Origin of the sequence: uncultured Roseovarius sp., assembly GCF_947259555.1 — a bacterium.
GTDB lineage: Bacteria > Pseudomonadota > Alphaproteobacteria > Rhodobacterales > Rhodobacteraceae > Roseovarius.
Window position 1 is genome coordinate 1 of sequence record NZ_CAMYMD010000104.1, and the last position, 102,131, is coordinate 102,131.

General features: G+C 61.9%; 99 protein-coding genes, 1 tRNA gene and 2 pseudogenes. 67 read left to right on the top strand and 35 right to left on the bottom strand.

Annotation, left to right across the window (positions count from 1 at the left end):
- Nucleotides 1-146 (top strand): annotated as a pseudogene (locus Q0X85_RS17545) (bifunctional methylenetetrahydrofolate dehydrogenase/methenyltetrahydrofolate cyclohydrolase); the annotation flags it as partial.
- 5 nt (nucleotides 147-151) lie between these two features.
- On the opposite strand, the gene Q0X85_RS17550 reads toward Q0X85_RS17545, so the two are convergent.
- Nucleotides 152-874, bottom strand: coding sequence for a VWA domain-containing protein (locus Q0X85_RS17550; protein WP_297774169.1), 723 nt, complete (start codon nucleotides 872-874; stop codon nucleotides 152-154).
- A 105-nt stretch (nucleotides 875-979) separates the two neighbouring features.
- On the opposite strand from Q0X85_RS17550, the gene Q0X85_RS17555 reads away from it, so the two are divergent.
- From Q0X85_RS17555 to Q0X85_RS17620, 14 genes are all read left to right on the top strand, one after another.
- On the top strand, nucleotides 980-1,366 hold the full coding sequence (locus Q0X85_RS17555) for a DsbA family protein (RefSeq protein ID WP_297774171.1): 387 nt from the start codon (nucleotides 980-982) through the stop codon (nucleotides 1,364-1,366).
- 148 nt (nucleotides 1,367-1,514) lie between these two features.
- Nucleotides 1,515-1,988 (top strand): 50S ribosomal protein L15, encoded by a 474-nt coding sequence (rplO, locus tag Q0X85_RS17560; protein WP_297774172.1) that lies wholly within the window; start codon nucleotides 1,515-1,517, stop codon nucleotides 1,986-1,988.
- Nucleotides 1,989-2,100: 112 nt separating this feature from the next.
- The gene (gene secY / locus Q0X85_RS17565; RefSeq protein WP_297774174.1) at nucleotides 2,101-3,465 is read left to right on the top strand and encodes a preprotein translocase subunit SecY; all 1,365 of its coding nucleotides are present in this window, start codon (nucleotides 2,101-2,103) and stop codon (nucleotides 3,463-3,465) included.
- Nucleotides 3,462-4,106, top strand: coding sequence for an adenylate kinase (locus tag Q0X85_RS17570; RefSeq protein ID WP_297774175.1), 645 nt, complete (start codon nucleotides 3,462-3,464; stop codon nucleotides 4,104-4,106). Before secY ends, Q0X85_RS17570 begins: the two co-directional genes overlap by 4 nt.
- A 196-nt stretch (nucleotides 4,107-4,302) precedes the next feature.
- Nucleotides 4,303-4,671, top strand: a complete 369-nt coding sequence (gene rpsM, locus Q0X85_RS17575; protein WP_297774176.1) for a 30S ribosomal protein S13 — start codon at nucleotides 4,303-4,305, stop codon at nucleotides 4,669-4,671.
- A 15-nt stretch (nucleotides 4,672-4,686) separates the two neighbouring features.
- On the top strand, nucleotides 4,687-5,076 hold the full coding sequence (rpsK, locus tag Q0X85_RS17580; protein ID WP_297774178.1) for a 30S ribosomal protein S11: 390 nt from the start codon (nucleotides 4,687-4,689) through the stop codon (nucleotides 5,074-5,076).
- Nucleotides 5,077-5,190: 114 nt separating this feature from the next.
- The gene (locus Q0X85_RS17585; protein WP_297774180.1) at nucleotides 5,191-6,207 is read left to right on the top strand and encodes a DNA-directed RNA polymerase subunit alpha; all 1,017 of its coding nucleotides are present in this window, start codon (nucleotides 5,191-5,193) and stop codon (nucleotides 6,205-6,207) included.
- Nucleotides 6,208-6,353: 146 nt separating this feature from the next.
- Nucleotides 6,354-6,773, top strand: a complete 420-nt coding sequence (gene rplQ / locus Q0X85_RS17590) for a 50S ribosomal protein L17 (protein ID WP_297774181.1) — start codon at nucleotides 6,354-6,356, stop codon at nucleotides 6,771-6,773.
- 164 nt (nucleotides 6,774-6,937) lie between these two features.
- Nucleotides 6,938-8,314, top strand: a complete 1,377-nt coding sequence (locus Q0X85_RS17595) for a trypsin-like peptidase domain-containing protein (protein WP_297774183.1) — start codon at nucleotides 6,938-6,940, stop codon at nucleotides 8,312-8,314.
- Nucleotides 8,311-9,621 (top strand): replication-associated recombination protein A, encoded by a 1,311-nt coding sequence (locus Q0X85_RS17600; RefSeq protein ID WP_297774184.1) that lies wholly within the window; start codon nucleotides 8,311-8,313, stop codon nucleotides 9,619-9,621. Before Q0X85_RS17595 ends, Q0X85_RS17600 begins: the two co-directional genes overlap by 4 nt.
- 213 nt (nucleotides 9,622-9,834) lie before the next feature.
- A complete protein-coding gene (locus Q0X85_RS17605; protein WP_297774186.1) occupies nucleotides 9,835-11,445 on the top strand; it encodes an ABC transporter substrate-binding protein in 1,611 nt (536 codons plus the stop codon).
- A gap of 198 nt (nucleotides 11,446-11,643) precedes the next feature.
- Nucleotides 11,644-12,600: an ABC transporter permease gene (locus Q0X85_RS17610; RefSeq protein WP_297774188.1), complete on the top strand. Its 957-nt coding sequence runs from the start codon at nucleotides 11,644-11,646 to the stop codon at nucleotides 12,598-12,600.
- Nucleotides 12,601-12,612: 12 nt separating this feature from the next.
- Nucleotides 12,613-13,851: an ABC transporter permease gene (locus tag Q0X85_RS17615; RefSeq protein WP_297774190.1), complete on the top strand. Its 1,239-nt coding sequence runs from the start codon at nucleotides 12,613-12,615 to the stop codon at nucleotides 13,849-13,851.
- Between the two features lie 5 nt (nucleotides 13,852-13,856).
- Nucleotides 13,857-15,551, top strand: coding sequence for an ABC transporter ATP-binding protein (locus Q0X85_RS17620; RefSeq protein ID WP_297774192.1), 1,695 nt, complete (start codon nucleotides 13,857-13,859; stop codon nucleotides 15,549-15,551).
- A gap of 534 nt (nucleotides 15,552-16,085) precedes the next feature.
- Here the strand turns inward: Q0X85_RS17620 and carB are convergent.
- Together carB and Q0X85_RS17630 are read right to left on the bottom strand one after the other, a co-directional pair.
- Nucleotides 16,086-19,397: a carbamoyl-phosphate synthase large subunit gene (gene carB / locus Q0X85_RS17625; RefSeq protein WP_297774194.1), complete on the bottom strand. Its 3,312-nt coding sequence runs from the start codon at nucleotides 19,395-19,397 to the stop codon at nucleotides 16,086-16,088.
- A 109-nt stretch (nucleotides 19,398-19,506) separates the two neighbouring features.
- Nucleotides 19,507-20,031: a hypothetical protein gene (locus Q0X85_RS17630; protein WP_297774196.1), complete on the bottom strand. Its 525-nt coding sequence runs from the start codon at nucleotides 20,029-20,031 to the stop codon at nucleotides 19,507-19,509.
- Nucleotides 20,032-20,189: 158 nt separating this feature from the next.
- Here Q0X85_RS17630 and Q0X85_RS17635 point away from each other — a divergent pair, with 158 nt between their 5' ends.
- Nucleotides 20,190-21,314: an aminodeoxychorismate synthase component I gene (locus tag Q0X85_RS17635; RefSeq protein WP_297774197.1), complete on the top strand. Its 1,125-nt coding sequence runs from the start codon at nucleotides 20,190-20,192 to the stop codon at nucleotides 21,312-21,314.
- A gap of 6 nt (nucleotides 21,315-21,320) precedes the next feature.
- Here the strand turns inward: Q0X85_RS17635 and Q0X85_RS17640 are convergent, their stop codons facing one another.
- Nucleotides 21,321-22,553: a cyclopropane-fatty-acyl-phospholipid synthase family protein gene (locus tag Q0X85_RS17640; RefSeq protein ID WP_297774199.1), complete on the bottom strand. Its 1,233-nt coding sequence runs from the start codon at nucleotides 22,551-22,553 to the stop codon at nucleotides 21,321-21,323.
- A 237-nt stretch (nucleotides 22,554-22,790) separates the two neighbouring features.
- On the opposite strand from Q0X85_RS17640, the gene aspS reads away from it, so the two are divergent.
- The gene (gene aspS, locus Q0X85_RS17645; RefSeq protein WP_297774201.1) at nucleotides 22,791-24,566 is read left to right on the top strand and encodes an aspartate--tRNA ligase; all 1,776 of its coding nucleotides are present in this window, start codon (nucleotides 22,791-22,793) and stop codon (nucleotides 24,564-24,566) included.
- 8 nt (nucleotides 24,567-24,574) lie between these two features.
- Nucleotides 24,575-25,297, top strand: a complete 723-nt coding sequence (locus Q0X85_RS17650; protein WP_297774202.1) for a GNAT family protein — start codon at nucleotides 24,575-24,577, stop codon at nucleotides 25,295-25,297.
- A 322-nt stretch (nucleotides 25,298-25,619) separates the two neighbouring features.
- Here Q0X85_RS17650 and Q0X85_RS17655 read toward each other — a convergent pair whose 3' ends face one another.
- Nucleotides 25,620-26,321 (bottom strand): response regulator, encoded by a 702-nt coding sequence (locus Q0X85_RS17655; protein WP_297774204.1) that lies wholly within the window; start codon nucleotides 26,319-26,321, stop codon nucleotides 25,620-25,622.
- Between the two features lie 147 nt (nucleotides 26,322-26,468).
- Here Q0X85_RS17655 and mce point away from each other — a divergent pair, with 147 nt between their 5' ends.
- Both mce and Q0X85_RS17665 read left to right on the top strand, forming a co-directional pair.
- On the top strand, nucleotides 26,469-26,873 hold the full coding sequence (gene mce, locus Q0X85_RS17660; RefSeq protein WP_297774206.1) for a methylmalonyl-CoA epimerase: 405 nt from the start codon (nucleotides 26,469-26,471) through the stop codon (nucleotides 26,871-26,873).
- Complete coding sequence (locus Q0X85_RS17665; protein WP_297774208.1) at nucleotides 26,873-27,157, top strand: DUF1467 family protein; 285 nt, start codon at nucleotides 26,873-26,875, stop codon at nucleotides 27,155-27,157. Before mce ends, Q0X85_RS17665 begins: the two co-directional genes overlap by 1 nt.
- On the opposite strand, the gene Q0X85_RS17670 is transcribed toward Q0X85_RS17665, so the two are convergent.
- Together Q0X85_RS17670 and Q0X85_RS17675 are read right to left on the bottom strand one after the other, a co-directional pair.
- Nucleotides 27,123-27,830 carry an EI24 domain-containing protein gene (locus Q0X85_RS17670; protein WP_297774210.1) on the bottom strand — a complete coding sequence of 236 codons (708 nt, stop codon included), beginning with the start codon at nucleotides 27,828-27,830 and terminating at the stop codon, nucleotides 27,123-27,125. The two genes, Q0X85_RS17665 and Q0X85_RS17670, sit on opposite strands and share 35 nt — an antisense overlap.
- Complete coding sequence (locus Q0X85_RS17675; protein ID WP_297774211.1) at nucleotides 27,827-28,405, bottom strand: nitroreductase family protein; 579 nt, start codon at nucleotides 28,403-28,405, stop codon at nucleotides 27,827-27,829. The genes Q0X85_RS17670 and Q0X85_RS17675 overlap by 4 nt, the downstream gene beginning before the upstream one ends.
- A 114-nt stretch (nucleotides 28,406-28,519) precedes the next feature.
- On the opposite strand from Q0X85_RS17675, the gene Q0X85_RS17680 reads away from it, so the two are divergent.
- Complete coding sequence (locus Q0X85_RS17680) at nucleotides 28,520-28,774, top strand: DUF167 domain-containing protein (RefSeq protein WP_297774212.1); 255 nt, start codon at nucleotides 28,520-28,522, stop codon at nucleotides 28,772-28,774.
- On the opposite strand, the gene Q0X85_RS17685 is transcribed toward Q0X85_RS17680, so the two are convergent.
- On the bottom strand, nucleotides 28,762-29,568 hold the full coding sequence (locus Q0X85_RS17685; protein ID WP_297774214.1) for a DeoR/GlpR family DNA-binding transcription regulator: 807 nt from the start codon (nucleotides 29,566-29,568) through the stop codon (nucleotides 28,762-28,764). The genes Q0X85_RS17680 and Q0X85_RS17685 overlap by 13 nt on opposite strands.
- 290 nt (nucleotides 29,569-29,858) lie before the next feature.
- On the opposite strand from Q0X85_RS17685, the gene glpD reads away from it, so the two are divergent.
- The 11 genes from glpD (at nucleotide 29,859) to Q0X85_RS17740 (ending at nucleotide 41,349) form a co-directional block, all read left to right on the top strand.
- Nucleotides 29,859-31,466 (top strand): glycerol-3-phosphate dehydrogenase, encoded by a 1,608-nt coding sequence (glpD, locus tag Q0X85_RS17690; RefSeq protein ID WP_297774215.1) that lies wholly within the window; start codon nucleotides 29,859-29,861, stop codon nucleotides 31,464-31,466.
- A gap of 16 nt (nucleotides 31,467-31,482) precedes the next feature.
- Complete coding sequence (locus Q0X85_RS17695) at nucleotides 31,483-32,568, top strand: ABC transporter ATP-binding protein (protein ID WP_297774217.1); 1,086 nt, start codon at nucleotides 31,483-31,485, stop codon at nucleotides 32,566-32,568.
- A gap of 10 nt (nucleotides 32,569-32,578) precedes the next feature.
- Nucleotides 32,579-33,673 (top strand): ABC transporter ATP-binding protein, encoded by a 1,095-nt coding sequence (locus tag Q0X85_RS17700; protein WP_297774219.1) that lies wholly within the window; start codon nucleotides 32,579-32,581, stop codon nucleotides 33,671-33,673.
- Nucleotides 33,670-33,795: a hypothetical protein gene (locus Q0X85_RS17705; RefSeq protein ID WP_297774220.1), complete on the top strand. Its 126-nt coding sequence runs from the start codon at nucleotides 33,670-33,672 to the stop codon at nucleotides 33,793-33,795. Before Q0X85_RS17700 ends, Q0X85_RS17705 begins: the two co-directional genes overlap by 4 nt.
- The gene (locus tag Q0X85_RS17710) at nucleotides 33,795-34,670 is read left to right on the top strand and encodes a sugar ABC transporter permease (RefSeq protein WP_297774222.1); all 876 of its coding nucleotides are present in this window, start codon (nucleotides 33,795-33,797) and stop codon (nucleotides 34,668-34,670) included. Before Q0X85_RS17705 ends, Q0X85_RS17710 begins: the two co-directional genes overlap by 1 nt.
- A gap of 112 nt (nucleotides 34,671-34,782) precedes the next feature.
- A complete protein-coding gene (locus Q0X85_RS17715) occupies nucleotides 34,783-35,613 on the top strand; it encodes a carbohydrate ABC transporter permease (RefSeq protein WP_297774223.1) in 831 nt (276 codons plus the stop codon).
- A 165-nt stretch (nucleotides 35,614-35,778) separates the two neighbouring features.
- Nucleotides 35,779-36,075 (top strand): GIY-YIG nuclease family protein, encoded by a 297-nt coding sequence (locus Q0X85_RS17720; protein WP_297774224.1) that lies wholly within the window; start codon nucleotides 35,779-35,781, stop codon nucleotides 36,073-36,075.
- A gap of 163 nt (nucleotides 36,076-36,238) precedes the next feature.
- Nucleotides 36,239-36,511 carry a DUF2160 domain-containing protein gene (locus Q0X85_RS17725; RefSeq protein WP_297774226.1) on the top strand — a complete coding sequence of 91 codons (273 nt, stop codon included), beginning with the start codon at nucleotides 36,239-36,241 and terminating at the stop codon, nucleotides 36,509-36,511.
- A gap of 44 nt (nucleotides 36,512-36,555) precedes the next feature.
- Nucleotides 36,556-38,274, top strand: coding sequence for an ABC transporter substrate-binding protein (locus Q0X85_RS17730; protein WP_297774228.1), 1,719 nt, complete (start codon nucleotides 36,556-36,558; stop codon nucleotides 38,272-38,274).
- Nucleotides 38,275-38,488: 214 nt separating this feature from the next.
- On the top strand, nucleotides 38,489-39,976 hold the full coding sequence (gene glpK, locus Q0X85_RS17735) for a glycerol kinase GlpK (protein WP_297774229.1): 1,488 nt from the start codon (nucleotides 38,489-38,491) through the stop codon (nucleotides 39,974-39,976).
- Nucleotides 39,977-40,116: 140 nt separating this feature from the next.
- A complete protein-coding gene (locus Q0X85_RS17740) occupies nucleotides 40,117-41,349 on the top strand; it encodes a glycosyltransferase (RefSeq protein ID WP_297774231.1) in 1,233 nt (410 codons plus the stop codon).
- Nucleotides 41,350-41,391: 42 nt separating this feature from the next.
- Here the strand turns inward: Q0X85_RS17740 and Q0X85_RS17745 are convergent, their stop codons facing one another.
- On the bottom strand, nucleotides 41,392-42,438 hold the full coding sequence (locus tag Q0X85_RS17745; RefSeq protein ID WP_297774232.1) for a DMT family transporter: 1,047 nt from the start codon (nucleotides 42,436-42,438) through the stop codon (nucleotides 41,392-41,394).
- Nucleotides 42,439-42,694: 256 nt separating this feature from the next.
- On the opposite strand from Q0X85_RS17745, the gene Q0X85_RS17750 reads away from it, so the two are divergent.
- The 7 genes from Q0X85_RS17750 (at nucleotide 42,695) to Q0X85_RS17780 (ending at nucleotide 52,460) form a co-directional block, all read left to right on the top strand.
- Nucleotides 42,695-43,588, top strand: coding sequence for a hypothetical protein (locus Q0X85_RS17750; RefSeq protein WP_297774234.1), 894 nt, complete (start codon nucleotides 42,695-42,697; stop codon nucleotides 43,586-43,588).
- A gap of 151 nt (nucleotides 43,589-43,739) precedes the next feature.
- Nucleotides 43,740-44,546 (top strand): type II secretion system protein N, encoded by an 807-nt coding sequence (locus tag Q0X85_RS17755; protein ID WP_297774235.1) that lies wholly within the window; start codon nucleotides 43,740-43,742, stop codon nucleotides 44,544-44,546.
- 550 nt (nucleotides 44,547-45,096) lie between these two features.
- Nucleotides 45,097-46,986, top strand: a complete 1,890-nt coding sequence (locus Q0X85_RS17760) for a multicopper oxidase domain-containing protein (protein WP_297774237.1) — start codon at nucleotides 45,097-45,099, stop codon at nucleotides 46,984-46,986.
- A gap of 45 nt (nucleotides 46,987-47,031) precedes the next feature.
- The gene (locus tag Q0X85_RS17765; RefSeq protein ID WP_297774238.1) at nucleotides 47,032-47,820 is read left to right on the top strand and encodes an SCO family protein; all 789 of its coding nucleotides are present in this window, start codon (nucleotides 47,032-47,034) and stop codon (nucleotides 47,818-47,820) included.
- A gap of 51 nt (nucleotides 47,821-47,871) precedes the next feature.
- Entirely contained in the window at nucleotides 47,872-49,794 is a 1,923-nt protein-coding gene (locus Q0X85_RS17770) for a hypothetical protein (RefSeq protein WP_297774240.1), read from the top strand.
- Between the two features lie 87 nt (nucleotides 49,795-49,881).
- Nucleotides 49,882-50,772, top strand: a complete 891-nt coding sequence (locus tag Q0X85_RS17775; protein ID WP_297774241.1) for an SCO family protein — start codon at nucleotides 49,882-49,884, stop codon at nucleotides 50,770-50,772.
- Nucleotides 50,772-52,460, top strand: coding sequence for a hypothetical protein (locus Q0X85_RS17780; RefSeq protein WP_297774242.1), 1,689 nt, complete (start codon nucleotides 50,772-50,774; stop codon nucleotides 52,458-52,460). The genes Q0X85_RS17775 and Q0X85_RS17780 overlap by 1 nt, the downstream gene beginning before the upstream one ends.
- Nucleotides 52,461-52,535: 75 nt before the next feature.
- On the opposite strand, the gene Q0X85_RS17785 is transcribed toward Q0X85_RS17780, so the two are convergent.
- Nucleotides 52,536-53,288 carry an A24 family peptidase gene (locus Q0X85_RS17785; protein ID WP_297774243.1) on the bottom strand — a complete coding sequence of 251 codons (753 nt, stop codon included), beginning with the start codon at nucleotides 53,286-53,288 and terminating at the stop codon, nucleotides 52,536-52,538.
- Between the two features lie 127 nt (nucleotides 53,289-53,415).
- Between Q0X85_RS17785 and gspG the strand changes: the two genes are divergently transcribed.
- The 8 genes from gspG to Q0X85_RS17825 are packed head-to-tail and all read left to right on the top strand — an operon-like array spanning nucleotide 53,416 to nucleotide 58,733.
- Nucleotides 53,416-53,871, top strand: a complete 456-nt coding sequence (gene gspG / locus Q0X85_RS17790; protein ID WP_297774245.1) for a type II secretion system major pseudopilin GspG — start codon at nucleotides 53,416-53,418, stop codon at nucleotides 53,869-53,871.
- Nucleotides 53,859-54,347 (top strand): GspH/FimT family pseudopilin, encoded by a 489-nt coding sequence (locus Q0X85_RS17795; protein ID WP_297774246.1) that lies wholly within the window; start codon nucleotides 53,859-53,861, stop codon nucleotides 54,345-54,347. The genes gspG and Q0X85_RS17795 overlap by 13 nt, the downstream gene beginning before the upstream one ends.
- Nucleotides 54,344-54,718 (top strand): type II secretion system protein, encoded by a 375-nt coding sequence (locus Q0X85_RS17800; protein ID WP_297774248.1) that lies wholly within the window; start codon nucleotides 54,344-54,346, stop codon nucleotides 54,716-54,718. Before Q0X85_RS17795 ends, Q0X85_RS17800 begins: the two co-directional genes overlap by 4 nt.
- Entirely contained in the window at nucleotides 54,715-55,335 is a 621-nt protein-coding gene (locus Q0X85_RS17805; protein WP_297774250.1) for a type II secretion system protein GspJ, read from the top strand. Before Q0X85_RS17800 ends, Q0X85_RS17805 begins: the two co-directional genes overlap by 4 nt.
- Nucleotides 55,332-56,255, top strand: coding sequence for a type II secretion system minor pseudopilin GspK (gene gspK / locus Q0X85_RS17810; protein WP_297774252.1), 924 nt, complete (start codon nucleotides 55,332-55,334; stop codon nucleotides 56,253-56,255). Before Q0X85_RS17805 ends, gspK begins: the two co-directional genes overlap by 4 nt.
- Nucleotides 56,252-57,454 (top strand): type II secretion system protein GspL, encoded by a 1,203-nt coding sequence (gspL, locus tag Q0X85_RS17815; protein ID WP_297774253.1) that lies wholly within the window; start codon nucleotides 56,252-56,254, stop codon nucleotides 57,452-57,454. The genes gspK and gspL overlap by 4 nt, the downstream gene beginning before the upstream one ends.
- Nucleotides 57,451-57,966 (top strand): type II secretion system protein GspM, encoded by a 516-nt coding sequence (gspM, locus tag Q0X85_RS17820; protein ID WP_297774255.1) that lies wholly within the window; start codon nucleotides 57,451-57,453, stop codon nucleotides 57,964-57,966. The genes gspL and gspM overlap by 4 nt, the downstream gene beginning before the upstream one ends.
- On the top strand, nucleotides 57,963-58,733 hold the full coding sequence (locus Q0X85_RS17825) for a hypothetical protein (protein ID WP_297774256.1): 771 nt from the start codon (nucleotides 57,963-57,965) through the stop codon (nucleotides 58,731-58,733). Before gspM ends, Q0X85_RS17825 begins: the two co-directional genes overlap by 4 nt.
- Before the next feature lie 19 nt (nucleotides 58,734-58,752).
- Here Q0X85_RS17825 and Q0X85_RS17830 read toward each other — a convergent pair whose 3' ends face one another.
- A complete protein-coding gene (locus tag Q0X85_RS17830; protein WP_297774257.1) occupies nucleotides 58,753-59,229 on the bottom strand; it encodes a hypothetical protein in 477 nt (158 codons plus the stop codon).
- A gap of 297 nt (nucleotides 59,230-59,526) precedes the next feature.
- Between Q0X85_RS17830 and gspD the strand changes: the two genes are divergently transcribed.
- Genes gspD through Q0X85_RS17845 form a run of 3 tightly spaced genes read left to right on the top strand, consistent with a single transcriptional unit; the run spans nucleotide 59,527 to nucleotide 64,133 of the window.
- Nucleotides 59,527-61,470 (top strand): type II secretion system secretin GspD, encoded by a 1,944-nt coding sequence (gene gspD, locus Q0X85_RS17835; protein WP_297774259.1) that lies wholly within the window; start codon nucleotides 59,527-59,529, stop codon nucleotides 61,468-61,470.
- A 3-nt stretch (nucleotides 61,471-61,473) separates the two neighbouring features.
- Nucleotides 61,474-62,925 carry a GspE/PulE family protein gene (locus Q0X85_RS17840; RefSeq protein WP_297774261.1) on the top strand — a complete coding sequence of 484 codons (1,452 nt, stop codon included), beginning with the start codon at nucleotides 61,474-61,476 and terminating at the stop codon, nucleotides 62,923-62,925.
- Nucleotides 62,922-64,133 carry a type II secretion system F family protein gene (locus Q0X85_RS17845; protein WP_297774264.1) on the top strand — a complete coding sequence of 404 codons (1,212 nt, stop codon included), beginning with the start codon at nucleotides 62,922-62,924 and terminating at the stop codon, nucleotides 64,131-64,133. Before Q0X85_RS17840 ends, Q0X85_RS17845 begins: the two co-directional genes overlap by 4 nt.
- 108 nt (nucleotides 64,134-64,241) lie before the next feature.
- Here Q0X85_RS17845 and Q0X85_RS17850 read toward each other — a convergent pair whose 3' ends face one another.
- The 4 genes from Q0X85_RS17850 to Q0X85_RS17865 form a co-directional block, all read right to left on the bottom strand.
- Nucleotides 64,242-65,582 (bottom strand): pyruvate dehydrogenase complex dihydrolipoamide acetyltransferase, encoded by a 1,341-nt coding sequence (locus Q0X85_RS17850; RefSeq protein ID WP_297774266.1) that lies wholly within the window; start codon nucleotides 65,580-65,582, stop codon nucleotides 64,242-64,244.
- A 13-nt stretch (nucleotides 65,583-65,595) separates the two neighbouring features.
- Nucleotides 65,596-66,978: a pyruvate dehydrogenase complex E1 component subunit beta gene (locus Q0X85_RS17855; RefSeq protein ID WP_297774268.1), complete on the bottom strand. Its 1,383-nt coding sequence runs from the start codon at nucleotides 66,976-66,978 to the stop codon at nucleotides 65,596-65,598.
- Nucleotides 66,979-66,993: 15 nt separating this feature from the next.
- Entirely contained in the window at nucleotides 66,994-68,004 is a 1,011-nt protein-coding gene (gene pdhA, locus Q0X85_RS17860) for a pyruvate dehydrogenase (acetyl-transferring) E1 component subunit alpha (RefSeq protein ID WP_297774270.1), read from the bottom strand.
- Nucleotides 68,005-68,201: 197 nt separating this feature from the next.
- Nucleotides 68,202-68,498, bottom strand: coding sequence for a septum formation initiator family protein (locus Q0X85_RS17865; RefSeq protein ID WP_297774271.1), 297 nt, complete (start codon nucleotides 68,496-68,498; stop codon nucleotides 68,202-68,204).
- A 129-nt stretch (nucleotides 68,499-68,627) separates the two neighbouring features.
- On the opposite strand from Q0X85_RS17865, the gene Q0X85_RS17870 reads away from it, so the two are divergent.
- Both Q0X85_RS17870 and Q0X85_RS17875 read left to right on the top strand, forming a co-directional pair.
- Nucleotides 68,628-70,256 carry an acyl-CoA dehydrogenase family protein gene (locus Q0X85_RS17870; protein ID WP_297774273.1) on the top strand — a complete coding sequence of 543 codons (1,629 nt, stop codon included), beginning with the start codon at nucleotides 68,628-68,630 and terminating at the stop codon, nucleotides 70,254-70,256.
- A 115-nt stretch (nucleotides 70,257-70,371) separates the two neighbouring features.
- Complete coding sequence (locus tag Q0X85_RS17875) at nucleotides 70,372-70,809, top strand: hypothetical protein (RefSeq protein WP_297774274.1); 438 nt, start codon at nucleotides 70,372-70,374, stop codon at nucleotides 70,807-70,809.
- A 126-nt stretch (nucleotides 70,810-70,935) separates the two neighbouring features.
- Here the strand turns inward: Q0X85_RS17875 and Q0X85_RS17880 are convergent, their stop codons facing one another.
- Both Q0X85_RS17880 and Q0X85_RS17885 read right to left on the bottom strand, forming a co-directional pair.
- The gene (locus Q0X85_RS17880; protein WP_297774275.1) at nucleotides 70,936-71,850 is read right to left on the bottom strand and encodes a fatty acid desaturase; all 915 of its coding nucleotides are present in this window, start codon (nucleotides 71,848-71,850) and stop codon (nucleotides 70,936-70,938) included.
- Complete coding sequence (locus Q0X85_RS17885; protein ID WP_297774277.1) at nucleotides 71,843-72,049, bottom strand: DUF2061 domain-containing protein; 207 nt, start codon at nucleotides 72,047-72,049, stop codon at nucleotides 71,843-71,845. Before Q0X85_RS17885 ends, Q0X85_RS17880 begins: the two co-directional genes overlap by 8 nt.
- Nucleotides 72,050-72,158: 109 nt before the next feature.
- Here Q0X85_RS17885 and Q0X85_RS17890 point away from each other — a divergent pair, with 109 nt between their 5' ends.
- Complete coding sequence (locus Q0X85_RS17890; protein WP_297774278.1) at nucleotides 72,159-73,022, top strand: helix-turn-helix transcriptional regulator; 864 nt, start codon at nucleotides 72,159-72,161, stop codon at nucleotides 73,020-73,022.
- 56 nt (nucleotides 73,023-73,078) lie between these two features.
- Here the strand turns inward: Q0X85_RS17890 and Q0X85_RS17895 are convergent, their stop codons facing one another.
- The 7 genes from Q0X85_RS17895 to lptF all read right to left on the bottom strand — a co-directional run bounded on the left by Q0X85_RS17895 (nucleotide 73,079) and on the right by lptF (nucleotide 81,672).
- The gene (locus Q0X85_RS17895; protein WP_297774279.1) at nucleotides 73,079-74,122 is read right to left on the bottom strand and encodes an aldo/keto reductase; all 1,044 of its coding nucleotides are present in this window, start codon (nucleotides 74,120-74,122) and stop codon (nucleotides 73,079-73,081) included.
- A gap of 70 nt (nucleotides 74,123-74,192) precedes the next feature.
- The gene (rsmA, locus tag Q0X85_RS17900) at nucleotides 74,193-75,053 is read right to left on the bottom strand and encodes a 16S rRNA (adenine(1518)-N(6)/adenine(1519)-N(6))-dimethyltransferase RsmA (RefSeq protein WP_297774280.1); all 861 of its coding nucleotides are present in this window, start codon (nucleotides 75,051-75,053) and stop codon (nucleotides 74,193-74,195) included.
- Entirely contained in the window at nucleotides 75,050-76,021 is a 972-nt protein-coding gene (gene pdxA / locus Q0X85_RS17905; RefSeq protein WP_297774282.1) for a 4-hydroxythreonine-4-phosphate dehydrogenase PdxA, read from the bottom strand. The genes rsmA and pdxA overlap by 4 nt, the downstream gene beginning before the upstream one ends.
- Nucleotides 76,018-77,262, bottom strand: coding sequence for a peptidylprolyl isomerase (locus tag Q0X85_RS17910; RefSeq protein ID WP_297774283.1), 1,245 nt, complete (start codon nucleotides 77,260-77,262; stop codon nucleotides 76,018-76,020). The genes pdxA and Q0X85_RS17910 overlap by 4 nt, the downstream gene beginning before the upstream one ends.
- Before the next feature lie 5 nt (nucleotides 77,263-77,267).
- Nucleotides 77,268-79,439, bottom strand: a complete 2,172-nt coding sequence (gene lptD / locus Q0X85_RS17915; protein WP_297774285.1) for an LPS assembly protein LptD — start codon at nucleotides 79,437-79,439, stop codon at nucleotides 77,268-77,270.
- The gene (lptG, locus tag Q0X85_RS17920) at nucleotides 79,436-80,527 is read right to left on the bottom strand and encodes an LPS export ABC transporter permease LptG (protein ID WP_297774288.1); all 1,092 of its coding nucleotides are present in this window, start codon (nucleotides 80,525-80,527) and stop codon (nucleotides 79,436-79,438) included. The genes lptD and lptG overlap by 4 nt, the downstream gene beginning before the upstream one ends.
- Nucleotides 80,524-81,672: an LPS export ABC transporter permease LptF gene (lptF, locus tag Q0X85_RS17925; protein ID WP_297774291.1), complete on the bottom strand. Its 1,149-nt coding sequence runs from the start codon at nucleotides 81,670-81,672 to the stop codon at nucleotides 80,524-80,526. The genes lptG and lptF overlap by 4 nt, the downstream gene beginning before the upstream one ends.
- A gap of 127 nt (nucleotides 81,673-81,799) precedes the next feature.
- Here lptF and Q0X85_RS17930 point away from each other — a divergent pair, with 127 nt between their 5' ends.
- Together Q0X85_RS17930 and Q0X85_RS17935 are read left to right on the top strand one after the other, a co-directional pair.
- Nucleotides 81,800-83,272 (top strand): leucyl aminopeptidase, encoded by a 1,473-nt coding sequence (locus tag Q0X85_RS17930; protein ID WP_297774293.1) that lies wholly within the window; start codon nucleotides 81,800-81,802, stop codon nucleotides 83,270-83,272.
- Nucleotides 83,272-83,730 (top strand): DNA polymerase III subunit chi, encoded by a 459-nt coding sequence (locus Q0X85_RS17935; RefSeq protein ID WP_297774295.1) that lies wholly within the window; start codon nucleotides 83,272-83,274, stop codon nucleotides 83,728-83,730. Before Q0X85_RS17930 ends, Q0X85_RS17935 begins: the two co-directional genes overlap by 1 nt.
- A gap of 76 nt (nucleotides 83,731-83,806) precedes the next feature.
- Here the strand turns inward: Q0X85_RS17935 and Q0X85_RS17940 are convergent, their stop codons facing one another.
- Nucleotides 83,807-84,778: an NAD(P)H-binding protein gene (locus tag Q0X85_RS17940; protein WP_297774298.1), complete on the bottom strand. Its 972-nt coding sequence runs from the start codon at nucleotides 84,776-84,778 to the stop codon at nucleotides 83,807-83,809.
- Nucleotides 84,771-85,109: a TraR/DksA C4-type zinc finger protein gene (locus Q0X85_RS17945; protein ID WP_297774302.1), complete on the bottom strand. Its 339-nt coding sequence runs from the start codon at nucleotides 85,107-85,109 to the stop codon at nucleotides 84,771-84,773. The genes Q0X85_RS17940 and Q0X85_RS17945 overlap by 8 nt, the downstream gene beginning before the upstream one ends.
- A gap of 83 nt (nucleotides 85,110-85,192) precedes the next feature.
- Between Q0X85_RS17945 and cysE the strand changes: the two genes are divergently transcribed.
- Nucleotides 85,193-86,023, top strand: a complete 831-nt coding sequence (cysE, locus tag Q0X85_RS17950) for a serine O-acetyltransferase (protein WP_297774305.1) — start codon at nucleotides 85,193-85,195, stop codon at nucleotides 86,021-86,023.
- Between the two features lie 45 nt (nucleotides 86,024-86,068).
- On the opposite strand, the gene Q0X85_RS17955 is transcribed toward cysE, so the two are convergent.
- Together Q0X85_RS17955 and Q0X85_RS17960 are read right to left on the bottom strand one after the other, a co-directional pair.
- Nucleotides 86,069-87,031, bottom strand: a complete 963-nt coding sequence (locus Q0X85_RS17955; protein ID WP_297774307.1) for an acetyl-CoA carboxylase carboxyltransferase subunit alpha — start codon at nucleotides 87,029-87,031, stop codon at nucleotides 86,069-86,071.
- 112 nt (nucleotides 87,032-87,143) lie between these two features.
- Nucleotides 87,144-87,743, bottom strand: coding sequence for a LysE family translocator (locus Q0X85_RS17960; protein ID WP_297774309.1), 600 nt, complete (start codon nucleotides 87,741-87,743; stop codon nucleotides 87,144-87,146).
- 81 nt (nucleotides 87,744-87,824) lie between these two features.
- Between Q0X85_RS17960 and Q0X85_RS17965 the strand changes: the two genes are divergently transcribed.
- Nucleotides 87,825-88,268: an Lrp/AsnC family transcriptional regulator gene (locus Q0X85_RS17965; RefSeq protein WP_297774311.1), complete on the top strand. Its 444-nt coding sequence runs from the start codon at nucleotides 87,825-87,827 to the stop codon at nucleotides 88,266-88,268.
- A gap of 60 nt (nucleotides 88,269-88,328) precedes the next feature.
- Here the strand turns inward: Q0X85_RS17965 and Q0X85_RS17970 are convergent, their stop codons facing one another.
- The 4 genes from Q0X85_RS17970 to Q0X85_RS17985 form a co-directional block, all read right to left on the bottom strand.
- Nucleotides 88,329-88,973: a LysM domain-containing protein gene (locus Q0X85_RS17970; RefSeq protein WP_297774312.1), complete on the bottom strand. Its 645-nt coding sequence runs from the start codon at nucleotides 88,971-88,973 to the stop codon at nucleotides 88,329-88,331.
- 343 nt (nucleotides 88,974-89,316) lie between these two features.
- Entirely contained in the window at nucleotides 89,317-90,591 is a 1,275-nt protein-coding gene (locus Q0X85_RS17975; RefSeq protein WP_297774314.1) for a folylpolyglutamate synthase/dihydrofolate synthase family protein, read from the bottom strand.
- On the bottom strand, nucleotides 90,588-91,541 hold the full coding sequence (gene accD / locus Q0X85_RS17980) for an acetyl-CoA carboxylase, carboxyltransferase subunit beta (RefSeq protein WP_297774315.1): 954 nt from the start codon (nucleotides 91,539-91,541) through the stop codon (nucleotides 90,588-90,590). The genes Q0X85_RS17975 and accD overlap by 4 nt, the downstream gene beginning before the upstream one ends.
- Nucleotides 91,542-91,604: 63 nt before the next feature.
- The gene (locus tag Q0X85_RS17985; protein WP_297774317.1) at nucleotides 91,605-92,492 is read right to left on the bottom strand and encodes a CPBP family intramembrane glutamic endopeptidase; all 888 of its coding nucleotides are present in this window, start codon (nucleotides 92,490-92,492) and stop codon (nucleotides 91,605-91,607) included.
- Nucleotides 92,493-92,591: 99 nt separating this feature from the next.
- Between Q0X85_RS17985 and ilvD the strand changes: the two genes are divergently transcribed.
- From ilvD to Q0X85_RS18005, 4 genes are all read left to right on the top strand, one after another.
- Nucleotides 92,592-94,349 carry a dihydroxy-acid dehydratase gene (gene ilvD, locus Q0X85_RS17990; RefSeq protein ID WP_297774318.1) on the top strand — a complete coding sequence of 586 codons (1,758 nt, stop codon included), beginning with the start codon at nucleotides 92,592-92,594 and terminating at the stop codon, nucleotides 94,347-94,349.
- A 76-nt stretch (nucleotides 94,350-94,425) separates the two neighbouring features.
- Nucleotides 94,426-95,007 (top strand): hypothetical protein, encoded by a 582-nt coding sequence (locus Q0X85_RS17995; protein WP_297774320.1) that lies wholly within the window; start codon nucleotides 94,426-94,428, stop codon nucleotides 95,005-95,007.
- Between the two features lie 72 nt (nucleotides 95,008-95,079).
- A complete protein-coding gene (locus tag Q0X85_RS18000; protein WP_297774321.1) occupies nucleotides 95,080-95,838 on the top strand; it encodes a DUF6478 family protein in 759 nt (252 codons plus the stop codon).
- Between the two features lie 13 nt (nucleotides 95,839-95,851).
- Complete coding sequence (locus tag Q0X85_RS18005; protein WP_297774323.1) at nucleotides 95,852-96,229, top strand: hypothetical protein; 378 nt, start codon at nucleotides 95,852-95,854, stop codon at nucleotides 96,227-96,229.
- Nucleotides 96,230-96,231: 2 nt separating this feature from the next.
- Here the strand turns inward: Q0X85_RS18005 and Q0X85_RS18010 are convergent, their stop codons facing one another.
- Nucleotides 96,232-97,629 (bottom strand): helix-turn-helix transcriptional regulator, encoded by a 1,398-nt coding sequence (locus Q0X85_RS18010; RefSeq protein ID WP_297774325.1) that lies wholly within the window; start codon nucleotides 97,627-97,629, stop codon nucleotides 96,232-96,234.
- 133 nt (nucleotides 97,630-97,762) lie between these two features.
- On the opposite strand from Q0X85_RS18010, the gene Q0X85_RS18015 reads away from it, so the two are divergent.
- From Q0X85_RS18015 to Q0X85_RS18040, 6 genes are all read left to right on the top strand, one after another.
- Nucleotides 97,763-98,647 carry a carbon-nitrogen hydrolase family protein gene (locus Q0X85_RS18015; RefSeq protein WP_297774326.1) on the top strand — a complete coding sequence of 295 codons (885 nt, stop codon included), beginning with the start codon at nucleotides 97,763-97,765 and terminating at the stop codon, nucleotides 98,645-98,647.
- 83 nt (nucleotides 98,648-98,730) lie between these two features.
- Nucleotides 98,731-98,949, top strand: a complete 219-nt coding sequence (gene infA, locus Q0X85_RS18020; protein WP_005978431.1) for a translation initiation factor IF-1 — start codon at nucleotides 98,731-98,733, stop codon at nucleotides 98,947-98,949.
- 14 nt (nucleotides 98,950-98,963) lie between these two features.
- Nucleotides 98,964-99,542, top strand: coding sequence for a nucleoside triphosphate pyrophosphatase (locus tag Q0X85_RS18025; RefSeq protein ID WP_297774328.1), 579 nt, complete (start codon nucleotides 98,964-98,966; stop codon nucleotides 99,540-99,542).
- On the top strand, nucleotides 99,539-100,567 hold the full coding sequence (locus Q0X85_RS18030) for a ribonuclease E/G (RefSeq protein ID WP_297774330.1): 1,029 nt from the start codon (nucleotides 99,539-99,541) through the stop codon (nucleotides 100,565-100,567). Before Q0X85_RS18025 ends, Q0X85_RS18030 begins: the two co-directional genes overlap by 4 nt.
- Nucleotides 100,564-100,746 carry a DNA gyrase inhibitor YacG gene (gene yacG, locus Q0X85_RS18035; RefSeq protein ID WP_297774332.1) on the top strand — a complete coding sequence of 61 codons (183 nt, stop codon included), beginning with the start codon at nucleotides 100,564-100,566 and terminating at the stop codon, nucleotides 100,744-100,746. The genes Q0X85_RS18030 and yacG overlap by 4 nt, the downstream gene beginning before the upstream one ends.
- A 78-nt stretch (nucleotides 100,747-100,824) precedes the next feature.
- Nucleotides 100,825-100,899 (top strand) — tRNA-Phe (locus Q0X85_RS18040).
- Nucleotides 100,900-101,103: 204 nt separating this feature from the next.
- Here the strand turns inward: Q0X85_RS18040 and Q0X85_RS18045 are convergent.
- Nucleotides 101,104-101,496 carry a 3'-5' exonuclease gene (locus Q0X85_RS18045; RefSeq protein WP_297774333.1) on the bottom strand — a complete coding sequence of 131 codons (393 nt, stop codon included), beginning with the start codon at nucleotides 101,494-101,496 and terminating at the stop codon, nucleotides 101,104-101,106.
- 72 nt (nucleotides 101,497-101,568) lie between these two features.
- Nucleotides 101,569-101,715: pseudogene (locus Q0X85_RS18050) on the bottom strand (IS256 family transposase); the annotation flags it as partial.
- Nucleotides 101,716-102,131: the final 416 nt, after the last annotated feature.

Sequence of the window (102,131 nt, forward strand, 5' to 3'; positions counted from 1 at the left end):
ATGCCTCCGCCGCCGCAGTCGCCGGCGCCATCACCCCGGTGCCCGGCGGCGTCGGCCCGATGACCATCGCCTGCCTGCTCGCCAACACCCTCACCGCCTGCTGCCGCGCCGCAGGCCTGCCTGAACCAAAAGACCTGACCGCGTGACGTGATCAGCCCCGCCCGCGTGGCGGGGCTCGCCAATCCTGCCAGCCGATCAACGGGCAGCCCAAGGTTTCGCGCAGGGCGGCAGCTAGTTCCCCTACGGTTTCAGTCGTCACGAACAGACCGCCAGTTGCGTCCGCGAGGCATTTTGCGACGGTCTGTCCGTCATACTCTCCGGCCTCGGGGCTGTTCCACGAAAATGGATCATGCACGATGCGGAAGCCGATAACATGAACCGTGAGATCACGCGCGTCTTGTGCCAAGGCGGCGCTGAGGGCACAGGGCGTGCCGCCGCAGGTCTCATTGCCATCCGTGACCAGTACGACGATGCCGGGCCGTGCGCGGTAATCGAGCGCCCTTGCGGCCGCCGCCACCGAGGACGCAAGGGGTGTCAGCCCGCCGGGATCGAGCCTCTCGATTCCGGCCACCAGCGCCGCAGCTGCGTTGGCCATGGGGGAAAACCGCAAGCTGATGCCCGAGCATGGATGATCGCCCCCCGGCCCGTAGGTAAGCAGGCCAACGCGGCGATAGGGCGCGATCTCGGGCACGGCGCGGCGAAGCGCCTCGCGGGCCTCGGCTATGCGCGTCGGGGCGGTCGGATCATAGCCCAACTCGCCCATCGAGGCTGAACCGTCAAAGACCAGCATCGCATCTGTGGCGCAGCCCGGTCCAGCCTGAGGCGCCGGAGCGGGCAGGAGGGCGACGGCAAGGCCAAGGGCGAGGGTGCGCATGTGCGGTCTCCGGACAAGTATAGGTCAGAGTAACGTGTCTGAATCGCGAGTCCAGTCACGGGGTTTTGATGGCCTCGCAGACGCAAACATTTTAGGCTAAGCCTGATGACGTGCATCGACTATATTTACTCTGCCCATTCTGCCCATTCTGCCTTTGCCTGGCTCGGCTCTGCCCGCCTGTCCGAGATCTGCGCCCGCCACGGCGCGCATTGGCGCGACGATGCCGATATCGCCGATCCCGCCGCGCTGGCACCGTTGATCGCGGGCTGCGACCTCGACCCCGAGGCGACTCCGACCGCAGCCCTCTCGGACGAGTTACAGGCCATCCACCGCGCCAACACGGCGGAGGCCGTGGCCCGACACGTCTTCGGCTCACCGACCTATATCGTCGGTGGCGATCCGGTCTACGGGCAGGACCGGCTCGATCTGGTGGAGCGCGCGCTGACCCGGCACTTCGTCGCCTCGACATGGCGCAACCCGCAGGTTGGCTGACAGGCGGGCTGGCAACTCGGCCCTTGATCCCGGGGCGACCCGGGTCTATACGCCCCCGGTGGCCTGCGGGCCCGACTCAACCTTTCACGCAAGCCGCGTTCGGCCGCTCCCGTCGCTGGGGGCCGCATCCGGCAAGGAGATAGCGACAATGAAACTGCACGAACTTCATGATAATGACGGCGCGACCAAGCGCAAGAAACGCATCGGCCGTGGCCCGGGGTCCGGTATGGGCAAGACCGGTGGCCGTGGTATCAAGGGCCAGAAATCCCGCTCGGGTGTGGCCATCAAGGGCTACGAGGGCGGCCAGATGCCGCTCTATCAGCGTCTGCCCAAGCGCGGCTTCAACAAGCCGAACCGCAAATCCTTTGCTGTGGTGAACCTTGGCCTGATCCAGAAATTCATCGAAGCTGGCAAGATCGACGGGTCTGCCCAGATCACCGAGGATGTGCTCGTGGCGTCCGGCCTCGTGCGGCGCAAGCTCGACGGTGTGCGCGTTCTGGCCAAGGGCGATGTGACCGCGAAACTCGACATCGCGGTGACCGGCGCCTCCAAGTCGGCCATCGACGCGGTTGAGAAAGCCGGGGGCAAGCTTTCGGTCACAACAGCGCAGGCCGCTGAATAAGAGGTTGTGAGCGGGCCTGCGCCCGCTTACATAGTCCTCACGTTTTCCTTTTGACGCCGCCTGAGCTGGAAAACAGCCCTAGGCGGCGTTGTCACATGAAAGAGACCCGCGAATGGTATCTGCAGCAGAGCAAATGGCGGCCAACACAAGCTGGTCCGCGCTTGGCAAGGCCACCGAGTTGCGCAAACGCATCCTGTTCACGCTCGGCCTCCTGATCGTCTACCGTTTGGGCACGTTCATTCCGGTGCCAGGTATCGATGGTGTGGCGCTGCGCGAATTCATGGATGGTGCGCAGGCCTCGATCGGCGGCATGCTCAGCATGTTTACCGGCGGCGCGCTCGGGCGGATGGGCATCTTTGCCCTCGGCATCATGCCCTATATCTCGGCCTCGATCATCGTGCAGCTTCTGACCGCGATGGTGCCGCAGCTCGAACAGCTCAAGAAAGAGGGCGAGCAGGGGCGCAAGAAAATCAACCAGTATACGCGCTACGGCACGGTGGGCCTTGCAACGCTACAGTCCTACGGGCTCGCGGTATCTCTGCAATCCGGCGAGATGGTCACCAATCCGGGCCTATTCTTCATCGCGAGCTGCATGATCACGCTTGTCGGCGGTACCATGTTCCTGATGTGGCTGGGCGAGCAGATCACCGCGCGCGGCGTGGGCAATGGCATCTCGCTCATCATCTTTGTGGGCATCATCGCCGAAGTGCCCGCGGCCTTGGCGCAATTCTTTGCCTCCGGTCGCTCGGGGGCGATCAGCCCGGCGGTGATTGTTGGGGTGATGGTCATGGTGGTCGCCGTGATCGCATTTGTCGTGTTCATGGAGCGCAGTCTGCGCAAGATCCACATTCAATATCCCCGTCGTCAGGTCGGGATGAAGGTCTATGATGGCGGCTCGTCGCACCTGCCCGTCAAGGTCAACCCGGCCGGCGTGATCCCTGCGATCTTTGCGTCGTCCCTGTTGCTTCTGCCCGCGACAATCAGCACGTTTTCGGGCAATCAGACCAGCCCGGTGATGTCGACGGTGATGGCCTATTTTGGCCCCGGTCAGCCGCTCTACCTGCTGTTCTTCACGGCGATGATCGTGTTCTTCGCCTACTTTTACACCTTCAACGTGGCGTTCAAGACGGACGATGTGGCCGACAACCTCAAGAACCAGAACGGGTTTGTTCCCGGGATCCGGCCGGGCAAGCGGACTGCGGAGTATCTCGACTACGTGGTCAACCGCGTTCTTGTGCTCGGGTCCGGCTATCTCGCTGCGGTCTGCCTTCTGCCCGAGGTTCTGCGTAGCCAGTTTGCGATTCCCTTTTACTTTGGTGGCACGTCGGTGCTGATCGTCGTCTCAGTGACGATGGATACGATCCAACAGGTGCAGTCACATCTTCTGGCGCATCAATACGAGGGGCTGATCGAAAAATCGCAGCTCAGCGGTAAAGGCAAGAAACGTGCGCGCAGAAAGGGAGGAACTCGCCGATGAACATCATTCTTTTGGGGCCGCCGGGGGCGGGCAAGGGCACACAGGCGCATCACCTAGTCGCGCGCCGTGACATGATCCAGCTCTCCACCGGCGACATGCTCCGTGAGGCCAAGGACAGCGGCTCGGATATGGGGCGTATCGTGGCAGACGTAATGGCGCGCGGCGATCTGGTGACTGATGATATCGTGATCGGGCTTATTCGTGAGAAGCTGCAGGGCGACAAAAAGGGTGGTTTCATCTTTGATGGCTTTCCTCGCACACTGGCACAAGCCGACGCCCTCTCCGATCTTTTGCAAGAGCAGGGTGAGACACTCGATGCCGTGATCGAATTGCGGGTTGATGATGAGGCGCTGGTGCAGCGCATCACTGCACGCTCGACCTGCGGAGGCTGCGGCGAGGTCTACAATGACATCACCAAGCCCTGGCCCGAGGATGGCAAATGCGCCAATTGCGGGTCTTCGGATATCAAGCGCCGCGCTGATGACAACGAGGACAGCCTGCGTAACCGGCTCATGGAATACTACAAGAAAACATCACCGCTCTTGGGCTACTATTACGCCAAGGGACGGCTCGCCTCGGTCGATGGTCTGGGCGAAATCGACGCGGTTCAGGCGGCGATTGGAGAGGCGCTCGACAAATAGAGCGACGGGGCTTGACGGCCCCGAAAAATCCCCATAACCAGCCCTATCTCGACCGAGAGAATGATTCTCTCCGGGTCGCCCCCGGAGGTGGATAAACAACCCGAATTCAGCTGCGGCCCGGAGCGAAAACGCCTCGGGCTTACGTTGTGAAAAAAGGTTCTGGGATCACGGAACCGCAACGAAAAGGAACTGCACTTTGGCACGTATCGCCGGCGTCAATATCCCCACAAGCAAACGGGTGCCCATCGCACTCACCTACATCACCGGAATCGGTCAATCTTCGGCCAAGGCCATTTGCGAGGCCGTCAACATCGACGTGTTCCGCCGCGTCAACGAGCTGTCTGACGCCGAGGCCCTCGCGCTCCGCGAGTACATCGACGCGAACTACACCGTCGAGGGCGACCTGCGCCGCGAGACCCAGATGAACGTCAAGCGCCTGATGGATCTCGGCTGCTACCGCGGTCTGCGTCACCGCCGCAACCTTCCGGTGCGCGGTCAGCGGACCCATACCAATGCCCGCACCCGCAAGGGCCCGGCAAAAGCCATTGCCGGCAAGAAGAAATAAGGGAGGGCATTCGATATGGCACGCGATACTCGTCGCACGAAAAAGAAGGTCTCCAAGAACATCGCCACCGGCGTTGCTCATGTGAATTCTTCGTTCAACAACACCAAGATCCTGATCTCCGACGTGCAGGGCAACGCGATTGCGTGGTCCTCTGCCGGTACCATGGGCTTCAAGGGGTCGCGCAAATCGACACCCTATGCCGCTCAGATGGCCGCAGAAGACGCGGGCAAGAAGGCACAGGAACATGGCATGCGCTCGCTCGAAGTGGAAGTGCAGGGGCCCGGCTCGGGCCGTGAATCTGCGCTGCGCGCTCTGGCCGCCGTTGGCTTCAACATCACGTCGATCCGTGACGTGACGCCGATCGCACATAATGGCTGCCGCCCGCCGAAGCGTCGCCGGGTCTGATCCGACATTCATCAAAGCGGGGCCGTGCGGACGTGCGGCCCCCCTTTCGTCATTTTACATCCTCGGGCGTTCTGGACCTTTGGACATGAGGACAGAACAGGAATGGAGGGACGCATGATCCACAAGAATTGGGCTGAACTGATCAAGCCGACACAGCTTGACGTCAAACCGGGCAATGACCCGCTGCGTCAGGCGGTTCTGGTCGCAGAGCCGCTGGAGCGCGGCTTTGGTCTGACACTCGGCAACGCACTGCGCCGCGTACTTCTGTCCTCGCTGCAAGGCGCGGCCATCACCGCCGTGCAGATCGACAACGTGCTGCACGAGTTTTCGTCCGTCGCCGGCGTGCGCGAAGACGTGACAGATATGGTTCTCAACCTCAAGGGTGTCGCGATCCGCATGGAGGTCGAAGGACCCAAGCGTCTCTCGGTAAATGCCAAGGGGCCGGGCGTGGTCACGGCTGGTGACATTTCGGACAGCGCGGGCATCGAGATCCTCAACAAGGATCATGTGATCTGCCACCTTGATGAAGGCGCCGATCTGTTCATGGAACTGACCGTTAATACTGGCAAGGGCTACGTCGCTGCCGACAAGAACAAGCCCGAGGATGCGCCGATCGGTCTCATTCCGATTGATGCGATCTATTCGCCGATCTCGAAAGTCAGCTACGATGTGCAGCCGACGCGCGAAGGTCAGGTGCTGGACTATGACAAACTGACCATGAAAATCGAAACCGACGGGTCGATCACGCCTGATGACGCGGTGGCCTATGCGGCGCGCATCCTGCAGGACCAGCTGTCGATCTTCGTCAACTTCGACGAGCCCGAGTCGGCCAGCCGTCAGGACGACGACGACGGTCTCGAATTCAACCCGCTCCTGCTCAAGAAAGTGGACGAGTTGGAATTGTCGGTGCGTTCCGCCAACTGCCTCAAGAACGACAACATCGTCTATATCGGCGATCTGATCCAGAAGACCGAGGCCGAGATGCTGCGCACGCCGAACTTTGGCCGCAAGTCGCTCAACGAGATCAAAGAGGTTCTGTCGGGCATGGGCCTGCACCTTGGCATGGATGTCGAGGACTGGCCGCCCGACAATATCGAGGATCTCGCCAAGAAGTTCGAGGACGCCTTTTGAGATAAGGAAACGGAAACTTGAAAAGTTTCCGTTCCGATTTCTTTCAAAGAAATCGGTTTCCCGCCACCCGGGCAATCCCGCCCCAAGGAGAGCGGCTGACACGCATCAGACCGCCAGACAAAGCAAAACCGCTTAGGAGATAGAAAATGCGTCACGCCAGAGGATATCGCCGCCTGAACCGTACCCACGAGCACCGCAAGGCGCTGTGGGCGAACATGGCCGGCTCGCTCATCGAACATGAGCAGATCAAGACCACCCTGCCCAAGGCCAAGGAACTGCGCCGGATCATCGAAAAGATGGTCACGCTCGGCAAGCGCGGCGATCTGCACGCCCGCCGTCAGGCCGCAGCCCAGCTCAAGCAGGACATCCATGTTGCCAAGCTGTTTGAGGTGATCGGGCCCCGCTACAAGGACCGTCAGGGCGGCTATGTCCGCGTGCTCAAGGCCGGGTTCCGCTATGGTGACATGGCGCCGATGGCGATCATCGAATTCGTCGACCGTGATGTCGACGCCAAGGGCGCCGCAGACCGCGCCCGCGTCGCCGCCGAAGAGGCCGCAGAAGAATAAGCCACGCCAATTATCGGCCCGGCCTTGACCCCCGCCCTCACCGGCGGGGGTTTTGCGTTTGTGGGATTTGGGTATTTGGTCCAGGAAGAAACGCAGCGGGCTTGCATTGCAGTGCCGCGCCGCGCATATCTCGGGCGATCCGCCGACACGTAAGGAGGCCGCTCTTGATCCGCATCCTGTCGCTCATATTGATCCTGTTCGCCGCGCCGCTTGCCGCCGAGATGCGCGTGCCGATGTCACAGGCCGAGATCCAGACCGGGTTTGTGCCGGTGGTGCGGCAGGCCGCGCCCGCCGTCGTCAACATCTACGCCAGCCGTATCGTCGAGGGCCGCCGCAGTCCGTTCCGGGGGGATCCGTTCTTCGAGCGGTTCTTCAACGATTTCGGCGCATCGCGGCCGCGCGTGCAGAACTCGCTCGGCTCGGGCGTGGTGCTGGGGGCGGATGGCATCGTGGTGTCGAACTACCACGTGGTCGGTGAGGCGACGGATATCCGCGTGGTCTTGAACGACGGGCGCGAATATGCGGCTCGCGTGCTGCTGGGCGATGAAGAGGCAGATCTTGCGGTGTTGCAGGTCGAGGAGGCCCCGGACCTGCCCGCCCTGCGCCTTCGCGACAGCGACAGCGTGCAGGTCGGCGAACTGGTGCTGGCCATCGGCAACCCGTTCGGCGTGGGCCAGACCGTCAGCAGTGGCATCGTGTCGGGGCTGGCGCGGTCGGGCACCGCATCGGGCAATGCGCGCGGCTATTTCATTCAGACCGACGCGCCGATCAACCCGGGCAACTCGGGCGGTGCGCTGGTCGATGTGAACGGCGATCTGATCGGGATCAACACGGCGATCCTGTCACGCTCGGGGGGCTCGAACGGGATCGGCTTTGCCATTCCGTCGGCCTTGGTCGCGCAGTTCGTCGAGCAGGCGCGCGCCGGGCAGGACCAGTTCGTCCGGCCCTGGGCCGGGCTGGGCGGGCAGCCGGTGACGCCCGACATGGCCGAGGGTCTGGGCCTTGCGCGGCCCGAGGGGGTCGTGATCTCGCAGGTGCACCCCGCCAGCAGTTTTGACACTGCGGTCGAGCCGGGCGATGTGGTCACGGCGGTCGATGGGCAGCCGGTGAACAGCCCTGCCGAGATGGTGTTTCGCATGTCGCTGGCGGGGATCGGCGCGCGCGCGCGCATCACCCGGCTGCGTGACGGAGAGGCGGCAGAGGTCGATGTGCCGATGATCGCCGCCCCCGAGGTCCCGCCACGGGACCGGTTGGAAACGGGCCGACGTGCCGCCCTGCCGGAGATGATACTCTCGACCATCAACCCGGCGGTGATCGACGCGTATGGCCTGCCGCTGATGGCCGAGGGGGTGATCGTCGAAGACCCGGGCCCGTATGGCGCACGGGCCGGGCTCCGCCCCGGTGACATCCTGCGCGAGATCAATGGCACCGCCGTCACCGACAGCGCCACGGCGGCACAGTCGCTGGAGCGCGCCACACGTACGCTGAGCATTGAAGTGAAGCGCAATGGGCGGCACATGGCGCTGCGGCTGCGGCTGTGAGCGATCTGTTCGATACCGGCGACACGCCTGCGCCCTCGACTGCACCGCGCCCGCTGGCGGACCGCTTGCGGCCCCGCGCCCTGTCCGAGGTGATCGGACAGGATCAGGTGCTGGGCCCTGACGCACCGCTTGGCGTGATGCTGACCTCGGGCAGCCTGACCTCGTTGATTTTCTGGGGGCCGCCCGGCGTGGGCAAGACCACGATTGCGCGGCTGCTGGCGGATGAGACCGACCTGCATTTCGTGCAGATCAGCGCGATCTTCACCGGCGTGCCGGAGTTGCGCAAGGTCTTCGAGGAGGCCAAGCACCGGCGCGCGAACGGGCAGGGCACGCTGCTCTTCGTCGATGAGATCCACCGGTTCAACAAGGCGCAGCAGGACGGCTTCCTGCCGCATATGGAGGATGGCACGATCCTTCTGGTCGGGGCCACGACCGAAAACCCGTCGTTTGAGTTGAACGCGGCGCTGCTCAGCCGGTCGCAGGTGCTGGTGCTGACGCGGCTCGATCTGGCGGATCTCGAACGCCTGGCGCAGCGGGCCGAGAAGGATCTGGGCCGTGCCCTGCCGCTCGATGGTCCGGCGCGCGAGAGCCTGCTGGAAATGGCCGATGGCGACGGCCGCGCGCTGCTCAATCTGATCGAGCAGGTGGCGGCGTGGACCACCGATGACAAGCTGGGCCGCGACGCGCTTTCCGCGCGGCTGATGAAGCGGGCGGCGAAATACGACAAGTCGGGCGATGAGCATTACAACCTCATCTCGGCGCTGCACAAATCGGTACGCGGGTCCGACCCCGACGCAGCGCTCTACTGGCTGGCGCGGATGCTGGAGGGCGGCGAGGACCCGCGTTACCTGGCGCGCCGCATCACCCGGATGGCGGTGGAGGATATCGGCCTCGCCGACCCGCAGGCACAAACGGTCTGCCTGCATGCCTGGGAGCTCTATGAGCGTCTGGGCAGCCCCGAGGGCGAGTTGGCGCTGGCGCAGGCGGTGACATATCTGGCGCTCGCGCCGAAATCGAACGCGGGCTATGCCGCCTACAAGGCCGCCATGCGCGAGGCCAAGAAGACCGGCAGCGAGCCGCCGCCCAAGCATATCCTGAACGCGCCGACCAAGCTCATGCGCGACGAGGGGTATGGCGCGGGCTATGCCTATGACCATGATGCAGAGGATGGCTTTTCGGGGCAGAATTACTTTCCCGAGACGATGAAACGCCCGGTTCTCTACCAGCCCGTGGAGCGCGGATTCGAGCGCGACCTCAAAAAACGACTTGAGTATTTCGCGCGGCTTCGAGCCCGGCGTGGGGGCTGATGCCTGACATAAGCCGAAAAAGGCTCAGGATTTCTGACCTTTAAATCTTTCCGCTTTTGCGCATTAGAGTCTGGAAACACGGGGGATTTCGTGTTTTGTTTCCAACATGTCGTATTTGAGCATCCTGACTTCAAGTCCACGAAGGAAGCTTTGGAGTAAGCCCGGTAACAGGGCCGCTTCAGTGACAGATCAACCAAAAAACAGGGAAGTCTTATGAAAAAGAAAAATGATCAGGTCCTATTGGACAGGCTGGCGAATGCTGCACGAACGGGCGATATTTCGCGCCGTTCTTTCATGCATTTCGCGGCCGCCGCCGGTCTGACCGCGACGGGTGCGACCGGCCTTTGGACCAAATCCGCTGCCGCTCAGCCGAGCCGCGGCGGTACGTTCCGTTGGGGCGTGCATGACGGCAATACCTCTGACACGCATGATCCCGGCACCTACGTGACGCGGCAGATGATCTTTCTCGCCCACACGCACCGCAGCTATCTGACGCTGATCGAGCCTGACAACTCGCTCGGGCCGGATCTGGCGGCGAGCTGGGAGGCCACACCCGACGCGAAGTCGTGGACGTTTGAGCTCAACCCCAACGCCTCGTTCCACAGCGGCAAGCCGGTCACGGCTCAGGATGTCATCGACAGCCTCAACCACCATCGCGGTGACGAGTCCACCTCGGCGGCCAAGGCGTTGCTGACCGATGTGACGGACATCACAGCGGATGGCGATCATACGGTGACAATCGCGCTGTCGCGCGGCAATGCCGATCTGCCTTGGCTGATGACGGATTATCACTTTGCGATCTGCCCCTCCAATGGGGATGGCACGATTGACTGGAAATCCGGCGACGGCTCAGGTCCTTACAAGATCGACACCGGCGACTTCGGTATTCAGTGGTCGCTGACCCGACATGACGGCTGGCATGGCGAAGGGGCCTATTTCGACAAGGTCGACATGCTGGTGCTCAACGATCCGAACGCGCGGCAAACGGCGCTCGTGACGGGCGACGTGGACTGTGTGTCGCTCATCGAGCTCAAGACGCTGGCCCTTTTGGAGCGGAACCCGAACATCTCGGTCGACAACATCCCCTCGGGTGGTGCGATCACGATGCCAATGCATTGCGATACGGCCCCCTATGACGATGTGAATGTTCGCAACGCGCTGAAACTGGCGATGAACCGCGATGAGATCATCGAGAAAATCGCCTTTGGCGCGGCAACCAAGGGCAACGATTTTCACCTGTCGCCGGTGCAGCCGTACTGGCCCGAAGATATCCCGCAGCGTGAATACGACCCGGATGAGGCGAAATCGCTGCTCAAGAAGGCCGGGCACGAGGGCCTTACGGTCAACCTGTCTGTGGCGGACAGCGTCTATGCCGGCGCCGTTGACATGTGCGTGCTTTATGCCGAACAGGCCAAGGCTGCGGGCATCAACATCAACGTCGTGCGCGAGCCGAATGATGGTTACTATTCCGATGTCTGGCTGAAAAAGCCGTTTTCGGCGGTGTCCTGGGGTGCGCGTCCGACGCCGGACGTGATGTTCACTCTGGCCTACAAGGACGACGCGGCCTGGAATGAGAGCCGTTGGCAGAACGAGCGGTTCAACGAATTGCTGCTGCAGGCCAAATCGGAACTCGATCAGGATCTGCGCGCTGAAATGTATCGCGAGATGTGCTTGTTGATGCGCAATGACGGCGGTACTTTGATTCCGTTCTTCAACAACTGGGTCTATGCCCGGGGTAAAGGCGTGGAACGCGCGGATGAGGTGGCGGCGAGCTGGGGCTGTGATGGCGCCCGCGCCGCGAGCCGCTGGTGGTTCTCGGCGTAAACGAACAAATTGGCCCGGCATCAGATATGATGCCGGGCTTTTCGTCGCCGAGGCCGGGATCGCCGGTGTCGGCCAAAAGGTCGGGCCAACTTAAATCTTGATGAAACAGTTGAGCTGCGACCGATAAATTCTGTTAGCCTGAGCCGTAAAAGGCCACGTCGCGCAAAAGGCGGCAGGCGACAACAGCAGGAGGGAAAGATGGGGGACATTCTAGGGCTCGTTGCAAAACGGCTCGGATTGGGACTGATCATTCTACTGGTCATATCACTGATCATATTTTTCATGGTCGAGCTTTTGCCGGGCGATATCGCCCAAGCGGTGCTTGGACAGGGGGCAACGCCCGAAAACCTCGCGGCGCTTCGCAAGGAAATGGGGCTCGATCAACCGGCGATCATTCGGTATCTGGACTGGTTGGCCGGTGCTGTGACGCTGGATTTCGGTAATTCCATCGTCACCGGCACCAGCGTTGCGGAAACGATTGGCACCAGATTTGCCAACACGCTCTTCCTGGCAACCTACGCGGCGGCCATTGCCGTGCCGATTTCGATCGTGCTGGGTGTCATAGTTGCGCTTCTGCGCAACTCGATCTTTGACCGTGTTGCCAACGTGGCGACATTGACGTCGATCTCCAGCCCGGAATTTTTTCTGGGGTACATCCTGATCCTCTATCTCGCCGTCAAGACGGGCATGTTCCCGGCCATCGCCAGTCTGAGTGCGGATATGACCTTTGGCGAGTTGCTGCATCGGACCTTCCTGCCGGCGCTGACGCTGGTTCTGGTGGTGACGGCGCACATGATGCGGATGACCCGCGCCGCGATCATCAACCTGCTGGCGTCACCCTATATCGAGATGGCCCGCCTCAAGGGCACCCCGCCCTGGAAGGTGATCGTCAGACACGCCCTGCCAAATGCCTGGGCCCCGATCATCAACGTGGTCGCGCTGAACCTCGCCTATCTCATCACCGGCGTTGTGCTGGTGGAGGTGGTCTTTGTCTATCCCGGTATCGGACAGGCTCTGGTGGATGCAGTCAGCAAACGCGACTTCCCGGTGGTTCAGGCCTGTTGTCTGATCTTCGCGGCGACCTTCATCCTGCTCAATCTTGCGGCGGATGTGGGCGCGATTCTGACCAATCCGCGCCTGCGGCATCCGAAATAAGGGGGCAGAGACATGAGTGTTTTCGTCATTATCTACTATTTTCTGCTTCTGGGCGCGTCTTGCCTTGCGGCTTATTTCAACAAGAGATCGGCGTTCCTGCTGCTCTTCTCGCTGACGCTTGTCTCGTTCATTCTTGGGATCGTCGGCGGGGTGTCGGCGTTGCGGATGGTGGCCATCGCGGCAGGACTCATGGCGCTTGCGGCGATGGTGTCCTACGCCTTCCGTGAATTCCTGATCGCCATCGCAAGTGTCAACATGGCCAAGGAACTTCGGACCGCGCCATTGACGGCGGCGTTCGGGATGTTCGTTATCTTCACGGTTGCAATCGCAGGCATCTTCGCGCCCTGGATCGCGCCGTTCGGCGAGGCGGAGGTGATCACTGCTGCCTTTGCTCCGGCCGACGAGACCATGCTGCTCGGCGCCGACCAACTCGGTCGCGACATCTTCAGCCGTCTGGTCTTTGGCGCGCGCAACACGGTCGCGCTGGCGCTTGCGGGCACTGTGCTCGCGTTTCTCCTCGGGGCTCTCGCGGGGCTTCTGGCGGCGACCACAGGGGGCTGGTTCGATCAGCTTCTGGCCCGTAGCTCGGACGTCATCATGTCGATCCCGTCGCTCATTTTCGCATTGCTCATGCTGTCGATCTTCGGGGGCGAGCTGGCCAATGACACCACGAGCTTTTGGTTGCTCAGCGGATTTGCCGTGGTCACGGGCATGCTTGTCGTGACGGCAATGGCGGGCAAGAGCCTTATTGGATGGCTGATTGGACTGGCGATACTGGTCGGTGTCGCGGTCCTCTTTTCGGGCTTCATGCTGGCGATTTTCAATCCGTCGGAGATTATCCTCATCCTCGTCGTCGCGGTCATCTACAGTCCGCGCGTCTTCCGCCTGACACGGGCGGTGGCGGGCAACGTCGTGGTGATGGACTATATCGAGGCAGCCAAGCTGCGTGGTGAAAAGACGTGGTATCTGATCCGCCGGGAAATCCTGCCCAACTCCACCGCGCCTTTGGTCGCGGAATTCGGGCTGGAATTCTGCTTCGTGTTCCTGCTGATCGCCGGTCTGTCGTTCCTGGGTCTTGGCATTCAGCCACCCACGGCGGATTGGGGCTCGATGGTGCGCGAGAATGCGACGCTGGTCTCCTTCGGTGAGATCACACCGCTCATTCCCGCGGCGGCCATCGCGCTTCTGACTGTCGCGGTCAACTTCGTGGTGGACTGGATGCTCTACCGCTCCTCTGGCCTGAAGGTGTAATCGTCATGATCAAGAAAAAAGACGTATTGCTGAAGATCCGTGACCTGAAAATCCAGGGCTATTCGGATGAAACATGGGTCGACATCATCAAGGGTGTCGACCTGACCCTCCACCGGGGCGAGGTGATGGGGCTTATTGGAGAGTCGGGGGCCGGTAAATCCACCATCGGTGCCGCCTGCATGGGCTATGCCCGTGACGGGACGCGGATTGTCGACAGCTCGATCGAGTTCGACGGGATGGAACTGACCACCGCCACCGAGGCCGACCGGCGCATGTTGCGCGGTTCGCGCATCGCTTATGTTGCGCAATCGGCTGCGGCGTCCTTCAACCCGGCGCATAAGATCATCGACCAGCACACCGAGGCACCGCTGCAATACCGCCTCAAGAAACGGCTGGAGGCGCAGGAAGACGCGATGGAGCTTTACGAAAAGCTCCGTCTGCCCAACCCGCAGGAAATCGGCTTTCGTTATCCGCACCAGGTCTCGGGGGGGCAGTTGCAGCGCGCGATGACCGCGATGGCGATGTCCTGTCGTCCCGATCTCATCATCTTTGACGAGCCAACGACAGCGCTCGACGTGACCACGCAGATCGAGGTGCTCGCCGCCATTCGCGATATTGTCGACGAGTACAACACCGCCGCGATCTACATCACCCACGACCTCGCGGTCGTGGCGCAGATGGCCGATACGATCAAGGTGCTCTTGAAGGGCGAGGAGGTCGAAGAGGCGCCCACCAAGGAGATGCTCGACAATCCGCAGGAGGATTATACCAAATCCCTCTGGGCTGTACGCAGTTTCGAGAGCCCGCAGCGCCACCGTCCCACCGATGGCACCCCACCGCTGATTTCGGTGAAGAATGTGGATGCCTCTTACACGGGCGGCGAAAAGGTGCTCGATGACGTGAGTTTCGACATCTACGAGGGCATGACTGTCGCTGTCGTGGGTGAATCCGGGTCTGGAAAATCCACAACCGCGCGGGTGATCACGGGGCTTTTGCCGCCGTCCAAAGGGGAGGTTCTGTTCAAGGGCGAACCCTTTCCACAAGACTACCGAAGCCGGACCAAGGACCAGTTGCGCCAGTGCCAGATGATCTACCAGATGGCAGACACCGCACTCAATCCCAAGGTGCGCATCTCTGAGATCATAGGGCGGCCCGCTGCGTTTTATTCTGGTCTCAAGGGCGTGGCTCTCAAGAACCGGGTGGATGAGCTGCTGGATCTGATCGAGCTGGAACCGTCGCAATATTACAACCGCTATCCGCCAGAGCTGTCGGGCGGGCAGAAACAGCGTATCGGCATCGCTCGTGCGCTTGCGGCAGAACCTACCTTCATCGTCTGCGACGAGGTGACATCGGCCCTCGATCAGCTGGTCGCAGAAGGAATCCTGCGGCTATTGGATCGACTTCAGAACGAGCTCAATCTCGCTTACATGTTCATCACGCATGACCTTGCGACGGTGCGCTCGATTGCGGATGAGGTGGTGGTGATGCAGCACGGGAAAGTGGTTGAGCAGGGGCCGAAGGACGACATGTTCACGCCGCCGCATCATCCCTATACCGATCTCTTGCTCAGCTCGGTGCCAGAGATGGATCCGGACTGGCTGACAACTCTTCTTGAGGAGCGCGGGGTGGACAATGTGGGCGATGCCGCCACGGCGCGTATCGACCCCAACGATCCCAAGGTCAGCGGCACGAACGCCTGAACAAAAACCGTCGCGGCAGAGGTCATGCCCCCGCCGCGACGGTCTCGATCAGGCGGATATGAGTCTTCAGGATATGTTCAGAGGATCGCCATGGCGGACAGCACGAAAGTGCCGATGATCGCGCCATAGACGATAACGACAGCCTGCCAGGAGGCAGAATGCATACGAAGTTCGCGGTTCAGTTCGTCGCGGGTCATGGGCTTGCCTCCAGTTCAAAGGTTGCGTTGCAAAGCGGCGCGCCGCTCACACCCCGCACATAAGGGATAAATGTGTTCGCGCAATGACAAAATCGCCGAAAACCCATGCATTTTCCACAACCCACATGGTCGCTTTGGACATATCGCGAGAATGCGAAGGGGTGTGGTCTGAAAACGACGTCGCGATTGGTCAAAACCTGTCTCTTACCACACGGAATTTTCAAAAAATTCCGTGCAAGAACACTTCAAGTGTTCTTATCCGTTTTCTTTTGAAGAAAACGGCAGCGGCCTGGAAATGGAACGTCCGCTCCAAGCCGCCCGCCGCCCAAATAATCCGTCAGGCGGTCGGGCCTTGCAGCGGCATCACCGACAATTCGCCCTCCTGTCGCGCCTTGATCGCCAGGGCCGCGGCGTGCGATCCGGCCACGGTGGTGAAATAGGGGATCTTGTCATAGAGCGCGACCGAGCGGATCTCGCGGCTGTCCTCGACGGCCTGCACGCCCTCTGTGGTGTTCATCACCAACGCGATCTCGCCGTCCTTGAGCATGTCGACGATATTCGGGCGGCCCTCGTAGACCTTGTTGACCAACTCGCAGGAGAGCCCCGCTTCGGTCAGGAAGGCGGCCGTGCCGCGGGTTGCCACGAGGGTAAAGCCAAGGTCACTCAGCACATTTGCGGTTTCCACAAGCTGCGGGGTCTTGTCGCTGTCCTTGATCGAGACGAACACGCGGCCCCCTTCGGGCAGGTCTACGCCCGCCCCCATCTGCGCCTTGAGGAAGGCGCGCGGGAAGGACACGTCCCAGCCCATCACCTCGCCGGTTGAGCGCATTTCGGGGCCAAGGATCGTGTCGACACACGGAAAGCGCGCGAAGGGCAGAACCGCTTCCTTGACCGAGAACCACGGCATGTCCGGATCGGCGAGCGTCATCTGGTCGGCCATCGGCAGGCTGCCGGGTTTGGTATCCTTGGGGTAGGGGCCCCGGAACGGAAATGCCGCCATCGGCTCTCCCGCCATCAGGCGTGCGGCAATCGACGCGATGGCGCTATCCGTGGCCTTGGCGACAAAAGGCACCGTCCGCGAGGCGCGAGGATTGACCTCGATAAGGTAGATCTCTTCGCCCTTGACCGCGAATTGCACATTCATCAGCCCGACGACATTGAGCGCGCGCGCGAGTGCCTCGGTCTGGGCCTTGATTTCGGCGATGGTCGCGGCGGAGAGCGAATAGGGCGGCAGCGAACAGGCGCTGTCGCCCGAATGCACGCCGGCCTCCTCAATGTGCTGCATGATGCCCGCCACATGCACAGCCTCGCCATCGCAAAGCGCATCCACATCGCATTCGATAGCGCCCGACAGGTAGCTGTCGAGCAGCACCGGGCTCTTGCCCGACACCACAACCGCCTCGGCGATGTAGCGTTCCAGATGGGCCATGTCGCGCACGATTTCCATCGCGCGGCCGCCCAGCACGTAGGACGGGCGGATGACCAGCGGAAAGCCGATGCTCTCGGCAATGGCGAGCGCCTGCGCGTCGGTCGAGGCGATGCCGTTCTTCGGCTGCTTGAGGCCCAGCTTGACCACCAGCTCCTGAAACCGCTCGCGGTCCTCGGCTAGGTCGATGGCATCGGGCGTGGTGCCGAGGATCGGGATGCCCTCGGCCTCCAGCCCGCGCGCCAGCTTGAGCGGCGTCTGCCCGCCGAATTGCACGATCACCCCGTGCAACGTGCCGTTCTCCTGCTCGACGCGCAGGATCTCCATCACATGCTCGAATGTCAGCGGCTCAAAGTAGAGCCGGTCCGAGGTGTCGTAATCGGTGCTGACCGTCTCGGGGTTGCAGTTGATCATGATCGTCTCGTAACCCGCATCGCTGAGCGCAAAACAGGCGTGACAGCAGCAGTAATCGAACTCGATCCCCTGACCGATCCGGTTAGGTCCGCCGCCGAGGATCACCACCTTTTTGGCGTCCGAGGGCCGCGCCTCGCATTCCACCTCGCCCATCATCGGGGCCTCGTAGGTGGAATACATGTAGGGGGTCTGCGCCTCGAATTCGGCGGCGCAGGTGTCGATCCGCTTGAACACCGCATGCACGCCGAGATTGACGCGGGCACGGCGCACCTGTTCCTCGTCGCGGCCGGTCAGCGTGGCGAGGCGGGCATCGGTAAAGCCCATCATCTTGAGGTGGCGCAGGCCGTCCTCGGTCATCGGCAGGCCGTCGCGGCGGATGCGCGCTTCGGCCTCCACAATCTCGCGGATGCGGGCGAGGAACCACGGATCAAACGCCGTGGCGGCGTTGATCTCGTCATCGCTGAGGCCGTGGCGCATCGCCTGCGCGATGGTGCGCATGCGGTCGGGGGTGGCCACCGATAGGGCGCGGGTGATCGCGGCCTTGCCCGAATTCGGATCAGTTGCCCCCTCTATCTCCACCTCGTCAAAGCCCGACAGGCCGGTCTCCATCGAGGCAAGCGCCTTTTGCAAGGATTCGTGGATCGTGCGGCCAATCGCCATGGCCTCGCCTACCGATTTCATCGCGGTGGTGAGATGCGGCTTGGAGCCGGGGAACTTCTCGAAGGCAAAGCGCGGGATCTTGGTCACGACATAGTCGATGGTCGGCTCGAAACTTGCGGGCGTCACCTTGGTTATGTCGTTGTCCAACTCATCGAGCGTGTAGCCCACGGCCAGCTTGGCCGCGATCTTGGCAATCGGAAAGCCCGTGGCCTTGGAGGCAAGCGCCGAGGAGCGCGACACGCGCGGGTTCATCTCGATCACAACCATGCGCCCGTCTTCGGGATTGATCGCCCATTGCACGTTGGAGCCGCCGGTCTCGACCCCGATCTCGCGCAGCACGGCGATGGAGCCGTTGCGCATGATCTGGTATTCCTTGTCGGTCAGCGTGAGGGCAGGGGCCACGGTGATCGAATCGCCGGTGTGCACGCCCATCGGATCGACGTTTTCGATGGAGCAGACGATGATCGCGTTATCCGCACGGTCGCGGACCACCTCCATCTCGTATTCTTTCCAGCCCAGCAGGCTCTCGTCGATCAGGATCTGGCTGACCGGAGAGGCATCGAGGCCGGATTTGCAGTAATGGATATAGTCGTCGCGGTTATAGGCCACCCCGCCGCCGGTGCCGCCCAACGTATAGGCGGGGCGGATGATCGCGGGCAGGCCGACATAGTCGATCGCCGCCATGCATTCATCCATGTTGTTGGCGATGGTCGCCTTGGGATTCTCGATGCCCAGCCGGTCCATCGCCTCGCGAAAGAGCTTGCGATCCTCTGCCATTTCAATGGCTTGCCGGTTCGCGCCGATCAGTTCGACGCCGAATTTCTCCAGCACGCCCATGTCCGCCACGGCGAGCGCGGTGTTGAGACCGGTCTGCCCGCCCATCGTGGGCAGCAATGCGTCGGGGCGCTCTTTTTCGATGATGCGGGCCACGGTCTCGGGGGTGATTGGCTCGATATAGGTGGCATCGGCGAGACCGGGGTCGGTCATGATCGTCGCCGGGTTCGAGTTCACAAGGATGACGCGGTAGCCTTCCTCGCGCAGCGCCTTGCAGGCCTGTGCGCCGGAATAGTCGAATTCGCAGGCCTGTCCGATGATGATGGGCCCCGCTCCGATGATCATGATAGATGAGATATCGGTTCTTTTCGGCATATCGATCCCCGGGCAGCTTGATGACCGCGCGGGCCGGTGGGGCGCGCGCGCAAATTGGTGGGGTTATATCCATGATCAGGCGGTGTGCAAGGGGCAAACCCGCCCCGGCTCAAGACGTTTCAGGCATCTCCGGCGCGTCCTCCAGAATGACCCGGTCAAGCGCGCCCATGCCGGCGCCGTCGCGCTGCGGATAAAGGATCAGGCGGTCGACCACCTGTCCCTTGAGCACGCCGGCGTCGAAGCGCGTGAACCCCGGCTGCGCGGGGTCGGCGACATAGCGCTCGCCCGCTACCATAAGATCGCCGAGATAGCCTTCGACCTGCACTGCCGGTGCGCCGCGCTCGGATTGCCAGTCGAGCGAGACGAAGGTGAAGGGCGCGTCCCGCAGGATCGCAATGCCGCTGCGCTGCCCCATGGTGCCCTCGATCTCGGTCGGGCCATCGGTGCCGTCGCCTGACTTTTCAGCGGTCGAGATCATCGCGTTGCGCGTGACGATCCGATAGCCGTCTTCTTGCATTTCCTGCGGCGCGGGCCCCTCATGCGGCCCCTCGAACCCGATCGAGGCCTGCTCTGCCCTCGCAAATCCGCCCAAGACGCATATGCAGACGGCTAGATATGCAAAATGAGATGTCATGAACGGGTCTCTTCATCGGTGATACTTGTAACGTCCGCCCTGACCGCCCCGGTGTCAAGCTTGGCTCAATGTCCGAAACCAAATCAAAACGGCGCTTTTGAGGGTGTCTTTTGCCCATTGCGGGCCTAAATACCCTGCACTTGCCAAGGGAATGCGACGTGCAGATTCGTTTCGATCATGGACCAACCGGTGCGGCCTGCCAATTTGCGCAGCACGATCGGTTGATCACTGCCCATTCGCCCGATGAGGTGCCAGCGGCACTTGCCGCAGTCGATGCCGCGCGCGAGGAAGGGTATTGGCTTGCAGGTTTCGCAAGCTACGAGCTCGGTCATGCGCTTGAACCGCGTCTGGCATCCGCGATGCCTGCGCGCCGCCGCTTGCCGCTCTTGCAATTCGGTGTTTACGAGGCGCCGCTTGATGCGCCTCCCATCCCCAACGACCCTGCGCAACTTAGTGACATGCGTCCAGATTGGGATGCGAATCGCTATGCGCAGGCGTTTCAGACCGTGCATGACTATATTTGCGCGGGCGATATCTATCAGGCTAACCTGACCTTTCCGATCAGGATGCAGGCGACCGGCACGCCGCAGGCGCTTCATGCCGCGCTCACCCGGATCCAGCCCGTCCGCTACGGCGCGCTGATCGAGGCAGAGGGGCTGCCTGCGATGCTCTCGCGCTCGCCCGAGTTGTTCTTTCGCACGGATGCCGGTGGTCGGATCGAAACCCGCCCCATGAAGGGCACGCAGCCGCGCAGCGCGGATCCGACAGAGGATGCCCGCCGGCGTTTCTTCCTGCAATCGGATGAAAAGAACCGCGCCGAGAACCTGATGATCGTGGACCTTCTGCGCAACGATATATCCCGGGTCAGCAAAGCGGGCACTGTCCGCGTGCCAGAGCTGTTTTCGGTCGAAACCTTTGAGACGGTGCACCAGATGACATCCCTTATTTCGGCGCAGTTGATGCCGGATACAGGGCTCTCGGACATCCTGCGTGCACTTTTCCCCTGCGGTTCGATCACGGGTGCGCCGAAACTGCGTGCGATGCAGATCCTCGCCGATCTGGAAGAGGCCCCGCGAGACATCTATTGCGGATCCATAGGATGGGCGGCCCCCGATGGCCGGGCTGAATTCAACGTGGCCATTCGCACCCTTATGGTCGAGGAGGGAGGCGCGCGGCTCAATGTGGGCGGTGGCGTTGTCTATGACAGCACAGCCGACGGCGAGTACGAAGAGGCGCTGTGGAAGGCGCGTTTCGCGCGCGCCCTGACCCCGGCTTTTGCCTGATCGCACCTATTGCGCAGCGTGAAACTGCGTATTGGCCCGGTCCCGGTAGAGATAGTCCCGCGTGAGCGGCACCGCGTCCTGCTTGGGGCTCATCTGAAACTGGAACACCACCTGATTGCTCAGTCGAAACGTCAACTCGCTGGCGATCAGGTAATAGCGCCACATCCGGCAGAACCGCTCGTCATATAGCCCGCGCGCGCGGTCGATATTGGTCTCGAACCGTCTGCGCCATTCGCGCAACGTCTCGGCGTAGTGCAGCCGCCAGACCTCGACATCGGTGGTCACCAGGTGGTGGCGTTCGACCGCCGCTACGGCCTCGGACATGGCAGGGCAATAGCCGCCGGGGAAGATGTATTTGGTGATCCAGGGACTTGTCGCGCCGGGCGGCCCGGCTCGCCCGATGAAATGTATCAGCGCGATCCCGTCCGGTTTCAGCAGCCGCCGCACGCTCGCGAAATATTCGTCGTAATGCGGCACGCCCACATGCTCGAACATGCCGATTGAAACGATCCGGTCAAACTGCCCGGCCACGTCGCGGTAATCCATCAGCTCGAACCGCGCGCTGTCCGACAGCCCCGCCTTTTCGGCGCGGGCATTGGCCATCGCGTGCTGTTCGCGCGACAGGGTGACGCCCGTCACATCTGCCCCGAAATCGCGCGCCAGCGTCAGCCCCATGCCGCCCCAGCCACAGCCGATATCGAGCACCCGCATGCCCGGCTCGATCAGCATCTTGCGCGCAATATGTGCCTTCTTGGCCGCCTGCGCCTCGTCCAGTGTCATGTCGGGACGGGCGAAATAGGCACAGGAATAATTGCGGTCCTCGTCGAGAAAGAGATCGTATAGCTCGCCCGAGAGGTCGTAGTGATGGGCGACATTGGCGCGGGATCGCGTCACCGGGTTGAACTGATCGACACGACGCTTGAGCCAGCGCAGCCACTCCAGCGGACGGCGAAACCAGGGTTGCCCCTGAGCGCCGATATTCATGATCGCAAGGCTGAGAAATCCATAAAGATCATCGCCCTCAATGGTCAAGGTGCCGTTCATGTAGCCCTCGCCTGCCGCCATGTCAGGCGATAAAACGATCCGCCGTGGCAGATCCGGGTCATGCAGAACGACCGCCACTTCAGGGCCGCCCGCACCGGGGCCGTAGTGCTGCGTGTTCCCGTCCGGGTAGGTCACGCTTAGCCGACCCTCCTTGAAAAAATGGGTCAACAGCCGGTCCAGAGCCTTCGTCCACATTCCACACCCCATTTCCTCGCACCCCAAGCAGGCGCATTCCACGGCGTAGTAAACTTGTCGATCGGCCCTCACTGGTGGGCCTGTCTGTTCTCAGGCGTGTATTTTTACCCAATTTCCTTTTTCTGTAAACGGTTTTGCCCGGCAGTGCCCCGGCCCGCCCTTGACTTTGCCGCCCCGCCAAGGTGTATCGGCCCGGACCCAAGAGACAGGCCCGCGACCGGGCTCGGAGAGGATACCATGCACAGCTATCGCAGCCATTCCTGCGCGGATTTGACGAAAACAGACGTCGGCGAGACCGTTCGCCTTGCAGGCTGGGTGCATCGCATCCGCGATCACGGCGGGGTTCTGTTCATCGACCTGCGCGATCACTTTGGCGTGACGCAGGTGCTGTGTGACCCCGATAGCCCGGTGTTCACGCAGGTGGAGAAGCTGCGCAGCGAATTCTGCATCCGAATCGATGGCGAGGTGAAGGCCCGTGACGAAGGCCTGGTAAACCCCAGGATCCCCACCGGTGAGATCGAGGTGTTCATCCGCGACATGGAAATTCTGGGGGCCGCCGCCGAGTTGCCGTTGCAGGTCTTCGGCGAGCAGGAATACCCCGAGGAGACGCGCCTGCGCTACCGCTACCTCGACCTGCGCCGCGAGGCGATGCAGCACAACATGGTGCTCCGCTCGGACGTGGTGGCGGCGATGCGCCGCCGGATGTGGGATCAGGGCTTTCGCGAGTTCCAGACGCCGATCATCACCGCTTCGTCGCCGGAAGGCGCGCGCGATTTTCTGGTGCCGTCGCGCCTGCATCCGGGCAAGTTCTACGCCCTGCCGCAGGCCCCGCAGCAGTTCAAGCAGCTGATCATGGTCTCGGGCTTCGACAAGTATTTCCAGATCGCGCCATGTTTCCGCGACGAAGACCCGCGCGCCGACCGCTCGCCCACCGATTTTTACCAGCTTGACCTCGAGATGAGCTTTGTCGAGCAACAGGACGTGTTCGACACGATCCAGCCGGTCATTCAGGGCGTGTTCGAGGAGTTCGGCGAGGGGGCCACGGTCGACAAGGTCTGGCCGCAGATCAGCTATCGCGATGCCGCCCTCTGGTATGGCACCGACAAGCCCGACCTGCGCAACCCGATCAAGATGCAGGACGTGTCCGAGCATTTCCGGGGTAGCGGGTTCGCGATCTTCGCCAAGCTGCTGGAGCAGGACGGCACCCAGATCCGCGCCATTCCCGCCCCCACCGGCGGCAGCCGCAAGTTCTGCGACCGGATGAACGCCTTTGCCCAGAAAGAGGGGCTGCCGGGGATGGGGTATATCTTCTGGCGCGATCAGGGCGACGGCATGGAAGCCGCAGGCCCGCTGGCCAAGAATATCGGCCCCGAGCGGACCGAGGCGATCCGCCAGCAGCTTGGGCTTGGCGTGGGCGACGCGGCGTTTTTCTTGGGCGGCAAGCCGCAGGCGTTCGAGCGAGTGGCGGCCCGCGCGCGCGACGTGATCGGCGAGGAGTTGGGCCTGACCGAGCAAAACCGCTTTGCCTTTGCCTGGATCGTGGATTTCCCGATGTACGAGGCGGATGAGGAAACCGGCAAGGTCGATTTCAGCCACAACCCGTTCTCGATGCCGCAGGGTGGGCGCGCGGCGCTGGACGGCGATCCGCTCGACGTTCTGGGCTACCAGTATGACCTTGCCTGCAACGGCTATGAGCTGGTCTCGGGCGCGATTCGGAACCACAAGCCCGAGATCATGTTCAAGGCGTTCGAGCTGGCGGGCTATGGCGAGGACGAGGTGCGCAAGCGGTTTGGCGGCATGGTCAACGCGTTCCAATTCGGCGCGCCGCCGCATGGCGGCTGTGCGGCGGGCATCGACCGGATCGTGATGCTGCTGGCGGGCACCTCGAACATCCGCGAGGTCATCATGTTCCCGATGAACCAGCGCGCCGAAGACCTGATGATGAACGCGCCCTCCGATCCGACCAGCGATCAGCTGATGGAACTGGGCTTGCGCGTCATTCCGCAGGACTGACCGCGCTGATGGATCAGAGCCGCCCCCTCGGTCCCAAACTGGTGGATTGGCGGCCCCCGCCCGCCCCGGATGGCACGCCGCTGGTCGGGCGCTATGCGCGGCTCGACCGGCTCGATGCGGATCGGCACGCGGGCGATCTGCACCGCGCGATGAGCGGCGATGCGTCGCTTTGGGATTACATGCCGTATGGCCCGTTTTCCTCGGCCTCGCAATACCATCGCTGGGCGCGCGAGGCGACGGCGGGCGACGATCCGCTGTTCTATGCGATCACCGATCTCGATGCCGGACAGGTCGGCGGGGTGGCCAGTTATCTGCGGATCAAACCACAGGCGGGCAGCATTGAGGCAGGTCATATCAACCTTGCGCCGGCCTTGCAGCGCACCCGGGCTGCGACCGAGGCGATTTACCTCATGATGGATTGGGCCTTTGGCGCGGGCTATCGCCGGTTCGAGTGGAAATGCGATGCGCTCAACATGCCCTCGCGTCGTGCGGCGCAGCGGTTGGGGCTGAGCTACGAGGGCACGTTCCGGCAGGCCACGGTGGTCAAGGGGCGCAACCGCGACACCGCGTGGTTCGCCACCATCGACACCGAGTGGCCCGCGCTGAAAGAGGCGTTCGGCTTTTGGCTGGATCCCGCGAATTTTGATGCGGATGGTCGGCAGAGAGAGCGTCTTGGCGCGTTGACACGGTTGGTGCGCGCGACCTCGGACCCGGCGCAGACCGGCGGCTGACGAGGCTGAGTTTGCGGGTAAGAGTGCGCGGCCTGGGTGACATAGTGATGGGTCGGGATGGCCTGGAGCGGTCGTTGGCGGTTTCAGAGATAAGCCGTGCGGTGCCCGACCGCCGGGTGGGCGCAGAAACCTTGGTGGACCGCACTTTATGCCAGCCAAACACGTCCGCGTTTTCAATGGCTTGAAACGTTCCAAAAGCGCCCGCCCGAGGGGGCGGTCGGGCGCTGCGCGGCGGTGCCTGCGGCACCTTGATTCCGCGCATTGGTGCTGCACCTGAACGACAGCTTCAGGCCAACATCTCCGAAATCGCAAGCCCCCCTGCTCAGAGTGCCACCCGTGCCGCCAGTCGTGTCTCGATCAGGGACAGGACGCGAGCGATCCCGGCCTCTGAGCCAAACCCGCTCAGGCCCGATGCCGCCTCTGCCAGCACATCATCCCCCGCCGCCCGCGCCACACCCAGCAGAAATTGCGTGACATAGGCATGGGTCGCGCGTTCGGGCATGTCCTCCAGCAGGCTGCGCACATGCTCCAGATCGTCGCGATAGGCCAGCGGATCGGGCGCGATCACCTCTTCGCTCAGCGCATAGGGCCCTGCAGGGCATCGGTCGCGCGGCACGTGGCGCAGCATCTCCTGCTGGAACCGCCCGAGGCTCAGCGCCGGCTTGGCGAGGAAACCGTCGGCCCCTGCCGCCATGGCCGCAGGCCCGGTGTCGGGATCGCCGCTGCTGGCAAGGATCACGCCGACGCGCGGCACCGCGCGCGCCAGTTCCGCGATCAGGTCGATGCCTGACCCGTCCGGCAGCCCCGGATCGACGATCACCACCGAGGGACGGTAAACCGACAGGTGCCGCCGCGCCGAGCCGAGGCAATCGGCCCGCCGGATGCGCGCCCCGCTGCGCAGGCACATCAGGCGCAGCGCCTCCGACGCATAGCGGCTGTCCTCGACGGCCAGAACGGTCATGCCCAGTAGCGGGCGTTGATGACTGGGGGCACGTAGCGGTGCGAGGCTGTCGAGATCGGTCATCGGGATGATCCTTCCTGCTTTGACTGCTCCCAGAATGGCTCGCCTTAGGTGAACACGACGTTAACGCGCGGCTTGCGTCCCTCTGTCGCTTGTCAGGGGCGGTCAGGATCCCCATAACAGCCGCAGATCAGACGAAAGGATCATGCCATGATCGGACGCCTCAATCACGTGGCCATCGCCGTGCCGGACCTCACCGCCGCCGCCGACCAATATCGCACGGCGCTTGGCGCCAAGGTCGGCGCGCCGCAGGACGAGCCCGAGCACGGCGTCACGGTCGTGTTCATCGAATTGCCCAACACCAAGATCGAGCTGCTCTATCCTCTGGGCGAGGACAGCCCGATCAACGGCTTTCTGGAAAAGAACCCCTCGGGCGGCATTCACCATGTCTGCTACGAGGTCGATGACATCCTCGCCGCCCGCGACCACCTGAAATCCACCGGCGCGCGGGTCTTGGGTAGCGGCGAGCCCAGGATCGGCGCGCATGGCAAGCCGGTGCTGTTCCTGCATCCCAAGGATTTCAACGGCTGCCTTGTGGAACTGGAGCAGGTCTGATGGGTATCACCTCTGCAATCGTGCTGCTTGCGGTGATCTGGTTCATGACCTTCTTCATCGTGCTGCCGATCCGCATCCAGACGCAGGGCGATGTGGGCAAGGTCGTTCCCGGCACCCATGCCGGCTCGCCCGAGCATCACCACCTCAAGAAAAAGGCCTGGATCACCACCGGCATCGCGGTCGTGCTCTGGATCATCATTGGTGGCACGATCCTGTCGGGCGTCATCACGCTTGAGGATATCGACATGTTCAACCGGATCGGGCCGGGCTCCGCGCCTGAATAGCGTGGTAGATATGGGTAAAGGTGGCCGCGCCCATGATCGGGATCAGCAGGTTGACCAGCGGCACTGACAGCGGCAGCGCCATCAGCACCCCGGCCAGCCAGATCGTCATCCGGTGGCGGCGGCGCAGTGCCTTGGCTTGGGTCCGCCCGACCCGGCGGATCGCCACCAGCGTGAAATATTCCATCCCCAGCAGATAGCCATTAAGCGCCCAGAAGATGAACGGCGCGAACGGTGTGAAGATCGCGTAGAGGATGAGCGCGAGCGTGTTGGCGCCGATGATGACGCCCAGAAAATTGATCGTGTCGCGCAACGCCTCGCCGAAGGGAATGTTCACCGCGGGCGGCAGGCTGGGGTAATGCCTGTCCTCCACCGCCTGTGCTACCACGTCGAGGAACATCGAGGTGATCGCCGAGGCGACGGGCACCATCAGAAAGACCGACAGCACGATCATCAGCAAGAGCGACGCGCCGCCCAGCAGGTCGCCCAGCCATGTCACCTCGCCGATCAGTGGCAGCGTGGTGCTGTCGCCGACGGCGGATTGCACCAGCCACAGCACCCCGGAATAGGCCACGATCAAAAGCGCCAGCGTCAGCCCCACGCCGAGGAGCAGAACCTTGCGGAACCGCGGATCGCCGATCTGGCCCATGGCCTTGAAAAAACTGGCAAAGATCATTCGGGCACCCAGGATGTGACCACATCGAGATCAGGGCGCGGGCGTTCGGGCGGGGCGCTCGTTTCGGTGCCGATATGGATGAACCCGGCGATCCGCTCATGCGGGGCGAGCCCGAGCGCGGTGGTGGCAAACCCGCGGTCATGGCTGGCCCATCCGCTCAGCCAGTTCGCCCCCCAGCCGGCGGCGAGCGCGGCATTCAGCAGCCCGAGACAAACGCAGCCCGCCGAATAGGTCTGCTCGAGCGCTGGGATCTTGTCCGAGGCTTTCGGGCTTTCGATCACGGCCACGGCGAGATGCGCATCGGCAAACTGCGCCTGTCCCTTGGCGATGTCCTCGGGCGACTTGCCCAGGCGTGCCCCCACCTCGGGCACCAGACCGGCCAGCCGCAACAGCGCCGCGCGCTCCAGCACAATCAGCCGCCACGGCTCCAGCTTGCCGTGATCGGGCACCCGCAGCGCGGCTTGCAACAGCGGGCGCAGCGCGGCCCGGTCGGGCACCGGCAGGCCGAGCGTCTTGGCGGGCCGCGACCGGCGGGTTTGCAGAAAGTCGAGCGCGGCAGGGTTGGGCGTGGGCATGGGCGGCCTTTCCGGTGATGACACCGCCCACATGTCGGCAAGCGCGCGCCCGGGGTCAAGGCTTCATCCTGACAAATCCCTTGGGCCGGGTAGGATCGTGCGCTATCAGGGCGCATGCGCGACCCCGACCTCAGCCATCTTGCCCGGCCCGGCACGCAGATCGCCCTGCGCGTCACACCGAGGGCTGCGCGCAACCGCATCGTGGCCGAGGGTGATGTCCTTCGCGTCTATGTGACCGCAGTGCCGGAGGACGGCAAGGCCAATGCGGCGGTGCAAAAGCTCATGGCCAAGGCGCTTGGCGTGGCAAAATCGCGGCTCGTGCTGATCCGGGGTCATACCGCGCGCGACAAGGTGTTTCAGGTGGGCTGAGCGGCCGAACGGATCGGGCGCAGCCGCGCCGCAGCATCGGCGACGTGCACCTGCGTGCCCCATGCCAGGCATTTTTCGTCTAGGCCCGCGGGCAGGGGCGTGTCGGTGAACATCTGGTCGACATCGCGCAGCGAGCCGATGCGCACCGGTGCGCTGCGCTGGAACTTGGAGTGATCGGCGGCCAGAAACACCTCGCGCGAGCGGTTGAGGAGGGTCTGGCCGACGACCACTTCCTGAATGTCGAAATCGAGCATGTCGCCATCTTCATCCATCGCGGAACAGCCCAGAATCGCGTAGTCAAACTTGAAATTCTCGATGGTGCGCGCGGTCAGGTTGCCGACAAGGCCATTATCCGAGCGCCGCAGCGCGCCGCCCGCGACGACGATCTCGCAATCGGTATTGGCGAGCAGGATCTGCGCCACGTTCATGTTGTTGGTCACCACCATCAGGTTGCGGTGATCCATCAATTCGCGCGCCACCGCCTCGGTCGTGGTGCCGATATCGAGAAACAGCGACGCGTCATCGGGAATCGCGGCGGCGCAGGCGCGGGCGATGGCCTGTTTGGCGGGCTCGTTCAGGCGGCGGCGTTCCTCGTAGAGGATGTTGCTGACGCCCGAGGGCAGGATCGCGCCGCCGTGGACGCGCTCCAGCTTGCCGGCATTGGCCAGTTCGGTGAGGTCGCGGCGGATGGTCTGGACGGTGACATCGAAGCGCTCGGCGAGACCCTCGACTGTGACCTTGCCCTCGGCGCGGGCGATCTCGAGAATATCGGGCTGGCGGAAGGTTTGCGACATGGCGGGCCTTGATCGTGGTTCGGTTCGATTATGTTCGTTTTGATGCCGTGCGCAAGCCCCTCCTCCGCTGCGCTGCGGCGCGGACAGGCGAATCGGGCGCGTGCAGGCGCGATTTACCTTGCGTCAGTTCGTGGCAGGCCTGTGATTGCGAATGCGAAATCTGCCGAGCAGGTAATTTCTTCAATAAAATCAGTATCAGCGAATGAAAAAGAAAATAAACGAACATTATTTCTTGACGATACGCCGCGAAAAATGGTTCGTTTCCGCTCACACCTTTGGAGGAGGGGCGCGTGCAAAGCCGGGAGGACACCATCGTCGATCTGTTCGTCATTGGCGGCGGCATCAACGGCTGCGGCATCGCACGTGATGCGGCGGGGCGCGGTCTGTCGGTCGAGCTGGCCGAGATGAACGATCTCGCCTCGGCAACCTCCTCGGCCTCGACCAAGCTGTTTCACGGTGGGCTGCGTTACCTGGAATATTTCGAGATCCGCCTGGTGCGCGAGGCGCTGATCGAGCGCGAGACACTGCTGCGCGCGATGCCGCATATCAGCTGGCCGATGCGCTTCGTGCTGCCCTATCACCGCGACATGCGCTTTGAGGCCGAGACGCCGACCTCGCGTATCCTGAGCTTCGTGATGCCCTGGATGAAGGGGCGGCGGCCGGCCTGGCTGATCCGGTTGGGGCTGTTTCTCTATGACCATCTGGGCGGGCGCAAGATCCTGCCCGCGACCCGCACGCTCGACCTGACGGACGCGCCCGAGGGCACGCCGCTCAAGGACAGGTTCGCGCAGGCGTTCGAATACTCCGACTGCTGGATCGAGGATAGCCGCCTTGTCGTGCTCAACGCCCGCGATGCCGAGGCGCGCGGCGCGCGCATCCGGGTGCGGACCAAGGTGCGCAGCGCCGAGTGCGAGGGCGATCTTTGGACCGTGACGCTGGAGGATCGAGAGAGCGGCGCCGCCGACGTGGTGCAGGCGCGCGCGCTGGTCAATGCGGGCGGTCCCTGGGTCAAGGACGTGATTTCCAATACGCTCCGGCTCAACTCCTCGGAAGGGGTGCGGCTGGTGCGCGGCAGCCATATCGTCACCCGCAAGCTCTATGATCACGACAAGTGCTATTTCTTTCAGGGCGGCGACGGGCGGATCATCTTCGCGATTCCCTACGAGGGCGAGTTTACCCTGATCGGCACCACCGATGCCGAGCATACGGATGCGGATGTGACGCCCGAATGCACCCCGGACGAGGCCGCGTATCTGTGCAATTTCGCGAGTCAGTATTTCAAACGCCCGGTGACGCGCGATGATATCGTCTGGAGCTATTCGGGCGTGCGGCCGCTTTATGATGACGGGGCGAAATCGGCCACGGCGGCGACCCGCGATTACGTGCTGTCGCTGAGTGAGGGGCAGGGCGCGCCGCTGCTCAATGTGTTCGGCGGCAAGATCACCACCTATCGCAAGCTGGCCGAGGCGGCACTGGCAAGGCTCACGCCCTTCTTTCCCAAGTCAGGACAGGACTGGACGGCGGGCGTCGCCCTGCCCGGCGGGGATTTCGCCGTTGACGGGTTCGACCGGCTGGTGAAGGATTTACAGACGGCCTATCCGTTCCTTGGCCCGGACTGGGCACGGCGGCTGGTGCGCGCCTATGGCACCGAAGCGCGGGAGATTTTGGGCGATGCGCAATCGGCGGAGGACCTTGGCCCCGAGTTCGGCGCGACGCTGACCGGGGCCGAGGTGCGCTGGCAGATGCGCCGGGAATATGCGCGCGCGGCGGCGGATGTGGTCTGGCGGCGCACGCGGCTGGGGCTGAAGATGCGCCCCGAGCAGATCGCGGCGCTGGACGAATGGATGCGGCAAGAACGGGGCGCAAGCGATGCCGCCCCCTATGCGGCCAAGGGATGAGCGGGGACAAGAGGCAATGACGCTGACATTGGAGGGGGTGTCGAAACGGGTCAACGGTCGGATGCATATCCATCCGACCGACCTGACGCTCGAGGCGGGCACGATGAATGTGCTGCTCGGCCCGACGCTCTCGGGCAAGACCTCGATCATGCGGCTGATGGCGGGGCTTGATGCGCCCACCACGGGCCGGATCCTGTGGCAGGGGCAGGACGTGACCGGCATGCGCGTGCAGGATCGCAAGGTGGCGATGGTCTATCAGCAGTTCATCAATTACCCGTCGATGACCGTTTATGACAACATTGCCTCGCCGATGAAGCTGATGGGCAAATCCAGGGCCGAGATCGACGCGGCGGTGCGCAAGACCGCCGATCTGATGCAATTGTCGCCGATGCTGGACCGCAAGCCGCTGGAACTGTCGGGCGGGCAGCAGCAGCGCTGCGCGCTGGCGCGGGCGCTGGTCAAGGATGCCGGTCTGGTGCTGCTCGATGAGCCGCTGGCCAATCTCGACTACAAGCTGCGCGAGGAGTTGCGCGCCGAGATCCCCAAGATCTTCGAGGAGGCGGGCAGCATCTTTGTCTATGCCACGACCGAGCCGGAAGAGGCGCTGCTTCTGGGCGGCAACACCGCCACGCTGTGGGAGGGGCGGGTCACGCAGTTCGGGCCCACGCCGCTGGTCTACCGTCAGCCGCAGGACGCCACCACGGCGCGCGTGTTCAGTGATCCGCCGATGAATTTCCTGCCGGTGACCAAATCCGGCGCGCGGATCAGTTTCGGCGATGGGCAGAGTGCCGCTGCCATAGGCGGCATGGCTGATCTGGCAGATGGCGACTATGTCGCCGGGTTCCGGCCCAATCATCTGGAGCTGGAGGCGCAGGGCGAGGTCATGGCCTTTGATACCACGCTGAGCGTGACCGAGATCACCGGGTCGGAGACCTTCGTGCATCTCGATCATCATGGCGAGCGCTGGGTCGGGTTGATCCACGGGGTACGGGAACTGGAGCCGGGCCGCGATTTGCGGGTCTATCTCGATCCCGCGCATGTTTACGTGTTCGAGACGGATGGCGCGCTGGTGGCCCCGGCGCCCTATGCGCAGGCCGCCTGAGGGGGAGAGAATGGCAAAGATCACGCTCGACAATCTGGCGCATAGCTACCTGCCCAATCCCGGCGGCGAGGACGATTATGCGCTCAAGGAACTCAACCACGTCTGGGGCGATGGCGAGGCCTATGCGCTCCTGGGCGCGTCGGGCTGTGGCAAGTCCACGCTGCTGAACATCATTTCCGGGCTGTTGCATCCGTCGCGGGGGCGCATCCTGTTCAACGATCAGGACGTGACAGGGCAGGTCACCGCCGAGCGCAATATCGCGCAGGTGTTCCAGTTTCCGGTGGTCTACGACACCATGAGCGTGCGCGACAACCTGGCCTTTCCGCTGCGCAATCGCGGGGCCAAACCCGCCTATGTGGCCGAGCGGGTGCAGACCATCGCCAAGATGATCGGGATGGAGGATGTTCTCGGCCGTAAGGCGCGCGGGCTGACGGCTGATGCCAAGCAGAAGATCAGCCTTGGCCGGGGCATGGTGCGCGAGGATGTGAACGCGCTGTTGTTCGACGAGCCGCTGACGGTGATCGATCCGCATATGAAATGGGAGTTGCGCACGCAGCTCAAGGCGCTGCATCACGAGTTTGGCCACACGATGATCTATGTCACCCATGACCAGACCGAGGCGCTGACCTTTGCCGACAAGGTGGTGGTGATGCATGACGGGCGCGTGGTGCAGGTGGGCACGCCCGAGGAACTCTTCGAGCGGCCCGAGCATACCTTTGTGGGCTATTTCATCGGGTCACCGGGGATGAACCTGCTCGACGCGCGGGTCGAGGGGGAGACCGCCATCGTGGGCGGCACGGAAATTCCGCTTGGCGCCGATTACGGGCGGCCAGAGGGCCGTGTGCAGATCGGGGTGCGGCCGGAATTCGTGGCGATGGCCGAGGGGCAGAATGGCCTTGGCGTGCGCCTCAAGCGGGTCGAGGATGTGGGCCGCCACAAGATCATCCGTTGCGATTTCGAAGGGCAGGCTGTCAATGCCATTGCTCCCGAGGGCGCGGAGGTGCCCGCCGACCTGAGCCGCGTGGTGTTCGAGCCCGGGGCGGTCAATGTCTATTCCGACGACTGGCGCGTGTCGCCCCTGTCACGCAAGGGGGTGGCGGCATGACGCAGACGCGCGCAACCGTCATCATCCGGCCTGACCGGATGATCTGCTGGCCGGGAGATCCTCGGGTCAGGCCCGAGGATGACGGATACTATAGTCACAGTAACAAGAGAGAGGCCGCGTGATGGACAAGACGGTCAATCAAAAGGCGTGGTTCCTTGTGCTGCCGGTTCTCATTCTGGTGGCGTTCTCTGCCGTCATTCCGCTGATGACGGTGGTCAACTATTCCATTCAGGATGCCTTTGCCGGGGAATTCTACCCGCTTGATGACAAGTTGATGTGGTTCCGCGAACTGCTCGAGGATGACCGGATGTGGAACGCCCTGCGACGGCAGGCGATCTTTTCCGCGACCATTCTCGCCATCGAGGTTCCGCTGGGTGTCTTTGTGGCGCTCAACATGCCCAAGCGGGGCGTCTGGGCGTCGTTGTGCCTTGTGCTGATGTCGCTGCCGCTGCTGATCCCGTGGAACGTGGTGGGCACGATCTGGCAGATCTTCGGTCGCGTCGATATCGGGCTCTTGGGCTATACGCTGGATGCGATCGGGGTTGATTACAACTATACGCAGGATGCGCTGGATGCCTGGGTGACGCTCATTGTGATGGATGTCTGGCACTGGACCTCGCTGGTGGCGCTGCTGGCCTACGCCGGGCTGCAATCCATCCCCGACGCCTATTACCAGGCCGCCAAGATCGATCAGGCGAGCCGCTGGGCGGTGTTCCGCTATATCGAATTGCCCAAGATGATGGGCGTGCTGATGATCGCCATCCTTTTGCGCTTCATGGACAGTTTCATGATCTATACCGAGCCGTTCGTGGTCACCGGTGGGGGCCCTGGCAACGCCACCACCTTCCTCTCGATTGATCTGGTGAAGATGGCGCTGGGGCAGTTCGACCTTGGCCCGGCGGCGGCCTTCTCGATCATGTATTTCCTCGTGATCCTGTTGATTTCATGGGTGTTCTACACCGTCATGGTCAATCTCGACAAACGGGAGGGCAAGTGATGCCTGGTCTCGCCAAGGCAGTCGTCATCCTCGGGCTCGACCCGAGGATCTGCGGGGCAAGAGATCCTCTGGTCAAGCCAGAGGATGACAGGGCGAGGGAGGGCTTGAGCCGATGAGCACTGCAACCACAACGCGCGCCCGCAGCCTGCCCCGGATCAACTGGGTGATGCTGCTGTATCTCTTGTTCCTGATGCTGCCGATCTACTGGCTCATCAACATGAGCCTCAAGACCAATGACGAGATCCTCGGCACCTTCTCGCTATGGCCGCAGAACCTGACGTTCCAGAACTACGTGACGATCCTGACGGATTCGAGCTGGTACATGGGCTATGTCAATTCGATCATCTACGTGACGATGAACACGCTCTTGTCGGTCGCGGTGGCGCTGCCAGCGGCCTACGCGTTCAGCCGGTACAATTTCCTCGGCGACAAGCACCTGTTCTTCTGGCTGCTGACCAATCGCATGGCCCCGCCCGCCGTTTTCGCGCTGCCGTTCTTTCAGCTGTATTCGTCGGTCGGCCTCTTTGACACGCATATCGCAGTGGCGCTGGCGCATACGCTCTTCAACGTGCCACTGGCGGTGTGGATCCTCGAAGGGTTCATGCGCGGGGTCCCGAAGGAAATCGACGAGACCGCCTATATCGACGGCTATTCCTTCCCGCGTTTCTTCGTGAAGATCTTCATGCCGCTGATCGCGTCGGGCGTCGGCGTGGCGGCGTTCTTCTGCTTCATGTTCTCATGGGTGGAACTGCTGCTCAGCCGCACGCTGACCAGCGTGGACGCCAAGCCGATTGCGGCCACGATGACGCGGACGGTGTCGGCCTCGGGCCTCGACTGGGGCGTGCTCGCGGCGGCGGGGGTGCTGACGATTCTGCCGGGGGCACTCGTGATCTATTTCGTGCGGAACTACATTGCCAAGGGCTTTGCCTTGGGGAGGGTGTGATGGAACGGTTTGTTAGCCATTCCCATGTCATCCTCGGGCCTGACCCGAGGATCCCTGGCCGAAGAGATCGTCCGGTCGAGCCGGACGATGACGGTGGCCCCTTTGCCCGCGTCATCCTCGGGCTTGACCCGAGGATCTCTGGCCAAACGCAGCACGACCCCTGCCATGATGCGACAACCTGCCGTCTATATCGTCACCAACAAGCCGCGCGGGACGCTTTACATCGGCATGACCGGCAACCTCACGCATCGGCTCTGGCAACATCGCACCCATGCCCTGCCGGGCTTTACCGACCGCTACAACCTCACGCGCCTCGTCTGGTTCGAAGCGCATCGCGAGTTTGGCGAGGCGATCCGGAGCGAGAAGGCGCTGAAACGCTGGACCCGCGATTGGAAAATCGCGCTGGTCGAGCGGGACAATCCCGGCTGGCGGGATCTGTGGCAGGATATCTGCGGGGCGTGACTGCTGCGACGCACGATCTTTCAAGAGATCCTCGCATCAAGTCCGAGGATGACACGCGCCCGGGATACACGTCATCCTCGGGCCTGACGCGAGGATCTCTGGTCAAAGAGATCGTCCGGTCAAGCCGGACGATGACGGCTTGCACAAGAGGGAGGCCAGACTGATGGCATGGATGGCATGGACATTCCCCACGGCAATCTTTTTCCTGACGATCGCGGGGCTGCTGATCACCTTCACGGTGCTTGCTCTGAAATTCCCCGAGACGCCCCGCGTGGGGATACTCAGGATCGAGACGACGCGCGGCGATCGTCTCTTCATCACGCTTCTGGGCTCGGCCTTCATCAATCTGGCCTGGCTCGGACTTGTCGGCGCGAACCAACCCTATGCGCTGATCGTCTGCCTGATCTATGCTGCGGCGGTGTTCCGCTGGGTCTAGATCGGGATCATCCACTTCAAGAGTTCTGATAGGGAGGAAAATCAATGAACTTGCGATTGAAAACAACCACCGCGCTGGTGACGCTGGGCCTGATGGCCGGGCCCGCCTTCGCGGATATGGAGGCCGCGACGGCCTTCCTCGACGAGGAGATCGGCGATCTGTCGTCGCTGAGCCGCGCCGAGCAGGAAGCCGAGATGCAATGGTTCATCGACGCGGCGCAGCCTTTCGCGGGCATGGAGATCAAGGTGGTGTCGGAGACCATCGACACCCATAGCTACGAATCCAAGGTGCTGGCCCCGGCGTTTACCGCGATCACCGGCATCGAGGTCACCCATGACCTCATTGGCGAAGGCGACGTGGTCGAGAAGCTGCAAACGCAGATGCAGTCGGGCGAGAACATCTATGACGGCTATGTCAACGATTCTGACCTCATTGGCACCCATTGGCGCTATCAGCAGGTGCGCAACCTGACCGACTGGATGGCGGGCGAGGGCGCGGATGTGACCAGCCCGACGCTCGATATCGACGACTTCATCGGGCTGTCGTTCACCACCGGTCCCGATGGCAAGGTCTACCAGTTGCCGACCCAGCAATTCGCGAACCTCTACTGGTTCCGCTATGACTGGTTCAACGACGAGAAGAACCAGGCCGATTTCAAGGAGGCCTATGGCTATGATCTGGGCGTGCCGGTCAACTGGTCGGCCTATGAGGACATCGCCGAGTTCTTCACCGGGCGCGACCTGAGCCATATGGGTGTTGAGACCGAGGTCTTTGGCAACATGGATTACGGCAAGAAAGACCCGTCGCTTGGCTGGCGCTACACCGACGCGTGGATGTCGATGGCCGGGATGGGAGACGTGGGCGAGCCCAACGGCCTGCCGGTCGATGAATGGGGCATCCGCGTCAATGAGCAGAGCCAGCCCACCGGCTCTTGCGTGGACCGTGGCGGGGCGACGAACAGCCCGGCGGCCGTCTATGCCGTGACCAAGGCGATCGAATGGCTTGAGAAATATTCGCCCCCGGCGGCGGCCGGCATGACCTTCTCCGAGGCGGGCCCGATCCCCGCGCAGGGCAATGTCGCGCAGCAGATGTTCTGGTACACCGCCTTTACCGCCGCCTCGGTCAAGCCCGACCTGCCGGTGATGAACGAGGACGGCACGCCCAAGTGGCGCATGGCCCCCTCGCCGCACGGTGTCTACTGGCAGGACGGCATGAAGGTGGGCTATCAGGATGCAGGCAGCTGGACCCTGATGAAATCCACCCCCGTGGACCGCGCCAAGGCCGCATGGCTCTATGCGCAGTTCGTCACCTCCAAGACGGTGGACGTGAAGAAGGCCCATACCGGCCTGACCTTCATCCGCGAGTCGACGATCCAGCATGACAGCTTTACCGAGCGCGCCGACAAGCTGGGCGGTCTGGTGGAATTCTACCGCTCACCCGCCCGCGTGCAGTGGTCGCCTACGGGCACCAACGTGCCGGATTATCCGAAGCTGGCGCAGCTGTGGTGGCAGAACATCGGCGACGCCATGTCGGGGGCCAAGACCCCGAAAGAGGCGCTCGACGGTCTGTGCGAGGATCAGGAGCGCGTGCTCCAGCGTCTGGAACGTGCGGGCATCCAGGGCGATATCGGGCCCAGGCTCAACGAAGAGCGGGACCCCGAATATTGGCTGAGCCAGCCCGGCGCCCCCAAGGCGGCGCTGGAGAATGAAGACGAAGAGCCTGTGACCATCGCCTATGATGAGCTGATCAAGTCCTGGCAGTGACGACACGCATCGGGGCGCGTTCGGCGCGCCCCGGTGGCCCATTGATACGTCATCATCCGGCGTGACCCGGGGTATACCTTGTCGGTCATCATCCGGCTTGACCGGATGATCTGCTGACCCCGGAGATCCTCGGGTCACGCCCGAGGATGACGTGTGACAGTGAGATCCGCGGGTCAGGCCCGAGGATGAAAGACACTAATACGGGAGCCCGCCCATGACCCATATCCTCGCCATCGACCAGGGCACCACGTCGAGCCGCGCGATCCTGTTCGACGCGGAGATGCGGATCAGGGCCGTGGCACAGGAAGAGTTCGACCAGCACTTTCCGCAATCGGGCTGGGTGGAGCATGAGGCGACGGACCTCTGGTCGACCACGGCGGGCACCTGCCGCGCGGTGATCGAAAAGGCGGGGCTGAATATCGCCGATGTCGCCGCCATCGGCATCACCAATCAGCGCGAGACCACGGTGGTCTGGGACCGCCACACCGGTCAGGCCGTTCACCGCGCCATCGTCTGGCAGGACCGGCGCACCGCCGAGTATTGCGCGCAGCTGCGCGAGGCGGGGCATGAGCCGATGGTGACCGAGCGCACGGGGCTGTTGCTCGATCCGTATTTTTCGGGCACGAAACTGCGCTGGATACTGGAGAACGTCGAGGGCGCGCGCGACAAGGCGGCGGCGGGGGATCTGCTCTTTGGCACGGTGGACAGCTTTCTTATCTGGAAGCTGACGGGCGGCCGCGTGCATGCCACCGACGCCACCAATGCCGCGCGCACGCTGCTTTACGATATTCGCAAGGGACGGTGGAGCCAGACGATCTGCGAGTTGCTCGACATCCCCATGCAGATGCTGCCGGAGGTGCGCGACAGCGCCGATGATTACGGCCATGCGCGCGCCGATCTCTTCGGTCGCGAAATCCCCATTCGCGGTGTCGCGGGCGATCAGCAGGCGGCGACGGTGGGGCAGGCCTGCTTTCAGCCGGGCATGCTGAAATCGACCTATGGCACGGGGTGTTTCGCGCTCCTGAATACCGGAACGACGCCCGTCGTGTCCAAGAACCGGCTTCTGACGACCATCGCCTATCAGCTGGACGGCCAGCCCACCTATGCGCTGGAGGGCTCGATCTTTGTCGCGGGCGCGGTGGTGCAATGGCTGCGCGACGGGCTCAAGATGATCCGCCACGCGAGCGAGACGCAGCCCCTGGCGGAAAAGGCCGATCCCAATCAGAACGTCATCCTCGTGCCCGCCTTCACCGGCCTCGGCGCGCCCTACTGGCGGCCCGAGTGCCGGGGCGCGATCTTTGGCCTGACGCGCAATTCCCGGCCCGAGGAGTTCGCGCGCGCCGCTCTTGAAAGCGTGGGCTTCCAGACCCGTGACCTGTTGCAGGCGATGCGTGACGACTGGGCCGGGCATGGCGCGGATGCGGTTCTGCGAGTAGACGGAGGAATGAGTGCCAGCGATTGGGCGATGCAGTTTCTGTCGGATATCATCGACGCGCCGGTGGACCGGCCCGAGGTTCTGGAGACCACGGCGCTTGGCGCGGCATGGCTGGCGGGGATGCAGATCGGGCTTTATCCCGGGCAGGCCGAGTTCGCCGAGACCTGGGCGCTGGAGCGGCAATTCCTGCCGCAAATGCCCGAGGAAATGCGGCGTGCCAAGACAGACTCCTGGGCACGGGCGATGCAGGCGACACTGGCGTTCTAGGGCTTTCTTCTCGACAATAAGGTTACAGGCGTTCACAACAGCTTTTTAGGTCGTGAAACCATCATCTGTTGTTATGTTCTGTGTGGCATACTAGATTTGTTTCACAGGATGTCTTGGCGCGATGCGTCAGAGGAGTAGAAATGGCCGAGCCGGTCAGTGTCATAATCCCCGCCAGGAATGAGGCCCAAACGATCTCTCGCGTTGTCGGTGTCCTGCGCGACATTCCCGACGTGGACGAAGTTGTCGTGATCGACAATGGCTCGACTGATTCCACCTCTGATCAGGCGCGGAGTGCGGGGGCAACTGTCATTGCCGAGCGACATACGGGCATGGGCCATGCTGTGCGCGCCGGTATCAAGGCCGCTCGACATGACTGGATCATGAAGGTTGATGCAGATCTCGACAAGTTCGACACACATCTTTTCGCGCGCATACCCCAAGCGCGCGCGCCCGGTGTGGGGCTGATCAAGGGCGCCTGGCAAGATCCCAAAGACAACATGCCGATGACGCGGCTACTTGTCATGCCGGCCTTGCACCAGCTATTTCCCGGGCTCTCGCATTTGCGCGCGCCCAATTCCGGCCTCTACGCCTTTGATCGATCCTTGATCGCACATGACCATCTCACCGGTGATTATGCGGTTGATATCGACGTGATGGTGCGCGTGCACGCGGCGGGCTATGATGTGGCCGAGGTGGATATTGGCCGGATCGTCCACGATACGCGTGACGTCCACCACTATAACGGGATGGCCGAACAGATCCTCGCCTTTTTCTTCAGCAGACAGAGCCGTCGACTGACCAATGAAATGGTTGTGCTGGCCCGCGATGGCGCGCAAGTGATCAATCATTCTCTCGCGGCGATCGCGCATCGGCTGACTGCTGGAACCCGTGCCACGATCTATCTTGAAGAGGTCGATACGGCGACCTCTCGCCTTTTGCGGGAACTCTTGTCGCATTTTCCGACAGCGCGCGTTTTGCCGCTGGACGAGGCGCGTGATTTTTCCGCGCATGCCCACGCTACCGAGGTGTGTGTCTTGGCACCCTATCCCAAGGCGGGTGGCGGTGAGGCACTGGCCGAGGCGGTCACCCTGCACGAGATGTTGCTGGAAACGTTGCCCGGCAATCTTTGGCTCATGCCTGTGCAGGATGCGGGCCGCGAGATCATCGGGTTCTCTCCCGACCTTGTCCCCGAAGTCACGGATGGCCTTGCGATCAAGGAGGCTGGCCTCGCGGCGCTGAGCGCCGTTGCCGATCAGCGAGCGGCGAAAGCGGCACCGGAATTGTTTCAAAGCTATGCGTCCCTGCCGGAGGCTCTGCGGCCCGGCTATGGCAACCCGATCGCACAACGGCATCCATCTGCCGGCAATTTCTGAAGGTCTTGTTGAGCGGACATCCCGTCTGTCTTGCCTGCGGGCCTATGCTCCTTTGAAGTTCACTTCGCCTTCGTGCTCCAGCGCGCGTTCCTGTGCCTGCTTGCGCGTCGCGCAATCTTCGCGATGGCGGCGGCGCATACGTCCATATTGACCAATTCCCACCGCCAGCAAGATTATGGCCCCACCGGGGATGAGGCCCGGCCCCGGATCTTCGCCCAAGAGAACCATGGCAATCAGGATCGCGGCCAGCGGGGAAAAGGACGTCGCCAGAGACACATCGCCAGAGCGCGCATATTTCAGCCCAAGTGCCCAGGCGAACTGTCCGCCGATCACCACGATAAGCGCGTAGATCCAGACCCACTGCCAGACGACCGGGTGAAACACATCCCGGAAATGATCCGCGCCAAACAGATAGATCGCGAGGAAGAAGTAGAATGTCGTGCCGACCGCTGTGCGATATATGGCAAAAATACCCATTGGAATGCCGCGCAGCCCGGTGCGAGCGATGAGCGTCGAGGCGATATAGGAGAGCGTCGCCAAAAGCGCGCCGATCTCACCCTTGCCGAGCATGAATTCAGTGCCGTCGTTATTCATCAGGATCATCAGCACGGCACCGCCGAGCGCCACAAGCCCGGCGGCAAAGGACCACGGCTCGAACTCTTCGCGCAGGATCACCCAGGCGGCCAGCAGAAAGAGCGGCGGCTCGATGCGGCCCATCAACACCACATTGGTGACGGTGGTGTGCTCAAGGGCATAAAAAAACAGCCCCGGTGTCAGGGCCGAAGAGAAGAAGGCCGAGAGCGTCAGGATGACCCAATGTCCCCGGGTCAGCGCGCGCAGATTGTCCCAGCTCCAATCCCTCCAGAACATCATGATCATAGGAACCATCGACATGAGGGAGCCGACGAACAGCAGGTTGCAATACGTGATGACGTTGCGCCCCATCACTCTGTTTTCCGAACCGATTTCGGCCAACAGCGAGACTATGGAGTTGGACGAGGCGTAGATAAGGACCGCCACCCAGGCAAGTGTCGCCCCCATCATCACTTTGGACGCGTCGGGAATGGTCTGTGCGCTGGCCTGGCTCATGGCGGGGTCCTGAAGTTGGGGTGGAACACCAATAGATTGCGCGCTATGCGCGCGTCATACAAGCGTGACGCGCGCACGTCTGGTCACGATGGTGAAAGAGCCGCGAAACATTGTTTCAAACGCGCGGTTTGCGTCACGGTTGCGTGGGTGAATGTACGAAATTGTGTGATTTCGGTTGTAATGAACGGCCCGCGCGGCAACCTTGCACATGTCTCTGCCGCAGGTGCGGCGCCAGTTAAGCCAAAGTGATCTGCCCATGGCCACCCTATCCGAACCGTCTGAAACCGGTTTTGTCACGATCTTTGACGAGACCTATGATCAACCCGACTGCCGGGCCTATTTTCGCATGATGGATGGGTTGGGCTATCGCAACCAGCATCACGCCGTGGCGGCCTTTCGCGCCGGGCTGGCAGAAGTCATGCGGCTGCGCGGGCTGCGCGCTGCGCGGGTTGTCGATTTCGCCAGCAGTTATGGTGTTGTCGCCGCGCTCCTGGCGCATGATCTGCGTCTTTCAGATGTCTTTGCCCGCTACAGGCAGCCGCGGTTTGAACGCGCCACGTCTGCCGAGGTGATCGCGTGGGACCGGGACTGGCTCGACAGCGTGCGCCGGAAAGACGTGGGCTTGCATGTGACCGGGCTCGACGTGATGCCCAATGCGGTGGCCTACGGGCGCGAGGTGGGGCTCTTTCAATCCGGCTTTGTCGAGGATCTGGAGCATGCAGCACCGTCACGCGCGCTCGCGGATGATTTGGCGCGCTGCGACATGATCGTTGAGTGCGGCTCGGTCGCGCAACTCATGCCGCGTGCGCTCGACCGCCTGCTCGAGGCGTGCGGCCCGGTCAAGCCTTGGGTGATGACCTCGCCGATACGCGGAAACGAGCGCCCCGAGGCGGCCGAGGTGATGCGCGCGCATGGCCTTGTGGTTGAGAGCCTGCCTATCGCTCCCTTTGTGCACCGTCGTTTTGAGGGGCCTGAAGAAGAGGCCCACGCCATTGAGAATGCCCGCGCGGCAGGGCATGACACCGAAGGCGTCGAGACGACTGGCCATTTTCACGCGCGCATCCTGCTCGCGCGCCCGAAATCGGAATGCTCGCACCCGGACGAATGGCAACTGCCGCTGTCTGTCGCACCGATGGCTGAGGACGCATAAAGCGTTGTCGCGCCCAGCGGCCGCGGCTATGATCGTCGCATTGGTATATGCCTATTGCATTGCCCGCACTTTGTGGGCCCGAGGAACGCGCACCATGATTTGCACCGCCACTCATAGAATTGACCGCGCGCCGGAGCAGCGGGCCTGACACATGCGTGGTGCTGGTCTCCTCACCCTGATTGCGGCCGTCTGTTTTGGCTATGGCGCGGGACAGGTGGGGCTCATGGTGCTGGCGCGCGGGGTGGATCAGCCTGCGCCGGTTCAAATTGGTGCGGCTCTCGCTGCGGTCGAGAATGCCACGTCCGAGCCGGTACCCGATGAATGGCCGGCTGTTTTCGATCCCTATGTGCCCGATCCACCCAAGGCTCAGGCGCCTCCCAAAAAGCGCGAAAAGTACAGACTGGTGGGGCTGGTCGCGGGGGTCGAGAATGGCTGGGCGATCCTGACAGCGTCGGACGGTGACAGCCTCATCCGTGCCGGTGATCGGCTTATTGGTGGCGAGACCGTGCGCGAGATTGCCCCTGACGGCGTCTGGATCGACCGCGACGGCGAGCCTGTGCTCATCGCGTTTGAAGAGACCGCCGATGAAATGCTCGCGCGTCTGGTTAATGGCGGTTCCGTGCAAGCTGACGAGGCTGAGCTGCCCTCGAGCGTCTTTGCCGGGCGCGACATGCGCCGGGTTCTTGGCCGCGCGGGAAGCGTTCGGATGGTGGCCGCAAATGGTGGCCGCGGAGAGGTTTTTCCCGAGATATTGTGGGTGCGCGAGGGCCAGATTTACGACCTGGTAGGCCTGCGCCGAGGTGACCTGGTATTGCGCGTCAACGGCTATTCCGTGTCCGATCCCGAGACGCTGGAGAACGCCGGAGCCATCCTCGCCGAGTCGGATGAATTCGCGGTCGAGATACTGCGTGGCGGCCAACGTCGGACTATATCCGTTCGGATAATGGGGCGCGGCTAGGAAAGCACAGCGGAAAGCCAGCCCGAAGCTGTCATAATTTCAATTTTTCCGTGTGTTTGTTTATGTTTCGTTCAATTAAATTCAACCCTTTGTGATGTAAAATATGATTTACAATCAATGCCTAAAGGGTCAGCCGATGCCTGCTAGTGCCACAGGAAGCGAAATTACACCAAGATAACGAAAATGTTACCGTTGTTAGGTGCGACCTTTTATGGTCAGATAAGCGCGATATCTGTGTCCATACGGATACCGCTGTCGTGAAAAACAACTGGCATACTATGCTTAACAGGGAGCAATTGCTCTATCCTTTTGAATAAGATTTAGCGGGTCACTGATCCGCTCGGGCCACACATTACTCACCCTTCCGGCCTGCTATCCAAATCTCATCGAGCTCTCGCTCGATCCTGAAACAAGGCGGCCTTCGGGGCTGGCCTGACAACGGGGCGTTTGCCCTCCTTTCTCGCGGCAGGTCTGGCGCGAGGTTAGTGGCGTCATGTCTGGAGCGTGGCGTTTATATATTTCGCAAGCTTTTTCTGCTGGAGGACAAAGCATGAAACGAAGAGATGCATTAAAGCTCGGCCTTGGTGCTGCGGGCGCCACGACCGTGGCATCCCAGGCTGGGGCGGTCGAGATCGAACAGTGGCCAGACAGTGCCGAAGACGGCCTTACCCAGTCGGGCCTTGTTTTCCCTGATACTTTTCAACCGAGTATCGTTGCGCAGTCTAGCCCGGCGGTTGAACCGTTCACGGCGCCGCTCAACATCATGCCGGTCGCAGAGCCGGTTGATCCCAACACGTTCGATCCCCCGATCGAGCCTGCGCGGCATCAGCGCTTTGACGACTTCCCGCCGCAAAAGCACTACGAGGAAGTGATCTCCGAGTTTCGTTGGAAATATCACTGGCAACCCCCCTACGGTGACGGAACGCCCGGCGTCGTGGGCCGAGACGGTGATCCGGATGTAGGGTCTTGGCATTGGGGTTTCAATGGCATCACCCCCGGCGAGACCTATCACGCCAATTATGGCGAGCCGGTCTTCCTGCGCCGCAACAACCTTCTGCCAACCGTGGGCGCGGGCAATGTGACTTTCGCGCTGCCGTCTCCGACCGTGCACCTGCATAACGGACATACCGCGTCCGAGTCGGACGGCATCCCGCAGGATTTCTTCAATCCCGGTGAATTCTGGGATCACCATTACGCCAACTTCCCCGCTGGCTCGCCCAATGGCTGGGGCGCGTCCAACACAGAGATCATGAACACCCTGTGGTATCATGATCACCGCCTCGATTTCACGGCAACCAATGTGTACGCGGGCCTCTCGGGGTTCTATCTGCTGTTTGACGAGCGCGACTCGAACAACGAGGAAGATCCGAACTTCAAGGCGTTCCGCCTGCCATCCGGAAAATACGACGTGCCGCTCATCCTGCACGATGTCATGTTCCAGCCCAATGGTCAGGTGATCTGGGACTTTTTCTCGCCCGACGGAGCCCCGCATCCCGAGCCGCGCCCCGATCCTGTCGAGGTTGGCAACTCGCAGGGCACGCCGGACACGTTCGACTCCAACCGCCTGCAATATACGACGCAGGGCATGACCGGAGACAAGATCACCGTCAACCGGATCATCCAGCCTTATCTGGATGTCGAGCGCCGCAAGTACCGTTTCCGCTTGCTCAATGGCGGCCCTTCGCGCCTTTACCGTCTGGTGCTGCGGGTCATCCCGGCCGATGGCGGCGAGCCGTATTACGACGACTGGATCATCCTGTCGAACGACGGTAACCTCCTTGAGGCACCGCTGCTCGAGCCCAAGGTCGACCTCTGGATCGCCAACCGCTTTGATGTCGTCATCGACTTCTCCAAATTCGGCGATGGCGACAAGGTGCAGGTCCTGAACGACCTGGAGATCCGCGGCGATGGTGCGGGCCCGACCGGGTATACGCTCGAAGGCGAGAACCTGATGCCGGTCATCGAGTTCCGCTGTGAAGGCCCGCGGGTGCGCGACCCATCCCGCGTTCCGCGCACGATGCGCCGCTTGCCCAAGGTCCGGATGTCCGAAGTGCGCCGTCGTCGCCTGTTTGTTTTCGACTATGACAACGGGTTGTGGACGGTCAACGGCCGCCTGATGGATCCCAACCGCGTGGATGCCAAGATCGAGCAGGGCACTGCCGAGATCTGGACATTCCGCAACGAGGGCAACGCCTGGGCGCATCCTGTGCACACCCACTTTGAAGAGTTCCAGATCCTTGAGGTCAACGGTCGTCCGCCAAGCGCGGTAGAGCGCGCCCGCAAGGACGTGGTCTCGCTTGGGCCGGGTGACGAGGTGACCTTCTTTAGCCGCTGGCGCGACTTCTTCGGAAAACACGTGATGCACTGTCACAACGTTGTTCACGAAGACCACGCCATGATGATCCGTTGGGACATCGTGCCCGAGGGCGAAGGCGATTGAGCGGGAAACCTTCAAGTTATTCTCTGAAAGAAGAGAGGAAAAGACATGACTAACAGACGTCAATTCATGACCGGACTGCCGGTCGCGGCGGCTGCTGGAGTGACCGCCGGGTTCTACACCACGCCGGGAAGTTCCAAGGAGCGCGCAGACGAGGCCCGCAAGGCCGCCCTTGCAAAAGTGCGAGAGGCCAACGCGAGTTTGCACCCCAACGAGATGCCGGCGCTTTGCAACCCGGTCAACAGCGGCGGGGTCATCGACTCTGCGGTGAACGACTCGTTCCCCAATGTGATGATGGTCAATCAGGACGGGCTCGGGATGTCCTTCTACGAGGGCTTTATCGAGAACAAGGTCGTGATGCTGCACTTCATGAGCCTCAAGGACGAGGCGCATTTCCCGATCACCCGCAACCTGTCCAAGGTCGTCGCCGAGCTTGGCGACAAGGTGGGGCGCGATGTGTTCGTGTATTCGATCTCGCGTGATCCTTTGCATGACACGCCGGCGCTGATGCAGGCTTATGCCCAGGAACTCGGTGCGCCGAAGGGGTGGCATTTCCTGACGGGAACGCCGCAGCACTGTGCCGATCTCGCGTTCCGGATGTATCGAATGAGCCATTCGACGCTACCCGGCAAGCGCAAGGTCGATGTCGTGTTCTACGGCAATGGCAGCGCGGGCCTCTGGGGCTCTTTCCCCTGGGATGTCCAGCCCGACGATGCCGCCAACCGTGTCACTTGGGTCATGCCGCAGAAGACGCCCGAACCGGGTGAGAAACTGCGTCGCGCCGGTCCGCGTGTGTTCAGCATGAACGACAGGCAGAACCATAACCGCGAAGTCTGATCCATGGCTCCGGGCAACCGGGAAGCCAGAACAGTATTTGAATCGGAGACAATGAAAATGTTTCGTAAATCCATAAGAGTGGCCGCGGTGATGGCATTGCCCGCCGGTGCCATGATGGGGGGGGCACCCGTCTGGGCCCAGACCCCATTCGACCTGAACATGTTCTGTGACGTGTCAGGCCATGCCAATGGCGGTCAGCAGCCGCGTGTTCCGTTTGAAACCCGGGTGACAGAGGGCAACAGCTCGACGCTCCAGACGGCAACCGGTTTCGCGGTATTCCCCGAGGGCGACAGCTTTGGCACCAACCCGCCCAACATGCTGCCGACAGTCTATGAGAACGCCAAGACGTGCCGGGGCAACGAGATCCCCAATACCCTGCCGTCGACGCCGGACAACCCCTACAACCTGCACGATGATCCGGTCATTCGTCAGATCAACAAGACGTCTCCGACGGATGATCTCGACTGGATCATGGATCAACTCGAGGGCATTTCGAAACCGCACCAGATCTGCCGCAATTTCCGGGGCTACACGCATTGCTATAACTATCCCCGGCGTGTCGCACCGAACCATATGCGCACCCTGGCGCGGCGTGCCGTCGATATCATCGAGGGCAATGAGATGAAGGGCCGTTTCAGCGAGCGCGAATACGAAGGCTTTCCGCTGCTGCACTATTTCGGCGGGCTCAAGACCAAGGCCGTTGATCCCGAGACCAAGTCGGTCAAGATTACGCAGCTCTGGTATGACACCCACATTGAATCGGACACTGCCTATATCGATCCGACCGTGGTCAACGATGAGGAGTGGACGATCGAATATGTCGTCAAGATCCTCAACCGCGGCCATGAAGACTTTGCGCCCTATGCGATGTTCTTCGATGATTGGACCGAACTGGACCTGACCGATCTCGGCGGGCCCGATCTGACCCAGGGCGGCACGGCCTTTCCGCGGGTGCCCAATATCGGGATGGACCAGACGTTTTTCCCGATGGAAGAGGGGCTTGAGTACACGCTCAACATGAAGATGCCGCCGGCACGCTTCTGGAACCTCAGCTACCACTGGGGCTGGCGCAACCACCCGCCGCGCGTTCAGGTGACAGAGAACGTGCTCGTGCCGCTGCGCAACGGCCTGCCTCGAAACGCCGCGGAAATTGGCGTATTCGGTCAGAACCCGCGCGAGAGCGAAGAGACAAAACTCGCGGCTATCGGGATGATCGGTGACACGGCCCCGGCCAAGCGGATGTGGCAGATGTTCCGTGAACTTGGCGGAATGACCGTGAACCGCCGCAATCGCCATAGCTTTGGCGGTCTGAACGGGTCGATCATTCAGGCCCAGATGAAGCTGATCCGTCAGGCATTCGCTGACTGGCAGAACCGCAAACGTCTTCCAACCGGTTATGAAATGGCCGAGGATGCCGACGTCACCGTGCTTTTCCTGAACAATACCATGTATGGCCAGCTCAAGGGCCACGATGGTGATGCCGAGGTGCGGCTGGACGAAGGTGTCTGGGACAAGCGTGGCGACACGATGAACATTCAGCTTCTGAATGGCGATTACTACGTGCATGCCTATGTCCTGGTGGATTTCGGCGGCCTGCGCGGGTGGGAGAATACCTTCCACAACACCCTGCCGGTCGGCGGTGCTGGTCCTCTGTTCACCTTCGGGCGCAACTACTTCTGGATCCATGTCGCGGGGAATGGTCCGATCCCGGTGCCGCCTGCGGCGCGCCCGGAACAGTCGGCCCCAACGCCGGTCAACGATACGATCTGGCAAGTGTCCGACAATCGCAGCCTGCGCAACAACTTCCTGAATGCCTGGGGCGGCATGCAGCAGGAGTTGAACGACTACGTGAACGTAGACGGTGTCGGCGAACACCATCTGGAGGTGGAGTTCAGCTATGAGCCGTCGCGGCGCCTGCGCATGTACCAGTTCGATGCGTTGCATCACGATGTTGCGGTGTGGTCTGTCCACTAGGCGACGTTCTTGAAACGGGGCTGGCGGCATCCCTGCCGCCAGTCCTCCTCTCATTTTGAGACATTACTTTCTCGATGGAGACTTGAAATGACCAAGACCATGGCCAACCTCCGCATCGCGCCCGCCCATGTCCTCGGGCTGGCGTTTCTTGCATTTGCGGCCTCAAACCCCGCCATGGCGGATCATCCGGGCCATGACATGCCGGCTGAGCACAGTCACGATCATCAGACGGGGCACTCGCATACAGATGATCACGGCAGCGATCCTGATGTGAAACACGGTCAGGCGGACTCTATGGCGGGCCATGCCGACCACACGGCGGGTCATGGGGATCATACGGCAGATCATGCCGATCACGGCGACCATGCTGCGGATCACGGCGACCATGCCGCCATGGATCACCGCATGCCGGACCACCTCGGTATGGATGACGCCAACACCCAGGAGGCCGCGATGCGTCCGGATGGGTTTCAGTACAAGCGTGGCTTCAACGATTATGAAATGCCCGCCCTCACACTGCGCAATCAGGGCGCCCAGAAGGTCAATTTTGCTGAGCTGATGGAGTATGACGGCCCGGTCCTGCTTAACTTCATCTTCACAAGCTGCGCCACGATTTGCCCGGTCATGAGCGCGACCTTTGGCCAGACACAGCAGGATCTGGCGACCATAGACGACAATTACCTCATGGTCTCGATTTCGATTGACCCCGAGTATGACACACCCCGGCGGCTGCGCGACTATGCCGTGCTGCACGACGCGCGTGACAACTGGGTCATGCTCACCGGCCAATTCGACGATATCTTTTCCGTCGTGCGGGCCTTCGATGCCGTCTACAAGGGGGAGAACAAGATGTATCATCGCCCTCTGACATTCCTGCGCGCAGGTGCTGACGCGCCCTGGCTTCGTCTCGAAGGGCTGCTCAGCTCAGAGGAGCTCGCCGAGGAATACGCCCAAATGCTGCGGCCAGAGGTGAATTGATGTCTCGACGACGGCTTACGGCGATCATGCGTCGGATCGGTTTTGCATTGGCTTTGGTCTCGGCCCCGTTCTGCGCGACGGCCGGGCAGGCGGGCGATGCTGAACTAGGGCGCAAACTCTACTGGGACGGGATCGGAGCAGACGGTCAGCCGATCACCGGTATCACACAGGGTGACGTGAAAATCTCGGGCACGCAATTCTCCTGCGTCAACTGCCACCGCCCGAGCGGCTTCGGGACCTCCGAGGGCGGCAATTACGTGCCGCCCATCATCGGCGAGGTGCTTTTCGAGAAGAAGACTCCCAACCGTAACCGAATGTTCAAGGATCTTTATCAAGAGGTGCAGCCGCCCGGATTCTGGGCGCGGGTACGGTCGCCACGCATGCGGCCCGCTTATGACGACGAGCTTTTGGCGCGCGCGCTCAGCGACGGGGTCGATGCGGCTGGCCACGAATTCGATCCGATCATGCCACGCTATGACCTGACCGCGGCGGATGTGGCCAATCTCTCGGCTTTTCTCAAGACGCTGTCGACCGAGATCGACCCGGGTGTGACCGGTCGCGAAATCCATTTCGCAACCATCATCGGCCCTGACGCCGATCCGGCCGAAGCTGATGCAATGGTCCGCACCCTCGAGCTTTTCTTCGAGTGGATGAACAAGGATACAGAGGGCGATACCCGCAACCCGACGTTCTCGCCCAATTACCGGTCCAATTTCATCTCCGCCTACCGCTACTGGCGTTTGCACGTCTGGCAGCTCGACGGTCCGCCGGAAACGTGGCGGGATCAACTCGAGGCGAAATATGCCGATCAGCCTGTCTTCGCGAGCGTCAGCGGCCTGGTCGAGGGCCCTTGGGATGCCATCGGCGGGTTTTGCGACGACAAGCGTTTGCCCTGCATCTTTCCCAATACCGAATTGCCGACGCCCGGCGAGGGGCGCTATGGATATTCGGTTTACTTCAACCGGGGTTTGCCGCTCGAGGCCGAGGCGCTGGCGGTCCACCTGGGCGATCAGCCAACGGCCCCCACCCGTGTCGTGCAGATCCATGGCACCGGGCCGCAAGGCACGCGCCCATCCCGCGCATTCGCGGAAACCATGGGGTTTGTTCTGCCGGATACGGCCCTGGAAACACGCGCTTATGAAGGTGCCGATGGCCTCGCCGCCGCGCTTGCCGATCAATCTGCCGATACAACGCTGGTGATCTGGCCGCAGGACGTGGAAGAAGCGGTCGCTGTGATCGCGGATAGTCCGCCCGCGCAAACGCGCATCTTCCTGCCCTCGGCGGCCAAGGATTCGGCGCTCGGGGTCTTTTCGCCTGAACTTATGGCCCAGACCCGACTGGTCTGGCCCTATGACAAACCCGGCTCTTACCACCCAAGAAAGTACCGCATTCGGGGCTGGATGCACACCCGGCGCCTTGAGGTGTCTCATCCCCGTATCCAATTGCAGACCTACTATGCACTGACCATGATCGAGTTTGGTCTTATGCACGCGATTGATGATTTTTATCGTGATTATGTTCTTGAAATCATTGAACATGAGGCAGAGAATGAGCTAAATCCCGGGACCCATCCGGAATTGGGATTGGGTCCGGGACAACGGTTTGCGTCCAAAGGAGCTTTCATTGCGGAATTGGCACCCGAAGAGCGTGTCGGATACCGCGTTGTCAGTGAGTGGATCGTACCCTAGGTTTTGAGTAATGGGCCTTGTGGTACGTAGTGGGCGGTAGGGTGACCTGCCGCCCACGTCTTTTTCGACGTCTTGTCAAACGGCGGGCCAGACCCAGACCAAAGCGGCTGCAAGGGCCAGATACGCACCGAAGGCAATCGCCTGATCGCCGCCCGGACGCGCGCCACGCCAGACCGCGCCCAGCAGGGCCACCCCCAATGCGAGAACGGCCGCCGTCAATGTCACGACCGGCAGAGCCATCGCACCGAGTCCGGCTCCGATGCCGGCCATCATCTTGACGTCACCCAGCCCAAGCCCCTCCCGGCCGCGCAGCGCGCGATACGCAATGCGAAGCGCCAGAAACACACCAGCACCGACGCCCGCGCCAATGAAAGCGCCCGCCAAATCGCGACCGGGGTCTTCCCATGCCAGACCAAAGCCTGTCATGAGTAACAGGCCGGTCAGTGCATCGGGCAGACGGAATACCGACAAATCACAGACCATCAAACCCATCAGAGTCCAGAGCCAAATTGCCCCCAATGCCATGTGCATCGGCGATTGAGCCACCCAGACCGCCACCACCGCAAGAGCCACGCCCGCCAACTCGCAATAGAACACCTGTTTCGGAATCTTGGCCCCACAGGTCCGGCATTTGCCCGCGAGCCAGAGCCACGAAAAGACCGGCACCTTGTCGAGCCAGCCAATCCGCGTGCCGCAACACCGGCAGCGCGAGGGTGGACTGACAATGCTCTCACCATGCACAAGCCGATCGGCCCACGCACACAAGAATGAACCTGCCGCCGCGCCGCAAACGATCAGGAAAAAGGCCAGATGAGCGGCTGCGGACATGGGGTCTCCGATGTGGTAAAAACGGGACAGGAAAGCATGGCGGCGATTGTCAGGCGGGCAAGGGTACTCTATGATTCCCGTAGCATTCTATACGTATTCACGGACAGATTTTACCATGGAAATCAATATGTCACGCCTCCCGCTCTCGTCGGCACGTCAGCGCGCCAGCGACTCCGGCTTTTCGCTGCTTGAATTGATGGTGGTGGTGGTCATCATGTCGATTCTGGCGCTCGTGGTGATGCCCCGCATCATCGACCGTCCGGATCAGGCGCGGGTGGCGCGCGTGCAGTCCGATTTGGCGGTTCTGTCCGGGGCGGTGAAACTCTACAAGCTCGATAATTTTCGCTATCCGTCCACCGAACAGGGGCTGCGCGCCCTCGTGGAGGTGCCGACGACGGCCCCGGTGCCGCAAAACTATGCCTCGAGCGGCTATATAGACCGCCTGCCCGAGGACCCATGGGGTAGCGAGTACCAGTATCTTCAACCGGGTGTTCATGACGAGTTTGACATCTTCACCCTTGGGGCCGACGGTGTCGCCGGCGGCTCTGGTGTCGACGCGGATATCGGTTCATGGGGCGAGTGAAACCGGCTTCCGATCGAGGGTTTTCGCTGCTTGAAATGGTCGTCGTGGTTGCGGTGATCGCTGTGCTGTCGGTCACGGCCACCTTTGCGATTACGGATCGCAGCAGGGGCGAAGGAGATGAAAGGCGCTTTGCCGCCGCCTATGACCGGTTGCGTGACGCGGCCATTCTGGGACAACAGCCGCAGGGTTTGACGCTTGTGCCAGGAGGGTGGCTAGTGCTGGTGCCACCGGCCCCTGACGCGCTCCAAGGAGGATGGCTACCATTTGGAAAAAAACAGAAGTTTCGGGGAGAGGCCCGCTTTGACGGGCCCGATGGAGCGGTTCTTCCGCAAGAGTTGCCCCGCGTTCCCCGCCCCGATTTCGTGTTTTTGCCGGATGGTCAGGTCAGCACATTCGAGGTGACATTCATCGGCAACGAGACTATCAGCCGATGCCGGTCCGCCGGTGTTCTCGGGCTGGAATGCGAGGACGCATGAACCGGCGATGCGATATCGGAACGCGTGGCATCACCCTGCTCGAATTGGTGATTGCGGTTTTCGTTCTCTCCATCGGCACGATAGCGGCACTGCGCAGCGCCGATCACGCGGGCCGGGCTTTGGGCGGCGAAGCGGCGCGCGTCATGGCCCTGCAAGTGGCGTTGAACAGGGCGGAGGAATACCGCCTGTTAGGCGCCCGCGCGGCAACCACCTTGCCGCGTTCGGTTGCTTTCGGCCCATATCAATGGCAGCTTGATATTTCAGAGGAGATCACGCGCGCTGGATTGACCGAGGCCTCGATCACCACGCGGGCCCCCGACCAGCCCGGAGCGCGCCTCGTGGTCATCGCCAGAACCGAGGTGGTGCAATGACCCATACCAACACCTCGGATCGCGGTCTGACCCTTTTGGAGCTGGTGGCGGTTCTTTCGATCTTTGCGCTTGTCGCGGTGATGGGTCTGCAATCTCTGAGCGGCATGATGCATGCGCGTGACCGGCTTGCCGAGGCCGACGAGCAGGCGGCCGCTCTTGCACGCGGCCTGACACTGCTGCGTGAAGATCTCAAATCGGCCGATGCGGCCGCGTTCTGGCCGCCAGCCACGATAGAGCCACAACCGGCGTTTCTCGATTTCAGTGCTGCACAAGGCTGGTTCGCGCTGACGACTGCCGGACGGGCCGTGCTGCCCGAGATGCAGGCGGCGGGGCAGGCCCGTGTAATCTGGCGGCATGACCGCGAGGCCGAGCGACTGACGCGGCAGGCATGGCCGGTTCTGCGCCCGGCCTCGGATGCCGCGCTCTTGCCAGAGACCACCGTGTTCGAACGTATTGCCGGACTGCGGCTACGCGCCTATGCCAGTCTTGAAGAAGGCTGGGTGGCGGGATGGGGGCAACCCGACCTTCCACTGCGTCCGGCCCTGCCGAAGGCGATCGAGGTCGATCTGGAGTCGTCGGCCTATGGCCCGCTCCGCGTCGTAGTGGCCTATCCATGATCCGTGATCGCGGCATAGCCTTGTTGAACGCGCTCATAATGGTTGCCGCGATCTCTGCTGTCGCGACCGGGCTCATGCTGCGCGCCGAAACCAGCCGGACTCGTGTCGAGCATCTCCAGATCAGCCAGCAAGCGGCGCTGCATCTTGACGCTGCGGAATGGCTGATCGACCCGGTGCTCCGCGCCGATTGGGAGCGTGACCAGACTCTCGACCATTTACGTGAGGGCTGGTCGCTCGTCGGGTTTCAGGCCGAGATTGACCGGGCGCAGTTGACAGGCACGATCAGCGACCTGCAAGGTCGGTTCAATGTCAACAGCCTGAGTGATCCAACGGATATCAATGCCGTGCAGTCCTTTGACCGGCTGCTTGTCGCCCTCGGCCTGCCGCCTGCGATCGGACGTGAGATTGCAGGATATGTGCAAGCACGCGGCCCTGCTCTGGCGGCCGAATATTCCAGTCGTCCGCTGCCGCTGCGGCCAGCTGGAGCGCCGTTGGAGCGGATCGAGTCATTGCGGCTCGTGAACGGAGTAACCGATGCAGACTATTTGCGTTTGTCACCCTATGTCTCGGCCTTGCCGCCGGGCACGGGGCTCAACGTGAATACCGCCCCGGCCGAGGTTCTGGACGCGGTATTGCCCGCCACCAACCTCGCAGGCGTTGCGCGGCTGATCGCGGACCGTGGCCTTGTACCGTTTGGCAATCGTGGGGATTTCGCAGAACGCGCCGAGCGTTTGCTTCATCCGCGCATCATATCGCAAGCTCAGCCGCCCAAGGGTGGTTTTACCGTCTCGTCAGGCTGGTTTGAGGCGCGGTTTTCTGTTCTCCTCGATAATCGCATTCAGAGTCGTATTCTCACAGTCCAACGCTCGGCGCTCAATGGGGCCACGACAATAAGACACCGGCGGAGCGCTTTGCCATGAGCCTTGCCTTGACCCGAAAATCGCGTGCCGCGTCCACCTCTCTTACGCTGCATGATTTGAGCGGTGACGCACCCGCGCCCCGCGTGCCGTTCATTGCTTGCGTTCCGGGCATGGCGACACCGCTTGTGCCGCTGGATTTGCCGCCGCTGCTGAAAGGTGCGGGCCGGGACAGGGTCGCGCGCCGACAATTGCGCGATGCCTATGGCGGTACAGAGGCTGGGCTTGATATTCGACCAGCACGGCTTGGCCCGGAGCCTGATCTTTGGAGCCGTGTGCTTGTCGTGGATGCGGAGGACAGGCGCGCTTGGCTGGCAAGGCTTGGTTCTGCATCCCCGCTCTGCCAGGCGGTCTTGCCGGACTACCTCACTCTGCCTGCGGCCCTGGATCTATGGGTCGTTGAGACCTCGGAGCGCACTGTGCTCGCCCGGCTTGGAGCGGAAGATGGATTTGCCGCTGAACCCGACCTCGCGGTGGCCCTCTTGCAACAGGCTGCAGCCGGCGCGCCGCCCCGTGCTGTCTTGCGAACGGGGCCGGCTCTGGCCGGTGTTGATGACGTGCTCGCCGCACTCGACGTTCCGACCTGCGATGAGCCGGGGGCGCTCGCCGCGCACGGGGTTTCGGCGCCTTCCCGCTTTACCAATGGTGAGCTTTCATTGGATCTGGCGCGTGATCCGGGGGCAGAGCGGGCCGAGATGCGGCACATGCTGGGCCGCCTGCGAGTGCCGGTTGCCCTTGCGACGCTGGGACTGTTTGGCTGGATTGCGGCGACGGTGCTCGAAACCAGAGATCTCAACGCGCAGGGGCTCGTATATCGTCAAAACGCTGAACGCATATTGCGCGCGGTGATGATTCCGACCGGGCCCATTCTGGACATTCGCACGCAAGTGAGCCAGCGGATCGACGGTGCGCGCAGCGCCAGCACCGAAGTCGAGACCGAGGCGCGCCCGCTGGATGTGCTGCGTCTCGCGGGGGTGGTGCTTCGGACACACACCTCCACTATCACGCGGGTCAATTACCAGCCCGGCGCAGGCTTGGTCATGGACATGCAAATCGAGGATTTTGCCGCGCTTGACGCATTGGTTTCAGACTTGCGCGCCGCAGGCGTCCAAGCGCGTGTCGCCCAATCCGTCACGCGCGATGATTCGGGCGTCGAGGCTGTGCTCGCCATGACCGTTAACCAAGCGGGAGATCGCAGATGAGCGTCGTGACGGACAGGCTGACGGGTTTCTTGCTTGGGCTTAGCAGGCGCGAACGCTGGCTATTGGCGCTCCTGACGCTCGTGGCCGTCCCGATCGGCGCGATATACGGTATCGCGCTGCCATTGGCCGAGACCCGCGAGGCCGCCCGCGCGGCCGTGTCCGAGGCGCGCGCAACAGAGCTTTGGGTCGCGGATCAGGCGTTGGTTTATGCCACTCTCACCCGTGAAACTGCCCAGACTGAAAGCACCGTGCGCGTTACCACACCAGTCGGGATCAGCGGTATCGAGGCCAGCCTGCGAGAGGCGGGGCTGCGCGATGCTGCGAGCGAATTGGCGAATGCTGCGGATGGTGGCATCACGATACGCTTTGACGAGGTGCGCTTTACCCGGTTGGCCGAGTGGCTGACAACGCAGAATGATATCTGGGGCTATGATCTGGCTGGCTTTACCTTTGAACGCGGTGCGCGCGAGGATGTAGTTGCCGCTGACTTGCGACTGGAGCTGGTGCAATGAAGCGTATGCTTCTTGTCCTTGTCGGTATTGCCATTGGGCTTGTTCTGGTTGTGCTCTCCGAAGGCCGCATGAGCCATCTGCGCATGCTGACCCCCGGCCTCGTGCCTGATGGGGCGGCCGGAGTTGATGGTCGTTCGACGGTTTGGCGTGGGCAGTTGCATGGTCTTCAGCCTGCCGTCTTACCGGTATCGGCAGAGCTGGACTGGCGCTTTGGCGGTGTCGAAACACAGGGAGTGCGATGGGATGTCGAACTCTCCGGAGCGGGACTTGACGGGCAGGCCGTGTTGGGTCTGCCTCTGGCGCATGACCGGTTTGAGATCCGGGCGGCGCGGGCAGAGGTCCTGCTCGATGAATGGCCTTCCCTCATTGATGGCTGGCCTTTGGGTGGGTTGCTTTTGGCAGAGGCTGGCAGTGCAGATATTGGTCTGCCGGAGCGAGAGCTGCACAGCGTTTCCATCGTGCTGGATTGGTCAGCGGCGCGGGTGGCAGGTGTTACGATCGGGAGGGGCGAGGCGGTTGTGACCTCCGATCGGGCCGGTGCTTGGCGCGCGCCTTTTTCGCTAATCGGTGACGTCATTCGCGCCACCGGTACGGTGCATGGCCGTTTGGGAGATCCGCGCGCGCAGCTTGAGATGCAGCTCGAGACCGTGTCTGACAGCCTGCCTGAGGAGTGGCTGCGCGCATTGGACCAGATCGGGCGCGCACGCGATGGAGGGTGGACCATCACGCGCGAAATTGACCTGTCGCAAAAATGGCCGCTTTTCTGAAACTGCAGTCTGTTCGGCCTCAGGCGCCGAGTTGTTTCAATTCGCGGGCTATATCAGTCCGGCGGTCGGCCATGGCGCCGAGCGGGTCCATATCCTGATCAAGCGACTGCATTTCCTTCAGCGCGGCATCCGCGGATCTCAGTTTGGCCACGGTGCCTGGGCCCCGTCGACCTGCGGCGATGTCGGCCAGCGCACTTTCGTGCTGGGCCGTGCCAAGCACCGCAAGCGCCGCCGCGCGATTGCTGCCTTCGGTCCCCGTTGCCAGGGCACCGGCTACCTGCGCGGCCTCATCGTAGCGGCTGGCACGCAGGAGGGCATGTGCATATTCCAGCCGGACACGCGGCTCCAACGGTCCGGCATGAGGAATGAGCGCCGCATAGCCACGAAGCGCCGAGTCGTAACTGCCCGCCTCAAGCGCCTTGCGTGCGGCAATATACTGTCGTTGAAACGTCGTGCCATTACTCAAGGTGCCCGGCTCGCACGCTGTGAGAAGCATCACGAATCCAATTGAAATCAATGCTTTTTTTGCAACTCGTCTACGCATGGATGGTCCTGCCCCTTTTTCCCGCAACCTATCACGCTCCTTGGCCGGTGAGTCACGGAAAATAGGCCGCCGCCCGAAAAAACCATGTTTTGGGACATTCCTGCGTCAGTCCGTCTTTGTAATGGAATCAACCGTGGAAATCGGATATTCTAGCGCGGTCGGATCAAGACGTCGTTGAGAACGTCAAGTCGTCTGACGCAAACAATACAGGCGGGCGGCATTTATCCATAATGTTCCTGAATTATAAACATGATTTCTAGCAGAGTTTTCTTCTTTCTGACCGTGCTATGGCTGGCTTTGCCGATACCTGCCACCGCACAGGTGTCCCTAGATCTGCGCGATGCGAGCCTGCGGGACTTTGTTCAGATCGTTGCACAATCCACGGGACGCAATTTTATCCTTGATGACCGCGTTCAAGGCAGCGTGACGGTCGTGGCCCCCAATCAGGTCACGTCGAGCGCCATTTACGAGATTTTTCTAAACGTGCTTGAGCTCAATCGTCTGACCATCGTCGAAGGCGTCGAGACGGATCGTATCGTGCCGATCGACGTGGCGCGTGAATTGGCGCCGGGTGAAGGCCGGTCCCGGCTCGGCGGTGATTTCGAGACGCGCGTTTTTCCCGTTCGGAACAGTCCTGTAGACGAGATCGCCGAGGTGATCCGCCCGCTATTGCCCGCAGAGGCGGTATTGTCGACCGTGCCGGACGCGGGCTTGATGATCCTGTCGGACCGGCGTGAGAACTTTCAGCGCATTGTTCAGCTTGTTGACCGGCTCGATACGCCGAGCCGCAATGCGATCGAGACAATTCCCCTTCGCAATGGCAAAGCTGCCGAGATGTTGGGTGTTATCAACGCGCTTGCCATTACCCCGCAGGGTTCCAGCCTGTCCGCCGATCCGCGCTCGAATGCGCTGATCGTCTCGGGGACGCCGGAATTTCGCGACCGGGTGCGCAATGTCGTGGCCGAGTTGGACAAGCCTCAGCGCAGTGTCGCGACCGAAGTGGTGCATCTCAATTATGCCGATGCCAGCGACCTCGCAGATGTCATTCGACAGAGCTTTGGCGCGCCACAGGCGAGCGCGGATGGGACCGCAGCGACGGCCAACGGCGGTATCACCATCGTCGCCGAGCAGCAGCAGAATGCGCTCATCATCACGGCGCCGCCGGATCGCATCACCGCGATCATCGGCGCGGTACGCGGACTCGATCAGCGGCCCGATCAGGTGCTCATAGAGGCGGTGATTTTCGAGCTGTCCGTCGAGAGCTTTTCGGATCTTTCCTTTCAGTTCGGCGGCGTGATCGAGGATGCCACGGTGGGTGGTGTGGAATTCACGCTTCAGGGGCGGCCTACCCTTACCAGTCTTGTCAGCACTGTTCTGGCGGGTAGCCCGCCTACCGGAGGCGGCACAGGAGGGTCCATCTCGGCATTTGACGACAGCGGCATCGGCGGGTTTCTCGCTGCGTTGGCCTCCAAGAGCTCGACCAAGTTGCTTTCAACGCCCTCGATCCTGACGCTCAACAACCGTGAGGCCGAGATCATCGTGGCCCAAAACGTGCCTTTCGTCACCGGCAGCTTTTCCACGGTCGGGGATAGTGCCGTGCCCGAGCAGCCGTTTCAGACAATCCAGCGGCAGGATGTGGGCCTGACGCTGACCGTCACGCCACAGATCACCCGGGACAAGACTGTGCGCCTCGAAATCGACCAAGAGGTGTCAAACCTGACCAACTCCGCCTCAGCCGCGGGGGGAGAGATCACGTCGAGACGCGAATTGTCGACCAATGTTCTGGTGCGCGACGGCAATGTCATAATGCTGGGCGGGTTGCTCGAAAACGGCTCTGGCTCGGTCAATCAAAGGGTGCCGGGGCTGAGTGAATTGCCCTTGTTGGGCCGACTTTTCAAGGGGCGCTCGACCACGGAAAATCAGCGCATTCTGTTGGTTATGCTGCGCCCGCGTATTCTGTCGAGCGATCAGGAGGCACGCGCGCTGACCCGCCGTCTTGCGCGTGAGGCCAAACGCGCCAGCGACTATATCGCGCCAGCAGATGATGGCACCTACCCCCGCGTGCCGGATTCGAGCTTTCCGTTCGACGGGGCCAATCTCAATCAGCCCTTCGACGCTGATTTCATTGATCAGGCTGCCCAGACCCGGCGGTTCCCACCGCTGCCATCGCGCCTGAAATTCGCGGATCGCTGACCCATGACGCCGCCGCTGCTGCCTTTCACCCTTGCGCGCGATCAACAGATCCTGATCGAGGGCGCTACGCTGCTCTTCGGGCCCGATGCCACAAGTCTCGGGCTGCGCGAGGCGCGACGTCGCGCGGGCCAACCGCTTGCAGTAGAGGCACTGTCGGCAGATGCTTTCCAGACGCGGCTCTCGGCCCTCTATCAGGACGGCAGCAGTTCGGATGCCGGTGGTGACGAGTTCACGTTTGATCTGGAGGAAGGCAGTGCCGGGCGCGGCCCGCGCGATCTCTTGGAGGATGGCGAAGAGGCGCCGGTGATCCAGCTCGTCAATCAACTCTTGCGCCGGGCCGTTCGCGCCGGCGCTTCCGACCTGCATGTTGAGCCGCATGAGCAGGGATTGCGTGCGCGCATGCGTGTTGATGGCATGTTGCAATCGGTCCTTGACCGGCAGGACGTCCCGGTCCGCCGTGTGGTGTCGCGGCTCAAGGTCATGGCCGGCTTGGATATTTCAGAGACACGCTTGCCTCAGGACGGTCATATATCGCTACGCTTGGGGGGGCGCGCGATCGACGTGCGGGTATCGACGTTGCCGGGCAACTATGGTGAGAGAGTCGTGATGCGGGTGCTTGACCGCTCTGCCGGGCTCATGCCGCTGGATCAACTCGGCCTGCGGGCCGATCAGATTGAAACGCTCGAACGGATGGCGGCGCGCCCGAATGGTATTATCCTCGCCACCGGGCCGACCGGCTCTGGTAAGACCACGACACTTTACTCGCTGTTACAACTCGCCAATGATGAGATCCGAAACATCCTTACCGCCGAGGATCCCATCGAATATGATCTGCCCGGCATAAGCCAGAGTCAGATCAACGCAGAGATCGGGATGACCTTTGCCGCCGGATTGCGCGCGGCCTTGCGGCAAGATCCCGACATCATCCTCGTTGGCGAAATCCGAGATCAGGAAACCGCCAGCGTCGCCGCGCAGGCCTCTCTCACGGGCCATCTGGTGTTTTCGTCGCTGCATGCCAACGGCTCTGTTGGCGCGGTTGTGCGCCTGCGTGACCTCGGGTTGGACGACTTCTTGATCGCCGCCACCTTGCGCGGCGTCATAGCGCAACGCCTCTTGCGGCAGTTGTGCAAAAGCTGTCGTCGCGCCGCGCCGCCGACCGCAGAAGAGGCCGAACATTTTCGAGTGGCGGGCATGACGGTGCCCGAGGTGGTCCATCACCCCGACGGCTGCGCCGCATGCAATGGCACCGGCTATGCGGGCCGCGTTGGCGTGTTCGAGATACTTGAAGTCTCCGAGGGGCTGCGCGCGGCCATCGACAAGGGGCAGTCCGAGACCGAGATGAAACATCTGGCGCTTGCTCCTGATCAAACGCTCTTTGGCCAATCGTTGCATCAGGTGGCCGCTGCCAAAACCAGTATTGGCGAGGCGCTACGGGTGGTGGGCGACGCGCTGTGAGGGCCTTTGCCTACACTGCGTTCAATGCTGAAGGTCAGCGTAGCCGCGGCACCCTGGTCGCCGAGAGCGAAGCGCAGGCCGCCGACATTCTGCGTGGACAGGGCCTTTATGCCGAGGAGATCGCGGCCAAGAGGCAGGGCGGCGGCCTGTCATTAACCCGGAGCCGCCGAACCCGGCTCAACGCAGACATGCGCGCGGTCTTTACACGACAGATGGCCGTGCTCTTGTCGTCCGACCTTTCTGCCGAGATGGCGCTTGAGACCATTCGCTCTTCCGGGACTTCACCTGTGATCGAGGCGGCGGCAGCCGAGGCCAAGGCCGCGTTGATGGATGGTCAGCCACTCTCAACCTCGTTGGACATGGCCAATGCGGGCTTTCCACGGTTTTATGTTGCGGCGGTGCGGGCGGGCGAAACCTCGGGCGATGTTGCGGCAGTGTTCGAGGGGCTGGCCGATTACCTGGAAAGCGTGGGCGCGGACCGTGCGCAATTGGCCACTGCATTGATCTATCCGGCCTTCGTCGCGGCTGTCTCGCTGCTGGTTTGCGGCATACTCATGGTCAATGTCGCGCCCGAGATTGCGGCGATGTTCGCGGTCTCGGGCCGTGAATTGCCGCCCCTGACGCAAATTGTCATGGCGATCAGCGATTGGATACAGGCGCATTGGTTGTTGTTGTCGCTCGGCCTGGTGGGTGGTGTGGTCGGCCTCGTCCTGTCGCTTCGCGTTCCGGCAGTGCTCGACCGTTGGCATGCCTTCGGGCTTTCTCTGCCTGTTATCGGGCGCTTGTTGCGGTTATCTGCGGCAGCCCAGTACCTTCGGACACTGGCGCTCGTGATCTCAAGCAAACAAACGGTGGTCGACGCGGTTACCTCGGCGAGCGATGTGCTGGTGATCCGGCGTTTCCGTCTTGAGGCGCTTGATCTGGCCGAGGCTGTACGCTCGGGCGAGAGCCTCAGCCAAGGGCTGGTCCGCATGAGCCTGATACCACCCGTTTGCCGACAACTCATTGATGCAGGAGAGAAATCTGCCCGACTTGGCCGCATGACAGAGCGTTCTGCTGTTCTTGTCGAGACCTGGCTCACGAATGAACGAAAGCGGGTTTCGGCTCTTATTGATCCGCTCTTGATGATGGTGGTGGGCGGGTTGGTGCTTGTTATAGTACTGGCGATCCTGCTGCCGATTTTTGACTTGCAGGCATCGGTAGGCTAACGCGCTTTGCCACGCCGGACAAGATTGACGATCTCGCGCGCTCTGAACGAGCTTGGCGGAAGATACGCCTTGAAATGAAAGCCCCGGCCCGAAGGCCGGGGCTTTGGGTCAGGCTAGCATGACCATCGGGTTTTCAAGGTTCTCGACAATCTGCTGCAAGAGTTCCGCACCCATTGCGCCGTCGATCACCCGGTGATCGACCGAGAGCGTCACCGACATGACGGTGGCGACGGTCAGTTCGCCATCGGTCTCCACCACCGGCTTTTTCTGGCCCGCGCCGACGGCGAGGATCGCGCCATGCGGCGGATTGATCACGGCGTCGAAATTCTCGATCCCGAACATTCCGAGGTTGGAGATCGCGAAGGTGCCGCCCTGGTATTCCTGCGGTGACAGCTTGCGGTCACGCGCACGGGTGGCGAGGTCTTTCATCTCCGCCGACAGCGCCGACAGCGATTTCATCTCGGCATCCTTGAGGACGGGCGTGAACAGCCCGCCCTCGATGGCGACGGCGACGGCGACGTCCGACGGCTTGAGCTTGAGCACCTTGTCGCCTGCCCAGACGGCATTGGCATCGGGCACCGCCTGCAATGCGAGTGCGCAGGCCTTGATGATGAAGTCGTTGACGCTGAGCTTCACGCCGCGCGGTTCAAGCTGCTTGTTGAGGTCACCACGGAATTTCAACAGCGCGTCGAGCTTGATTTCGCGGCGCAGGTAGAAATGCGGCACGGTCTGCTTGGCCTCGGTGAGACGCGCGGCGATGGTCTTGCGCATCCCGTCGAGCTTGACCTCCTCGAACTCGCGGCCCTCGTACATCGCCATGACGGCATCTGACGAGGGGCCCGAGGCTTCGGCCGGGGCAGGGGCCTTGTCCGCCGGTTTGGCGGCCTCCTTGGCGGGGGCGGCGGCGGGTTTGGCTTCCTCCACATCGGCGCGCACGATGCGTCCATGCGGGCCGGAGCCCTTGATCTGGCGGAGGTCGAGGCCCTTGTCGGCGGCGATCCGGCGGGCGAGGGGCGAGGCGAAGATACGCTCGCCGCTGTCGTCCTTGGGGGCTGCCGGGGCCGGGGTGTCGGATTTGGCAACCGGCTCTGCGGATTTGCCCTTGCCGGAGCCTTCGCCGCCTGCTCTCTCGTCCTTGGCGGGCTCTTTCGCGTCCGCCGACTTCGGGGTGCTGGACTCGCCGGACTTGATATCGTCGGCGCTTTCGCCTTCCTCCAGCAAGACGGCAATCGGGGTGTTGACCTTGACGCCCTCGGTGCCGTCCTCGATCAGGATCTTGCCGATAGTGCCTTCGTCCACCGCCTCGAATTCCATCGTGGCCTTGTCGGTCTCGATCTCGGCCAGAAGGTCGCCTGCGTTGACGGTGTCGCCCTCCTTGACCAGCCATTTGGCGAGCGTGCCCTCTTCCATGGTGGGCGAGAGGGCGGGCATGAGAATTTCGGTTGGCATCGCGTCGCTCTCCTTACCGATAGGTCACTTGGCGCACGGCGTCGATCACCTCGGTGGTCGAGGTCAGCGCCAGCTTTTCGAGATTGGCCGCGTAGGGCATCGGCACGTCCTTGCCGGTGCAATTGATGACCGGCGCGTCGAGATAGTCGAACGCCTTTTGCATCAGCACCGAGGAGATGTAGCTGCCGATGGAGGGAACGGGCCAGCCTTCCTCGACGGTGACGCAGCGGTTGGTTTTCATCACCGATTTGATCACCGTGTCGGTGTCCATCGGACGCAGGGTGCGCAGGTCGATCACCTCGGCGTCGATGCCGTCCTCGGCGAGTTTCTCGGCGGCTTCGAGCGCGTAGGTCATGCCAATGCCGAAGCTGACGATGGTCACGTCAGAACCCTCGCGCCAGATCTTGGCCTTGCCGAAGGGGATTGTGAAATCATCCATCTTGGGCACCTCGAATGACTTGCCGTAGAGGATCTCGTTTTCGAGGAAGACCACCGGGTTGGGGTCGCGGATCGCGCTTTTCAGCAGGCCCTTGGCGCAGGCCGCCGAGTAGGGCTGCACGACGCGCAGGCCGGGTACCTGGGCATACCAGGCGGCGTAGTCCTGACTGTGCTGGGCCCCGACGCGGGCGGCGGCGCCGTTGGGGCCACGAAAGACGATGGGGCTGCCCATCTGGCCGCCGGACATGTAGAGCGTCTTGGCGGCGGAGTTGATGATCTGGTCGATCGCCTGCATGGCGAAGTTCCAGGTCATGAACTCCACGACGGGGCGCAACCCGCCCCAGGACGCACCGACCCCGATGCCGGCAAATCCGTGTTCGGTGATCGGCGTGTCGATCACACGTTTTGCGCCGAACTCATCCAGCAGGTTCTGGGTGATCTTGTAGGCCCCCTCATATTCGGCGACTTCTTCGCCCATGACGAAGACCGTGTCGTCCCGGCGCATTTCCTCGGCCATGGCCGTGTTGAGCGCCTCGCGTACGGTCATGCTCTGCATCTCGGTGCCCTCGGGCCAGTCGGGGCTGGTGTCGGATTTGGGGGTTGCGGGGGCCTTGGCCTCGGCGGGGGCGGATTTCGGGGCATCCGCTTCGTCGCTGTCGTCCTTGGCCGCAGGGGGGGGGGCGCTTGATGCGGTGTCGATATCGTCGGCGCTTTCGCCCTCTTCCAGCAGGACGGCGATGGGGGTGTTGACCTTGACGCCTTCGGTGCCGTCCTCGATCAGGATCTTGCCGATGGTGCCTTCGTCCACCGCCTCGAATTCCATCGTGGCCTTGTCGGTTTCGATCTCGGCCATGATGTCACCGGCATTGACGGTGTCGCCTTCCTTGACCAGCCATTTCGCGAGTGTGCCTTCCTCCATCGTGGGGGAGAGGGCGGGCATGAGAATTTCGGTTGCCATTGTCGTCTCTCCTCCTCAGGCGTTCTGCGGTGCCACGTCGGCGATGATGTCGGTCCAAAGCTCGTCGGTCGCGGGCTCCGGGCTGTCCTTGGCGAAGTCGGCGCTGCCGTTGACCACGTCCTTGATCTCCTTGTCGATCGCCTTGAGATCCTCCTCGGAGGCGTGACCGCCCGAGATCAGCAGATCGCGCACATGTTCGATGGCGTCTTTTTCCTCGCGCATTTTCTGCACTTCCTCGCGGGTTCGATACTTGGCCGGGTCCGACATGGAGTGGCCGCGATAGCGGTAGGTCTTGATCTCGAGGATATACGGCCCCTTGCCCGAACGGCAGTGCGCGACGGCCTTGTCGCCGGCCTCTTTCACCGCGAGCACGTCCATGCCGTCGACCATCTCGCCGGGGATACCGAAGGCTTCGCCCCGATGGTAGATGTCGGGCGAGGAGGTGGAGCGTTGCTGCGAGGTGCCCATGGCGTACTGGTTGTTCTCGATCACGAACACCACCGGCAACTGCCAGAGCGCTGACATGTTGAAGGTCTCATAGACTTGGCCCTGATTGGCCGCACCATCGCCGAAATAGGTGAAGGTGACGCGGTTGTTTTCAAGGTACTTGTCGGCGAAAGCGAGCCCTGCGCCAAGCGGCACGTTGGCCCCGACGATACCGTGGCCGCCGTAGAAGTGCTTGTCGGTCGAGAACATGTGCATCGACCCGCCCTTGCCGCGGCTGTAGCCATCCTCTCGGCCCGTGAGTTCGGCCATGACGCCCTTGGGGTCCATGCCGCAAGCAAGCATATGGCCATGGTCGCGATAGGTGGTGACGCGCTTGTCGCCCTCCTCGGCGGCGGCCTCAAGGCCGACGACGACAGCCTCCTGACCGATATAGAGATGGCAGAAACCGCCGATCAGACCCATGCCGTAAAGCTGGCCGGCCTTCTCCTCGAATCGGCGGATGAGTAGCATGTCACGGTAATATTGCTTGAGCTCTTCAGCAGAAACATTTGGTTTCTTTGTGCTTTTTCGGGCGGCCATTTGTGGGCAACTCCTTGCTGGCAAATATAGTTTAGCGTTAAACTAAATAATACACGAAACGCGCCCTCGTTGCGAGAGTGAATTTGGGCACGGGAGAAAGGGAAAGGCTGGGCTGTTGTGAACATGCGCTCGCGCAGCGGTTTCCGAGTGCGTCGCATGGGCGGACGTTCATTGTACATTCAGCCCGGAATTCATTATCAGCGGATGACGATCTCGTCGCTGCGCATCAGGCCAAGGACGTCGCGGGCCTGCTGGTCGAGCAGGTCGAGGTCGAGATAACTGTCGGACAGCCGCCGCGTCAGGTTCTCCATTCTTGCGATCTGAGCGTTCAGTTCCTGGAGCTGCACTTGCAACTCGGCGCTCTGCGCCGTGATTTCCGCGCGACGGAAAAGGCCATAATCACCTTGCACGGCGGCAAAGGTAAAATAAGCCCCTAGAAAGAATGCGATCACGAAAAAGATCAAAAGGCCCCAAGGGCGGTGGCGGGATGTCATGCTGCTGTTTGCCTCGTCTTATCCGCCTCGTACCGGGCATTGAATGCACAATGACACAGGCGGGGCGCGTTGTGAATCCCCTTTCACCTGTTGCCTTCGCGTTCTAGCATGCACGTAAAAGGAGAGCCTATGACCGACAGTCGTGCGTCATCCGCATTCGCCACCCATGAGGTCACCAACCAGCCCGCGACGAGAGGCGACCTCGACCTTTGGGGTGATGATCCGGCATTGCAAACTCATGCGGAGACCGCTGGCGCGGATCTGGAGCATCTTGCGGCCTACGGTGCGCGGGTCGGGATGGAGGCGATGCGCGCGGCGGGGCGCGACGCCAACCGGCAGCCGCCCGAATTGCTGCTGTTCGATGCGGGTGGGCGCAGGCTGGATGAGGTGCGCTTTCACCCCGCCTATCACGATCTGATGCAGGTGGGGATCGGGGCGGGCTATGCCGCACTGCCGTGGGAAGGAGCCAAGGGTGGCCATTCCACGCATGCCGCGATGGTGTATCTTACCTCTCAAATCGAGCCGGGCGTGTGCTGCCCAATGACCATGACCTATGCCGCGATCCCCGCGCTGCGGGCCGACAAGGCGTTGCTCGCGGCGTGGGTGCCCAAGCTCACCTCGCGCAGCTACAACCCTGCCGCGCGGGTTCTGGCGCGCAAGGCGGGAGCGACGCTGGGCATGGCGATGACCGAAAAGCAGGGCGGCTCGGACGTTCGCGCCAATGCCACACGGGCGGTGCCGGAGGGCGATCATTACCGGCTGACGGGGCATAAATGGTTCTGCTCCGCGCCGATGTCGGACGGGTTTTTGACGCTGGCGCAGGCCGGGGGCGGGCTGACCTGCTTTCTGGTGCCGCGCTGGCTGGAGGGCGGGCGCAACGGCATTCATATCCAGCGATTGAAGGACAAGCTGGGCAACCGTGCCAATGCCTCGGCCGAGATCGAGTATCACGGCGCGCTGGCACATCGGCTGGGCGAGGAGGGCGCGGGGGTGCGCACGATCCTCGAGATGGTGCATCACACGCGGCTTGATACCGCGATGGCACCTGCGGGCTTGATGCGCGCGGCGCTCGATCACGCCACGTATTGGGCGCGGCATCGCAGCGCGTTTCAGAAACAGCTGATCGACCAGCCGCTGATGCGGTCGGTGCTGGCCGATCTGGCGCTCGATTGGGAGGGGACGCTGGCATTGGGGCTGCATGTGGCGCGGGCGTTTGACGGCAGTAGCCCGCGCGACCGCGCCTTTGCCCGGCTTGGCGTCGCGCTGGCCAAGTTTCTCGGCAACAAGCTCTGCCCCGGGCTGGTCTATGAGGCGATGGAGGCGATGGGCGGCATGGGCTATGTCGAAGACACAGCCCTGCCGCTGCTTTACCGCGAGGCACCGCTCAATTCGATCTGGGAAGGCTCGGGCAACGTGATCTGCCTCGATATACTGCGCACGCTGGCGAAGGAGCCGCTGGCGGGCGAGGCGCTGTCGGAGGAGTTGGCGCAGGTGGCGGGGCAGGATGCGCGGTTTGATGCTGCGCTGCGCGCGCATATGCAGACCTTTCCCAAGCCGCCCGAGGAGGCTCAGGCGCGCTGGTATGCCGAGAGTCTTGCCACGCTGCTCACTGCCTCGGTGCTGCTGCGCCATGCGCCCGATGCCATAGCCGGTGCCTATATCTCCACGCGGCTGAGCGAGCCACGCGGGCGGGTCGCGGGGGCGATTGGCGGGGTCGATACGGATGCGGTGCTGGCCAGGCTGGGTGCTTTCAGCTAATAAATTCCGAAAATAGAATGTGTTTGATTCAGATCAACGCCAGAGGACAGACGGCCCTCATAGGGTGCAGGTGTAAAAGAGGCATTCTGAAATCACCTTAACCCGAGAGGTTCCCATGCGTAACATTTTGACCGCCGCCACATTTGGCCTTGCCACCCTTGCCGCGCCGTCCGCACAGGCCGAAGAGGCCAAGCAGATGGTCACCATACTGACTAGCGAAGAGCCGCAGACGCAGTTGATGAGCATGGTCCTGACCATGCAGTCCATGCAGGCAGGCGCGGGGGCCTATGTGCTTCTGTGCGGTCCGGCGGGCGATCTGGCGTTGAAAGAGGCCCCGGCGGCCGCCACTGCGCCCCAGAAGCCCAAGGGCATGAGCCCGCAAGTGCTTATGCAGAAGATCATGGAACAGGGCGCGACAGTTGAGGTCTGCGCCATCTACCTGCCCAATAAAGGGGTTGATCAATCGGCGCTTTTGGATGGTATTGGTGCAGCCAAGCCGCCTGCAGTCGCCAAACGTCTGCTGGGTGACGGGACGCGGATCATGTCCTTCTGAGGCCTGGTTCGCAGGGCCGCCTCACACCGTCGCCCAATGTTGTGAGTTGCTTTGTTCCGTGTTCGGGGACGAGCCTGCGAGGCGGCCCGCTTAAACGCTACCAACAGACCGGACGGTTCTGGCGGTTTAGCCCCGCCGTTTTGGCCGTTCCGGCCAGAGCGGATGGGGTACCGGGTCTTTTGCACGCCAGAGATGCTCACGAAAAATCTGAAGGTAGGAGCGATAGACATACCCGTCATTTCGCCTCAGATAGTGATCACGCCGCGACGCATAAAGGGCAGGCAACAGATACCACGGTGCCTCCGGGTGCATATGGTGAACCACATGCAGGTTGTTGTTGAGAAAGAGCAGTGCGAATGGCCCTTTGTCTTCGATGATCACGGTGCGCCCACTTGCCCTCTCATGGGCCCGATGTTCCAGAAAAGTGCGGATTTTCAAGACACCAAGTCCGATCCAGACCGCCAGCAGGTAGGCCCATACCGGCATCTCCGCAAAAGAGAGCCAGATCAGCACGAGGGCTATGGCAGGCGCATGCCAAAGCCATGCGTTTAGAACCGCCCTGTCGCCTGCCCGGATGGCACGATAGTCCGCGCGCAGAAACGCGGTTTGCGCCACGAACGGCCCGATCAGCATGCGGCCTGCCAGCGTGTTGTTGATCCGCAACAGGGCTCGGCCCCAACTGGGCAAACGCGCCCAGACTTGCGGATCGAGATAGTTCGACTCCGGATCGTCATAGGGGTCTGTCAGATGCTCCTCGCGGTGGTGGGCCAAATGTGTGTCTCGAAAGCGTCCGTAGGGAATGAGCAAGCAGAGACAGGGGAAGACCGCCGCTTCGTTCCATGCGCGGCGGCGAAAGGGGTGTCCGTGCAACGCTTCATGACAAAGCGAAGAGTGCAGTGCGATGGCGAGGCCGGTCAGAAAGACGGCAAATGGCAGGGACAATGTCACTGCCCATGTCGTACCGATGATCCAGATCGCGTAGCAGATGGCCAAGAGCAGTAGCGTCGGCCACTCGATACGGCCAGAGCGCGCCTCATCCATAACATCGCCCCCATTGAACGCGCGACCAGACCCGCTCGTATAGTACATATGTGGAGAACCCGATGATCGTGTTGATCAATGCCATCACACCGCCGGCCGTGGCCGAGCCGGTAACAGCAACCCCCACGACGGCCATGACGCTGAGCCCGATCAAATTCCAGATCACTGCCTTCACGATACTGCGTAATCGCGTCTCCATGTCGCCTCCATCCTGTTTCTCATGATGGCTGCACAGTGCTTGCTATTTGGTTGACCGGCCATTTTGGAAATGGTTAACATTAATCCGCAGATGTGTATAAATTAACAGTATGATACAAAAAATAGACAAACGCCTGCGTTCCACACAGTTTCGTACCCGGCTGGCCGAAGCGATGCGTCTACGTGATAGCAATCAGAGCGCGCTGGCCCGTGTTATCGGTGTGGACCGCTCGACGGTTTCGCAACTGTTGAAAGGCAACTCCGCACGCCTGCCGAATGCGCAGGTCGTGGGTGAATGTGCGGCGGCGCTCGGGGTCTCCGCAGACTGGCTCCTGGGGCTCACCGACCGGCCCGAGACGGCGGCCGACATGCTCGCCAACACGCTCTCATTGACCGAGGCGCCCCGAGCGCTGGTGGATGAACAGATTTTCCAATGGCACAAGGAGGCGGCTGGCTACAAGATCCGCCACGTGCCGGCAGGGCTGCCGGACATGCTCAAGACACGCGCGATGCTGGAATGGGAATATGCGCCGCATCTGGGCCGGTCCACCGATCAGGCGATTGGCGCGTCAGAGGACCGCATGGCATGGATGCGCGATGCGCGCTCTGACTACGAAATCGCTCTACCGCTTTTTGAGGTCGAGAGTTTCGCCCGGGCGGAGGGCTACTATCGCGATTTGCCCGATGATGTGCGCCGGGACCAGCTCGACCACCTGATCGCAGTGACGGGGCAGCTTTACCCCAGTTTGCGCCTCTACCTGTTCGATGCGCGCCGACTCTATTCCGCGCCCGTGACGATATTCGGGCCCCTTTTGGCGGTCCTTTATATCGGGCGCAACTACATGGTTTTCCGCGATACAGAGCGCGTGCAGGCGATGACCTTGCACTTCGACGGTCTTGTGCGCGAGGCCGCTATTTCCGCGCGTGCCCTTCCCGATCACCTGCGCGCGCTCAGTGACGGGCCTGCCCCCTAAAGCGTGCCTGCGCGTGTTTCTGCTTGGCAAAAACATCCCAATGGCGAACCCGTCGATCAATAGGGCATCGGGTGTTCCCTGTGTACGGCATCGAGGTCCTTTACGACATCTTGGCCAAGAACGAGATCGGCAGCGCCAAGCGCGATATCGAGCTGTGCCATGCTGGTTGCGCCAAATATCGCGGACGCCATGAAAGGCCGGGTCAGACACCACGCCAGTGCCATTTGCACCGGCTCGAGCTCATGCTTTCGCGCCACCTCCATATAGGCATCCACGGCCTCGAAGGCGCGCCGCACCTTGCGTCCGCCGAGATCACCGTTGATCGCCATGCGCGAACCATCAGGGATCGCGCCTGACTGGTACTTGCCGGTAAGCAGCCCGGCCGCCAGTGGTGAAAATGCAAGGAGACCCACATCCTCATTCACGCTCAACTCGGCAAGGTCCGTGTCAAAGAGCCGACACATCAGTGAGTACTCGTTCTGGATCGTGGCGGCACGCGGACCATGCCCCGACTCTGCCAAGCGCAGCCATTGGGCGGTGCCCCAGGCGCTCTCGTTGGAGAGCCCGAAGGCGCGGATCGTGCCCCGCTCCACCTCGCGGCGGAGCGCCTCAAGCGTTTCCTCCATGTGATCGAGCGTTTCCGTGCGGTTTTGACCGGAGGGGTCGTAGCTCCAGTTCTGGCGGAACATGTAGCTGCCCCGATTGGGCCAATGAAATTGGTAGAGATCGATACAATCAGTCCTAAGGCGGCCCAAGGATGCCTCCACCGCGTGAGGAATGGTCTTTGCCGAAATCGGCGCACCGTCGCGCGCGTGCTTGAAGCCTTTTCCGGAATGCTTGGTGGCCAGGACCACATCGTCACGCCGCCCGGATTTTGTCACCCACTGGCCAATAATCTCTTCTGTGAGGCCCGTGGTTTCGGCCCGTATCGGGGTGGTCGGATACATCTCGGCGGTATCGATGAAATTCACACCCCGCTCCAGCGCCCGGTCGATCTGCGCATGGCCCTCGACCGTGCTATTCTGCGAGCCCCATGTCATTGATCCAAGACAAAGCACGCTCACCTCGATCCCGGTGCGCCCGAGCGGTCTCTTGTCCATAACCTGTCCCCAAATCCTGTTTTGTCACGGCACTTTATCCGCGTCCCGGTGATGTGCAACCCGGATAGCGCTAGCCCCTTTCCGCCTCTGCGCCACCGGGCATCAGACGTGCCAGTGCGCAGAATGCCTGGAGGCTGACGGTTTCGGCGCGATCGGTCGGCTGAATTCCCGCTGCGCGCAGACGGTCCTCGATATCAGGGACCATGCCCTTGAGTGCCGCACGCAACATCTTGCGGCGCTGATTGAAGGCGCGGGCCACCACGCGTTCTAGGATCTTGGGGTCGGCCGGATATCGCGGCTCTGGCAGCGCTGTCAGGTGGACAACCGCACTGGAGACCTTGGGAGGTGGTATAAACGCACCGGGCGGCAGGTGCATCACGATCCGCGGCGTGGCGCGCCATTGCGCAAGCAGGGCGAGGCGGCCATAGGCCTTGCCGCCCGGCTGTGCCACGATGCGTTCGGCTACCTCGCGCTGAAACATCAAGGTCAGCGATTGCCAGAACGGTGGCCAGTCTCGTGGCGTGAGCCACCGGATCAAGAGTTCGGTGCCGACATTGTAGGGCAAGTTCGCCACCACCCGGATAGGCGGCGTCAAATGTGCCAGCGGGTCAATCTCGAGGGCGTCGCCATTGATGATCCTCAAGCGGCCCTCTGCGGCCTCGGCCACCTCCTGTAAGGCGGGAAGGCAGCGGGTATCCTTTTCAATCGCAAGAACACGGCGCGCGCCTTCGGCCAAGAGGCCACGGGTCAGACCGCCTGGTCCGGGACCGATTTCTAGCACGTCGCTTTCCGTCAGGTCGCCAGCCTGCCGCGCAATTTTGGCGGTAAGGTTCAGATCGAGCAAGAAATTCTGCCCGAGGGATTTGCGCGCCGACAGGCCATGCGCGGCGATGACCTGACTGAGCGGCGGCAGATTGGTGAGCGTGTTCATGCGTGGCGCGCCCGGCCCATGGCCTGTGCCATTTTCAGGGCCTCGATCAGCGAGGTCGGGTTGGCAATCCCTTGCCCTGCGATATCGAGAGCGGTGCCGTGATCAGGTGAGGTGCGGATGAAAGGCAAGCCGAGTGTGACATTTACCCCCCGGTCGAAATCCACCGTCTTGATCGGAATAAGCGCCTGATCGTGATACATGCATATCGCTGCGTCATAGCCTGACCGCGCGGCGGCATGAAACATCGTGTCGGCGGACATCGGGCCACGCAGGTCCAACCCGTCGTCGCGCAGGCGCGTCAACACAGGGGCGATCACCTCGATTTCTTCTCGCCCCATACGCCCGCCCTCTCCGGCATGCGGATTGAGACCGGCGATGGCGATGCGTGGTGCTGCGATGCCGAAATCGCGGACAAGCGCGGCATTGGTGATGCGGATCGTCTGCTCGAGAAGGGCCGGGTTCAAAGCCTGGGGAACGTCCGACAAGGGAATGTGGATGGTGGCGGGCACCACGCGAAGGGCATCCGAGGCCAGCATCATCACGACACGGTCAACCCCTGCGAGATGCGCGAGGTATTCGGTATGGCCGGGATGCTCGAACCCCGCGCCTTCCTGAAGCGCCTGCTTGTGAATGGGGGCTGTGCAGAGTGCCAGCGCCTCGCGTGAGTGCACGAGTTCCACGCCGCGAGCGATCACGTCGATGACGGCCTGAGCATGGTCCGGGTTGGGCCTGCCGGGGGTGAGCGAGCCTGCAAAAGGATGCGGTAGCACGGGCAGCGCCTGCGCTGATGCCGCCACCGCCTCGCCGGGCGTGTCGATCAGCACATGAGGTATGTTGCCCGGTAGATGCGCGGGGTCGCCGATCAGGAAAAACGGCAGACGATCTCGAAGCCTGTCCCATGCCGCAGCGGCAATTTCGGGGCCGATACCTGCAGGTTCCCCACAGCTGAGCGCGACCGGGGGCGTCACTTCTCGACGATCCGCGCCTCGGCGCGCAACTGTTCGAGATAGCCATTGGCAAAGGATTCGATCCGCTGATTGCGGATGAAGTTGCTGAGATCCTCAACCGAGGGCTGCTCGCCATCGAGCTTGGGGGACCGCCCGCACAGCATGAGGAAAACGAGCGTGTCGCCATTGGAGCGAGTGACATTCGCCGAGGTTTCGCCGGGATCGAGACGTGCCAACTCCAGCGCGATATCCTCGGGGATTTCCTCAGGAGCCCTTGATCCGCGCTCCAGTACTTCGGGCGGTTGCCCATACGCCACGCCATAAAGGTCGTCACAGGTATCGACCGACGCACGCACCTGCGCCGCGCGTTGCAGGGCGGCCTCGCTGCGCCCACCCGGAATATAGTAGGCGGCGTATTCGATCGCCGAGAATTCGGGCGTGGATACGGATGTTTCCTCGATGTCGCGCATGTAAAACAGCGCAAGTCCCGCATCGATTGGCAACGGATCAGATATCTCGCCTGGCGCGAGGGCGAGCACGATCTGGCGTAAGCTTGCAGGCAGATCGGAAAGCGCGACCCAATTCATGCGTCCGCCACGTCCTGCGGAGGGTGCCGCCGAATGACGGCGCGCTGCGGCGGCAAACTCAGCCTCGCTTTCGGATTGAGCGATGCGAGCAGCGAGCGTCTGCTGCGCCTCGGCTTCTTCGGGGCTCCTGATTGGGAGGATGATTTCCGACAACAGCACCCGAACCGCAGCCCCGCCCGTAAGTGCCCGCGCGGCGCGCTCCAGGTCGTCTTCACTCACGGATACGCGAGGGGCAAACCGCGCGCGTGTCAGCTCTCGCCAAGTGATCCCGGCGCGGACAAATTCGCGGAACGATTCCTCTGAAACGCCGGCACCGGCCAGAGCTTTGATCAATTCCTCGGCGTTCATGTTGGCGCGACCGGCGAATTCCTCCATCCCTGCGCGGATCATGTCATCCTCTATGACCAGCCCGTTGGCCCGCGCCGCGTCCAGTTTGATCCGCTCCTCAATCAACTGTTTCCGCGCGAGGCGTTGTGGATCGCCCGGCGCACGAAACAGCGTCAGCATGCGTCCTCTTTGTTGAAGCTCGTATCGCGTAATCGCCTGATCGTTGACGTGCACAACCGGTACAAAGAGGTTCTGCGCGCGCGCCGTGTCAGCCGGCCAGGCGAGGCCAGTGGCGGCGGTCGCGGCGAGAGCCAAGGCGGCAAATGTGCGGCGTAGGGTAGATATCATTCTCATCAGTTCCTGCATGTCCGGGCAAAGCTCTTGTCTCGGGTCGTAGCCGAAAAGCCCCTGAGCCCCACCGTAAAGCCGATGTTGGTTTCGGGTTCAAGGATAGTCGAAGAGGTGAAGCGGCGCGAGACTGAAAGCGTGATGTCGACGCATTCATTCGAATACGTCACGCCAGCCCCGGCGCGCACGCTCCTGTCTTCGGCGACGTCAAACCGCCAGTCGGCATGGCCGGTCCAGTGACGGGCAAAGCGATAGCTGCCGTCAATCGCCCATTCCGAAATTGTCGACGGCCGGTTTTCGCCTGGATCGTCAGGGAGCCAGACATATGTCGCCCCGATATCGGTATAGTCATTCTGCCAACTCGCGCGCGCCTCGACCTTGGTGGTGTCGAAGACCTCGTCGAACAGGCCTCGCGCCGTCACCGCGAGGCCCGTATCATTGCGGAACTGTCCGGCAATGAGAAAATCCGAGGTTCGATCCCGTAAACCGGAAGATTTGGTGAAGGATGGCGTGACGCCGTCGCGCTCGAGAAGCCGCTCGTCGCGCCAGACCTGACCTACGGCGAGGCTGCTTTGCCAGCCGGTCGGATCAATGCGAGTCCAACTTAGACCTAAGGCCGCACTGTAGCCCCGCTCCCGCCGATCCGGCGCATTGAACCGTGACGGGTTGAAGAGATTTCCTTCGTCAAACTCCACCTGTGTCGTTTCATCCAGCGGGATATCCGGGTTGGAGCCGCCCGACCAAGCCATTTGGAGTACGGGTTCGACCACGTGGGTGACCGCGCCGCCGGTGGATTTCATCAACGGCCAGCGCAGCTCTAACGCAGCTGTGGGTGTGATCTCGGTCGCGTCTGATGCCGAGGTGATCCCGGACTGTGCAATCTCGAAATGATCAAGGATCAAACCGGTCTGGAAAGAGGCCAGAACGCCGCCGGGCAACGTCCAGCCGCGCAGCCAGTCAAGCCGCGTGGTGAAACGTGTCACATCGCGCCCGTCGGCAAATCGGTCGAGTGTGGCAATCGTCGAATCCGAGCTGCGATAATGGCCGTGCAGCGCCGCACCAAAGCGTAGCTCCCCGCCGAGGCGCGACGGGAAAATCCGGCGCTCGTATTCTGCGTTGCCCGCCAACGTGGGCAATGTCGCGTTGCTCTCACCGTCCCGTTGCGAATGGAAATGCGTTATCGCACCGCGAATATATTCATCGCGCCGCGCCCGTTCGACCGATAGCTCGTTTTCCAGCCTGTCCTTATCGGAGAAACCGTGATCGAGCAGGAAGGTATCGTCGCTTGCCCACTCGATGTTGAACCGCAGCACGAATTCACGCGCTATGTCGAAGCGGCCTTGGCCAAAGAGATACCCGCGTGATGAGCGTGGATTGAATTTGTCGTCGGAGATCGCGCCCTCGAATATGATGTCCCCGATGCGGAATGCCTGACGGTAGCGCAGTTCGAGGCGGCGGGAATTCGTTGCCCAGAACGGAGCGAGCGTCAGATCCCGATGTTCGCCTATCGGAATGAAATACGGCACTCTTACACCGGTGCCCAGCAAGGACGAATTGACCAGTGACGGCGTCAGAAATCCCGGAGCGCGATCGAGCGTCGGGTCCGGCAGGCGCAAGCGCGGCAGGTAGAACACCGGAGTGTCGAGGATGCGGAACTGGGCATTCTCAAAATAGAGTTGACGCGCCTGTTCGTCATGCACCACCCGGCGTGCCCTGATCTGCCAGAGCGGGGGACTCTTCGAGTCGCAGATACGGCAGGACGTGACGGCGACCTTGTAGAGCTGATTGTAGCGTGCATCAGTACGGCGCATCTCGAACGCTGCAAGCTGAAGCTGTTGCTGCATCACGATCCGCGCGCCGCGCAGCAATCCGTTGGTCATTTCGCGGTCAAGCTCGGCGCTGTCAGCCAGCACGACCGTGCCCGTCTCATCAGTGAGCGTCAGCGGCCCGGTGATACGCAGCGTCTCGGTCGCCCGGTCATATGCGATTTCCCGCGCCTTCAGGCGGCGGCCTTGATGGAGGGCCTCGACATTACCGGTCGCGATCAGCGTCTCGTCGGCCGTCAGGCGCACGTTGTCTGCCACAAGCATGGCAGGTGTCGGCGGCGCCTCTTGCGCCAGAAGCGGTAGGGCCCACACAATGAGCAGGCACCAAAGACCACACAGGCGAGCGATCATCCGTCCTCCAGGTGCAATAGAATGCCAATCCCGAGAAGCAACGAGGCAACAGGTGGTGCCCATGCCGCGAGCAGTATGGGGATCTGGCCGTTCTCACCAAGAATTTGCGCGAAATTGCGTATGTAGTGCAGGCCAAAGCCCAATAAGACCGCCGTCAGTACCGAAATCCCAACATTGGCACCGCGGGAGTGGCGCATCGTGAAGGCCGCCGAAATCAGCACGAGCGCGACCAGAAAGACCGGCTGCGCGAGTTCTTTCTGAAACCAGATCGCGTAACGCCGGGCCGAGAAACCGGCCTCTTCCAGTTGATCGATGAACCCGGGCAGGTCCCAGATCGGGATATATTCCGGGCTGCCAAAGCTATCCAGGATACGGTCCTGTGTCAGATCCGAGGGCACCGACATACGGGCCTCTTCACGCGCCGTGGCCTCGGGGTTGACGCCTTTGGAAAGGTCCCAGATTTTGGCATTCGTGAGGGTCCATCCGCCTGGCTCCAGTTGTGCACTCGCCGCCGAAATGCGCCTTAGGGGCTGGCCGTCCAATGCGAAATCCAGAAAGGTCGGATCGTAGAGCGTCGTGAGATCAGAGCTGGCACGCGCGGCAAAGATCACCGTCTGGCCGTCTGCCCCGCCTTGGCGCAGCCATAGCCCCTCGGAGGCAATCGCCATATCGGATGACGTCGTGCCCGAATAGCTGTTGACGACGTCATGATGTCGTTTGGCCGTGGCCGCGACGAATGGGTTGCCCATCGCCACACCCAAAAGCCCGATCGAAAGTGCGACGGCCGCAGGTGCCAAAAGGCCACGCAGCGCCGATCGCCCGGAGGCGCGCAAGACGACAAGCTCGGACGTTCGCGCCAGTCGGAGAAATAATGCGACGGAGGCGAGGATCATGACCAGCGGGATGATCTCGTAATAGGCTTCTGGCAGCTTCAAAAGCACGATCCCGAAAACCTTGCCGAAAGGAAGCTCTGGAAAGTCACCCAATTCGTCCACGAGATCGATGAGACCCAAGAGGACGGTCAGCGTGATTGTAACCCCGAGAAAGTTGATGAAAAACCGGCGGGCAAAATAGAGTTGCAGGGTCATGTCGGTATCTCGGCCTCGACACGGCGCGCCCTGCGTGTCATGCGCCTCCAGAACAACGGATAGGTTGCGAGTGTCAAAAGCCCCGTCGCCAGCGCCAGTCCCAGCAGGATCGGCAGGTAGAGAAGGGGCCACAATGCGCCATTCTCCAGCACAGGGGCAACCACCATGCTCTCGACGATCTTGATGCCGATCAACAGCCCAAACGCAAGCAGGATCTGCCGCCAGACGCCGAAACGGCTATAGGCCCCGACGAGCAGCGTGGAAAACCCGATGAGCGCCGCAACAACGCAGAGGAGCGCGCTTGTGATGCGACCATGCACCTGGGACATCACAAGCCCGAGGCTTGTCGTCGTGCGCTCGGCCACCGCTGACGGATTGCGAAGCATCTCGAAAGTCGAAGCATAAGCGACCTTGTCGAGGCTCACCGCGTCACGGTCAATGAGGCTACTGATATCGTATGAAAAATCGTCAAAATAAGTTGTGAAGAGCCGGTCCGAGTCTGGGCGGATGTTCTGGGCCAGCCCGGCCACCATCACGAGGCGAGTGCCGTCCCGTTCCTGCACAAGATAGGCGCGGGACGACGTGTAGGTGACAGGTGCTTCGGGGGCGCGGCGGTCAGAAAGAAAAACGTCGCGCAATTCCCCCTCTGGCGAAATCTCGCGGATATAGAACGTGATTCCCGGCGCGGGGTGCAGGAACTCGCCCTCGCTCAACAGTTTCGCGGTGATATTGCGCGACACCTCGTCCTGACGCTGGTTCAGTTGGCTCAGACTGGCGGGAATGAGGTAATGCGCAAGCAGAGACATCATCACCGCAACAATTACCCCGAAGGTTACAACTGGCCGTGCGAGCCGCAACGGTGAGTACCCTGTGGCCTGCATCACGGTCAGCTCGCTTTCAGAGGAAAGTCGATTGATCACGTAGACGGCCGCCGCAAATGCCGCAATCGGCAGAACAACGCCGATCACTCCCGGCAGCGTCAGTGCCGTGAATTCCAGAAAGATCCATGCGGGCTGGCCATCCCCGATCAGCCGGTCGAACATGCGCACCGCTTTGTTGATCCAGAAGATGGATACCAGAACGAGCGCAAAGAAACCGAACAGAACCATGAATTGCGACAGCATGTATCTGTCGAGTCTGGTCAATTTTTTCCCCCACGGCAGCAGACTTGAGAGCAACCTAGCGGAATTGACAGCGAGGGAAAACTGCTAACTGGTCATCGGCGGCGTGCCGCGATACGTCTGGTGCGACCCAACCATAAGGAGCCTTTCGATGACCACGCCCGTTTCCGTCGCCTTCACCGAGACAGAGCTTGACCTGATTGCGAGCGCAGAGGGGCGCGTCGCCGTGTTCATCACCCCGGATGGCAAGCTCGATCAGGCCGGGCGGCGGGTTAATCGTCTGATGAAGGGAACGCTGGCGCGCATTGTTGAAAGCGGGGCGCTCGAAAAGAAGTCTGCTGGCGACATTATCAGCCTGGCATGGCCTGTGGGCCTCTCGGCTGAAGCGCTTGATATCTTGATTCTGCCGCGCAATGCCAGCGTCGAGGAAAGCCGCCGCGCGGGCGTGGCGCTGGGCCGCTCCAAAGGCACCAAGCCGCTTTTGCTCCTGGGCGCGTCTCTCAAGCGGCCGGTTGAGGTGATTCTGGGGGCTGTTCTGCGGGCATACGAATTCACACCCCACAAGACCTCCGAGACGCAGGAGGGCGGGGCGATCACGGCGATGGTCGCCAAGCCTGACGAGGTAGAGGCTGCTGCCGCCCCCGCGCTCGCCGTGGCAGAGGGCGTGTTCTTTACCCGCGATCTGGTGAGTGAGCCGGCCAATCACCTGACCACGACGGAATTCGCCAATCGAATTTTGGCAATGCAGGATATCGGGCTCAAGATCACCGTGTTTGAAGAAAGCGATCTGGAGCGCCTTGGAATGGGCGCGCTTCTGTCCGTTGGCCATGGCAGCGCCAGCCCGACGAAGATGGCCGTCATGGAGTGGCAGGGCGGACCAGAGGGCGAGCCACCTCTGGCGCTTGTCGGCAAGGGCGTGGTGTTCGACACTGGCGGTATAAGTCTCAAGCCATCGGCGGGCATGGAAGACATGACCATGGACATGGGGGGCGCCGGTGTCGTTGCCGGCGTGATGCGCACGTTGGCGCGGCGCGGCGCCAAGGCCAATGTTGTGGGCCTTGTCGGGCTGGTCGAGAATATGCCGTCAGACCGCGCAACGCGCCCCGGTGATGTGGTCACCTCGATGAAAGGTGACACGATTGAGGTCATCAATACCGATGCCGAGGGGCGGCTCGTGCTCGCTGACGTGATGTGGTACGCGCAGGAGACGTATCAGCCTTGCGGCATGATTGATCTGGCGACCCTTACGGGCGCCGCGATTGTCGCGCTTGGCCATGAAAACGCCGCCGTGCTCAGCAACGACGACACGCTTTGCAACACCTTTCTCAAGGCCGCCAAGGCTGAGGGCGAGGGTGCATGGCGTATGCCGCTGGGCAAAGGCTATGCCGATCTGATGAAGAGCCAGATTGCGGATATCAAGAATTCCGGCGGTCGGCCTGCTGGCACGATCACGGCGGCTGAATTTCTGCATCGTTTCGTGCAGGACGGCTCGGCGTGGGTGCATCTCGACATTGCGGGCGTGGCCAGTGTCAAATCCGAAACTCCTTACGCGCCCATGGGCGCATCTGGCTGGGGGGTTATGGCGCTGAACCGGCTGGTCGCGGACATGCTCGAGGGGGATTGATGGGCGCGGCCTATTTCTATCATCTGACGCAGCGGCCGCTCGACGTGACCTTGCCCCTGCTTTTGGGCAAGGCGCTCAGTGCGGGGTGGCGTGTGGCAGTGCGAGGATGCGATCCTGCGCGTATGGACTGGCTTGATCAGAAGCTGTGGCTTGGTCCAGAGGACGGGTTTTTGCCGCATGGGGTCGCGGGCGGGCCATATGATGCCGACCAGCCGGTTCTGCTGACCACCGGCGCCGCGCGACCCAATGGTGCGGTCTGCGTGATGGCTGTGGACGGGGCCGAAGTGGATGCCACCGAAGTGCATGAACTGGAGCGGGTTTGTATTCTCTTTGACGGAAATGATGCGCGCGCGGTCGATGTGGCGCGGACACAATGGAAAGAGCTGACAGGCGCGGGGTGCGCTGCGCAATATTGGTCCGAGGCGTCCGGCAAATGGGAGAAGAAGGCCGAGGCCTGACCCGTGTTTGCGCGCGCAGGGTGCGGAACGCCTCAACCGAATCCCACCCCTCGGCCGGGGCCATGTGCAAGACCGTTTAGAATATTGCGTGATCGCCCAGATCGGCGAAGGCGCGTCCCGAAATGACATCCTCGTAATGATCAAACAACCTGTCCTGCCCCGTCTCAGGCGTGGCACTCGCATCATAGAGCCCCGTCGCGGGGTCGATCACCAGCATGGATTCGGTTGCATAATAGCGCCCGATCCGTCCAAGTTCGGCCTTGGCCCGCAGTCTTGGAATGACTAATCCACCGGCTGTCAGCCCGCCAATGATGGCATCCATCATAACCAGAGGAACATGGCGGAACCGCGCCGGGCGCTCCAATCGCTCGAACAGCCAGTCCCCTTGAGCGCGCGGCGTGATCGCCGGACCGGGCCCGCCAATGGGCAGAACCCGGTTCCAGCGTGAAGGATCGTTCAAGCAATCCGCGATATACTCGGCAAGATCTCGGTCACTGATCGGCTTGCAAGCGGTCTGGCATCCGTCTCCGAATACAAGATAGGGCTTTCCAGCCCTGACGCGCGCGATCTGTCCGGAGAGTGATTTGAAAAACGCGGTCGGCCGGATGATGGAATAGCAGAGACCCGAAGCAATCAGATGCGCTTCGAACGCGTGCTTGGCTTTCTGAAAAGCGAGGCGGGGCTTTTGCACGCAGAGCGCCGATAACAAGACCATATGCCCAACACCGGCAGATTTTGCGGCGCTGAGCGCGTGCATGTGCGCGTCGTGGTCGATGGACCAGGCATCATGGGGCAGGCCGGTGCGCGACGCCATGCAAGACACAAGCACATCGAAACGCTCGCCGCAAAATCCGTCTCGTACCAGAGACCCGGGGTCCGTTGCTATGCCCCGTCGCAGCGTGACGCCCTCGGGCAGTCCGTCGGCGCGCGCGTTCGGGCGCAGGTAGCAAACCACCTCATGCCCGCGTGACACGAGCGCCGCAACGACCGCGCGGCCAATCGTGCCGGTCGCGCCAAGCATGAAAATCCGTGCCCGATGCTCATCCATTGGCACAGGAGACACATCGCGTGGCTGCCGGGTCGATCTCGAGCCGTCCGAGGGCGATATCCTCGCCGCAATCCTCGCAATAGCCGTATTCACCCTCGTCCATCCTGGAGAGGGCGGCTTGCAAGCGCCTGCGCTGCGCCTCGCGACGTGATTGCCCCGCCTTGGCCATGGCTTGATTTTGCAGCGCATCCATCCGGCTCAGCCGTCCGACCGCCTGTTGATCCAGCTCAACAGTTGCCTGGCCAGACTGACCGCGTACATCCTCTGCCTCGAGGTCACCGAGCAGGTTTGCGATCTGCGTGCGCAGGCGGGTCAGTGCTGCCTCATTCATATTGATGATCCTCCGCATCACCCCTTTGCATTTTACCTGTCCTGCCTATCTGGTATAGTTCGAGCGATCCAGAGGAGCATGTCATGGCGCACACACGACAAAAATTGGCCGAGTTTGATCCGGTCTGGGCGCGAATCGCGCAAGAGGCCAAAGCCGCGATCGCCGAGGAACCGCTCTTGGGCGGGCTCGTCCATTCCAGCGTGCTGCACCACGATACATTCGAATCGGCTCTCGCCTACAGAATATCTCTCAAGCTCACGTCCAATGAGATGCCCGAGCAGATCCTTCGGGAAATCTGCGACAAGGCTCTGGACAGCGACTCGGCGATCGGTCTCGCCGCGCGCGCCGATATAGTGGCCGTGAGTGACCGTGATCCGGCCTGCGACCGTTTCCTTTTGCCACTGCTCTTTTTCAAGGGGTTTCAGGCGATACAGGCGTATCGCATTGCGCATTGGCTGTGGGAGGCGGGACGCTATGATCTGGCGCGTTTCTTCCAGATGCGGGCCTCCGAAGTCTTTGGCGTGGATATTCATCCCGCCGCGCGGATCGGCAAGGGGATTATGATCGACCATGCCCATTCCATCGTCATAGGCGAGACCGCAGTGGTCGGCGACAATGTTTCGATGCTGCATTCAGTGACCCTTGGCGGGACAGGCAAGGAAGAAGAGGATCGCCACCCCAAGATCAGCGACGGTGTGCTGATCGGGGCAGGGGCCAAGGTGCTCGGCAACATCCGTGTGGGCAAATGCTCGCGCATCGCCGCTGGATCGGTCGTGTTGGAGGAAGTGCCGCCCTGCAAGACCGTCGCCGGCGTGCCGGCGCGTATCGTAGGCGAGGCCGGGTGCGATCAGCCTTCGGTCAGCATGGATCAGCTATTGGGCGTCCGTGGCACCGAAAGTGATGAGGAAGAGTAAGGCCGGTCGCGAGACGTGCCTTAGGCTGAGGCTGCCTGTGCCCGATCAGGCAGCCAGCCCTTTTGACCCCATGCGCAGGAACCTTTCCCGACGGTCACGGATCAGGGCTGCGCGGTTCTTCTTGGACAGTTCGCTCAGCATGGCCTGAATGGTCTTGCCGACCGTTGCGATGGTTCGTGCGACATCGCGATGCGCGCCGCCCAGGGGTTCGTCGATAATGCGGTCTGCAACGCCAAGCCGGGTGAGATCCTGGGCCGTCAGGCGAAGCGCCTCGGCGGCTTCGCGCATCTTCTCTGCGTCTTTCCACAGGATTGACGCGCAGCCCTCCGGGGAGATCACCGAATAAACCGAATGCTCCAGCATCGCCACACGGTTGGCGCTGGCAAAGGCCACCGCGCCGCCCGATCCGCCCTCGCCGATAATCACCGACACGAGAGGCACACCGAGACCGAGGCAGGTTTCCGTAGACCGGGCGATGGCCTCGGACTGTCCGCGTTCCTCGGCCCCCTTGCCAGGGTAGGCGCCGGGGGTGTCCACAAGCGTGATGACCGGCAGGCCGAACTTGTCCGCCATCTGCATCAGGCGCACCGCCTTGCGATATCCTTCGGGGCGCGCCATGCCGAAATTGCGGGCGATCCTGCTCTTGGTATCGTTGCCTTTTTCATGGCCGATCACCATGACCGGGCGGTCGGCCAACCGTGCAAGGCCCCCCATAACGGCCTCGTCTTCTCCAAAGGCCCGGTCGCCGGCGAGGGGCGTATACTCGGAGAAAAGCGCATCGATGTAATCGCGGCAATGCGGCCTGTCGGGATGGCGGGCGACCTGACATTTGCGCCACGGCGTCAGGTTCTTGTAGAGATCGCGCAAGAGGTCGGCGGCCTTGGTGTCCAGAGCGCCGGCCTCGGTTTCGACATCCATCTCCGCATTGGCCCGGGCCATCGCGCGCAGCTCTTCGGCCTTGCCTTCAATCTCGGCCAGCGGCTTTTCGAAGTCGAGGTAATTGGTCATTGCTCTGCGGTCTCCACGTTTGCCGTGGCGATATATGGCGGCATGAGGGCTGATTTGCAATCATAACCCGGCAATGGCCGTGTCCCGATGGGGGCGATCTCTTTGGGTTCTATCAGTGTGCAGGCCAGAGCACCGGAATCAGTGTTGCGACCAGAAGCGCCGCCATGACCCGATTGAAGACGCGTAGCCGGAATTGGTTCTTGAGCAGGCGGCGCATCTGTTGGCCAAGCAAGGTCCAACTCGTGGTGCTGAGCCCCGAAACCACGACGTAGACCCCCGCAACCCAGAGGAGCGAGCTCGGATCTCGGCCGGTGGCGTAGAGGGTAATAGCAGACAGCCCCATGCTCCACGCCTTGGGATTGACCCACTGGAAAGCCGCTGATTGCAGGAACGTCAGGGGCTTGCCCTCTGCGCTTGCTTCGCGCGGCGCTGCCGCATGTGCGATTTTCCAAGCCAGGTAAAGCAGATAGACGACCGAAGCGACCTTGAGCAGCTTATAGCTGAGCGGCCACATGTCAAAGACCTGCATGACGCCAAGCCCGACACAGATCACCATCAGCGGAAAGCCAAGAGTGATCCCGAGCATATGCGGAATGGTCCGGGAAAATCCGAAATTCGTACCGGATGCCATGAGCATGAGGTTATTCGGCCCGGGTGTCATGACCGTGACAAAGGCGAAGGTGGTGAGCGCGGTGAGTAGATCGAAAGTCATGGCGCAATGTTATGCTGGAATAATTGATCTTTAATTGCTTAATGTTGGTTTGAATATGAGTTTAGGCAATATAAAAGCGCTATGGATTTAATAAATGATCGAATATTGCGAGAGCTGAGTCGTGATGGTCGAATCAGCAATCTGGAACTGGCCGAACGAGTCGGCTTGTCACCATCGGCTTGCTTGCGCCGCGTGCAGGATCTGGAACGGCGCGGGGTCATTGCGGGATACCGCGCGGTCCTGGATCGTAGCGCGCTTGGCATCGGCTTTCTGGCATATGTGACGGTTGGTTTGAACAGCCATACAAAGGCAAGCCAAGTCGCTTTTGAACAGGCCATGGCCCGCGCACAGGACGTGGTGGAGTGCCACAACATCACGGGTGCGGTGGAGTATCTGTTGCGCGTCGAAGTGCCTGATCTGGCGGCCTACAAGCAGTTTCACACCGATGTTCTGGGCACGCTTCCACAGGTTCATGCGATCACATCCTATGTGGTGATGGGATCACCCAAGGATGAGAGGGGCTGAAAATGAAAGGGGGCCGTTGGTTCGGCCCCTCGATCATTCCTGCCGTCGTAACTGGAAAACCTAATCCGTCAAGGGTGTGGGAAGGGCCAAAACCTGACCGACACGCAGTCTGTTTCCGGGCTGTAAACTGTCGGTGTTGGCGCTGACGATATCCGCTTGTCGCTTGATGTCGCCATAGAACCGGTAGGCGATCGAGGCAAGGCTGTCGCCGGTGGCGACTGTGTAGGTTTGTGGCACGCGCGGGCGCGCGGGCTGTGACAGCGCAGTGAGCAAAAGGGAGGTATCGACACGGCCCTCGGCGGTCACGAGCGATTGCGGCACATCAACGCGACCTTTTTGCGCCGCGTCATTCACGAGCGCATCAATATACACCTCGGATTGACCCTGTTCGAGCGCTCCAAGGACCATTTTTTCGAGGGTCTCGCCGCTCGATGACGCGGAAGCGGCCTCAGCCGTTTGGGTCGGGGCCGGAGAGACGACAGGCGTGATGTCTTCGGGCAGGATGGTGCTGCTCAGGCTCTGCATCAACGGGTCTGATTGTGGCTGCGGCGCATTGAGCGACGCCAAATCAGGGCCAGAGCGTGTCACCTCCTGCTCTGAGGTCGGGGCCGAGACAGACACAGGGGGTTTCTTGCCGGGCTGCGCAAGTATCAGGGCAAGGGTGACAGCAAAAAAACCGGCCGCAATCAGGGTCACACGCAACATGAATATACCTTAGAACAAAAAATTTCCTGATGAGAGCGATTGCAAAGCGCGACGGGTGACATGCGGCTGGTGAATTGACGTGTCATTATTTTGGGCACGGGATTGGTTCCTGGTGTCGTCTTTTCCTGGTGGCGCAAAACGTCGCTCGGCTACCTATATATAGTCGTATTTACTTAATATAGTCGTGTTTACTGAAACCCGTCAATATGGGGTGATTCGGAAAAACGACTAAAATGCCCGCATTTCGAGGGAAAAAGCCGAATGGCACAGGATCGCGCACGCATTCTGGACGCAACTTGCATATCGCATCCGCGCTTTCGCACAAATTGGGCGGCGTGATCAGTTACCCATTTTCGCGCAGAATGCCGCCGGCGAGGTAGAGTGACCCGCAGATCAGAATGCGCGCCTCGGGGCATTCCGCCACGATCCGGTGCACCGCGTCGAGGGTTGTTTCGGCGGTGCTGGCCGTGAGACCGGTGTCGCTGGCGGCCTTTGCGGTCACGTCGGCGGGCAGGGTGTTGGCCTCACCGGGAATGGACACCGCGGTGAGCGACGCGGCCTGTGTGGCCAAAGGCGTCAGATAGCCAGAAATATCCTTGGTGTTCAGCATGCCGCAAATGAGGTGAGTGGGCCGGGCGGGCAGCGAGGCCAAATGCCGCGCGAGCGCCTGTCCGGCCGCGGCGTTATGGCCACCATCAAGCCAGATCTCGGCATCTGACGCAGCCGCTGTCAACGGTCCGGTGTGCAGGCGTTGCATGCGTGCGGGCCAGAAGGCGCGGGTGACGGCAGCCTCATAGGCCGCATCACCCATCTCAAGGTGGCGTAGTGTGGCAAGGGCCGCGCCTGCGTTCTCGGTCTGGTGCGCGCCGAGCAGGTTTGGCAAGGGCAGGTCTCGCAGTCCTTTCTCGTCCTGAAAGATCAGCCGCCCGCGTTCCTCGAATGTGTGCCAGTGCTGACCATGTGCGATAACGGGTGCGCCGAGGCGCGCGGCGGTGGCCTCGATCACGCTCATCGCCTCGTCCGGCTGCGGGCCGACAATACACGGCACGTCGCGCTTGATGATTCCGGCCTTTTCGGCCGCGATCTTGCTCAGCGTGTCTCCGAGATACTGTTCGTGGTCCACCGAAATTGGGGTGATGATCGTGAGAACGGGCGTGTCGACGACATTGGTGGCGTCGAGCCGTCCCCCGAGACCCACCTCTAGAAGGGTGTAATCCGCGCGGCTGCGTGCCATGGCAAGAAGCGCGGCGCAGGTCGTGATCTCGAAATAGGTGATCGGCTCGCTGCCGTTGGCGGCGTAGCATTCATCGAGAACGGCGGTGAGGTGGTCCTCCGAGATGAGCTCTCCTGCCAGCCGGATCCGCTCATGAAAGCGTGCCAGATGCGGCGATGTATAGGCATGGACACGTTGCCCTGCCGCCTCCAGACCCGCGCGGATCATGGCCTGAGTGCTGCCCTTGCCATTGGTGCCCGCGATATGGATGACGGGCGGCAGGTCCTTTTGCGGATTGCCAAGCGCATCGAGCAGGCGCCAGACACGATCAAGGGTGAGGTCGATGATCTTGGGGTGCAGCGCCATCATCCGGTCGAGGATGGCGTCCGATGTCGTGGCGTTCATGTTTTGGGAGCGTCCTGCGGCTGCGGCTGCGCCTCGCCGCTGTCCGGCTCGTTCGCGACTGTTGTGGCATCGGGGGCGGGCAGATCGCCCTTGATCGGGGGCGGCATGTCCAAAAGCATGCGCGTGATGCTGATAAGCTCGTCGCGCAGTTTCGTGCGCGGCGTCACGCGATCGAGCATGCCGTGATCCAGTAGGTATTCGGCGCGTTGAAATCCCTCTGGCAGTTTCTCACGAATTGTCTGTTCGATCACGCGCGGACCGGCAAAGCAGATAAGTGCGCCGGGCTCGGCAATTTGCACGTCTCCGAGCATCGCGTAAGAGGCGGTGACGCCCCCGGTCGTGGGGTGCGTGAGGACCACGATATACGGTAAACCCGCCTCGCGCAGCATCTGCACCGCGACGGTGGTGCGGGGCATTTGCATGAGGCTCAGGATGCCTTCTTGCATGCGCGCGCCACCGGCGGCGGAAAACAGGATCAGGGGGCGCTTGAGTTTGACCGCTTCCTCGGCAGCGGCGATGATCGCATTGCCGACATACATGCCCATAGAGCCGGCCATGAATGAAAAATCCTGCGCGGCGGCGACGATGGGCGTGCGACCGATCTCTCCGGTGGCGACAAGCATCGCTTCCTTTTCACCGGTTGCCTTCTGGGCGGTGCGCAGACGGTCGGGATATTTTTTCTGATCCCGGAACTGCAAAGGGTCCGTCGTCGGCAGCGGCACGTCCACTTCGGAGAAAATGCCCCCGTCAAACAGGGCGCTGAGCCGCGCGCGCGGCGTGATCGTCATGTGGTGGCCGCAATTGGTGCAGACGTTGAGGTTGTCGGTCAGCTCGCGGTGAAACAGCATGCTTCCGCAATCGTCGCATTTGGACCACAGGTTCTCGGGGATTTCGCGGCGTGAGAAGATCGAATTGATCCGCGGGCGCACGTAATTGGTGATCCAGTTCATTTGGGGCCGGTCCCTCTGGTAGACATTGCGCAATCACATAAGCGGGGCGTGGGTGAAATGCAATCAGCCGCGCAAGGCGAGGCGAATGGCGAGCCAGCCGCATATGAGGATCAGGACATCAAGGGGCATCATTGCCCACAGCACAGCCGCGTCATCCATTGAAAACGGATAGGCGTAGAGCGCGAGCCCGTCGAATTGGCCACGTGGTGCCGCAATGAGCATGGCGCTGAAGTTGTTTACGAAATGCAAGGCTGTCGCCGGGCCGAGCGTGCCAAAGCGCGCGGTCAGGTCGGCGGCGGCAAGGCCGAAGGCGGCCGCCCACGCCACGACGATCCAGGCGTTGGCACCAAAGCTCGCATAATCGAAATGCAGCAGGGCAAAGCCCAGCGAGGGCAGCAGCATCCAGATCAGCGGCGAGGCGAAGCGGGCCGCGAGCTGACTCTGGAGATAGCCGCGAAAGACCAATTCCTCTGCAAAGACCTGAAAAAAGAGGCCGGCAAGCGCAAGCGGAAGAAACATGAGCCAAACGCCGGGGGCAAGATTGGGCTGCGGGTCCATGCCTTGGGGCATCGGTAGAAAAAGCAGCGCGCCGTAGAGCAGCAGCATCGCGCCAAGGGCGCGGATGAATTGATGCAGGGCACGTGCACGCGGGCCGATGATGCTCGCCATCGTGCGGCGGTGGACCAGCCGCAGGGTGATCCAGAGCGCCAGAATCAAGAGGCCGAACACGAACAGGTTGATCAGCACGCCTGCCGGGTTGGTGGCCGCCTCAATGCCTGGCGAGATGCGCGCCCATGTCTCGGCCCCGAAGACCAGCGGCAAGAGCGTTGCATAGCCGAAACTGAGCAATAGAAACACCGGCACGCCAAGCGCCACGCCGACTACGAGGCGGCCCGGATGAGCGGTGGCACGGGCTGGGGCAACAAGGATTTCATGGGCGGCGTATTTCATCGGGCGCACGCTATCGCCGGGCTGGCCGGGTTGCAATCGGCTTGCCCCGGACGCGTCACTGGCCTAGACCGATTTTCAGCTAATTCCGGGAGGCCCCTCATGACCAAATTCGACAAAGCCAAACTGCCCAGCCGTCACGTGACCGAGGGCCCCGCGCGCGCGCCGCACCGGTCCTATTATTACGCGATGGGCATGACAGAGGCGGAAATTCACCAGCCTCTGGTCGGGGTCGCGACCTGCTGGAACGAGGCCGCGCCCTGCAATATTTCGCTGAACCGGCAGGCGCAGGCGGTCAAGGGTGGTGTGAAAGAGGCGCATGGCAGCCCGCGCGAATTTACCACGATCACCGTTACCGATGGGATCGCCATGGGGCATGAGGGGATGCGGTCCTCTTTGGCGAGCCGCGAGGCGATTGCCGATACCGTGGAGCTGACAATGCGCGGCCATTGTTACGATGCGCTCGTCGGGCTGGCAGGGTGCGACAAGTCCTTGCCGGGCATGATGATGGCGATGGTGCGGCTTAACGTGCCCTCGGTCTTTATCTATGGCGGCTCTATTCTGCCGGGCAAGGCGCCGCAGATCGACGAGATACCGGAGGATTTCCGCACCCGGGATCTGACCGTGCAGGACATGTTCGAAGCCGTGGGCCGGCATCAGAACCACGAGATGTCGGACAAGGCGCTCGATGCGCTTGAGCGCGTGGCCTGCCCCTCGGCGGGGGCCTGTGGCGGGCAATTCACCGCTAACACGATGGCCTGTGTCTCCGAGGCGATTGGCCTTGCTCTGATGAATTCGTCGGGAATGCCTGCCCCCTATGAGAGCCGTGATCAATATGCCGAGGCCTCGGGGCGCGCGGTGATGGACCTGCTGGAGAAAAACATCCGCGCCCGCGACGTGGTGACGCTCAAGAGCCTGCAGAACGCCGCGCGCGTGGTGGCCTGCACCGGTGGCAGCACCAATGCAGGGCTGCACCTGCCTGCGATTGCACACGAGGCCGGAATTGACTTTTTCCTCGAGGATGTCTGCGACATCTTCCGCGACACGCCCTATTTCGTCGATCTCAAGCCGGGCGGCGCCTATGTGGCCAAGGATCTCTATGATGCGGGTGGCATCCCCGTCGTGATGAAGGAACTGCGCAAGGCAGGGCTGATCCATGAGGATTGCATGACCGCGACCGGGCGCTCTATCGGCGAAGAGTTGGACCTGATTGAACGCGAGGCGGATGGCAAGGTGATTTATCCGATAGACACCCCGATCACCAAGACCGGCGGTGTTGTGGGGCTCAAGGGCAATCTCGCTCCGACCGGGGCCATCGTGAAGGTTGCGGGCATCGCGCCCGAGCATCAGGTCTTTACCGGCCCCGCACGGGTCTTCGAATGCGAAGAAGACGCGTTCGAGGCGGTCAAGGCGCGCCAGTATGAGGAGGGCGAAGTCATCGTCATCCGCAACGAAGGGCCCGCAGGCGGCCCCGGCATGCGCGAGATGCTGTCGACAACGGCGGCATTGTCCGGGCAGGGCATGGGCAAGAAGGTGGCGCTGATCACCGATGGCCGGTTCTCTGGCGCGACGCGCGGTTTTTGCGTTGGCCACGTTGGACCAGAGGCGGCGCATGGTGGGCCGATTGCGCTGATCGCCACCGGAGACATGATCACGATTGACGCGATCAAGGGCGAATTGTCGGTGGATCTGTCCGACGAAGAGCTCGCCAAGCGCAAGGATGCCTGGGCAGGTCCGCGCGAGACGATCTATGAAAGTGGCGCGCTGTGGAAATACGCGCAGCTCGTGGGTGAGACCTACAAGGGCGCGGTCACGCATCCCGGTGCGGCAGCTGAGCGCCATGTCTACATGGATCTGTGAGGGGGAGAGGGCCGGACGCTACGGCGTTGGTGCCCTTTTTCTGATAGCCGTCGCTTCCCTGACGGGTTGTTTGAAAGTGCCCGGAGAAGGCACATCGGCACTGCGTTCGGTGCCGTTATATGGCGGTGATGTGGTTGTTGAAGGGCCGCGCGGATATTGTATTGACCCTACAAGTCTAAAGCGCGGCCTGACCGGCAGCTTTGCCTTGCTTGCCAGTTGTGAGAGCCTGACGGGGCAGGTGGGTGTCATCGTCGAACCTGCCGTCATGACCGTGTCGGTCTTGCCGGCTCGTGGAGCGGCGCAGCAACCCGATGCCGCGTCAATGGCGCGGGCGCTTGCCCCGGTCGAGGTGCGTGTCGCGGAGGATGGCGATGGGATTTCGCTCGTTCAGGTGATGCAAGGCGGCCAAGAGGCATTGCCCGGCGGCGATCCGGTGCATTGGCGCGCGGGCATGGTGATCAACGGGCATCTTTTGGGGCTCGCGGTTTACGGGCCCAAAGGGGGCGGCGTGTCAGGGCGAATGGGGCGCGAGATGTTAAGGGATCTGGCGGAGGCGTTGCGCGAGGCGAGCCCGACAGCTGCCGTCGCGCGACAGGCACGGCCGCCGCGCGCCAAACGCAAAGGGGTATTGGGTGCATTGTTTCCTGTTTCGAATTAATGCTATGCACAGAACAGGGACTTACAATACCGATCATTCCCGCGTGCGAGGTCTGGCAAGGGTGCGCTCTGCATGAAATTATTGGACGTGATGACGCATCGTCGCAGTCTGCGCAAATGGCGGCAGACCGCACGTAACGCGCCGATGCTGGATCTGGGCGGTTTGCGGCGTGCGCGAGCGCGGGCGCGCAAGCTGATGTACTCGCTGAACGAAGTTATCTCTATCGCCGACAATCGTCTGGCCCTCCCGATGATCGGGTCAAACGCCTTCTCGCGCCCGCATGGCACGGATTGGGCGTGGCGGCCAGAGTTGTGGCGCGAACCTTTGCCGATTCCCGGCATGGCAACCGTTCAGTCCAAGTCGATGCTGGGGCGTGAGGTGACGCTGTTTCACGATTGCGCAAGATCCGAGCTTTGCCTGCGCCAGTTGCGCAACAGCCGCGAGGCAGATCTCGCACCTTATGGGCTTCGCATGGACGTTTTCGCGTTTGACGGCTCGTTTTTGTCACTGGTGCTGGATTTTCCGCAGCAAGCCGTCGAAGGGCTGACCCGGCGGCATCTGTTGCGAATGGATACCATCGTAGAGCTTGAAAAGCCGTTGGAAATCTTTGCGCGGCTCAATATCAAGCACGGACCCAACACCGAGCAGATCGTCAGAGAATTGCCGCTCAACGAGGAAGAGATCATGGTCGAGTTTGATCTGGCCTATTCCAACCTCAATGAAAAACGGGTGGAGCGGGCGTGGATCGACCTGATTTTCGAGAATCCCCAGATGAGCCAGCTGGTCCTGCGCGATGTGACATTCAGCCGCCGCCCGCGTGCGGATCTGTAGGAAAGGAGCGGCGATGAGCGAGATGATACTGACCAAGACGCGGCTTTTCGAAGGGGTCTGGGAAGGCGTGCTGACCCGGCGCGAAGAGGGTGAATTTTCCCCCGATATCGAAGTGACGCATCAACAAGAGCCGGTCGAAGGGGTCGAGGTTGTCGAGAAGCCTGAAGAAAAGCTCTGGGTGGTACGAGTGCCTGTGCCACTGGAAAAAATTGCCGACGGTGTCCAGACCTTTGTGATCCGCGACCGGCAAAGCGGCGAGGTTCTGGAAAGTTTCGCGCTGTTGGCGGGGGATGTTCTGAGCTACGATATCCGCGCTGAAATGGCGCTCTTGCGTGAAGAGCTGGACCTGCTCAAGCGCGCCTTTCGCCGTCATTGTCTGGATACGATGTAGCGCTATCCGACGCGATAAGGCAGCACGCCACGCTCGTCCGGGGTCACGAGCAGGCGCCGTTCGAGCGGCGGGACAGAGCGCTGATGGCAATCCGCGCGTTCGCAGATCCGGCAAGAGATGCCGATCGGTTCGAAGGCGCGGGCGTTGGTCAGGTCAAGATCGTCGGCATAGACCAGATCGCCTGCATGTTTCACCTCACATCCGAGGGCAATGGCAAAGCGCCGGACCGGTGCGCCATAGCTTCCTCCGGGTTTGCTCACATCCCGCGCCAGACTGATATAGCGCACGCCGTCCGGTGTTTCGGCCAATTGCCTCAGAAATCGGCCCGGTGTCTCGAAGGCGCGGTGCACGTTCCAGAGCGGGCAGGCCCCGCCAAAGCGTGCGAATTGCAATCGCGTGGCCGAGTGACGCTTGGTGATCGTCCCGGCTTGATCAACTCGAACGAAGAAGAACGGGATGCCTTTGGCATTGGGCCGTTGCAAGGTCGAGAGACGGTGACACACCTGCTCTATGGACGCGCCGAAGCGGTTTGCCAGAACTTCCAGGTCGTGCCGCGCCTCCTGTGCCGCAGCCAGAAAACGGCCATAGGGCATAAGCGCGGCCCCGGCAAAATAATTGGCCAGCCCGATCTTGGCGATGGAGCGGGCGGCTGCGGACTGGAAGCGGGCAAAATCGAGCGTTGCCTCCAGCAGTTGGTCCTGCGTCACCAGTGCCAGTTGCAACAAGAGCTGGAACCGCCGCGTCTCGGGGGCGGCGCGCGAGGACAAAGTCAGAACGCCTGAGGCCCGGTCGTAGTGGCGCAGACGCGCTGTATCGGCCTCGACCACCGTGAGGCCCAATGCCGCGAGACGGCCCGCCGCCTGCTCGTATATCCCTTGCCGCGCACCGCTTGCGGCAAAGCGCTCGGCGGCATGATCCACGGCGTCGATGTAATTGTCGCAGTAGTGAAAGAAATCGCGCACCTCGTCCCACGGGCTCGACTGACCATGTGAGTCGTCACGTCCCAACGCCTCGTCCAACGACGCCAGCCTCTCATGGGTTTGCCGATAGGCGCTATGCAGTTCGAGGAACGCGCGTGCGAGGGCGGGGGCATTGGACGCTGTCAGGCGCAGATCGGCCAGGGGTGGCGGCTCCTCCCCGAAAACGGGGTCGGCCAGCGCCTCGCGCATGTCGCTGACCATGCGTTCGGCATCGCCGGTGGACAGCTCTGTCACGTCAAACCCGAATTCCTGTGCCAGCGCCAGAACGACAGTTGTGCTGACGGGCCGGTTGTTGTTTTCCATCTGGTTGAGATAGGGCAGCGACACGCCCAATTTGCCGGCGAAGTCCTTTTGCGTGAGCCCAAGCCGTTGCCGTGTCTCGCGCAGCTTGGCGCCAGCGTAGAGTTTTTGCGTTGCCATGACGTGCCTTTGCAGCTTTGCGTTCTGGACAGGTTATATTTGCAAAGAGGTGGCGGCAAGCTCTGATGCCCCCCTTACAAATCTGCGCCGTGGGGTTTAAATTGTGCATCTGACCACAGACCGGAGCGTAACCATGAAAATTGCCACCGCCGCCTATCCGCTCGACCCGCTTGGCTCTTGGGCCGAGTATCGCCGCAAGATCGCCGATTGGGTGGCCGAGGCGGCAGGACAGGGGGCCGAACTGGCGGTGTTTCCCGAATACGGCGCGATGGAGCTGGCGATGCTCAGCGGGGCAGAGGCCGCAGGCGATCTGGAGCGGTCGCTGCATGCGGTCTCGGACGTGATGGCGGATGCCAACGATTTGCACGCCGATTTGGCCAGCCGGCACCGTCTGCACATTCTGGGGGCCTCTGCCCCGGTGTTTGATCCGGCGTTGGGTGAGCGACCTGTCAACCGGGCCATGCTTTTCACGCCAACGGGCGCACGCGGCGCGCAGGACAAGCAGATCATGACCCGCTTTGAGCGGGAGGAGTGGGGGGTCGTGCCCGGTGGGCCGCTGCGGCTGTTCGATACCACGCTCGGCAAGATCGGAGTCCTGATCTGCTACGATAGCGAATTCCCGTTATTGGGCAAAGCGTTGGCGGATGCGGATCTGATCCTCGTGCCGTCCTGCACCGAGGCGCGCGCTGGATATTCCCGCGTCCGCATCGGGGCGATGGCGCGCGCGCTGGAGATGCAATGCATAAGCGTCATGGCATCGACCGTTGGCGCGGCCGCATGGTCCCCCGCAGTGGACGAGAATACCGGGATGGGGGGGGTCTTCGGCCCGCCCGATACCGGCTTCCCGCCAACGGGCGTGATCGCCGAAGGCACGCTTGACCGCCCCGGCTGGACCTTCGCCGACATCGACTTGGCACAGGTGGCGCATGTCCGGGCCGATGGGGGTGTTCTCAACCGTCGCCACTGGGACGATCAGCATGGCCGGGACGTCACAGTCACATCTGAACGTTTGCGGTGAATAGACCCTTGAAAATTGCGCGAAACAGGCGCATTTACTAGCGCGTTCCGCAAGCTGGCGGAGTGCCAAAGCAAGGAGAGACCATGGCCAAGGAAGACACGCTCGAATTTCCCGGTGTCGTCAAGGAACTCCTGCCCAACGCGACATTCAGGGTCGAGCTTGAAAACGGCCATGAGATCATCGCGCACACGGCAGGCAAGATGCGCAAGAACCGCATCCGCGTTCTGGCGGGCGACAAGGTGCAAGTCGAAATGACCCCCTATGATCTGACCAAGGGTCGGATCAACTACCGCTTCAAGTAAGCGTCTGATTTTTCATGCGCTTTGTTCTCGGATCGGGAAGCCCGCGCCGCCGCGATCTATTGGCGCAGATCGGTGTCGTGGCGGATGAGATCCGCCCGCCCGATATCGACGAGACGCCTGCCAAAGGTGAGCTGCCCCGCTTCTATTGCGCGCGCATGGCGCGAGAAAAGGCGCGGGCCGTCACTGCGGACGACGATGATATCGTGCTGGCTGCGGATACCACCGTCGCACTTGGGCGCCGAATCCTCGGCAAGCCTGAGTCGGCAGGTGAGGCAGCACAATTCTTGTTGGCCCTGTCGGGACGTCGCCACCGTGTCATAACGGCGGTCGCCGTGCGTCGTGGTGCGCGGCTCTGGGAGCGGGATGTCGTGACCGCTGTCAGGATGAAGCGTCTCTCGGACGAAGAACTCAACGCCTACCTCGCCACGGATGACTGGCGGGGCAAGGCGGGCGGCTATGGCATCCAGGGACCGGCCGGTGCGCTTATTCCTTGGGTAGAGGGGTCGTTCACCGCCGTTGTCGGTCTGCCGCTCACTGAAACCGCTGGCCTTTTGCAGGCCGCAGGCTACCCCGTTTGGAAAGCGTTCACATGACCTCCTCCCGCACCATCGCGCTTGACCATCTGGACGGTGCTGAGGCTGCCGCGCTCTTGGTGGGGGGGCGGCTGGACGATCTCCTGATCGACACCGACCAGCCCCGGCCCGGCGCCATCTACCGCGCGATCGCCGATCGCCCGGTCAAAGGACAGGGCGGGATGTTTTTGCGCACGCCGGATGGCGCGGCGTTTTTGCGGCAGGTCAAAGGGCTTGCTCCCGGCCAGCCGCTTCTCGTGCAGGTCACGGGGTACCCCGAGCCGGGCAAGGCGATTCCGGTCACCGCCAAGCTGCTCTTCAAGAGCCGCTATGCTATTGTCACGCCCGATGCGCCGGGCCTTAATATCTCGCGCGCGATCAAGGATGAGGACCTGCGCGACAGGCTGCTAGAGGTTGCTCATGCAGAAATGGGCCAGAGCCCGATGGGTCTGATCCTCCGCTCGTCCTGCGAGGCCGGACAGGCAGATGACATCGCCGAGGATATCCGCGCGATGTGCGACCTCGCCGAGGCGGTTCTGGCGGATGCGTCGGGAGCCGAACCTGAAAAGCTTACCGAAGGCGATGGCCCGCATACGCTTGCCTGGCGAGAATGGGTGTCGCCGGCGGACGTGATGACCGAGCCGGGATCCTTCGAGGCGTCTGGCGTGCTCGACCAGATAGACAGTCTGGGATCTGCGCGCGTCCCGCTGCCAAATGGTGCCTCGTGCTATGTCGAAGCGACGCGGGCCTTGGTTGCTGTAGATGTGAATACCGGCGGGGACGCGAGCCTTGCGGCGGGGCTCAAGGCCAATATCGCTTTGGCACGCGAACTGCCGCGGCAGCTTCGGCTGCGCGGTCTTGGGGGACAGATCACGCTCGATCTTGCGCCTATGCCGAAAAAGGATCGCCGTACCTTCGAGTCCGCTTTGCGTGCGGCTTTTCGTCAGGATCAGGGCGAAACTGCCCTTGCCGGATGGACGCCGCTCGGGCATTTTGAGCTTCAACGCAAGCGTGACCGATTGCCCTTGTCCCAAGTGTTGAGATGACCTGCCCGATCTGCCAGAAACCCACCGAAACCCGCTATCGTCCGTTCTGCTCGAGACGGTGCGCCGATATTGATCTTGGGAAATGGTTCGGCGGAGACTATGCCGTAGCGTCGCACGATCCGGAGGATGTGGAAAAGGTCGTTGATGCGCTTCTGGCCCATGAAGAAAAACCGCATTGAAAATTTTACCAAACCCTATGGACACCCCGCGCGCCCTCGCCTAAGACAGCCGCACCCGAACGCATACGCGTTCCCCGTGCCCGGGTAGCTCAGGGGTAGAGCAGTGGATTGAAAATCCTCGTGTCGGTGGTTCGATTCCGCCCCCGGGCACCATAATTATATTATTAAGTCATTGTTTTAAAGCGATAATTTAGGAGGGATGGGAGTCTATATCCACCTAAATATCCCCTCTTTGCGCCTCCATCGATAGGAGTTCGTTAGAGCGGCACCTTCATTCGGGTAAGACCAGTCAGTAGCTGACTCATCACGAAGGATCATTGCGAATTGCAATAGACCTACTGGCTCCGATGTCGAACGTCAGCGCAGCAAATCTCCCAAGAACTCTGACACCGGCGTCACTCCAGACATCCAAAGGTGATCCCGGGCGCGAGACGCCACGACGTAGGGCAGGTGTCGCTCGGTATTCATGATCTCGTCGAGCCGCGCCTCGTCGTTTGCAGACATCAGACGCTCCTCGAGCGGGACGATATCCTGATCAAGCGCCAGCACAGCGACGGCACGGTATTCAGCGTCCTTGGCCTCGTGCATCGGCATCACCCGGACAGGCAGCAGCGGCGTGATCTCTGCAACGAGGCTGGAGGTGCGAACAAGGCACATGACGTCGTCATGCGGAACACCAGCTTGCGCGAGGTTTTCGAGCCATGCGTTGACCGCCGCCACCTCTTCCGCGCGTGTGTCAAAGCTATGCACCTCCGGGGCCGTCCCGTCAAAGACGGATGTGACGCCGAGGAGCTATTGTCGAGTCTGGTGTCCAAGCGATCCTCATGCAGCGGCTTGATCTTGGGTTGAAGGCTTGATGCCGTTGACGAAATCGACGCCTTGGATGACGTCGGCGAGATGGGCAAAGCCGCACAGTTTGCGCCAGCTTTTTTCCGCGCATTGCCCGAGCTTGAACATCATGTGCAGCATGACCGCTTCTCCTCGTCCGTCCAAAGCCGTTTCGTCCGACGCGCCATCATGCCCCATAGTGTCCTCCACTATCTCGTGGTGGACACTATCAAGCACCCTCTATGCGCGGCAGAGCAGTGACACCGGACGCTTACTTCCGTTCGCGACCTTGGACCGTTAAGGTGGTAAGAAACAAAGATAACGGCAGTGAACTGGCAGGCCCTAGCACATGGCCGGTAAATACGACGAGCTTACTCACGCGCAACTTGTCGAACTGCTGGAAAAGCGCGACCGGACCAAGAAGCTGGGACTGAACACCTTATGTGTCTTATCCCTGCTATGAATGCCCCGTCGCCGTTCCCGGCCAGGACCGGCGACGGGGTAGGATACAGCGCTGAACACCTTGTGGCATGACCACGTTCTCTAGCAGGCTGATC

Coding starts and splice junctions, on each gene's coding strand:
- aspS (WP_297774201.1), top strand. CDS start 22,791: ATGCACAGCTATCGCAGCCATTCCTGCGCGGATTTGACGAAAACAGAC.
- Q0X85_RS17975 (WP_297774314.1), bottom strand. CDS start 90,591: ATGAACGCCACGACATCGGACGCCATCCTCGACCGGATGATGGCGCTG.
- Q0X85_RS17805 (WP_297774250.1), top strand. CDS start 54,715: ATGACCCATACCAACACCTCGGATCGCGGTCTGACCCTTTTGGAGCTG.
- Q0X85_RS17655 (WP_297774204.1), bottom strand. CDS start 26,321: ATGACCGATCTCGACAGCCTCGCACCGCTACGTGCCCCCAGTCATCAA.
- Q0X85_RS18015 (WP_297774326.1), top strand. CDS start 97,763: ATGAAAATTGCCACCGCCGCCTATCCGCTCGACCCGCTTGGCTCTTGG.
- Q0X85_RS17830 (WP_297774257.1), bottom strand. CDS start 59,229: ATGCTTCTCACAGCGTGCGAGCCGGGCACCTTGAGTAATGGCACGACG.
- glpK (WP_297774229.1), top strand. CDS start 38,489: ATGACCCATATCCTCGCCATCGACCAGGGCACCACGTCGAGCCGCGCG.
- gspD (WP_297774259.1), top strand. CDS start 59,527: ATGATTTCTAGCAGAGTTTTCTTCTTTCTGACCGTGCTATGGCTGGCT.
- Q0X85_RS17890 (WP_297774278.1), top strand. CDS start 72,159: ATGATACAAAAAATAGACAAACGCCTGCGTTCCACACAGTTTCGTACC.
- Q0X85_RS17730 (WP_297774228.1), top strand. CDS start 36,556: ATGAACTTGCGATTGAAAACAACCACCGCGCTGGTGACGCTGGGCCTG.
- Q0X85_RS18030 (WP_297774330.1), top strand. CDS start 99,539: ATGACCTCCTCCCGCACCATCGCGCTTGACCATCTGGACGGTGCTGAG.
- Q0X85_RS18000 (WP_297774321.1), top strand. CDS start 95,080: ATGAAATTATTGGACGTGATGACGCATCGTCGCAGTCTGCGCAAATGG.
- Q0X85_RS17945 (WP_297774302.1), bottom strand. CDS start 85,109: ATGAATGAGGCAGCACTGACCCGCCTGCGCACGCAGATCGCAAACCTG.
- lptG (WP_297774288.1), bottom strand. CDS start 80,527: ATGACCCTGCAACTCTATTTTGCCCGCCGGTTTTTCATCAACTTTCTC.
- Q0X85_RS17840 (WP_297774261.1), top strand. CDS start 61,474: ATGACGCCGCCGCTGCTGCCTTTCACCCTTGCGCGCGATCAACAGATC.
- Q0X85_RS17895 (WP_297774279.1), bottom strand. CDS start 74,122: ATGGACAAGAGACCGCTCGGGCGCACCGGGATCGAGGTGAGCGTGCTT.
- Q0X85_RS17700 (WP_297774219.1), top strand. CDS start 32,579: ATGGCAAAGATCACGCTCGACAATCTGGCGCATAGCTACCTGCCCAAT.
- gspK (WP_297774252.1), top strand. CDS start 55,332: ATGATCCGTGATCGCGGCATAGCCTTGTTGAACGCGCTCATAATGGTT.
- Q0X85_RS17685 (WP_297774214.1), bottom strand. CDS start 29,568: ATGTCGCAAACCTTCCGCCAGCCCGATATTCTCGAGATCGCCCGCGCC.
- Q0X85_RS17800 (WP_297774248.1), top strand. CDS start 54,344: ATGAACCGGCGATGCGATATCGGAACGCGTGGCATCACCCTGCTCGAA.
- Q0X85_RS17650 (WP_297774202.1), top strand. CDS start 24,575: ATGGATCAGAGCCGCCCCCTCGGTCCCAAACTGGTGGATTGGCGGCCC.
- Q0X85_RS17680 (WP_297774212.1), top strand. CDS start 28,520: ATGCGCGACCCCGACCTCAGCCATCTTGCCCGGCCCGGCACGCAGATC.
- cysE (WP_297774305.1), top strand. CDS start 85,193: ATGGCGCACACACGACAAAAATTGGCCGAGTTTGATCCGGTCTGGGCG.
- rplO (WP_297774172.1), top strand. CDS start 1,515: ATGAAACTGCACGAACTTCATGATAATGACGGCGCGACCAAGCGCAAG.
- Q0X85_RS17585 (WP_297774180.1), top strand. CDS start 5,191: ATGATCCACAAGAATTGGGCTGAACTGATCAAGCCGACACAGCTTGAC.
- Q0X85_RS17875 (WP_297774274.1), top strand. CDS start 70,372: ATGCGTAACATTTTGACCGCCGCCACATTTGGCCTTGCCACCCTTGCC.
- rplQ (WP_297774181.1), top strand. CDS start 6,354: ATGCGTCACGCCAGAGGATATCGCCGCCTGAACCGTACCCACGAGCAC.
- gspL (WP_297774253.1), top strand. CDS start 56,252: ATGAGCCTTGCCTTGACCCGAAAATCGCGTGCCGCGTCCACCTCTCTT.
- Q0X85_RS18010 (WP_297774325.1), bottom strand. CDS start 97,629: ATGGCAACGCAAAAACTCTACGCTGGCGCCAAGCTGCGCGAGACACGG.
- Q0X85_RS17710 (WP_297774222.1), top strand. CDS start 33,795: ATGGACAAGACGGTCAATCAAAAGGCGTGGTTCCTTGTGCTGCCGGTT.
- Q0X85_RS17765 (WP_297774238.1), top strand. CDS start 47,032: ATGACTAACAGACGTCAATTCATGACCGGACTGCCGGTCGCGGCGGCT.
- Q0X85_RS17935 (WP_297774295.1), top strand. CDS start 83,272: ATGGGCGCGGCCTATTTCTATCATCTGACGCAGCGGCCGCTCGACGTG.
- Q0X85_RS18025 (WP_297774328.1), top strand. CDS start 98,964: ATGCGCTTTGTTCTCGGATCGGGAAGCCCGCGCCGCCGCGATCTATTG.
- Q0X85_RS17930 (WP_297774293.1), top strand. CDS start 81,800: ATGACCACGCCCGTTTCCGTCGCCTTCACCGAGACAGAGCTTGACCTG.
- pdhA (WP_297774270.1), bottom strand. CDS start 68,004: ATGGCCGCCCGAAAAAGCACAAAGAAACCAAATGTTTCTGCTGAAGAG.
- Q0X85_RS18005 (WP_297774323.1), top strand. CDS start 95,852: ATGAGCGAGATGATACTGACCAAGACGCGGCTTTTCGAAGGGGTCTGG.
- Q0X85_RS17630 (WP_297774196.1), bottom strand. CDS start 20,031: ATGACATCTCATTTTGCATATCTAGCCGTCTGCATATGCGTCTTGGGC.
- Q0X85_RS17855 (WP_297774268.1), bottom strand. CDS start 66,978: ATGGCAACCGAAATTCTCATGCCCGCCCTCTCCCCCACGATGGAGGAA.
- Q0X85_RS17640 (WP_297774199.1), bottom strand. CDS start 22,553: ATGTGGACGAAGGCTCTGGACCGGCTGTTGACCCATTTTTTCAAGGAG.
- Q0X85_RS17555 (WP_297774171.1), top strand. CDS start 980: ATGACGTGCATCGACTATATTTACTCTGCCCATTCTGCCCATTCTGCC.
- Q0X85_RS17955 (WP_297774307.1), bottom strand. CDS start 87,031: ATGACCAATTACCTCGACTTCGAAAAGCCGCTGGCCGAGATTGAAGGC.
- carB (WP_297774194.1), bottom strand. CDS start 19,397: ATGCCGAAAAGAACCGATATCTCATCTATCATGATCATCGGAGCGGGG.
- Q0X85_RS17940 (WP_297774298.1), bottom strand. CDS start 84,778: ATGGATGAGCATCGGGCACGGATTTTCATGCTTGGCGCGACCGGCACG.
- Q0X85_RS17620 (WP_297774192.1), top strand. CDS start 13,857: ATGATCAAGAAAAAAGACGTATTGCTGAAGATCCGTGACCTGAAAATC.
- Q0X85_RS17910 (WP_297774283.1), bottom strand. CDS start 77,262: ATGATATCTACCCTACGCCGCACATTTGCCGCCTTGGCTCTCGCCGCG.
- Q0X85_RS17960 (WP_297774309.1), bottom strand. CDS start 87,743: ATGACTTTCGATCTACTCACCGCGCTCACCACCTTCGCCTTTGTCACG.
- Q0X85_RS17825 (WP_297774256.1), top strand. CDS start 57,963: ATGAAGCGTATGCTTCTTGTCCTTGTCGGTATTGCCATTGGGCTTGTT.
- ilvD (WP_297774318.1), top strand. CDS start 92,592: ATGACCAAATTCGACAAAGCCAAACTGCCCAGCCGTCACGTGACCGAG.
- Q0X85_RS17880 (WP_297774275.1), bottom strand. CDS start 71,850: ATGGATGAGGCGCGCTCTGGCCGTATCGAGTGGCCGACGCTACTGCTC.
- rpsK (WP_297774178.1), top strand. CDS start 4,687: ATGGCACGCGATACTCGTCGCACGAAAAAGAAGGTCTCCAAGAACATC.
- Q0X85_RS17785 (WP_297774243.1), bottom strand. CDS start 53,288: ATGTCCGCAGCCGCTCATCTGGCCTTTTTCCTGATCGTTTGCGGCGCG.
- Q0X85_RS17870 (WP_297774273.1), top strand. CDS start 68,628: ATGACCGACAGTCGTGCGTCATCCGCATTCGCCACCCATGAGGTCACC.
- Q0X85_RS17570 (WP_297774175.1), top strand. CDS start 3,462: ATGAACATCATTCTTTTGGGGCCGCCGGGGGCGGGCAAGGGCACACAG.
- Q0X85_RS17985 (WP_297774317.1), bottom strand. CDS start 92,492: ATGAAATACGCCGCCCATGAAATCCTTGTTGCCCCAGCCCGTGCCACC.
- Q0X85_RS17745 (WP_297774232.1), bottom strand. CDS start 42,438: ATGAGCCAGGCCAGCGCACAGACCATTCCCGACGCGTCCAAAGTGATG.
- Q0X85_RS17850 (WP_297774266.1), bottom strand. CDS start 65,582: ATGCCAACCGAAATTCTCATGCCCGCCCTCTCGCCCACCATGGAAGAG.
- Q0X85_RS17725 (WP_297774226.1), top strand. CDS start 36,239: ATGGCATGGATGGCATGGACATTCCCCACGGCAATCTTTTTCCTGACG.
- Q0X85_RS17965 (WP_297774311.1), top strand. CDS start 87,825: ATGGATTTAATAAATGATCGAATATTGCGAGAGCTGAGTCGTGATGGT.
- Q0X85_RS17720 (WP_297774224.1), top strand. CDS start 35,779: ATGATGCGACAACCTGCCGTCTATATCGTCACCAACAAGCCGCGCGGG.
- Q0X85_RS17750 (WP_297774234.1), top strand. CDS start 42,695: ATGGCCACCCTATCCGAACCGTCTGAAACCGGTTTTGTCACGATCTTT.
- Q0X85_RS17760 (WP_297774237.1), top strand. CDS start 45,097: ATGAAACGAAGAGATGCATTAAAGCTCGGCCTTGGTGCTGCGGGCGCC.
- secY (WP_297774174.1), top strand. CDS start 2,101: ATGGTATCTGCAGCAGAGCAAATGGCGGCCAACACAAGCTGGTCCGCG.
- Q0X85_RS17675 (WP_297774211.1), bottom strand. CDS start 28,405: ATGCCCACGCCCAACCCTGCCGCGCTCGACTTTCTGCAAACCCGCCGG.
- Q0X85_RS17715 (WP_297774223.1), top strand. CDS start 34,783: ATGAGCACTGCAACCACAACGCGCGCCCGCAGCCTGCCCCGGATCAAC.
- infA (WP_005978431.1), top strand. CDS start 98,731: ATGGCCAAGGAAGACACGCTCGAATTTCCCGGTGTCGTCAAGGAACTC.
- accD (WP_297774315.1), bottom strand. CDS start 91,541: ATGAACTGGATCACCAATTACGTGCGCCCGCGGATCAATTCGATCTTC.
- yacG (WP_297774332.1), top strand. CDS start 100,564: ATGACCTGCCCGATCTGCCAGAAACCCACCGAAACCCGCTATCGTCCG.
- lptD (WP_297774285.1), bottom strand. CDS start 79,439: ATGATCGCTCGCCTGTGTGGTCTTTGGTGCCTGCTCATTGTGTGGGCC.
- Q0X85_RS17885 (WP_297774277.1), bottom strand. CDS start 72,049: ATGGAGACGCGATTACGCAGTATCGTGAAGGCAGTGATCTGGAATTTG.
- Q0X85_RS17705 (WP_297774220.1), top strand. CDS start 33,670: ATGACGCAGACGCGCGCAACCGTCATCATCCGGCCTGACCGGATGATC.
- Q0X85_RS17865 (WP_297774271.1), bottom strand. CDS start 68,498: ATGACATCCCGCCACCGCCCTTGGGGCCTTTTGATCTTTTTCGTGATC.
- Q0X85_RS17770 (WP_297774240.1), top strand. CDS start 47,872: ATGAAAATGTTTCGTAAATCCATAAGAGTGGCCGCGGTGATGGCATTG.
- gspM (WP_297774255.1), top strand. CDS start 57,451: ATGAGCGTCGTGACGGACAGGCTGACGGGTTTCTTGCTTGGGCTTAGC.
- Q0X85_RS17615 (WP_297774190.1), top strand. CDS start 12,613: ATGAGTGTTTTCGTCATTATCTACTATTTTCTGCTTCTGGGCGCGTCT.
- Q0X85_RS17610 (WP_297774188.1), top strand. CDS start 11,644: ATGGGGGACATTCTAGGGCTCGTTGCAAAACGGCTCGGATTGGGACTG.
- gspG (WP_297774245.1), top strand. CDS start 53,416: ATGTCACGCCTCCCGCTCTCGTCGGCACGTCAGCGCGCCAGCGACTCC.
- Q0X85_RS17670 (WP_297774210.1), bottom strand. CDS start 27,830: ATGATCTTTGCCAGTTTTTTCAAGGCCATGGGCCAGATCGGCGATCCG.
- Q0X85_RS17605 (WP_297774186.1), top strand. CDS start 9,835: ATGAAAAAGAAAAATGATCAGGTCCTATTGGACAGGCTGGCGAATGCT.
- Q0X85_RS17970 (WP_297774312.1), bottom strand. CDS start 88,973: ATGTTGCGTGTGACCCTGATTGCGGCCGGTTTTTTTGCTGTCACCCTT.
- Q0X85_RS17740 (WP_297774231.1), top strand. CDS start 40,117: ATGGCCGAGCCGGTCAGTGTCATAATCCCCGCCAGGAATGAGGCCCAA.
- Q0X85_RS17775 (WP_297774241.1), top strand. CDS start 49,882: ATGACCAAGACCATGGCCAACCTCCGCATCGCGCCCGCCCATGTCCTC.
- rsmA (WP_297774280.1), bottom strand. CDS start 75,053: ATGAACACGCTCACCAATCTGCCGCCGCTCAGTCAGGTCATCGCCGCG.
- Q0X85_RS17550 (WP_297774169.1), bottom strand. CDS start 874: ATGCGCACCCTCGCCCTTGGCCTTGCCGTCGCCCTCCTGCCCGCTCCG.
- Q0X85_RS17780 (WP_297774242.1), top strand. CDS start 50,772: ATGTCTCGACGACGGCTTACGGCGATCATGCGTCGGATCGGTTTTGCA.
- Q0X85_RS17665 (WP_297774208.1), top strand. CDS start 26,873: ATGGGTATCACCTCTGCAATCGTGCTGCTTGCGGTGATCTGGTTCATG.
- Q0X85_RS17755 (WP_297774235.1), top strand. CDS start 43,740: ATGCGTGGTGCTGGTCTCCTCACCCTGATTGCGGCCGTCTGTTTTGGC.
- Q0X85_RS17795 (WP_297774246.1), top strand. CDS start 53,859: ATGGGGCGAGTGAAACCGGCTTCCGATCGAGGGTTTTCGCTGCTTGAA.
- Q0X85_RS17695 (WP_297774217.1), top strand. CDS start 31,483: ATGACGCTGACATTGGAGGGGGTGTCGAAACGGGTCAACGGTCGGATG.
- mce (WP_297774206.1), top strand. CDS start 26,469: ATGATCGGACGCCTCAATCACGTGGCCATCGCCGTGCCGGACCTCACC.